Annotated in this window: 90 protein-coding genes (1 of these 90 running past the window's edge); 29 read left to right on the top strand and 61 right to left on the bottom strand. The window is 53.0% G+C overall.

From position 1 onward, the window contains the following. From BMW93_RS26490 to BMW93_RS26415, 16 genes are all read right to left on the bottom strand, one after another. Window positions 1-498, bottom strand: the 5' portion of a protein-coding gene (locus BMW93_RS26490) for a 3-hydroxyacyl-CoA dehydrogenase family protein (protein WP_090383531.1). Its footprint begins 474 nt before the window's first position; 498 of the gene's 972 nt are visible here — the first part of the coding sequence; its start codon is at window positions 496-498; its stop codon lies off the left edge, out of view. Between the two features lie 9 nt (window positions 499-507). Next, window positions 508-891, bottom strand: a complete 384-nt coding sequence (locus BMW93_RS26485; protein ID WP_090383528.1) for a RidA family protein — start codon at window positions 889-891, stop codon at window positions 508-510. Between the two features lie 109 nt (window positions 892-1,000). Then, complete coding sequence (locus tag BMW93_RS26480) at window positions 1,001-1,780, bottom strand: SDR family oxidoreductase (RefSeq protein ID WP_090383526.1); 780 nt, start codon at window positions 1,778-1,780, stop codon at window positions 1,001-1,003. A gap of 30 nt (window positions 1,781-1,810) precedes the next feature. Continuing rightward, window positions 1,811-2,821: a Gfo/Idh/MocA family protein gene (locus BMW93_RS26475; RefSeq protein WP_090383523.1), complete on the bottom strand. Its 1,011-nt coding sequence runs from the start codon at window positions 2,819-2,821 to the stop codon at window positions 1,811-1,813. A 21-nt stretch (window positions 2,822-2,842) separates the two neighbouring features. Beyond that, window positions 2,843-3,799 carry an aldo/keto reductase gene (locus BMW93_RS26470; RefSeq protein ID WP_177194203.1) on the bottom strand — a complete coding sequence of 319 codons (957 nt, stop codon included), beginning with the start codon at window positions 3,797-3,799 and terminating at the stop codon, window positions 2,843-2,845. Beyond that, a complete protein-coding gene (locus BMW93_RS26465; RefSeq protein WP_229240842.1) occupies window positions 3,796-4,584 on the bottom strand; it encodes an HpcH/HpaI aldolase/citrate lyase family protein in 789 nt (262 codons plus the stop codon). Before BMW93_RS26465 ends, BMW93_RS26470 begins: the two co-directional genes overlap by 4 nt. A 277-nt stretch (window positions 4,585-4,861) precedes the next feature. Beyond that, complete coding sequence (locus BMW93_RS26460; RefSeq protein WP_143061730.1) at window positions 4,862-5,770, bottom strand: hypothetical protein; 909 nt, start codon at window positions 5,768-5,770, stop codon at window positions 4,862-4,864. Window positions 5,771-5,800: 30 nt separating this feature from the next. Further along, window positions 5,801-6,580, bottom strand: a complete 780-nt coding sequence (locus BMW93_RS26455) for an SDR family oxidoreductase (protein WP_090383516.1) — start codon at window positions 6,578-6,580, stop codon at window positions 5,801-5,803. Window positions 6,581-6,602: 22 nt separating this feature from the next. Next, window positions 6,603-7,787: a sialidase family protein gene (locus tag BMW93_RS26450; RefSeq protein WP_090383513.1), complete on the bottom strand. Its 1,185-nt coding sequence runs from the start codon at window positions 7,785-7,787 to the stop codon at window positions 6,603-6,605. Window positions 7,788-7,881: 94 nt separating this feature from the next. After that, complete coding sequence (locus BMW93_RS26445) at window positions 7,882-9,210, bottom strand: MFS transporter (RefSeq protein WP_090383510.1); 1,329 nt, start codon at window positions 9,208-9,210, stop codon at window positions 7,882-7,884. 27 nt (window positions 9,211-9,237) lie between these two features. Continuing rightward, entirely contained in the window at window positions 9,238-10,683 is a 1,446-nt protein-coding gene (locus BMW93_RS26440; RefSeq protein WP_090383508.1) for a hypothetical protein, read from the bottom strand. A 19-nt stretch (window positions 10,684-10,702) separates the two neighbouring features. Next, window positions 10,703-12,181, bottom strand: coding sequence for a RagB/SusD family nutrient uptake outer membrane protein (locus BMW93_RS26435; RefSeq protein WP_090383505.1), 1,479 nt, complete (start codon window positions 12,179-12,181; stop codon window positions 10,703-10,705). A gap of 24 nt (window positions 12,182-12,205) precedes the next feature. Next, window positions 12,206-15,430 carry a TonB-dependent receptor gene (locus tag BMW93_RS26430; RefSeq protein ID WP_090383501.1) on the bottom strand — a complete coding sequence of 1,075 codons (3,225 nt, stop codon included), beginning with the start codon at window positions 15,428-15,430 and terminating at the stop codon, window positions 12,206-12,208. A gap of 166 nt (window positions 15,431-15,596) precedes the next feature. Next, window positions 15,597-16,742: a DUF4932 domain-containing protein gene (locus BMW93_RS26425; protein ID WP_177194202.1), complete on the bottom strand. Its 1,146-nt coding sequence runs from the start codon at window positions 16,740-16,742 to the stop codon at window positions 15,597-15,599. A gap of 129 nt (window positions 16,743-16,871) precedes the next feature. Further along, entirely contained in the window at window positions 16,872-17,960 is a 1,089-nt protein-coding gene (locus BMW93_RS26420) for an AraC family transcriptional regulator (protein WP_090383496.1), read from the bottom strand. A 72-nt stretch (window positions 17,961-18,032) separates the two neighbouring features. Next, window positions 18,033-20,429 (bottom strand): ABC transporter permease, encoded by a 2,397-nt coding sequence (locus BMW93_RS26415; protein ID WP_090383493.1) that lies wholly within the window; start codon window positions 20,427-20,429, stop codon window positions 18,033-18,035. 295 nt (window positions 20,430-20,724) lie between these two features. Here BMW93_RS26415 and BMW93_RS26410 point away from each other — a divergent pair, with 295 nt between their 5' ends. From BMW93_RS26410 to BMW93_RS26400, 3 genes are read left to right on the top strand one after another with little or no spacing between them, the layout of a single operon-like run. Continuing rightward, window positions 20,725-21,114 (top strand): DUF4440 domain-containing protein, encoded by a 390-nt coding sequence (locus BMW93_RS26410; RefSeq protein WP_090383491.1) that lies wholly within the window; start codon window positions 20,725-20,727, stop codon window positions 21,112-21,114. Window positions 21,115-21,146: 32 nt separating this feature from the next. Further along, window positions 21,147-23,078, top strand: a complete 1,932-nt coding sequence (locus BMW93_RS26405; protein WP_090383489.1) for a hypothetical protein — start codon at window positions 21,147-21,149, stop codon at window positions 23,076-23,078. A 25-nt stretch (window positions 23,079-23,103) separates the two neighbouring features. Beyond that, window positions 23,104-24,147 carry a ferritin-like protein gene (locus tag BMW93_RS26400; RefSeq protein WP_090383487.1) on the top strand — a complete coding sequence of 348 codons (1,044 nt, stop codon included), beginning with the start codon at window positions 23,104-23,106 and terminating at the stop codon, window positions 24,145-24,147. Between the two features lie 53 nt (window positions 24,148-24,200). On the opposite strand, the gene BMW93_RS26395 is transcribed toward BMW93_RS26400, so the two are convergent. Beyond that, window positions 24,201-25,118, bottom strand: coding sequence for a VOC family protein (locus BMW93_RS26395; RefSeq protein ID WP_090383485.1), 918 nt, complete (start codon window positions 25,116-25,118; stop codon window positions 24,201-24,203). A gap of 236 nt (window positions 25,119-25,354) precedes the next feature. Here BMW93_RS26395 and BMW93_RS26390 point away from each other — a divergent pair, with 236 nt between their 5' ends. After that, complete coding sequence (locus tag BMW93_RS26390; RefSeq protein WP_229240832.1) at window positions 25,355-25,756, top strand: DUF3574 domain-containing protein; 402 nt, start codon at window positions 25,355-25,357, stop codon at window positions 25,754-25,756. Here BMW93_RS26390 and BMW93_RS26385 read toward each other — a convergent pair whose 3' ends face one another. Continuing rightward, entirely contained in the window at window positions 25,757-27,058 is a 1,302-nt protein-coding gene (locus tag BMW93_RS26385; RefSeq protein ID WP_090383483.1) for a M14 family zinc carboxypeptidase, read from the bottom strand. Window positions 27,059-27,267: 209 nt separating this feature from the next. On the opposite strand from BMW93_RS26385, the gene BMW93_RS26380 reads away from it, so the two are divergent. Further along, a complete protein-coding gene (locus BMW93_RS26380; protein WP_090383480.1) occupies window positions 27,268-27,636 on the top strand; it encodes a hypothetical protein in 369 nt (122 codons plus the stop codon). A 32-nt stretch (window positions 27,637-27,668) separates the two neighbouring features. Here BMW93_RS26380 and BMW93_RS26375 read toward each other — a convergent pair whose 3' ends face one another. The 3 genes from BMW93_RS26375 to BMW93_RS26365 all read right to left on the bottom strand — a co-directional run bounded on the left by BMW93_RS26375 (window position 27,669) and on the right by BMW93_RS26365 (window position 30,499). Next, entirely contained in the window at window positions 27,669-28,082 is a 414-nt protein-coding gene (locus tag BMW93_RS26375; RefSeq protein ID WP_090383478.1) for a rhodanese-like domain-containing protein, read from the bottom strand. A 408-nt stretch (window positions 28,083-28,490) separates the two neighbouring features. Further along, window positions 28,491-29,321, bottom strand: a complete 831-nt coding sequence (locus BMW93_RS26370; protein WP_090383475.1) for a sterol desaturase family protein — start codon at window positions 29,319-29,321, stop codon at window positions 28,491-28,493. A gap of 341 nt (window positions 29,322-29,662) precedes the next feature. Beyond that, window positions 29,663-30,499, bottom strand: a complete 837-nt coding sequence (locus BMW93_RS26365) for an SDR family NAD(P)-dependent oxidoreductase (RefSeq protein ID WP_143061729.1) — start codon at window positions 30,497-30,499, stop codon at window positions 29,663-29,665. Window positions 30,500-30,737: 238 nt separating this feature from the next. Between BMW93_RS26365 and BMW93_RS26360 the strand changes: the two genes are divergently transcribed. The 4 genes from BMW93_RS26360 (at window position 30,738) to katG (ending at window position 36,749) form a co-directional block, all read left to right on the top strand. Then, entirely contained in the window at window positions 30,738-32,639 is a 1,902-nt protein-coding gene (locus BMW93_RS26360) for a hypothetical protein (RefSeq protein WP_090383471.1), read from the top strand. 66 nt (window positions 32,640-32,705) lie between these two features. Further along, window positions 32,706-33,305 (top strand): Crp/Fnr family transcriptional regulator, encoded by a 600-nt coding sequence (locus BMW93_RS26355; protein ID WP_090383469.1) that lies wholly within the window; start codon window positions 32,706-32,708, stop codon window positions 33,303-33,305. A 56-nt stretch (window positions 33,306-33,361) separates the two neighbouring features. Beyond that, the gene (locus BMW93_RS26350; RefSeq protein ID WP_090383836.1) at window positions 33,362-34,261 is read left to right on the top strand and encodes an SDR family oxidoreductase; all 900 of its coding nucleotides are present in this window, start codon (window positions 33,362-33,364) and stop codon (window positions 34,259-34,261) included. Window positions 34,262-34,475: 214 nt separating this feature from the next. Beyond that, window positions 34,476-36,749, top strand: coding sequence for a catalase/peroxidase HPI (katG, locus tag BMW93_RS26345; protein ID WP_090383467.1), 2,274 nt, complete (start codon window positions 34,476-34,478; stop codon window positions 36,747-36,749). 54 nt (window positions 36,750-36,803) lie between these two features. Here the strand turns inward: katG and BMW93_RS26340 are convergent, their stop codons facing one another. From BMW93_RS26340 to BMW93_RS26275, 14 genes are all read right to left on the bottom strand, one after another. Continuing rightward, window positions 36,804-38,351, bottom strand: coding sequence for an AMP-binding protein (locus tag BMW93_RS26340; protein ID WP_090383464.1), 1,548 nt, complete (start codon window positions 38,349-38,351; stop codon window positions 36,804-36,806). Beyond that, on the bottom strand, window positions 38,332-39,342 hold the full coding sequence (locus tag BMW93_RS26335) for a hypothetical protein (RefSeq protein WP_090383461.1): 1,011 nt from the start codon (window positions 39,340-39,342) through the stop codon (window positions 38,332-38,334). Before BMW93_RS26335 ends, BMW93_RS26340 begins: the two co-directional genes overlap by 20 nt. Continuing rightward, window positions 39,339-39,995 carry a diacylglycerol/polyprenol kinase family protein gene (locus tag BMW93_RS26330; protein WP_090383458.1) on the bottom strand — a complete coding sequence of 219 codons (657 nt, stop codon included), beginning with the start codon at window positions 39,993-39,995 and terminating at the stop codon, window positions 39,339-39,341. The genes BMW93_RS26335 and BMW93_RS26330 overlap by 4 nt, the downstream gene beginning before the upstream one ends. A 19-nt stretch (window positions 39,996-40,014) precedes the next feature. Further along, window positions 40,015-41,112, bottom strand: a complete 1,098-nt coding sequence (locus tag BMW93_RS26325) for a DUF3419 family protein (RefSeq protein WP_090383456.1) — start codon at window positions 41,110-41,112, stop codon at window positions 40,015-40,017. Further along, the gene (locus BMW93_RS26320) at window positions 41,109-43,589 is read right to left on the bottom strand and encodes a PEP/pyruvate-binding domain-containing protein (protein WP_090383454.1); all 2,481 of its coding nucleotides are present in this window, start codon (window positions 43,587-43,589) and stop codon (window positions 41,109-41,111) included. Before BMW93_RS26320 ends, BMW93_RS26325 begins: the two co-directional genes overlap by 4 nt. Next, on the bottom strand, window positions 43,589-44,560 hold the full coding sequence (locus BMW93_RS26315) for a UbiA family prenyltransferase (protein ID WP_090383453.1): 972 nt from the start codon (window positions 44,558-44,560) through the stop codon (window positions 43,589-43,591). Before BMW93_RS26315 ends, BMW93_RS26320 begins: the two co-directional genes overlap by 1 nt. Continuing rightward, a complete protein-coding gene (locus tag BMW93_RS26310) occupies window positions 44,557-45,834 on the bottom strand; it encodes a hydroxymethylglutaryl-CoA reductase (RefSeq protein ID WP_090383450.1) in 1,278 nt (425 codons plus the stop codon). The genes BMW93_RS26315 and BMW93_RS26310 overlap by 4 nt, the downstream gene beginning before the upstream one ends. Window positions 45,835-45,929: 95 nt before the next feature. Continuing rightward, window positions 45,930-47,249, bottom strand: coding sequence for a serine hydrolase (locus BMW93_RS26305; protein WP_090383448.1), 1,320 nt, complete (start codon window positions 47,247-47,249; stop codon window positions 45,930-45,932). 81 nt (window positions 47,250-47,330) lie between these two features. Continuing rightward, window positions 47,331-52,397 carry a S8 family serine peptidase gene (locus tag BMW93_RS26300; protein ID WP_229240830.1) on the bottom strand — a complete coding sequence of 1,689 codons (5,067 nt, stop codon included), beginning with the start codon at window positions 52,395-52,397 and terminating at the stop codon, window positions 47,331-47,333. A 669-nt stretch (window positions 52,398-53,066) separates the two neighbouring features. Continuing rightward, complete coding sequence (locus BMW93_RS26295; RefSeq protein ID WP_090383443.1) at window positions 53,067-53,963, bottom strand: histone deacetylase; 897 nt, start codon at window positions 53,961-53,963, stop codon at window positions 53,067-53,069. Between the two features lie 228 nt (window positions 53,964-54,191). Beyond that, on the bottom strand, window positions 54,192-55,904 hold the full coding sequence (locus BMW93_RS26290) for a SusD/RagB family nutrient-binding outer membrane lipoprotein (protein ID WP_090383442.1): 1,713 nt from the start codon (window positions 55,902-55,904) through the stop codon (window positions 54,192-54,194). 23 nt (window positions 55,905-55,927) lie between these two features. Then, window positions 55,928-59,269, bottom strand: coding sequence for a SusC/RagA family TonB-linked outer membrane protein (locus BMW93_RS26285; RefSeq protein ID WP_090383439.1), 3,342 nt, complete (start codon window positions 59,267-59,269; stop codon window positions 55,928-55,930). 51 nt (window positions 59,270-59,320) lie between these two features. Next, on the bottom strand, window positions 59,321-59,512 hold the full coding sequence (locus BMW93_RS26280; RefSeq protein ID WP_090383438.1) for a hypothetical protein: 192 nt from the start codon (window positions 59,510-59,512) through the stop codon (window positions 59,321-59,323). A gap of 225 nt (window positions 59,513-59,737) precedes the next feature. After that, entirely contained in the window at window positions 59,738-60,490 is a 753-nt protein-coding gene (locus BMW93_RS26275) for an SDR family oxidoreductase (RefSeq protein ID WP_090383435.1), read from the bottom strand. A 489-nt stretch (window positions 60,491-60,979) separates the two neighbouring features. Between BMW93_RS26275 and BMW93_RS26270 the strand changes: the two genes are divergently transcribed. The 3 genes from BMW93_RS26270 (at window position 60,980) to BMW93_RS36085 (ending at window position 65,952) form a co-directional block, all read left to right on the top strand. After that, complete coding sequence (locus BMW93_RS26270; protein ID WP_090383433.1) at window positions 60,980-64,159, top strand: SusC/RagA family TonB-linked outer membrane protein; 3,180 nt, start codon at window positions 60,980-60,982, stop codon at window positions 64,157-64,159. A 19-nt stretch (window positions 64,160-64,178) separates the two neighbouring features. Continuing rightward, a complete protein-coding gene (locus tag BMW93_RS26265; protein WP_090383430.1) occupies window positions 64,179-65,726 on the top strand; it encodes a SusD/RagB family nutrient-binding outer membrane lipoprotein in 1,548 nt (515 codons plus the stop codon). 103 nt (window positions 65,727-65,829) lie between these two features. After that, on the top strand, window positions 65,830-65,952 hold the full coding sequence (locus tag BMW93_RS36085) for a hypothetical protein (protein WP_255372359.1): 123 nt from the start codon (window positions 65,830-65,832) through the stop codon (window positions 65,950-65,952). Window positions 65,953-65,964: 12 nt separating this feature from the next. On the opposite strand, the gene BMW93_RS26260 is transcribed toward BMW93_RS36085, so the two are convergent. The 4 genes from BMW93_RS26260 to BMW93_RS26245 form a co-directional block, all read right to left on the bottom strand. After that, window positions 65,965-67,575 carry a RagB/SusD family nutrient uptake outer membrane protein gene (locus BMW93_RS26260; RefSeq protein ID WP_177194201.1) on the bottom strand — a complete coding sequence of 537 codons (1,611 nt, stop codon included), beginning with the start codon at window positions 67,573-67,575 and terminating at the stop codon, window positions 65,965-65,967. A gap of 17 nt (window positions 67,576-67,592) precedes the next feature. Beyond that, a complete protein-coding gene (locus BMW93_RS26255; RefSeq protein WP_090383425.1) occupies window positions 67,593-70,844 on the bottom strand; it encodes a TonB-dependent receptor in 3,252 nt (1,083 codons plus the stop codon). Window positions 70,845-71,034: 190 nt separating this feature from the next. Continuing rightward, the gene (locus BMW93_RS26250) at window positions 71,035-72,081 is read right to left on the bottom strand and encodes a FecR family protein (protein WP_090383422.1); all 1,047 of its coding nucleotides are present in this window, start codon (window positions 72,079-72,081) and stop codon (window positions 71,035-71,037) included. Window positions 72,082-72,192: 111 nt separating this feature from the next. Continuing rightward, the gene (locus tag BMW93_RS26245) at window positions 72,193-72,804 is read right to left on the bottom strand and encodes an RNA polymerase sigma factor (RefSeq protein WP_090383420.1); all 612 of its coding nucleotides are present in this window, start codon (window positions 72,802-72,804) and stop codon (window positions 72,193-72,195) included. A gap of 252 nt (window positions 72,805-73,056) precedes the next feature. Between BMW93_RS26245 and BMW93_RS26240 the strand changes: the two genes are divergently transcribed. After that, window positions 73,057-74,094, top strand: a complete 1,038-nt coding sequence (locus tag BMW93_RS26240; protein ID WP_090383418.1) for an alpha/beta fold hydrolase — start codon at window positions 73,057-73,059, stop codon at window positions 74,092-74,094. Window positions 74,095-74,106: 12 nt separating this feature from the next. On the opposite strand, the gene BMW93_RS26235 is transcribed toward BMW93_RS26240, so the two are convergent. Next, on the bottom strand, window positions 74,107-75,783 hold the full coding sequence (locus BMW93_RS26235; protein WP_229240828.1) for a glycoside hydrolase family 28 protein: 1,677 nt from the start codon (window positions 75,781-75,783) through the stop codon (window positions 74,107-74,109). Window positions 75,784-75,815: 32 nt separating this feature from the next. Here BMW93_RS26235 and BMW93_RS26230 point away from each other — a divergent pair, with 32 nt between their 5' ends. Next, the gene (locus BMW93_RS26230) at window positions 75,816-76,634 is read left to right on the top strand and encodes a hypothetical protein (protein ID WP_143061728.1); all 819 of its coding nucleotides are present in this window, start codon (window positions 75,816-75,818) and stop codon (window positions 76,632-76,634) included. 18 nt (window positions 76,635-76,652) lie between these two features. Here the strand turns inward: BMW93_RS26230 and BMW93_RS26225 are convergent, their stop codons facing one another. After that, window positions 76,653-77,573 carry an AraC family transcriptional regulator gene (locus tag BMW93_RS26225; RefSeq protein WP_090383413.1) on the bottom strand — a complete coding sequence of 307 codons (921 nt, stop codon included), beginning with the start codon at window positions 77,571-77,573 and terminating at the stop codon, window positions 76,653-76,655. 170 nt (window positions 77,574-77,743) lie between these two features. On the opposite strand from BMW93_RS26225, the gene BMW93_RS26220 reads away from it, so the two are divergent. After that, window positions 77,744-80,809: an ATP-binding protein gene (locus BMW93_RS26220; RefSeq protein ID WP_090383411.1), complete on the top strand. Its 3,066-nt coding sequence runs from the start codon at window positions 77,744-77,746 to the stop codon at window positions 80,807-80,809. Beyond that, window positions 80,806-81,435, top strand: coding sequence for a response regulator transcription factor (locus BMW93_RS26215; RefSeq protein ID WP_090383408.1), 630 nt, complete (start codon window positions 80,806-80,808; stop codon window positions 81,433-81,435). Before BMW93_RS26220 ends, BMW93_RS26215 begins: the two co-directional genes overlap by 4 nt. On the opposite strand, the gene BMW93_RS26210 is transcribed toward BMW93_RS26215, so the two are convergent. Then, entirely contained in the window at window positions 81,428-81,784 is a 357-nt protein-coding gene (locus BMW93_RS26210) for a helix-turn-helix domain-containing protein (RefSeq protein WP_090383406.1), read from the bottom strand. The two genes, BMW93_RS26215 and BMW93_RS26210, sit on opposite strands and share 8 nt — an antisense overlap. 104 nt (window positions 81,785-81,888) lie before the next feature. Between BMW93_RS26210 and BMW93_RS26205 the strand changes: the two genes are divergently transcribed. Continuing rightward, a complete protein-coding gene (locus BMW93_RS26205; RefSeq protein ID WP_090383402.1) occupies window positions 81,889-82,641 on the top strand; it encodes an SDR family NAD(P)-dependent oxidoreductase in 753 nt (250 codons plus the stop codon). Between the two features lie 88 nt (window positions 82,642-82,729). On the opposite strand, the gene BMW93_RS26200 is transcribed toward BMW93_RS26205, so the two are convergent. Next, complete coding sequence (locus BMW93_RS26200) at window positions 82,730-83,344, bottom strand: FISUMP domain-containing protein (protein ID WP_090383400.1); 615 nt, start codon at window positions 83,342-83,344, stop codon at window positions 82,730-82,732. Window positions 83,345-83,512: 168 nt separating this feature from the next. On the opposite strand from BMW93_RS26200, the gene BMW93_RS35580 reads away from it, so the two are divergent. Further along, window positions 83,513-83,662 (top strand): hypothetical protein, encoded by a 150-nt coding sequence (locus tag BMW93_RS35580; protein WP_177194200.1) that lies wholly within the window; start codon window positions 83,513-83,515, stop codon window positions 83,660-83,662. Between the two features lie 21 nt (window positions 83,663-83,683). Here BMW93_RS35580 and BMW93_RS26195 read toward each other — a convergent pair whose 3' ends face one another. The 3 genes from BMW93_RS26195 to BMW93_RS26185 form a co-directional block, all read right to left on the bottom strand. Further along, a complete protein-coding gene (locus BMW93_RS26195) occupies window positions 83,684-84,157 on the bottom strand; it encodes a GNAT family N-acetyltransferase (protein WP_218147739.1) in 474 nt (157 codons plus the stop codon). Window positions 84,158-84,247: 90 nt separating this feature from the next. Then, complete coding sequence (locus BMW93_RS26190) at window positions 84,248-85,081, bottom strand: DUF2306 domain-containing protein (RefSeq protein WP_090383397.1); 834 nt, start codon at window positions 85,079-85,081, stop codon at window positions 84,248-84,250. A 106-nt stretch (window positions 85,082-85,187) separates the two neighbouring features. Further along, the gene (locus BMW93_RS26185) at window positions 85,188-85,766 is read right to left on the bottom strand and encodes a Crp/Fnr family transcriptional regulator (RefSeq protein ID WP_090383394.1); all 579 of its coding nucleotides are present in this window, start codon (window positions 85,764-85,766) and stop codon (window positions 85,188-85,190) included. Window positions 85,767-86,120: 354 nt separating this feature from the next. On the opposite strand from BMW93_RS26185, the gene BMW93_RS26180 reads away from it, so the two are divergent. From BMW93_RS26180 to BMW93_RS26170, 3 genes are all read left to right on the top strand, one after another. Continuing rightward, window positions 86,121-87,128, top strand: coding sequence for a TonB family protein (locus BMW93_RS26180; protein WP_090383392.1), 1,008 nt, complete (start codon window positions 86,121-86,123; stop codon window positions 87,126-87,128). Between the two features lie 105 nt (window positions 87,129-87,233). Next, the gene (locus tag BMW93_RS26175; RefSeq protein WP_090383391.1) at window positions 87,234-87,977 is read left to right on the top strand and encodes an OmpA family protein; all 744 of its coding nucleotides are present in this window, start codon (window positions 87,234-87,236) and stop codon (window positions 87,975-87,977) included. A 133-nt stretch (window positions 87,978-88,110) separates the two neighbouring features. Next, window positions 88,111-89,100, top strand: coding sequence for a beta-ketoacyl-ACP synthase III (locus BMW93_RS26170; protein WP_090383389.1), 990 nt, complete (start codon window positions 88,111-88,113; stop codon window positions 89,098-89,100). 67 nt (window positions 89,101-89,167) lie between these two features. Here BMW93_RS26170 and BMW93_RS26165 read toward each other — a convergent pair whose 3' ends face one another. Both BMW93_RS26165 and BMW93_RS26160 read right to left on the bottom strand, forming a co-directional pair. Continuing rightward, window positions 89,168-89,572, bottom strand: coding sequence for a LytTR family DNA-binding domain-containing protein (locus BMW93_RS26165; protein WP_229240826.1), 405 nt, complete (start codon window positions 89,570-89,572; stop codon window positions 89,168-89,170). A gap of 509 nt (window positions 89,573-90,081) precedes the next feature. Then, the gene (locus tag BMW93_RS26160; protein ID WP_090383384.1) at window positions 90,082-90,681 is read right to left on the bottom strand and encodes an RNA polymerase sigma factor; all 600 of its coding nucleotides are present in this window, start codon (window positions 90,679-90,681) and stop codon (window positions 90,082-90,084) included. A 304-nt stretch (window positions 90,682-90,985) separates the two neighbouring features. On the opposite strand from BMW93_RS26160, the gene BMW93_RS26155 reads away from it, so the two are divergent. Both BMW93_RS26155 and BMW93_RS26150 read left to right on the top strand, forming a co-directional pair. Continuing rightward, a complete protein-coding gene (locus tag BMW93_RS26155; protein WP_090383381.1) occupies window positions 90,986-92,056 on the top strand; it encodes a sensor histidine kinase in 1,071 nt (356 codons plus the stop codon). Window positions 92,057-92,062: 6 nt separating this feature from the next. Continuing rightward, complete coding sequence (locus BMW93_RS26150) at window positions 92,063-92,791, top strand: LytTR family DNA-binding domain-containing protein (RefSeq protein WP_090383379.1); 729 nt, start codon at window positions 92,063-92,065, stop codon at window positions 92,789-92,791. Between the two features lie 147 nt (window positions 92,792-92,938). On the opposite strand, the gene BMW93_RS26145 is transcribed toward BMW93_RS26150, so the two are convergent. The 6 genes from BMW93_RS26145 to BMW93_RS26120 all read right to left on the bottom strand — a co-directional run bounded on the left by BMW93_RS26145 (window position 92,939) and on the right by BMW93_RS26120 (window position 101,893). Continuing rightward, a complete protein-coding gene (locus BMW93_RS26145; RefSeq protein ID WP_090383376.1) occupies window positions 92,939-94,060 on the bottom strand; it encodes a mannonate dehydratase in 1,122 nt (373 codons plus the stop codon). Window positions 94,061-94,069: 9 nt separating this feature from the next. After that, window positions 94,070-95,602 (bottom strand): SusD/RagB family nutrient-binding outer membrane lipoprotein, encoded by a 1,533-nt coding sequence (locus BMW93_RS26140; RefSeq protein WP_090383374.1) that lies wholly within the window; start codon window positions 95,600-95,602, stop codon window positions 94,070-94,072. A gap of 19 nt (window positions 95,603-95,621) precedes the next feature. Beyond that, window positions 95,622-99,074 (bottom strand): SusC/RagA family TonB-linked outer membrane protein, encoded by a 3,453-nt coding sequence (locus BMW93_RS26135; RefSeq protein WP_229240824.1) that lies wholly within the window; start codon window positions 99,072-99,074, stop codon window positions 95,622-95,624. A 33-nt stretch (window positions 99,075-99,107) separates the two neighbouring features. Continuing rightward, window positions 99,108-100,127, bottom strand: a complete 1,020-nt coding sequence (locus BMW93_RS26130; RefSeq protein WP_090383371.1) for a FecR family protein — start codon at window positions 100,125-100,127, stop codon at window positions 99,108-99,110. Between the two features lie 52 nt (window positions 100,128-100,179). Continuing rightward, window positions 100,180-100,899 (bottom strand): RNA polymerase sigma-70 factor, encoded by a 720-nt coding sequence (locus BMW93_RS26125; RefSeq protein ID WP_090383369.1) that lies wholly within the window; start codon window positions 100,897-100,899, stop codon window positions 100,180-100,182. Window positions 100,900-101,206: 307 nt separating this feature from the next. After that, window positions 101,207-101,893, bottom strand: a complete 687-nt coding sequence (locus tag BMW93_RS26120; protein ID WP_090383366.1) for an outer membrane beta-barrel protein — start codon at window positions 101,891-101,893, stop codon at window positions 101,207-101,209. Between the two features lie 191 nt (window positions 101,894-102,084). Between BMW93_RS26120 and BMW93_RS26115 the strand changes: the two genes are divergently transcribed. Beyond that, window positions 102,085-102,450 carry a glyoxalase/bleomycin resistance/extradiol dioxygenase family protein gene (locus tag BMW93_RS26115; protein ID WP_177194199.1) on the top strand — a complete coding sequence of 122 codons (366 nt, stop codon included), beginning with the start codon at window positions 102,085-102,087 and terminating at the stop codon, window positions 102,448-102,450. Window positions 102,451-102,454: 4 nt separating this feature from the next. On the opposite strand, the gene BMW93_RS26110 is transcribed toward BMW93_RS26115, so the two are convergent. From BMW93_RS26110 to BMW93_RS26095, 4 genes are read right to left on the bottom strand one after another with little or no spacing between them, the layout of a single operon-like run. Further along, window positions 102,455-103,138 (bottom strand): hypothetical protein, encoded by a 684-nt coding sequence (locus BMW93_RS26110; protein WP_090383361.1) that lies wholly within the window; start codon window positions 103,136-103,138, stop codon window positions 102,455-102,457. Window positions 103,139-103,182: 44 nt separating this feature from the next. Continuing rightward, the gene (locus BMW93_RS26105; protein WP_090383359.1) at window positions 103,183-103,851 is read right to left on the bottom strand and encodes a hypothetical protein; all 669 of its coding nucleotides are present in this window, start codon (window positions 103,849-103,851) and stop codon (window positions 103,183-103,185) included. A gap of 57 nt (window positions 103,852-103,908) precedes the next feature. Continuing rightward, a complete protein-coding gene (locus BMW93_RS26100) occupies window positions 103,909-104,796 on the bottom strand; it encodes a dihydrodipicolinate synthase family protein (protein WP_090383357.1) in 888 nt (295 codons plus the stop codon). Between the two features lie 53 nt (window positions 104,797-104,849). Next, window positions 104,850-105,311 (bottom strand): cupin domain-containing protein, encoded by a 462-nt coding sequence (locus BMW93_RS26095; RefSeq protein WP_090383354.1) that lies wholly within the window; start codon window positions 105,309-105,311, stop codon window positions 104,850-104,852. Between the two features lie 101 nt (window positions 105,312-105,412). Between BMW93_RS26095 and BMW93_RS26090 the strand changes: the two genes are divergently transcribed. Beyond that, the gene (locus BMW93_RS26090; RefSeq protein ID WP_090383352.1) at window positions 105,413-106,834 is read left to right on the top strand and encodes a PLP-dependent aminotransferase family protein; all 1,422 of its coding nucleotides are present in this window, start codon (window positions 105,413-105,415) and stop codon (window positions 106,832-106,834) included. Between the two features lie 44 nt (window positions 106,835-106,878). Here the strand turns inward: BMW93_RS26090 and BMW93_RS26085 are convergent, their stop codons facing one another. After that, entirely contained in the window at window positions 106,879-107,895 is a 1,017-nt protein-coding gene (locus tag BMW93_RS26085) for a sugar phosphate isomerase/epimerase (protein ID WP_090383349.1), read from the bottom strand. Window positions 107,896-107,920: 25 nt separating this feature from the next. Beyond that, complete coding sequence (locus BMW93_RS26080; RefSeq protein WP_090383347.1) at window positions 107,921-110,659, bottom strand: PQQ-dependent sugar dehydrogenase; 2,739 nt, start codon at window positions 110,657-110,659, stop codon at window positions 107,921-107,923. Between the two features lie 196 nt (window positions 110,660-110,855). On the opposite strand from BMW93_RS26080, the gene BMW93_RS26075 reads away from it, so the two are divergent. The 4 genes from BMW93_RS26075 (at window position 110,856) to dgoD (ending at window position 114,932) form a co-directional block, all read left to right on the top strand. Next, a complete protein-coding gene (locus tag BMW93_RS26075) occupies window positions 110,856-111,620 on the top strand; it encodes an NrtR DNA-binding winged helix domain-containing protein (protein ID WP_090383343.1) in 765 nt (254 codons plus the stop codon). Window positions 111,621-111,699: 79 nt separating this feature from the next. Beyond that, entirely contained in the window at window positions 111,700-112,986 is a 1,287-nt protein-coding gene (locus BMW93_RS26070; RefSeq protein WP_090383341.1) for a Gfo/Idh/MocA family protein, read from the top strand. 129 nt (window positions 112,987-113,115) lie between these two features. Then, window positions 113,116-113,754: an START domain-containing protein gene (locus BMW93_RS26065; protein ID WP_090383338.1), complete on the top strand. Its 639-nt coding sequence runs from the start codon at window positions 113,116-113,118 to the stop codon at window positions 113,752-113,754. 29 nt (window positions 113,755-113,783) lie between these two features. After that, window positions 113,784-114,932 carry a galactonate dehydratase gene (gene dgoD / locus BMW93_RS26060; RefSeq protein WP_090383336.1) on the top strand — a complete coding sequence of 383 codons (1,149 nt, stop codon included), beginning with the start codon at window positions 113,784-113,786 and terminating at the stop codon, window positions 114,930-114,932. Window positions 114,933-115,131: 199 nt separating this feature from the next. On the opposite strand, the gene BMW93_RS26055 is transcribed toward dgoD, so the two are convergent. Continuing rightward, on the bottom strand, window positions 115,132-115,343 hold a 212-nt coding region (locus BMW93_RS26055; RefSeq protein WP_143061573.1), incomplete at its 5' end, for a transposase.

Below are 115,343 nucleotides of genomic sequence, written 5' to 3'. Positions count from 1 at the left end.
GGCAAAAACAGGGTCGGTTTGCTCCCCGCAGGTAATTTCCAGGAAACGGGTCATAAACGCCGGCTCGGCCCAGTGAATGCCCAGGAAACGGGCGGGTATATCCACGAACTTTTGAAGTTCGCTGATCGGGATGGCCGAAGTGTTGCTTCCGATGATGCAACCGGCACTTACCGCGTTTGTAATCTTTTGGTAGACAGTGGATTTAATCTCCGGCTTCTCGATCACGCACTCGATCACCAGCTCGCAACCCGCCAGCGCGGCATAATCCTCCGAAATGGCCAAGCCATCCAGGTAAGGTTGCACCGAACCGATCAACCCCGCGTCGCGGCACTGGCGAAGTTGCCCCGCGATGCGCTCCGGTGCCACGGGAGCCTCCTGGGCGATCGGCGCAATCGCCCGCACCGGGTGCCCGGCCACGAGCAATGCGGCCACAATGCTGCTGCCCATCAGCCCCAGCCCCACAACGCCCACCGGGGCCAAAGATGATGGTTCGTTCATAGCGGTTCGTCAGGCGGGAAGTTTCACGATGCAGTCGATCTCGACTTTGATGTTTTCGGCCAGCACCGACTGTACCGTCGTGCGGGCGGGCTTGATGCCCGGGAAGTAGGTAGCGTAAACCGCATTGTAACGGTCGAAATCCCGGATATCGGCCAAATGCGCGGTGCATTTCACGACATGCTCCATGGTACCTCCCGCCGCACGGACGATCGCCGCGATATTGTCCAGCGTGCGTGCCGTCTCTTCCTCGATCGTGCCGAGCACAAACTGCGACGTTTTAAAATCGACCGAAGCCTGGCCGCTGACAAATAGGAAGCCGTCCACTACCACGCCGTCGGAGTAGGCGCCGGTTACGAAATCGGGATCACGATCGGGATGAACTATTTTTTTCATAAAAGCAAAATATAATTCTACAAAACACCTTATTCACAAAAGTACATATCACTCCTCTTCTCACTCTCCTACTTTCTGCTCGATTAATGATACTATTTTTTACCGCGTTTCAGGCATTCAGGCCACCGTCCATCAGGATGTTTTCGCCATTGATATACGCCCCGGCGTCCGACGCGAGCAGTACCACCAATCCTTTGATATCGTCCTGGTTGGCCATCCGCCTGAGCGGCACTTTTTTGCAGTAATTATTCAAAAACGCTTCCGGCTGGTTGTTGAACAGCCCGCCCGGACTAATGCAGTTGAACCGCACGTTTTTCCCTGCATTCATCTGCGCCATGTAGCGCGTGAGGTTGATGAGCCCGGCATTGTGAAAGAAGTAATCCGGCGGCAGGTCGCCCATGCCGACGGTGCCCTCATAATTGGACAAATCCGGGCCGAACATGCCCATCATCGACGCGATGTTGATCACGCTCCCGCCGCCGCTCTGCACGATCAGGTCCGTCATTTCGCGCATAATGTCCACCATTCCGGTCGCATTCACCTGCATTGATTCCTCAAACTGGTCCAGCGGCGCATTATAACCTTTCATAGGTCGCGAAACCGCATTGTTCACAAAACCGTCCAGCCGCCCGAACTTTTCCAGCACGCCGGCTTTCAATGCCAGCACCGACTCATGCACGCCCTGGTCCGCTTCCATCGCATGCACATCCAGCCCGCGCCCGCGGAACAGTGCCGCCGTTTGCTCCGCCGAAGCCAGCTCCCGCGACGTGGTAATCACCGTAGCATCCGCCTCCGCCAGCCCCTCGACAATGCATTTGCCATAATTCCCGGAACCACCCGTAACGAGGATGATTTTGTTTTCGAGGCTTAGTAATTTTTTGACATTCATGGTTGATCGATGTTGGCGGTTTTGTGCACGTTATGTGGTTTTGACGATGGACGATGGATCATGCTCAAAAAAAATCTCCTCTCCCCCGCGCTCCAAACTCTCCCTCGCCCCGATAATCACCTTCATTATCCGCTCCGTCTTCTCGAAATCAAGGCGCGGCTTGCCTTCTTCGACCGAGCGCACAAACTCGATGATATTATCCCGGAACATCGAATACGAATTGCGGATATCGATCAGCTTCCAGCCGTTCCGGCCAAAAAGCGAGATCTGAAACGTGCCGGAAATGTCCATGAACAAATGCAGCATAATGTCCAGCCCGTCCGCCATTTTCAAATGAATAATTTCCTTATCCGGCCTGCCGATATGCCGCACCGAATGTGGCGCGACATCCCCGAGGATGCTAAAAACCCCTTCCAGCAAATGCACGCCATACTTTTTCCAATCCTTCTTCCCTACCGCCGTCACGAGTTCTAGCTGCCCCAACGACTGCATTTCCTGCCGCGCGACGCCGCATTCGTTGGCATAGCGCATGGACGAGCATGACATCAGGAACTTCCCGGCCCGATGCTGTTCGGCAAACCAGGCCAGATCCTCGCGGGCGTACGCCAATGGCTTATCGATAAAAATTGGCACGCCCGCCTCGATAAACGGCCGCGCCATTTCGCGGTGATTTTCAGGGTCGTCGCGCGCGAGGATCACGGCATCCACCTCGCCGATCATGGCTTCAAGCCGTGCGCCGACATGCTCGATCCCGGCACCTTTCGCGATACTTTCCGCGATTTCGGTCTCCTGCGCCCACACGTGTGTAACGCGCGCGCCCGGGATGCCCAGCGTGTCCCGGTTGGCTTGCAGGTATGCCGTTACCGCAGGATAGCCGACACGGCATATTTCATCCCCATCAAATACCCCGTTGATAATTGCCGACCAGGAGTAAGGATGCGCATTACCAGGACTCATCCCGATGATACCAATGCGGATGACTGAATCTCGGCGGTCGGCCGTCAGCCATCGGGGGGCAGCATGTTGTTCGTCAGAATTCATGTTACGATCTACTATTTCTTGTTATTGCAGCCAGCCCATCCTGTCCCAATGCGGCAGGTTCAGGAACTCCGGCTCGGGATAGGCCATTTGGCTGGCGGTTTTTAATGCATCCGGTTGCATATCAGCCCCGCCGGCCGTTGCCAGCGCCTGGTAAAGGTATTCCGGCCTGTCGATACCCACGAGTACCGAGGCAATGCTTTCAAACGACAATGCGAAACGGGTCGCGAGCGTGGGCAGGTCCGGATACTCGCCGCCCAGCAGCGAATGGTAATTTCCGATATGCCGCTCCACGTCTTTGAGCGCGGGATGGAGGTTTTTGCCCCGGTCGCTGAGCAGGCCCTTCATCAGCACCGACCGCACGACAATGCCCACGTCCCGCGCTGCGGCATCGTCGAAACACGCGGCGTGCCGCTGGTCCATCAGGTTGAAAGGCAGCTGGATCACATCCCAATGCCCTTTTGAAATAGCCAGGGCCGTTTCTTCGGCAAGGTAGGTCGATACGCCCGTAGCGCGAATGATGCCCTGTTTTTTCAAATCCTGAAACACCTCCGCAATAACCTCGTTCCCAATAACTTCCAAATCCCCGTAATGAAGCATATACACATCGATATAATCCGTTTGCAGCTCGCGGAGACTCTCTTTTAATGATTTTTGAATAAAAATTTTCAGTGCGGAATCCGGCGGAAGGGCGCCACTTGAATCACGGAAGTGCCTGCATTTGGTCGCCAGCACGATATCCTGTCGTTGTGAGGCAAAAGCCTTGCCCATAATGGTCTCGCTCTCACCGTATAACCGCGCCGTATCGAAGAAATTAATACCCTTTTCGAGCGCTTCATGCAGCAGATTGATCGCCGCACGCTCGGACAACATATCCTCCCGACCTTGTACACCGATGCCATACGGCACGCCGATCTCGACACCGCCAAAAGCGATTTCGGACACCTGCAACCCGGTACAGCCCAATGCTTTGCGTTTCATTTCGCCGACGTCGTCTGATTTTCAAGATAAGATTTCGATGTGGGTAATGCCGGTGCCCCCGCGGCGGGCGATCCCGCGGCGGGCGCCCCCGCGAAGGATTTTACCAATTCCTGGCAATACCGCGTCAGCCCGACTACATCCGCACCCACGCTCACAAACTGGTAACCCATTGAAACGAGGTCACTTAAATTCCCCGGCCCGCCAACGGTACCGGCGAACTTTCCGTGCTTACGTGCCACTTCCGCCACGCGAATGCGCGTTTCCAGCAACCTGGGATGGTCCCACTGCCCCGGCGCACCGATTCCCTGACTGAAATCGCCCGGACCGAAGAAAAGCATATCGTAACCGTCCAGCGCGGCAATGGCTTCGAGGTCTTCCAGCGGCTCCGGGTCTTCAATTTGAAAAATAATGAACCGCTCGCGGTTGGCTTCTTCAAGGTATGCATTGAAATCCATCGCCGTGTAAGCCCCATCGGCATTACCGCCATCTATCGGGCGGCGACCTGTGGGATGGAAACGAGTCATTTCGATTACCTTCCGGGCATCTTCGAGGCCCATGATGTGCGGTACCATAATGCCCGTCGCGTCCATTTCGAGCGGGCGCACGTAGTCGCTGTAACTCCCGCGCGGCACGCGTACGAGCAGGTCCGTATCCTGCGATTTCGAAGCCCATATGCACCCAGCAAGCACCGACCAATCGAGCCCGATATGCTCCTGATCCGCCCAAACGCAGTCGAAACCAGCGATGCCCGCGATTTCGGCCACGCGCGGCTCGGAAAGGTTCATTTTGAAACAACTTACAATTTCGCCTGCCCGCAACTTGCGCAGCACCCGGCTAGCCCGCATTTTCAAAATCTATCGCTGTTAATGTAAAACCTGAATGTAATGTAACCCAAAAGTAGCGGCTCCCCAATTGGTCCGCTATTACTTTTATGGGGTATTCTGATACTATCTTTCACGTTTGGGAATGCTGCTTTAAATCCGTTAATTTAGTAAAGCATCAAAGCGAACAACCCATCATGTTGAACCTTCAAAAACTGGTTGAAGCGGAGCGTATTGAATGCTAGCGCCCGCGCTGCCGGATCTTCAAAATCGCGTAGGCCGCAGCGGCACGCACGTCGTCGTCGGACGGTGCGTCGCCGAGCGGGTGTTTGTTCTCAAACATTTCAGTCAATACGGACAAATCTTCCCCATTTCCCTTCGCAGCCAGCGCCATCGCCATTTCGCTCCGCTCACCTTTTGTTTTGGCCAGGTGATATTTCAAAAGGGCCGCTTTGATTAAAGGCAGCTTAGGATCGGCCGGGTCTACTGCTGTCGACCATGCCACGCCCAGCATATTCACCCGGGCAGTTGATGTTTCTACCTCCTGCAATGCCTCGTCGGCAAGCTGCCTCCATTGATGTTCATTCAAATCTCCCAGCTGCCGCAACGCATACGCCGAAATCGACTTTTTGGCCTCATCCGAGCCGGATAACGGTGTTAAGTTTTTTACCAACTCGTTTTTGACAATTTCCCGCTGCTTCGCCGAGTCGAAGGCCGTGCTCCAAAATGTGTACAATGCCAACGCCTGCGAACCGCTTGCGAGCGCGCGGCCGGTAATTTCCGGCGCTTCCGTGAACATGGAAATGCGGAGCTTCGCTAATGTTTCGGCGGCGTGGATGCGGTCGGGCCCGTTTTCGTTAAGAAAAGCTTCTTTAACCTTGTTTAACCAAACCAACTTTTCAGATTCATTATCAGTGGCTTGCACAAGTACTCTCCAAATACCGATGCGGTATTGCGGCTTTGTTTCGAATTGCTTTGCTTCATTTAAAAACACCTCCCTCACGCCCTCGGGATAGCCCGCCCAAAGAAGGTATTCCGCCGCGTGGACTTTTACCCATTCTTCCCGTTCATGCAAAACCTTACGCAACAGGGCAATGCAAGCCCCCGATTGCACAGGTTGTTGTGCAATGCATTCGTTTGAAATAACCATAACTAAAAGAATGATAATGAACCGCATAGGCTACCAGCTCGTCCAGCCGCCGTCGACGGCCAGGTTATGTCCCGTAATGTAGGTAGAAGCGTCGGAAAGCAGGAACGCCACCGCCCCGGCGATCTCCGGCGCCTGGCCCACACGTCCCAGCGGGGATTTGGCCGCGAGTCGCCCGATAAAATCCGGATAATCTGCCTGCACTTTCGGGTTGGGGAAGGGCCCGGGTGAAATGCAGTTGCAACGCACCTGCGCCTGGCCATAATGCACCGCCAGGTAGCGGGTCATTTGAATGATACCGGCCTTCCCGACGCCGTACTCGACCGGGTTTTTGTTCATAGGCTCCTGATATACCTCCGGGTAGGGCGAGACCATGCCGTACATACTGGAAAACAGCACCATACTTCCCCGGCCTTCCGCGGCCATCGCATTGCCAACTTGCCGTGCAAGCGCCCAGGTGGCCGTGAGGTTACCATGGTTCACCCGGTCGAAATCCGCTTCCGTGAGTGCGTCCATCGTTTTGGCGGTGGTAAATGCCGTGAGATTCACCAGCCCGTCGGGCACGCCCCGTTGTGCAAGCCACGCATTCACCTGGTTTTCACAGGCGGGAATATCGGCAATATCCGCATCGGCCGTCGCTATATTGCCTTCCAAACCGGCATTTACTACAAATTCGGCAGCCCTTCCGGCCAGATCGACGCATAATACCTCCGCCCCTTGTGCGACCAACGCCTGCACCACCGATTGTCCGAGGTAACCGGCCCCGCCAAAAACCCAAATGCGTTTCCCGGCAAGGCTAAACAGATTTTTCATGGATGAATAAATTAAAAATCAATCACTTGCCAATTTCAAGAATTGTCCCGGCGATATGTCTGGTGCCATTATCGATATTGAAATAATAGGTAACCAGCACCTGCTTGTTGTTCAGCTGCACGGCCCACGGGTAACCGATATCGTAGCCACCGCCGTCTTCGCGCAGGACGATTTCCTTCGCCGTCGCGAAATCGGTGCATTCGGCATTGAGGATGCGGGCGCGGATACCAAAAGGCTTGTGCCGGTACCCGTACACGAGCAGCACACGCTGGTCGGGCAGGCGCATGGCTTGCATCGGATGCCCCTGAAAACCCATTTTTTCCCATTTCCCAAAGTGCTTGCCACCGTCGGTCGAGCGTGCGATGCAGGCCTGGTCGTCCAATTCCGCCGAGCGCAGGAATGCCACAATATCCCCTTTCGGTGTTTCATAGACCGACGTCTCGTTGAAAGACCCTTTCTCGTCGGCCGCCACCACGCTCGAATATTTCCAGGTAAGCCCCTTATCCTCCGAAATGAGCAGGTGGGTGGTCGTCTTTTTAGGCTTATTCGCCTCGCTGGCGGCCACTACCCAGAAAACACGCCCATCCTTGCCTTCGTACATCGCACCGCGGTTGTAGGCCGGAACCGGCTTGCCGTAGACATCCAAATTGATTTCCGGCTGAATATGAGGCGGATAGATCGGACCTTTCCAACTCTTTCCCCCATCGGTAGAGCGGACGACGTAGCCGCCGAGGAAGACGGCCTCGCCGGTCATAAAATAGGGCTGTTTCAGCTTTTCCATGCCGTCGGGGCGCAGGAATGCCCATCCGTAACTCGCACAAAGCAGTGTACCATCGCGCAGCTGGATCATACACGGGTCCTGCGAACCGCCCAGCGAATGCGCATACAACAAATCCGGCTCTTTCGACCAGTTGATACCGTCTTTGGACCGCACGGTAACCAGGTAGGCGTTCGGATCGACATGGCTGCTGGCCTTCTCTCCAAATCCCCGTCGCTCGGGTGCCCGGCGGAATGCGACGAGGATTTCCCCATCTTTTTTCTTCACGACAGAAGGAAATGTGGCATAAAACTGCTTATCCTCGTAAATGAAGACGTCGCGGATTTTGCGCACGCCGGGTACGCTATCGCCTGGTAGCGGTATGCCTGCGGTAAGTACGTTTGAGGCGAAAAGTAATGTTGCTACCAATCCTGTCTTTAATTTTTTCATATCTGTAAGTTATTGCATTTCAGTAACCTTTGGGGCGCCCCGGGTTTAAACCCGGGGTCAGGAAATCGGCCGCTCCTAACGGAGCTACGTCTGGCTATCTATTTCCGTCGGCTTTAACCGATGGGAGGCCTTGGGACGGTTCCGGGAGGTTTTTGGGTTTTATTTTAAAAAGTAACCAGGCACAAAAGAGCATCGTCAGTGCCGCCACCTGAAACATCGCGCTGAGGTTCACGTGCGCGTCGCGCAAGGCGCCACCCACGTAAATACCGACGCCGCCGACAATGCAGCTGAACAGGTTCAGAATGCCGTAGCCCGTTGCCAGATAGCGCTGATCGGCGACCATGCAGAGAATGGGCATCATATTGGCATCCAGGAACGGCCGCGCAAATGCGTAGATCATGAATGCGGCCACGGCCAGCCAAAGCATATCGGTATTGCTGGCCACAAAAATGGCAGGCGTTGCCACGATAAGGCCCAATGCAGGCAGTAGAATGCGGGCACGCTTGTTGGTTTTATCCCAAAAATCGGCCAATGCGCCGCCTGAAAGTACGCCCACCAGCATCGGGATGAAAAAGTAGGTGGTCGCGTAAATGCCCGCCTGCGTCTGACTGAGGTTGAAATGCTCCTTGTAATAAGTCGGAAGCCAGCCGTTGATCATCCAACTCACTACGCCAAGCAATCCCCAGGCGGCCAGCGCGAGCAGGTAGGCCGGCTGGCGGATCAGGTTTTTGATCGCATCCCCGAAACCGATCGCTTCACGGGTGCCTGCGCCCGTTCGCGCGGGTGCGTCGCCGGTGGCGCGTGCAGGGGCGTCCCGGACGGGCGTGTCGCGGACTGACGAGTCCCGAAGCGAAAACGCGAGGATTATGGCGTACACGACGCCCACGACGCCGAAAACGGCGAATGCGAAGTTCCAGGTGCGGCTTTCGGCCAGCCAGCCGCCGATGAAGCCCAGGCTCTGGCCAATGTAAATGCCGGCCATATGGATACCCACGGCCTTGGAGCGCGTGGGGCCGCGGTGGTAATCGACGATCAAAGCCAGGGCCGCCGGAATGTAGCAAGCCTCGCTGATCCCCATTAATGCCCGGGCTATCAGCAATTCCTCAAAGGTGGTGGCCCGCGAGGTAAGCCAGGTCACCACCGACCACACAAAAAGGCTCCCGATGATGACTTTGCTGCGGTTGAAACGGTCGGCCAGATAGCCGGCCGCCGGACTGAGCAAACCGTAAATCCAAAGAAATATCGACGTGAGCAACCCGAACTGCGCCTCGGTCATCGGAATGGCGGCCACAATGGACGACCGCATGGTGGTGATCATCATGCGGTCGAGGTAATTGAGGCCTCCGACGATGCAAAGCATGGCTACGACCAGCCACGCGTAGGACGAAAGTTGGGGTTTAGGATCAGTCGCATTATTCAGCATGCAAAGGGTGGTAGGTTTAGTGGTAATTTAGTTGAATTTCAGGGAATACAGATCCCCGTCCTTGATCGCGATCCGCAACCTGACCGGCCTCGACGCCCATTGCGACACGTCCCCGCCTCCTTTCCAGCGCACCACACGGCGGATTTCGTTGCCGATAATCGCCGGGCAGTCATCGATTGTGAAACCGGGTATGGCCTTGCCCGAGGCATCCTGCAATTCGATTTTCAGCTCACCGGCCGCAGAGGTAGCGTAATTGATTTCCAACTCTTTACCCGAAAATACAAATGGCTTCGTCACCACTTCCCCACCCTGGTAAGGCGCTGTGAGCGAGGCAAATCCGTCGATCCGCATCGAGTAGCGTTTCAAATGCGCGGTGGGTTGAGCGTATTCTTCATTCACAAAAACCGACATTTCGGTGTCGCTCGTCTGCACGACATTCAGCGCCGGGTAGTTGGACCGTGAAACCCAGTTGGACAAACCAATCCCCGGCCGGATAAACGAGTCCATAAAAGTACGGTCGTAAACACTCCCGCCCCGGCTCGACATCAGGATCGCATCGGAACAGTCGTTGTAGTATTTCGGATTGACGTTCAGGCGTTTGGCATCTTCGTCGGATACTACCTGCCTGTTTGGCATAAACCGGGCCCCTATGGCGAGGTAAATGTGCGGCGCGCGGTAGTATGGGCTCGTTTGCTGCGTGTACAAATGTTCCATCGGCGTGTTTCCGAAAGTCATCGGTTCGGGCTCCGACCAATGCAGGAAGTCGTCGGAAGTAGCGCGGCTCACCGTGCGGAAGCCATTGAAACCGTCGCCCGTCCAGGTGCGGAAATAGCAAACGTATTTGCCCTCACTTTCCGACCAGAAAGCCACATTCTGCGAATCGAAAAGGCCTTTGGTGAACACGCTTTCGGTAGCCATTTTATTCCAATGCACGCCGTCGGCGGATGCATAGGCCATTAAACCGCTTTTTTTGGTACCGCCCAACGCTTTGAAGCGCTCCGCAAGCGTCACTTTCGGGTTTCTGTCAAGAAAAGGGCTGAAATTGTGCGTTACCGGCGGCGAGTTGGCCAGGATGGTATTGTTGTTTTTGGAACCGTCCACGGTATTGATGCCCAGGTCCGGCTTCGTCCAGTGCTTACCGTCTTTGGATTCGGCGTAGCAGGTCACTTCGGCGTGGTCGCCGTCGGCTACCGCATTGCGGACGCCGCGGTAATAGGCCCTCAGCAGGTCGCCATCGCGGATAATGGTGCAGTACCCGCTGAAATTCCCCTCCCACGGCTTGTCGAATTGCAGTACCACGCCTTCGTTACGCGGGTGATGCAGTTGCAGGCGTGCATTCTGCATGCGGTCGATCAGGTAGTGGTCTACGAAAATTTCCCTTCTACTGCCCAGGTCCAGCGGCGTTTGCGCGTGGCTGATCGTATGGGTTAGTAAAACGATAATGAAGAGTAAAGTCAGTGGCTTGCGGGTCATAGCAGCTGTTTTTGACGGGTCAGTAACCCGGATTTTGTTTAACCAAAGGTTCCAGACTTAATATCGTCTCGCCCAGCGGGAATAGCAAATCATTTTCGGTCTTGCCTTTCAGCAGCGGCACTTTTTCCAATGCTTTTCCAAACCGCAACAGGTCCCACCAGCGCTTGCCTTCCTGCGCCAGTTCAAAAAGCCGCTCCTGCAAAATGGCCTCGTCGTTGGCCGCTTTGGTACCATTCACAAATGTATGGGCCGCGAATTTCGCACCATATGCCCGTTTACGGATGATATTCATGGCTTCCGACGGGTCCTGCCCCAGCCCGTTCAGAGCCTCGGCTTTCATGAGGATAATGTCGGCATAGCGGTAGAGGATCAGGTCATCGTACATCACGCGCACGCCGCCCGTAATGAGGCCCGGCCATTTCTGATCGATATTGTACAGGAAACTGGTCACGCCTTCCTTCGTCTGGTTCACTTCGATGAATGTCGCATTCTTGCGGGCATCGTCGTCGCTAAACTGCCTGGTCACCTCGCGCGACATTTGCCAGTACCCGTCCTTGCCCGAATACGGCAAAAGCTTGTCGATCACGCTCTGCGGGGTGAATGGGGCCGTAGGGGCTGCCAATGGCGTTACCCCGCCGAACACCGAGCGACCGGTAGATTCGCCCTCCGCGAACCGCACCGCCAGGATCACCTCTTTGTTTCCCTTATTTCCAAAAGCAAAAACCTGGCTGAAATCACTCAGCAGCTGCACATCGCTCTTCTCGACTTCCGCAATGGCCGTCAGCGCCGTATTGAAATCCGCCGCGCCTCCATTTAATTTTTTGGCCGTCCAGAGAAAAACATCCGCTTTCAAAGCATTCAATGCCGGTTTCGACCACCTTACCCGGCCTGTTGGGATAGTATTGCCAGGAAAAAGGGCTAATGCGCTCTCGATATCTTTTTTGATCATGGCAAATACCTCTGTCTGCGGCCTGCGCTCCTTGTAGATCGTCGCGGGGTCGAAGCGTTCGGTGGGCTGGTCGATCAGGATAAGTTCGCCCCAGGTTTTGGTCATCATAAAATAGGTGAATGCACGCATGGCATAAGCCTGGGCGAGAATTTCGTTCTTGTCGGCCTCTGTCGTGAACTGGATCGTCGGTACGTATTTCAGGATCAGGTTCGCATCGTGTACCACCGAATACATGGCCGTCCAATCGGGCCCGGGGTTCACGCGGCTGAGGCTGTTGGTGAATGCGTAAAAGTTAATGGAAGGATCGAAACCGAAGTTTTGCACCCACATTTCGCTCCTCGCTTCACCCCAGATGAAAAAGTTGGTCGCCGCTTGCGTACGCATCCGTACGTACATGCCGTTGAGCGCGCCGCGCGCCTCCTCGGGCGATTTCCAGAACGAGGTATGGGTAATCTGGCTGATCGGTTTCAGCGTCAAATCGTCCGTACAGGCCGAAAACGTGGCTACGGCCATCAGGATGGCTATCAGTTTTCGTATGATGGGTTTCATAGATAATGCGGTTTTGAATGAGTCTTAAAATGCCGGGGTGAGCTGCACGCCGAAAATGAAGTTGCGGGGCATCGGATAGCGGCCATTGTCGGTACCGCCTTCCTCGGGGTTCAGGCCGGTGAACCTGGTGAAGTATTTGAGGTTGTTGGCCGTCACATGCAGGCGGAGCGAGGAAATCCGCTTGCCGATGAGCGACTGCGGGAAGTTGTACGACAACGAAATCTCGCGCAGGCACAGGAAATCGCCTTTTTCGTAGTAATACGAATTCCCCCGGTAGAGATTCGACTGCTGGTTCTGATCGGCCCAGTAGTAGCGGGGAATGTCGGTTACATCGCCCTGCTTCTGCCAGGAGCGCGTAACGGCTTTGGAAATCGCGTTCTGGCCGGAGAAGTTACCGAGCACGCGCGCCCGGGTTTCGTTGTAAATCATATGGCCGAGTGTGTAATCCATCCGCACGGCCAGCCCGAAGCCTTTGTAGTTCAACCGGTTGGTAAACCCGCCTGTCCAGGTCGGGTACGGGTTGCCCATATAAATGCGGTCTTTGTCGTCGATAATGCCGTTACCGTCGGAATCGAGCCAGTTCACGTCGCCACCGTGTTTGGTTTTATCGGTCCCCACCACGAGCATATCTTTTGGGCCGGCAGCGGCTTGCTCGTCGGTCGCGTAAATACCCAACTGTTTGTAAGCAAACATATCCCCTATCCGCCCGCCTTCCTGCAAGCCGCCTTTCCAGGCAAGCGCACCTGCGGCCGGGTCCCAGATATTGACGCCGCCGATGCGGTTATTTTCAATGCCGTTGTCGGGCAATTCCAGGATTTTGATCTTCACATAACTCGCATTCAAAGACGTAGTCCACTGAAATTCCGATTGCGGCGAGAGGATCGACGCGTTCAGTTCAAATTCCAGGCCTTTGTTTTCCAGGCTTCCGAGGTTGGTGAGAATGCTGGTAAAACCGGTGGTACGGGGCAATGCGAGGTCGGTGAGCAGGTTGTCGGTCACGCGTCGGTACATATCGAACACACCGGAAATCCGGTTATTGAACAAACCGAAGTCGAACCCGAAATTGAGCGTTTTGGAACGCTCCCATTGCAATGCGGGGTTCGCCAGCGTCGAGTTGAAAATGGCCGCGTCGCCGTAATAGCGGCTGCCGACATCGTACGCGCCCTGCGCCTGGTAGTTGCCCAGGCCGCTGATATTACCATTCACGCCGTAGCTTCCCCGCAGTTTCAGGCTGTTGACCGCCTCCGGCATGCCTTTCCAGAAGCCCTCACGGTGCAGGTTCCATCCGAGCGACACGCCGGGAAAAAAGCCCCATTTGTATTCGGCGCCGAGGTTGGACGCGCCGTCGATGCGGGCATTGATGCTCAACAGGTATTTCTGGTCAAAATTGTAGTTGATCCTGCCAAAATAGCCGTACAAAAGCTGTTCTGACTCCGAGCCCGTCACGCTCCACGGCGTCGCAGAGGCATTCAAAGTCGGGATAAGGTCGGAGGCGGCATTGCGTCCCACGGCCGTAACGTCGCGGGTCATGGCTTTGAAATACGAGTAGCCTAATGTCCCCTCGAAATGATGCAGGTTACCAATGGATTTGACGTAGGTAAGCACCGCATCGGCCTGCCGCTGTACGAGGTTGGTCTCGGCGAATGTGGCCTCGCGGTTCTGGTTGAGCACGAGCGGGCCGTCGAGATACGATTTCAGAAAGCTCCGGCGGTCGAAGTTGTTGTTGATCAGCGACACTTGTGGCCGGAACGTCAGCCCGGGCACGATCTCCCATTTTCCTCCCACTACAAACATATAATTGTCGCGGCGACGTTTGGCGTCATAGCGGCTGATGTAGTAAGCCGGGTTACCATTCGTAAAAAGCCGCCCCGGTGCCAGCGAACCGTCCTCGAACTGGTATTTCGACGTCTGTGCCGTATTGATATTGTTTTTAAAAACCACGCCCACGTCCGGAACCTGGTTGTCGTCGACATTGGCGTAATTGATGCGGCTGAAAAAGTTGAGGTTTTTGGACACCTGCGCGTCGCCGTTTACATTGAGCGTAACACGCTGGTAATCTGTATTAATGGAGATACCCTGCGCATTGAGGTAGCCCACGCCCATGCTATACCGCACCTTCTCCGACCCGCCCGATACCGAGAGGTTATGGTCGTGGGTATAAGCCCTGCGGAAAATGGTTTTCTGAAAATCGGTCCCTTTGAATATTAATGTCTTGCTGGCGTCGAGCGGATCGGGCGCGGTTTCCCATTTGGCGCCCCATTGGTCGGCGGGAAGGCCGAGCAGGTGCTCATTATCCGGACTGAGGTACATGGTGGTAAAGGCCGTTTTGTTGGTCAGGTCGTTGCCGGTACCGCCTGCATTCGCTTGTGTAAGGAATGCCAGCGTGCTCGGCGCCTTCACGCCACTGGCCGCGATCCCGAGCCGCATAAATTTGATAAAATCCTTTGCATCAGCCAGTTCGTAGAGCTTCGAAACTTTCGAACTCGTGAGATTATAATTATAGGAAACCTGCATCCGTCCGCTTTTGCCGGATTTCGTTTCTACAATGATAACCCCATTGGAAGCACGCGAACCGTAAATGGAGGTCGAAGCGGCATCTTTCAACACCTGGATCGACTCGATATCGGCCGGGTTGATATGGTCCATATCGCCCCGGATCACACCATCGACGACATACAGCGGCGTCGAGCCATTAGGGTTGTTGATCGACGTTCCCCCGCGCAGGATCACTCGCGGGCGCTCGCCCGGCTGCCCCGACGTGCTCTGCACGCGCAGGCCCGGGATCGTGCCCTGCAATGCCGACGCCGGGTTGGCATAAGTAACGTTCTGCATTACACGCGTGTCGAGTTTCGCGATCGAAGTCGTCACTGTTTCGCGCGACTGCGTACCGTAGCCCACAACCACTACCTCGTTCAAAACCGAAATATCGGCCGCCAGTTTCACATCCAGCACAGCACCAGTGCCCACGGGTACCTCCTGACTTTTATACCCAATAAATGAAAAGATCAGGCGCGCATCGTCTCCCACATGGATGGTATAGTTTCCACCAACGTCCGTGCTGGAACCCGTGGTGGTACCTTTCAGCTGCACATTCACGCCGGGAAGCGGTTCATTTTTTTCGTCCGTAACCCTGCCGGATATTTTCCGGGACTCCTGGCCAAACGCATTTCCACCGGCCAGACACCCCAGCAACAGCAACCAAAGAGCGCACCTACAAACAGAAAGATTTAATAAAATTTCCTTTTGCATAATTATTAGCTTAGAAGGTTTTGCAACATGAGTATTTGACAAAATTACCTTCTAGCAAATCCGGGTTCCGCTACTTTTGTTTGCTTTTGTGGTACTATTTTTCAAGCGATATGCAGCAAACCAGGAAGTTAGCAAATCAGGCCTGCGCCCGGTACGAAATAAGTGCTCACCGCTTCGCAACCTCCCGCAAGCGCAGCATCGCGCTTGTAATCGCCTGCCGGCAGCTACCCTTTCGCGTAGCGTTATATTTTTCCAGTTCAACTATCAAAGTGTCTAGGTAAATGAACTTCCGGTTCGTTATGTAATGATTTCTGATCCGCTCGGCATCCTCCGAATGCCCGAGGTTACGGGCAATGACCACCTCCCCCGCGCGCACGAAATGTTCGTACAGGCAGGTTTTCCAGCCCGGGTATCCCTGTGGCCCCATGGCTTCTTTGATCGGATCGAAAAGTGGTTGCGTTTCCGCGATGAGCATTTCGGGCAGGCTGTCGACGCATGGGTTCACAAATGAATGCCCGAACTCATGGGTACTCAGTTCGAGCAAATGCTTTTTGTCGGCGAAACCCATGTCCAGTTTGTTGGAATCGACCCATTGCTGGATGGCGAACGTACCGAAAACGTGAAATGCGTGCTTTTTGCCGCCGGATTCGTACTTCGCCCCGAAACCCATTCCTGCGGGGATCGTGAGGCTGGGGACCAGATTATAGCTATCGAAATGACCCTGGTAGAATTCCTCCATTTCAGTAAGAAACCGGTCTTCGGGCAGGCCTGCTTTTACCTGTGCTATCGCATTGGCATACAGGCTCTTGTTTTTGGCGAGATAACTACCGAAATCGACTTCCCGGTACAGGCCGTTCATCGCTTCGAGGAATGCGGAGGCATTCTTTCGGGCCTCGGCCAGGTCGCCCGACTTGGAAAAACGCCGGTAGTAGGCGGGAGCAATTTGATCGGTGAGTTTTGCATTGGGAAAATCTTCGAGCTGGATGAGCAGGTTGATGAAGTAGTCGAGCCAGATGTCCTGCGCGAAGTCTATGGCTACGGCCAAATGTTTGCTGCCTGCGAAGGATTTATAATGCTGGTAAACGTCGATGCCGTAAGCATAACGCTTGCGGTCTTTTTCGGGGTAAGAAGGGGTTTCAGACTGGGACCCCTCGTAACCGAGGAAGTAGATGAAGCCGAGCAGTTCGACATTGGTATTGATCCTTACTTCAAACTGACGACCGGCGCGGCCATCCGTCGGGTTACCTTGTTTATCGGCAAAAGTGGATGAAGTGCAAAGCGTGGCTAGCAGAAGCAAAACGTGTTTTAGCATAACATTTTTAAATAAGTGTATGCCGCAAAACAACTGATCGGAACAATGCCGATCGCCCGGAATCCGCGTCCGGACGTCCGGAATCATGTTTCCGGACTAATTTTTTGCTTTTGGCTACGCCTTCGTTCCCTATTTCTGCACGAGCAAAAACTGCGACGGCGATTTACCGGTATGCTGTTTGAAGACCTGGTTGAATGTAGATTTGGAACTGAACCCGGCGTCGAAAGCGAGTCCAAGGATCGTTTTGTGTTGTTCGTCGGGATCGGCGAGTTTTTTGATCACTTCTTCAACACGGAAACTATTGACAAAACCGCTGAAATTCGTATTGAAATAAGTATTGATAAGGTACGAAATATAGCGCGGCGGCAAGCCCAGGTGCGCGGCGAGGTCGTCGAGTGTCAGGCCCGATCGCGTATGCAGGTGACCGTGCGTGAATGTTTCTCTCAACCTTTGTAGTTCGGACTGATCATCAAATCGGCCAAAATCCGGCCGTTCGGCTGGTTTCTCTTTGGGTAATGACGGCAGCATAAAGAATTCGGGCGAAATGTAGCCCATGTAACCCACTCCAAAAAGGCAAAGGGCAAGCAACACCTCGATTCCAAAAAACACCGGCCATTCGAGGACCACGCCGGCGATCCACAGGAACGTGAGTAACACCAGAAAACCGAACAAGCCGTAAAAACGGAAAAAGGTTTTGAGGTCATACCCAGCTGCCTGTTTTTTCCAGCCTGCCTGGAAATCGCGCAACTTATAGGCGTACACGGCCAACACGGCAATCATTCCTATGATAGGCAATATCTCCGTGATGAAAAACCAGACCGGATTTTCAAGTAGCGAAGGCAGATCGATGCCGGTAAAGCGCCGGTAACCCTGCCAAACACACCGAATAGCGACCTCGGCGGCTACCGGCAGGAAAAAAAAGCGATGTAAGGGTTTGAAAACATAATCCGGTTCGGTGGTGAGTTGTACGAAAAACCAGGTTGCAATCGGGAGCAACAAGTAACTCTGCAAATTCCAGAATGGAATGGCGTCAGGACGGCTGTGGTAATGCAACTGCATCGCCCACGCATTGAGCAGCTCCTGGCTTAGTACGAGCAGGATCAGGCCGAGAAACAGGCTGGCGCGCTTGCGTTTAATGCCTTTTACAATCAGCGACAGGCTCAGGACAAAGCCCTGCCCGAACGCCAGAAGGTATGCAATTGCTTTCCAGTTATCCATTACGATCGATCCGCGGTTATCTGTGCGCCGCGAAATAAATGGATTTCAGCACTGTATCCTAACATTTCCAGCCTATTCAGTCCGCAAACTCCGCACCGGGTCGAGCATGGCCGCACGGAGGCTCTGGAAACTGACGGTCAGGAGCGCAATGGCGGTCATCAGCGAGCCCCCCGCCACGAAAAGCCACCAGGATACCGGAATCTTAAATTCGAAGTTCTGCAACCATTGGTTCATCAGGTACCAGGCAATGGGCGAAGCGATGACGATCGCCAGCATCACCGGTTTCAGGAAATCCTTCGAGAGCAAAGCGACAACGCTGCTTACGGAAGCCCCGAGCACTTTTCTCACACCAATTTCCTTGGTACGTTGCTCTGCCGTGAATGTAGCGAGGCCGAAAAGTCCCATGCTGGCGATCAGTAGGGCCAAAATGGTGGCTGCTCCGATGAGCCGGGCCGTGCGCGTTTCGGATTGGTAGGCTTGCGCCAGGGTTTCGTCGAGGAAGCTGTATTCGAAAATCTGGTCGGGATATATTTGGGTCCAGGCTTTTTCAATGTCGGTCAATGCGGTTTGGATGGAAGCCGCGCTGGCATTTTCGTTTTGCAGCTTGATGCCCGCCTGGTAGAAGTTGTTGGGAACGACCTGGATGACGGTCGGATCGATCTTCTGGTGCAGCGAGTTGACGTGAAAGTTACGCGCCACACCGGCGATGGTCGCAAATTCGTTGCCGTCGCCATAATGGACGCGCTGCCCGATGGCCGCGCGCGGGTTGGAAATACCGATCCGGCCCAGGAATATTTCATTCACGATCACCTTGAAATTGGCGGTATCGCTGTCTTTCAGCGGCTCACCGGCCACCAGTTGAATGCCGTAGGTATCGAGGTAATGCGAGTCGCCCATTTTCATCTGGGTTTTCACCTGTACCACCTTCGGCCCTTGCCGGTATTCCATCGCCTGCATCCAGTTGCTCTCGGCGGATGCACTGTTGAACGAGAAACTCACGTCCCTGATCTGCGCCGACCGGGTGAGCTGGTTGCGGAGCGTTTGCAGTTTTTCGGGCTTGTTGTCGGGTAATCCCACGGTGATAATGGCCGATTTGTTGAAACCGAGGTCCGCATTGCGGAAGAAATCCAGCTGCCGGTCGATCAGCATCGCGCAGCAGATCAGCACGAGGGAAACGGTAAATTGCACCACTACCAGCCCTTCCCGCATGGAAAACCATTGTCCGGCGCGCGAAGTAGCATTGTTTTTGAGTGCCCAAATGGGCGCCATGCCCGACAAGCGCAGCGCCGGGTAAAAACCTGCCAGCAATGCAGTTAATACCAATAAAACACCCGTGAACAATGCCGTTTGCTCTGCAAAAAGGTCATTGAGCGTCAATGGAATGCTGAGCGTCGCGGCGAGGACGGGCAGCAGCAATACGCAGAGGACGAGGGCAAGTATTCCGGCAAAAAAAGTAATGAGCCCGGCTTCGGTGAGGAACTGGTGTATGAGCGACAGACGGCTGCTACCCACCGCCTTACGAATGCCCACTTCTTTCGCACGCTTGAATGCACGGGCGGTGCTCAGGTTAATGAAATTGAAGCAGGCGATCAGCAGCACCAGCGCGCCGATGGCGGCAAGGGTTTGCAGCAGGTCGACATTGGCGCTCCTGCCGCCCAGGTTACCCGCGTAATGGATTTCCGATAAATGATTGAGCTTGAAACGCTTGTCGGACAGCAGCTCCTTGCCCATGTATTTAACTACCACGTTTTCGAAACGCTCTATCAATTGCTCCGGGTAGACGTCCTTTTTCAATACCACAAATACCTGATAGTTGTCATTCCAGCCATTCCACCTGTTTTCGTCGAAATCTGGATTGATCTGTTTCACTGTCGAAAATGAAACCAGCATATCGAATGGGAAGCTCGTGGTGACGGGGTAATTTTCAACCACACCGGTGACCGTCAGGTCGAATTTGTTGTCCAGCCGGACCGTCTTTCCGAGCACATCGACCGTCCCGAAATACTTTTCCGCATACGCACGGGTGAGCACGATCGCGCCAGGCTGTGCCAGTGCCCGCCCGGGATTGCCTGCCAACCATTTGTAATCGAGCGTCCGGAAAAGGGCATTATCCGCAAACACGAGCGATTCCCTGAATTTCTTCTCGCCCTCGCTACTTGCCATTGTCTTTCCGCCCATTTTCATGATCGGTGCGATGATTTCGGCTTCGGGCAGGTCGGTGCGCAAGGCGTTGGCCATGCCGGTGTAAGTACCCGGGTAGGTATGGTTCTCTTTGATATTCTCAGTTTCGACCCGGAAAATGCGGTCCAGGCGCGACTGGCCGAGGTCATAGCTCGTCTCGTGCCGCACGACCAGGAAGATCAGCACCGCGCAGGTTATTCCCACGGCGAGGCCGGTTACATTAATGATTGAATAACCTTTGCTGTTGAAAAAGCTCCTGAAAGCGATGGTGAAGTGGTTTCTGATCATGACCGGGCCGGAAGTTTAGATTCATCCGCGCATCACTAATGGCGTGCCGGTTTTGAAAAAACCCTCAAACGAGGCTTATAGCACTCTTTTTAAAAATTATCCTCAAATAAAAATGTCCGCTTCCGAACGCCGGACGTGCCAAAACGAACAGGTGTAATGCCTCCGCCAACGGTCAAAAGCACGGCTGAATCAGTTTTTTTCTCGACCGTTAAATAACTAATTCTACAAACAATCAGAATTAGTAAGTAAAAAATAAAGACACGGTTACTTCCTGCTTCAAACAATCAATATCACCATGAACATCACAAATGACAGACAACAAATTGAAAAACTGCGGCTCATTGTTCAGGAAGCGGAAAACACCGGTAACCTCGACATGATGGCCGCGATCCTCGCCGATGATATCACGGTCATCGCCCCCGGCTCGCCGGTAATCAATACCAAAGCAGGCGGCGTGGAGTTTCTGCGCTCCTGGTTCGATGCTTTTTACATCGAGATCTCCTATGAATCGCAGGATATCGAGATCCGGGAAGACCTGGCCTACGAATGGGCCATTTACCAACAGACAACCACCGACAAACAAACGGGGGAAAAAGCATCGGAAACCGGCCGGATGCTTTGGATTTACAAAAAGTACAACGGAGCATGGCTGCAACATTTTATCATCTGGAATACAGCCGCTTAAAGAATTTTATCCTCACAATAAATTAAAGCATCATGTCTTACCTTCATGCTCCACGCCTGATATTCACGGGCGATTTCCTGTCCGACGTCAGCACGGTCAACAACGATCCGGCGCATTACAACAACAACACTTTCCAACCCAACTTCCAGGAACCGGGACAGGGTGCTACCAACGGCTGGTGGAACCCCGAGGGAGGGGCGGTTTTCGATTTCCAGAACTGCTCGGTTAAGCAGCTCTTCCTGCCGGATGGTACGACGCAGGCCTCGCCGTCCGACGACATTATTATCGGCCAGGCCGTAGTCGGTGCCGAAGGACGGCCTACCGGCAAGATGGTCGACCTCGACCCTGACGCCCAGACGTACTCCGCATTGTGGTGCGTGCAAATCCGCATTTGCACCGCCAATGGCGATCTGCTTTTCAAAGGCGATATCGCTACCACCAGCTTCCGGGATTTGCAGCCAAGACAACTGGCCGGTGCCAAAAGAAACGGCCAGCCGCTGGGTGCAACCTGGACCTCCGTTATTACCAATATCACATGGGGCGAGGCAGCCGAAAAGTCGGCCTTCCTGCGTACGCTACGCGCCACCACGCAAGGTAATATGCTGGCTATCAACATGAACCCTTTCGGCTATTACTATAATCACAACGACGGAAGGTTTTCCCTCGGCAGGATCATCGGCTCGATCGGGCCCTATTTCGAAGGCGAACCACTCACATTTTCGCCGTCGCGCCGGTTGTACGGCATTTACCAGGCGCCAAATGCCCAGCGGACCTATTTCAGCATTTCGAATTTTCTCGTGGAACAGGATCAAAAGCGCGTCAGTGTAGATTTTGGTGCCAGTATGCCGGTTTCCGATCCGCTTGGTACGGTTACCTACAATCAGGATCTGCGTCTGGCGGTAAGCAAAGTTCCTCAGGCGGGTTTTATCAGCGAATACACGCAAGCCTATTATATCCTGCCCGAGGATATGGTCGAAATCGGGGCGATGAATTACCAGTCGGACCCGAACTGGCTTAACCAAACCGGCGGAATTGTGTCGTTCAGCGACCTGCCCGACGAAACGATGGATACCCTGCGAAGTAATCAACTACTCCTGGTAGCTCCTTCTGACTCCGTACCGGGGCATTTTGTGATCATCGCGCGGGAGGCGATCGACGGGCTGGTGGCCAGGGCGGATAATTTTGTCCTGCGGCTGGATTGCGGCGAAGCATTGAAAGTCGATTTTTATGCCTACCGGTGGGGTGTGCCGCTACCGAACGAAACCATCAGTATTTCCCTTCAACCCCCTACCCCCGACACGCCGTTAAGCGCCAGCAACCCTATTTCCGTCGTGTACGGAAACAATTTCCCTGCCGATGGCCTGGCATTCCAGGGCCAGATCACCACCGACGGGCAGGGGAAGGCGCAAATGCCGCTGACCGGCAATGCGATCCATAGTCCACGGGTGTACATCGACGGACAGATTTACAGCATCAATTACCAAACGGCTACCGTGGACCCGGCGTTCGGCCCCGAAAACCTGGTAGTCCATTTGCGCGATTATTTCCAGGCACTGCCTAACCCGGTGTGGGACGATATTTCGGAGATCATGACGCAGTACAGCAACCTCTATCCGATTATGAGCAAATACGTGGCGAACCTCGCCGACCCATACGCCCTGATCGAAAAGAAGCATATCATGCTGTTCGCATTTTCGCGGGACATCAACGACACCATGCATATGCCCGTTACCCGCGACCTGTCGGACGCCAAGCGCAATACGATTCTGAACTGGCTCAACAATCCACAGATTACCGGCAGCCCGACGGTACAAAAAGGGCTATCGCAACTCGCGGCGACCAACCCGGCGGTGCCCGGCACCGCACCTACCAAGAAGCAAGCCGAATACATCGAGGCCGTGAAGCAGAAAAACGGGTCGTTCCCCGGTTTCCGCGATGTCCTCAATTTGTTTGAAAATCTGTGATTTACGGTTAAAAATTTGATTCACCATGCTACAAATAGATTCAAAATATGTTGAGAAGGCATTGACGGCCAATGCCCTGGAAGAGCTTTATCCACTCCTTCAAAACGCCGTCGAACTCGAACATTCCACGATCCCGCCCTACCTTACGGCGATGTTCTCGCTGAAACCCGGTACCAACCCTGTGCAGCGGCAGATCATCCATTCGATCGTGATCGAGGAAATGCTCCATATGACCATCGCGGCCAATATCCTGAACGCCCTAGGTGGAACGCCTTCGATCGATCATGCCGATTTTGTTCCCGAATACCCCGGCCCGCTGCCGATGGGCATCGGCAAAGGGCTGATCGTCGGGCTGGAAAAATACTCGACGGATGTCGTCAAAAATGTGTTTATGGAGATTGAAGAACCGGAAAATCCACTGGTTTTCAAATCATTGACCCTGGCAGCAATGCCTACATTCAGCACGATAGGCCAGTTTTACCAGGCTATTCAAAAGAAGATCGATGAACTGGCGCCCGATGAGCTGCCGGGCGATAAGAGCAAGCAGGTGACGTCGTCGTTCTTTCCTGCGGACGAGCTTTTTCCTATTTATACCAAACAAAATGCGATCGACGCCATCAATATCATCATAGAACAAGGCGAGGGAACTTCCACCTCCCCGCTCGACCAGGAAGACGAGCTCGCGCATTACTATCGTTTCGAGGAATTGTATAAAGGCAAAAGGCTGGTGAAAAACCCTGATGCCCCGAACGGCTATTCTTTCTCCGGGCCCGACATTCCATTCACGCCCGACAACGTTTTCCCGTTGTTTCCCAATACCAAAACCAGCATGCTCCCGGCCGGCAGCGAGGAGCTGAACCGGATGAACGAGTTCAATACCAGCTATTATTCGCTGCTTGCAGGGCTTCATGTGACATTCAACGGCCAGCCCGGAAACCTCGATAACACCGTAGGCGTAATGTACGATCTCAAACTGACCGCCCAGAAATTGTGCGGGACGGCATTCCCCGGCAAATCCGGCTACACGATCGGTCCGTCGTTCGAGTTTATCGTTCCTGCGGGGAGTTAGCTTTTCGTCAGGCCGAGCGGACGGGCGCCCGCTCGGCCTGACATTTAAATACCCTACTCCCCTTCAAAAGCCTTCACCAGCGGCGCTATTTCCAGCCTTTTCATGGGCAGCAATGCCTGGGTGATCCTGTTGACCTGCTCGCGGGTGCCGTTTACCATCATTTCTTCTACGACAATCGGCGTGATCTGCCACGATAAGCCGAATTTGTCCTTAATCCATCCGCATTGCTCCGCTTCCGGCACCGCCGACAGTTTTTGGGTAAAATAGTCCAGTTCTGCCTGGTCCTCGCAGTTCACGACGATCGAGACACCCTCATCAAATTTGAATTTATGTTCATGCGCGCTGTCCATGGCGCTAAACCAGGCGTCTTCGAGCTTGAAATCCGCGAACATGACGGTACCCGGTTTGTCCGGCGCCATGCCTTCGGGATAATAGTGTATCGAACCCAGCTTAGCGTTCGTAAAAACCGAACAATAGTAGTTGATCGCTTCCTCAGCCCTGCCGCATTGGTCCCCGACAAACATCAACGAGTGGATGATCGGCGACCGCGGCTCCCCGTCCGGATTGGTGAGGATCAGTTGCCACGAAACGCCATATTTATCCTCCACCCAGCCATACCGCTTGCTGAACGGATATTCGTCGATCTGCATCAATGCTTTTCCGCCATCTATCAGCTTGTTCCATACTTCATCGATTTTCGCCCGCGCGGCCTCCTGTGAACCGTCGAAAAACAGCGGGTCGAAATTGACCATGAAGGAAATGGATGGATTCGGCTTGAAAATCGGGCCGGCACTGATGGCCATGAACTTTTGGCCCCAGAGCTCGAATATGACCATATCGGCGTCGCCTGACGGCGTATCTTCCATCGTCGTGACGCTGCTAACCCGTGATTCGGGAAATACCGATGCGTAAAATGCTGCCGCTTCCGCAGCTTCTTTGTCAAACCATAAGTGGGGAACGATTTTCTGCATGACCTTTTCGCTTTTGATGAATACCTTAACGAGCTTACTGACAGTGGTTACTAAAAGTAGCTAATTTCCATGCCATACCGTTGCCGCTCGCCCTGATCCGGCATAAAATACGGCCGGGGCGAGAGTACTACACCTTTACGATTTATTTCTACACCAAGAATACCGCAAGTAACTTGTGACGCGTTGAAGGTTGCATTAAATTACCTGATCAAACCGCAAATCTGATAACCTGAACGATGATCAACTTGAAACGAATGCAAAAATGGGCGGTGGCCGGCTGCCTCGGCCTGGCTTCCTGCGCCAGCTACCAGCGCAGCGACCTTTATTTCGGCCGGGACATCCCGAGCGGAGGTACCGTGAGCGGGCAGCAATGGAAGAATTTCAGCGATAGCGTCATCAGCAACTATTTCCCCGAAGGCTACACCGAATGGGACGCCGATGGCCGCTGGAAAGATACCGACACGAAGCAAACCATCACCGAGCCGACGAAAGTCGTCACATTTTTTGGCAAGAAAAGCAAAGAAAGGAGTGCCGCGCTCGACAGCATTGCCCAACGTTACCTGCGCCGTTTCCGCCAGCAGAGCGTGCTGCGTACCGACATCAAATCCAAAGTAAAATTTATCAACAAAGCACCCTGATCATTCGAAATAATGATAAAATACCTCCGGCAACTTGTTACCGAGTAAAAGCCAGTCGGCGGCGAGCGGCGCTTTGTTCAGGCCTTTGATCCACTCGTAATTCAGCTCGTACACCGCCGCGTAAATGCCGAACCGCGTCAGGAATCCTTCGCCCAGGGTGCCGGGGTTCCTGAAACTTGCTTTGGTAGCGCCTTCGGTAAACCAGGTATGCTTGCGCAGGAGCGATTCGAGTTTGTCCATACCGGCCAGGTAGGCCGTAATATCGCCGTCGGGCCGACTTACGTGCAGGTTTCCTCCTGCGTCATTATGGATGTCGAGCGCGAGGTCGGGCTTTTTATTGGCTTTGATCATCTCCTGCAACCATTGTTCGAGGTAGTAGTTCTCCGGGGCGATTTGCTCGTCGGCGGGCTTGTCCCATTTGCGGTTCAGGTCGTAGCCGTTGGCGTTGAAACGCGTCTTGCCGCGGGCCACGCCGTCCTTGTTTGCCATGGGTAATATGTAAACACAATACCGCTTCAAATAGCGCTTCGATTCCTCGTCGTTACTGAGGAGTTTTTGCACCAGCCCTTCCACCGTCCAGTTCCCGCCCGCCTCGAACGCATGCGCCCTCGCACGCAGGAACAACCGTTTTGGCGCGTTTTCGTTACCAATCCGGATGATTTCCAGCGACCGGCCCTCCGACGTTTTTCCAATGGTGGTAATGCTGGCCAGCTTGTTCTTACCAATTTTTGTTAACATTTTGTCCAGATCGCTGATCCGGTAGGGCTCCACGCTGGCAATGTAAGCGTACGGTGCCTCCATCCTGAACTTGAACAGCATTCGACGGTTCGACGGAGCGCCGCCCGACGGAACGCCGCCCGACGGTACGCCGCCCGACGGAGCGCCCGGCAATACTTCTATCGACCGGCTCTCCCACTTTTTGTTATCAAAAGAGACCACAAACCGTGAACGCTCCGAAAGGTCGCTGGCGAAACGGTTGTTCCAGATGTTGTCAAAATTTTCGAGGATCACCGTCACCTCGGTACCCACGGCCGCCTCCACCCTGAAATGGAAATGGTTGACAGCCCTGTTCCGCGAAAAGCGCTCGTGATCATACACCAGGCTCCCCACCACCCTCCCGGCGGAATCGATCCGCCAGTTCATCGGAGAGGCATTTTCAAAGCCGGTATGGACGAAAATCTTCGATGCTGCGACGCTATCGGCCTTGTCTCTCGGGTTTTGAGCGCGTACGTATGTGAGCAGGCTGGCGCCAGCGATCAGTAATGTAGCAAAAAGTCCCGTCAAAAGTATTTTTGGTTTCATAGTTCTACATTTGGATTTCACATCTGCAACGCCCCAGTGTGCACGTACACGTTCTGGAAAAGTGATTTGTAACCCTATTCTACTTTCAAAAAAGAAAGTCTGCGGAATACTGAACCGGACATTAAAAATTTGTACTATTACGATTGGTCGCTGGCACAGTTTTTAACCTGTACAGACCTGACGGAACCAACAAATAACAGATAAGTATCATGAAAAAAATAATGATCATTTCAGCAATGGCATTGTTGTGTTCGGCGGCGGTATCGTACGCGCAAACTACGACGAGCTCCACAGACAAATCGGAACCGGCGAAGGCTCTGGGGCAGGGCGTGAAAACACCTTCACCAAAGATCGAGCAAAGTACCTACCATAAACTGGCGGAGGAAGTTGAAGACGACAACTCCATGCTGTTCTCCAAAGAAGCCCTCGCAATACGCCGCAAAAACCTCACCGAGCCCGATGCAACCGTGAAGGAAGGAAGCGGATCGTCGGAAAGAAACACCAAAAACCACACCGGTACGACGGGGAATTACCGGAATTTGGCTACGCAAACGAGTGGCGTGCCTTCGCGGGAGTAAGAACGGAAGTTCTGCTGATAGCGATGCCGTTACTACTTCCTGGATGCGCTCGTTTGGAGCTGTTCGGCAGGGAAACCGTCGGCTTTCAGCTGTTCGAAACCGCCAATGTTGTAATAGGAATGAAAACCCAATGCTTTGAGGGTATCGGTTGCCTTTCCGCTGCGGTTACCGGAGCGGCAGTAAAGGTATACCGGCTTGCTTTTGTCGAGTTTGGCGATCCGGGCTTTGAAATCCGGGCTGTTGAAATTGATATTGCTGGCATACTGCAAATGCCCGCCGTCGAACTCCTCGGGCGTACGCACGTCCACGAGATAGGCTTTCCCGGCCTTGATCTGCGCCAGTGCCTGCGGATCAGGCTTGACAATGTTTTTAGGTGCTGGTTGCTGCGCCTGCACGGCGGCAATTGTGACAAAGAACAGGATGATCAGGAATGATAGCTTTTTCATTGGAATACAATACTCTATATTTCTCATAGAATTAATATACAAAACTAAGGAATTAAACTCCCTGAACTTGCCGGTACCGGCAGCGCGTATAAGGAAATCCGGCACTGTACCACCAGTGCTACTGTTTGGCAGCGCCCATTTCAGTTCTGACGCTTGACGTTTGCATTCGAAATGCGGGATAGAGAATAGCGAGGCAAGCTGAACGGTAGTCAATATACGAATTTGATTCAATGGTGTGCCCGGCCGTGATCACATCGAACGTCACCATTTGCGCACGGGAGGCGATTGAACCAGCGTCCATCCCCACAGCTCCGCAACAGATTCATTCCATTCAACGTCTGCAATCATTCCTCGTTCCACGGTGGCTCATTCAAAATTCATTCGTTCAATCATTCGGTCATTCAAAATTCACCGCGAAAGCTCACTCCGCTCGTCCTTCGCCTTGAACAGCGGGTACCCAAGCTGTACGTACCAGGGTTCTTCATGGTAATCTTCCAAACCGATGTGTTCCGAAAACGCGCGGGTGATTTTCGCAGTACCAAACAGCATATCCCAGATAAAGAACATGTTACCATAGTTGCCATTGACCACGCCAATACCATCGGCGTCGGTGGCGGCGTGGTGGGCATGGTGCGTAGCGGGGGTGGAAATGGTGCGTTCGAGTATCCACATCAGGGGATGCAGCCATTTAATGGCGTAGAGCGGCTTGTCCCAGCGCACGCTCGAATGCGCGGAAATGCCGATCAATGCTTTGAAAAAGTAGCCTATCAGGAACGCCTGACCGAAACCGAGGAAAATCAGGACCGTAGAAACAATGCGCGGCGGGAATAGCAACAGGTAAACCCACGAATTGCGGCCAGTGAGGAAAACACTCATCTCGGGTGCGCTGTGGTGCACCCGATGCCCCTTCCACAGCCACGTATACGTGTGCGCGGCACGATGCCACCAGTATTGTGTGAAGTCTTCGAGCAATGCGGTAATGAGCACGCCGGCCCAGAGCGGTACGTTTTCGAAGACATTATAATAGTCGGCGAAGAAATAGTTGAGTACATAGGCCGAGAGCAGGAAACTGAGTGGCCGCGTGATGACGCTCGAAAGAAAAAGGCCCGCAAAATTGATGTACCACTCATTTCTGGACCATTTTTCGCTTTTGTATAGACCGGTAAATGCTTCCGCGAAGCTGATTATCGCGAAAAGAATGAGGATTTCGTAATAAATATGGCTGTCTGTGAATTTCATGTTGCATAGAAAGTCTGGGTCGCGCACGAATGGCAGGCGACATATTGATAATGAAAAACGGGGAGCTTACCGGGGACGTCCGGCGTGCAGGGACTTCATTAGCAACAACAACAGCTTGCTCCGTTGGAAGCAAACGGAACGGCAGCGGAATGGCCGGACAAAGGGGTGATATGTGTAGTTTTAATCGAACGCATATGCGATGTCGTTATGAAAATGGACACAGCTTCGGGTGGTTCTCAGCTCGATTGATTGATAGAATCGAATGCAAAGTTAATGCAACGGCAAGGTAACTTCCAAGCGTTTCAACAAAAAAGTATTTAAACTCTATGGATTTAATAGATTTATATTAAAACAACGTCGGCGAGCGCCTCGGAAAACGCCCATAGTTCCCTTGCCAGCGCTCTGTTTTTCGCCTTGCCCGAAGATCTGGCTGGCTTGGAATGGGCAAAGTACTGCCCTGTTATATCGTTCAGTTCGGGTGCAGTGGCCACATTGACGATGTCGGCGGCCGCCTGCTGCGGGGTGCGGAGAAGCGGTTTGAAGAATTTCATAAACCAGGCCGTAACCCCATTGCCGTCGCCGGCAAAACTGCTCGAAACCGTGCCGGGATGGACGGCATTGGAGGTAATGCCAAATGGCGCCAGTCGTTCCGACAGCTCATTGGAAAAAAGGATGTTGGCCAGTTTCGTACGGCTGTAAATCACGAGGTCGTGGTAGTGCGGCGGATTGGCCAGCTTGGTTGTCTGGTACCTGAATGCGAAAAAATGCGCCGCGGATGCCAGATTGACCACCTTTGCCGACTCGGCGGCTTTCAGCAAGTCCACGAGGCCGGTGGTGAGAATGAATGGCCCGAGGTGATTGGTAGCGAAGGTCAGCTCGATACCGTCGACACTCGTCTGGCGGTGCTGCACGATGAGCCCGGCGTTGTTGATCAGCAAATCGATGTGCTGGTAACCTGCTTTGATCTCCTCCACCGCCTCTTTGACGGAGGCAATGCTGGAAAGGTCGCATTGGACGAAACCGGTGCTCACGGCGTTCCCGATTTCCATTTGCAACTGACGTGCCTTTGCGGCATTACGGGCAACGAGTATCAGATCATACCCTCTGCGTGCGAGTTCAAGGGCGGTAAAGCGGCCGATGCCCGACGTGGGCCCGGTAATCAGTGCTGTTTTACGCATTGAAATGGATGAAAAATGGCGCAGTGTTGCTGCGGAAATGTGGGTGGCTGTGGCGCCTAAGGTAATAACGGAACCGAAGCAAACCACCAAAGCGATCCCTTTTATTTTAAAATAAGGCCCTTTTTACCGTTAAATCATTTCCTTCCAAATGCAGAGGTAGGTTTTGTTTGTAAATTACTTGTACAAACAATTTCTACAAATTTCTCCTTCCTGCTTAAACATTTCAAACAAACTTACAATGTCTACATTCGACTTTCAACTTTGGAACAACAATGACCAGGGCGGCGGCAGCGATTCTTACAACGGTGCACAAGGCCAGGAAAACATCGATGCCAACAACGACTCCCTCCAAACCGCAGACGGCACCTGGGTAATCGTTTTTGATGAAACCGAGTACACAGGCAATGTCTGGAAAATAAACCCCGGCACGTACGAATCCGACCTCAACCACGTGAACCGGTACGATTCCTCCGGCAGCAAGGTAGGCGTCTGGAAAAACGCCATCCAGAGTTTTATCATCTACAAACAGGAACCGGCGTTCTGGGGCAGTTCGTCCTGGCCGAGCAAAAGCCAGCTGATCCAATTGCAGGAATACCAGGCATTGTTTACAGAAAATGAAGATTTCGAGGGCGATAACCGTGTTTTTACCGCACCCGATAACGAAGCATCGCTCAGCGACATAGGTTATGAGAACGATAGCGACAAAATGAGCGGTACCGGAAGTGTCTCGGCCCTGAAAACAGGTAACGGTGCGTGGCTGATCATCTTCGACGACACCGATTTTGACGGGGATTTTCAAAAAATCGGGCCGAATGTTACCTATTCCAATCTGAACGATCTCGAACGCAAAGATATCAACGGCAATAATGACGGCGACTGGCAGGATCAGATCCAGTCCTTTTTGCTTTACAACTATCAGCCGGAGTTCTGGAATACCTCCTATTCACGGCCATATGTCGATTTTACGACCTTCTACAACCTGTATCCCTACCCTACCAGCAGCGTGTCGGACAACAAGGTGGTGTACATGGTCGAAGACTCTACATACACCGTGGACTGTCCGGACTTTACCGAGCAATCCACCAAGCAATCGCTTTCCGTCAACGACGACGACGATACGACCAACCTTCCTGCCAATGGCTGGACGAAATACGGCATGAGCCTCACCCACGAAAACCCGGCGCTCACTCGCGACGATACCTGCACATTCGACGCCTATTTCGATAATACCGGCACGCTGGTATCGATCCAGCATTTCGATATGCAACTGAACGGGGCGTACCAGATCTCGCAGGCGCTGATCGATACGGTCGATTTCGTGGCGTGGTATTATGGAACCACCGGGGCGCTCGAAACGCTGGGGGTCTCGGAAGCGGCTGCGGATGCATTTGTGGATGTGTTCGACTTTGTAACGGCTGCATTCAACAAGTTTTCGGCCGCCATATACAAAGTTTCGGACAACGGGGGCCAGTTCTACTTCCTGCCCGTCGTGTGCCACACGCTCAACCGTTTGTGCACTACGGTAGCCGGCCCATTCAACGTATCTATTTACACCAATTCAAACGACTCGCGTAAAAACTACTCGATGGCATTCAATAACGGAAGTTTCCCCGGCAGTCTGAATTCCGTTATTTCAGGCAACGGTTCCGTGCAAAACTGGCAGCAGGAAAACACCGGCGATGGCGGCACATACCCGTTCAACCAGGCGGCAGAATACACCTTTGAATCCTACCCGTTCCGCACCTGGTACCAGGAATCGTCCGTATCCGCTCAGCTGGGCATATTTGTTTCCTGTAAACTCGATTACGAAATCGGCGACAACTCCAAAGACGACCACGTGATCCTGCTCATGGGTTTCAAACTGCCTGATACCAATGGCGATAAGCCGACGCTCACCTTCGCGCAGGCGACCGTGCAGTTCACCGATGGGTCCAACACGAATATCATGACGCCGCCGTACAACGACGCTTCCTCTTCCACTTCCTATTACACCTCGGATGTGATCAACTCCGTTTACAATTTCATTCAGGGCCAACTTTCGAATGTGACGATGAACAGCTCGCAGCAAGGGCGGAAATACCTGGCCGATGTGACCAAAGCCAATATGCAGGCGATCTGCGATTGTGTAAGTTTTAGTTAACAATTCAAAGAAGCCGGAACCGGCCCTGACATACCAAATCAGGGCCGGTTTTTCTATCTTTGGTCAATGCATACCGAATTCGAAAATTATCTGGCTTCCCAAACCGATCTGTCCGGCGAAACGATCCGGCATATCGGCAGCATGGCTACCATGCGAAAACTGCACAAAAACGAGGCGCTTCTCACCTCCGGGGAAATATGCCGCCATAAAGTGTTCATTATAAATGGAATGCTCAGATCGTACTATCTCCGGACGGATGGCAGCGAACATATCCTGCAATTTTCCCCGCAGCTCACGTGGACGCTCGATGTGGAAAGTTACGACAAGCAAACACCCTCGCTCGTGAATATCGAAGCGGTGGAAAAGACGGAAGTTTTACTTTGGGCCAAGCCGGATTTTGACAAATTGCTGAAAGAAATTCCCGAGCTCAAAACATTTTCGGAGCGGCTTATTGCCCGCACCATTTACCACAACCGCAACCGCATTCTGACAATCCTGAGCGGCACGCCCGAAGAACGATATCTCGAATTTGTAAACACCTATCCCGATTACCTCGCCCGCCTGCCGCTGCGCATGGTGGCCGCCTACCTGGGCATTTCGCTGAAAACCCTCACGCGCATACGTCACGCGCAGCTGCAACGCGAGGCCGGAATTATGGACAAATGACCTTGTTTGCCCATTTGAGGTATTTCAATTTTGCATCAAACAAAATTGAAACCAATATGCGTGTATTTGTAACAGGGGCCTCCGGATTTGTAGGCTCCGCCATTGTCAGGGAACTGTCAGAAAATGGTCATGAAGTAGTCGGGCTCGTACGCTCCGAAAAATCGGCCGAGTTATTGCCCGCCACCGGCGCGACGCCGCTCCGGGGCGATGTAAACGATCCTGAAATACTTCGCCAGGGCGTAGCAGACGCCGATGCCGTTATCCACACGGCTTTCAACCACGATTTTTCCCAGTTCAAAGCCAACTGCGAGGCCGACCGCAAGGTAATCCAAACGCTGGGCAACGCGCTCGCCGGTTCGGGCAAGCCGTTGGTTGTTACCTCCGGGATCGGCCTTTTGCGTTACGACAGGCCGGTAACCGAGGACGACGCCGTGAATGCCGATGCCAACGAGATCCCGCGCGCAGCGACGGAGGAAGCCGCACGCGCGGTAGCAGCCACGGGCGTAGATGTTTACATCGTGCGCCTCCCTCCCAGCGTACACGGCGCGGGCGACCATGGATTTGTGCCTATTTTGATTGATATGGCTAAACAAAAAGGCGAGTCGGCATACATCGGCGAGGGAGATAATGCCTGGCCTGCGGTGCACCGGCTGGATGCAGCGGTGCTCTACCGGCTGATCGTCGAGAAGCGGCCGGAGCTAAAAGTTTTCCATGCAGTGGCCGAAAAAGGCATTCCGTTCCGGGACATTGCGAATGCCATCGGTGCAGTACTAAACCTGCCTGTCGTAAGTAAAACCAGTGACGAAGCGGCCGTGCATTTCAGCTGGTTCGCCCATTTCGCGGCAATGGGTTGCGAGACTTCCGGAGAAAAAACGCGTGCGGCGCTGGGTTGGGACACGCATGCGCCGGGGCTGCTGGACGACATTGCTGATGCGGGTTACCTTACGGCTTCCTGATGCTGTCCGGCATTCTATAATGCGCCTTCGAAAAGTTCATGTGTTACCAACTACGCCACATCACCCGCAACGCGCTGACTATACAACGAAATAGATTTTCACTATCAAATCATAGAATTAATCGATTTTGACAATCAATTTCAGTATTATACCTTTATCCCGCTGCACAAATGCCAGATGCAGGCAATATGGTTTAACACATGAACTTATCGTAATGGAAAACGGATCAAACGACATTAGCAAATGTCCTTTTCACAATGGGACGCTGAATCATAATGTAGGCGGCGGCGGTACAAGGAACCGCGATTGGTGGCCAAACCAGTTGAAACTGAGCATCCTGCGTCAGCATTCGTCCCTGTCCAATCCGATGGGAGAACAATTCGACTACGCGGAAGCGTTCAAAAGCCTCGATCTGGAAGCAGTCAAAGCAGACCTGCACGCCCTAATGACCGATTCGCAGGATTGGTGGCCGGCCGATTTCGGGCATTACGGGCCATTGTTTATCCGCATGGCATGGCATAGCGCGGGTACTTACCGTGTATTCGACGGCCGTGGCGGTGGCGGCTCGGGCCAGCAACGTTTTGCACCGCTGAACAGCTGGCCGGATAACGTCAGCCTCGACAAGGCGCGCCGCTTGCTTTGGCCTATCAAACAAAAATATGGTAACAAGATTTCCTGGGCCGATTTGCTGATCCTGGCCGGAAACATCGCGCTCGAATCGATGGGCTTTAAAACATTCGGTTTCGCCGGCGGGCGGGCGGATGTGTGGGAAGCGGACGAGGACGTATATTGGGGATCGGAAACGACCTGGCTCGGTAACGATCGACGCTATGCCCATGGCAAGCAGGGCCCTTCCGATCATGCGGTACTGCCTGCCGACGAAAACGCGGACGGCAACATTCACTCGCGCCACCTCGAAGAACCACTCGGTGCAGCGCATATGGGCCTCATTTACGTAAACCCCGAAGGTCCGGACGGTAACCCCGACCCGATTGCCGCCGCGCATGACATCCGCGACACATTCGGCCGGATGGCGATGAACGACGAGGAAACCGTTGCATTGATCGCCGGTGGCCACAGTTTCGGCAAAACCCACGGCGCGGCCCCTTCCGACCACGTTGGTGCGGAGCCGGAGGGTGCCGATCTGGAACACCAGGGATTGGGCTGGAACAACAGTTTCGGCTCCGGCAAAGGTGCCGACACGATTACCAGCGGTCTCGAAGTGATCTGGACCACTACCCCGACGAAATGGAGCAACAATTTCTTCGAAAACCTCTTTGCATTCGAATGGGAGCTTACTAAAAGCCCCGGCGGTGCACACCAATGGGTAGCCAAAGATGCGGGCGAAATTATCCCCGACGCCTACGATAGCGCTAAAAAGCACCGTCCTACCATGCTCACGACGGACCTTTCGCTGCGCCTCGACCCTGCTTATGAGAAAATTTCAAGGCATTTCCTCGAAAACCCCGACGCATTTGCCGACGCATTTGCCCGCGCGTGGTTCAAGCTTACGCACCGCGATATGGGCCCGCGTGCCCGCTACCTGGGCGCGGACGTGCCTGCGGAAGTGCTGATCTGGCAGGACCCGGTTCCTGCGGTCGACCACGAACTGGTAAGCGAAAGCGATATTACCGGCCTGAAAGCCAACATTCTGGCATCCGGCCTGAGCGTTTCGGAACTGGTTTCCACGGCCTGGGCTTCGGCTTCGACATTCCGCGGCTCCGACAAGCGCGGCGGCGCAAACGGTGCACGCATTGCCCTCGCTCCGCAGAAAGACTGGAAAGTAAACAACCCGGCGCAGCTGCAAAAGGTACTGGGCATGCTGGAAAGCATTCAGCAGGAGTTCAACAGCACGCAGTCGGGCGGGAAGAAGATTTCTCTCGCCGACCTGATCGTGCTCGCCGGAGCGGCGGGTGTCGAAAAAGCGGCGCGGGATGCAGGGCACGCCATTACCGTTCCATTTACGCCCGGACGGACGGATGCCTCGCAGGAGCAGACCGACATCGAATCGGTAGGTTACCTGGAACCGGTTGCCGATGGTTTCCGCAGCTACCGCGGCACGAAATTGAGCGTTCCGACGGAAGCATTGCTTGTCGATAAGGCCCAGCTGCTCACGCTCACCGCGCCGGAACTGACCGTCCTGCTCGGAGGCTTGCGGGTGTTGAATATCAATTTCGACGGTTCCAAAAACGGCGTATTCACGCAGCGTCCGGGCGTGCTCACCCACGATTTCTTCGTGAACCTGCTGGATATGAACACTTCATGGAAAGCGATGGGTCCCGACCGCGAGACTTACCTCGGCACCGATCGTACCAGCGGCCAACCCAAATGGACCGCAACCCGCGCCGACCTCGTGTTCGGCTCACACGCGGAACTCCGGGCGATCGCCGAAATATACGCCAGCGCCGACTCGGGTGAGAAGTTCGTCAAAGACTTCGTGGCCGCATGGAACAAAGTGATGAACCTCGACCGGTTCGATCTGGTCTGATTTAACGATTCACTATGAACAAAAGCCGGCCGGGAGCGATCCTGGCCGGCTTTTTCAGTTCTTACCCGTTAAATGTACCCTCAGCTTTTCGTAATCGATCTTCGAGTTGTGTCGCGGGTCGAGCGGTATTTTGGGTACAAAAACAATATCCTCAAACGCTTCGGGCATTGCCTGGATGGCTGATTGAACAGCTTCGCGCCGCGCAGGATCGGTGAGCTCGATCACAGCCGTGGGCCGGTCGCGCAGCAGCATTACCGTGCCTGTTTCCACACCCTGAATGCTTTGGAAACGGTTTTCGAAAAGGAATGTCGATAACAGGCCGTCACGCGTGCGTATGAGTGACGCGCACCTGCCCGTGAGGAAAAGGTTACCATTCCAAAAACCGCTGTCGCCCGTACGGTGCCAGCATTGGGTTCCGACAAAAATCTTGTTGCGCTTCAATGCCTCCGGATTATGCAGGTAATCGCGCAGCACATGTTTCCCCGAAACGATGATCTCGCCAATCTCGCCCGGCATAACTTCCAGCTTTGAAAGCGCCTCCTCATCGGGCGCGACAATGCTTTCGTCGCTGATCCGGATGATTTTTACCGTTGCGGCGACTTCTACCTTTCCTACATTCAACCCCCTGCCTGTTTCGGAAGCGATTAATTCCCCGGCTGAAATCATACTCATCGGTTCGGCCTCGGTAGAGCCGTACACGATACCGATATGCGCCTGAGGAAATGCATTCCGGTAAATTCCAGCCTCCCTAGGAAATACCGGGGCGCCACCGGTGAGGATTTTTTGTATAGTATTTAAAACCAGTCTATTATCACTCACAAACCGGGACAATTGCTTGACAAAGAAAGGAGAAGCGATAATCGAACTGACCTTGTGGCGACGGATCTGCTCTACGACCTTCTCCGGCTTCATGCTACCGGGCCTACGCGCATTGAAATCCGCAATGACGGAGGTAATGCCTACGCCCAGGTTAATGAGTAAAACAATGGGTAAGACCGGCATGCAGACGTCGCCCGGCGAGGCGTCGCCCGGAGGATCGATAAGGGGGATCAGGGCCTGAAACTGTTCAAATAGCAAGCCGTGCGTGCGGATGGCGGCTTTGGGAGTGCCGGTACTGCCGGTAGTGAAAGTAATGAGGGCAATGTCTTCGCGGGTGGTTTTGGCGAATGCCGGAATGGGACGACCAGCATCGTACTTCAACCCCAAATGCAGCGGTATTGCCCGCAAACCAGGCAGAAGCCGTGCCAGCACCCGCCCTTTGAATGTCCCGATAAAAGCAGCGCACTGCGCCAGGCGGCAGCATTCCGCCAACCTTTTGACGCTCACCCATTCATCCAGAAACACGGCCACCGCCCCGATCCTGAAAAGTGCCAGTACGGTACGGTACAGGTCGTCGCTCATAGGTACGAACACCAGCACGCGATCGCCCTTGCGGATGCCCTTGTGCAGGAAATGCGCGGCAGTCTGGTTGACGGCATTTTCCAGATCTCCGAACGAAACAGCCTTTTCCCGGTAAATAATAGCCGGTTTGTCCGGGCTTTTGCGAGCGGCCTCGTGAAACAGATCGACGACGTTGAACCGGTCAGGCAATGTGTTTTCCATACAAAATGTAATTCCTGTAATGGGTGCCGGAAAAATGGGTGGATAATTGGGTGGAAGTGCCCTGCTCGTAAATAAACGAATGAATGGCACTCGTGTAGCCCAGCTCCACCGCATTACGGTAAATGACGTTCCCGATTACGTGCCCCAGGCCCCGCCATTCCGGGCCGGGATGCCGGGCCAGCGTTTTGACAATCAGTGATTTGCTTTCAGTATTATAAAAATCATGAATACAGAAAAAGTAGCCGAGCAGATTGCCTGCGCTGTCTTCGGCGAGCAATGTCAGCCCGGGGTTGATATAAGTTTTCGTTTGCAAATACTTTTTCATAAAAGCCTCCCTGCTGATGGGCGTGTACAGGAAATTGGTTTTGAAAGCCAGTAAGTTAAAGTCATAAACCCGACCGATTTCCGCTTCAAAGTTGGTCAGATCGATCGGCCGGATCTTCACGCCCATCCGCTCAAACGCCCGTTCGCGGGCCAGGATTTCGGGGTTATCGGGCTCCAAACCGTGGTCTATATTGCTGTAATACTGCGCAATGGGCCCGAAGCCGGCCGTTTTGAATTGGGTATTGTAATATAAATGATGGTAATGCTCGGTAAAGAACAGTGGATTGTGATGATCGGCCAAAAAACGGTACCCTTCCCACGTGTTGCCATTCATCGGGCCGATGAGCCACCCGCCTCCCCAACTTTTGACAACGGAAGCAATATGCCCCAGCAATGTCGCGGCATATTCCCCGCCATCTGCACATTCGTAGTTACCGATCGAAAAAGCATGTCGACCGGCATATTGCAGCAACGGATTATCGTAAATACTCGCCCTGGCAACCACATTTTCCCCATCCTTCAACAAATAGCAGGCTCTCAGAAAATCGGTCGGAATGGTGTCCGGCGTTTTGAACCGCAGGCTGTCAGGCGGGTAAATCCGCTTCGGCAACTCCGTAAACAACGGAAAATCGGCATGGCCGGGGCCGGTTTCGGTGATCGTGATCATAGTATCAAACAGAGGGTTAACACAACGCTTGCAGGGATCGTGAAGTTATCCATTCCTTTTACACCCAGTGCTTCCGCAATCGTCGCTACGATAGGTACCGACAGGATCAGCATCATTCCGGAGGGGATATTGTTAAATGCAGTAACCGTGGCAGCCGTTACCAACCATGCGCTCACCAGGAACGCCAACGAGCCGGCAACCGATTTGCCGCAACCCAAAACCTGGTATTTCCCGAACGGCAACCGCTTACCGACGAGCGCCGCTACCGGGTCGCAAATCGCCAGGATCAGGATCGGCAAATAGAAGACGATCAGCCCATTACCTTTCATTTCAAATACCAGAAAAAGCATATAGACGATCACGGGGAACAAAATACTGCCGTACGAAAAACGGTCGATCGCATTGATGGAAGGTAACCAGCCGAATTTCAGACTAGCTAGTAAAATCACGAGGAAGCTCGCGCACAGGAATAGTACCTGCCAGTGACTGACGAGCACGACCGGAAAAAACAACGTCAACAGCCCGGTACCGATATGCACGATTTTGCGTGTCCATTCCGCCCGTACTTTCCCGAAATGATACAGCGCCTCGGCCAGGCCGAAAAGCGCGAGAAAACAAGAGGCGAGAATGAGCGGAGGGATAATTTCTTTCATAGCTGTCAAATGCGGCGCATTACCGGACGACCTGATCGACGATAAAACCGTTGTAAAAAAAGCCTTTATCGATGGCTGTCAAACGCTCGGATTCGGCGCGCAGGTATTCTGCGTTTTCGGGCAATACCTGGGAAATCCGGCGCGGTACCATCAGGTTCCAGTAGGCCAGCCTGCCGCCGTTTTCGGTGCCTGCAACAAGTGTTCGGGCTGTTTCCCGAAACAAATCGGCGTCCATATATTCAAAAATATCGGAAAGGTTTAAACTGTGAAACGGACCATACTGCGCGATTGCCGTCTGTGCATACCCCTCCTTTAAATGCAGCCTGTCCAGATGGGCACGAACAATTGGGTAATGCGCTTTTTGGAGGTAATGGGGCAAAAGGCCGTCGAAACTGCCGGTGAGTGTGTATCTCAAAATATAATTGTCCTGCGCGGCTACGGAAGCAAGTTGCGCAGCGGCTTTTCCAAAAATAAATTCGGAGACAGAACCTTGCACCTGCTTCTGAAACTCGGGATCGCGCCCGTATTTACCCATCACATATTTGCTGAAAAAGATACGGAACAGCAGCCGCCAGCGCCAGGTATTCCATTTGTTTTGATAAAAATGCGCTTGCTCCGCCGCCGTCTTGCTTTCAAATAATGCATTCACCACGCGCCGGGAATGTATCCACGGTAGTATCTTCCCGCTGAACAGTTGAAAGTATTTCTCGAACTTCCCCTGATGAATGACTCCGTTGGCGATCAGGGTAAGATTTGACTCCCAATAGGCTCTTGTGGCGCTGCCCAACTGATTTTTCAAAGTGTGAAAGCATTGCAAACGACTGTCGGAATGCGAAAATCCGAGAAATGCCAGCGCCTCCTCCCATTCCAGGTTTTGAATGCAAACCTTTTTCAATTCAATCAGAAAAAGCTGTGTCGGATTGATATCGACTGCTACGACGAGCCCGGGATCGGTCGTCAGGAAAGCGAAGCTGTTATCCCCCGCGGAGCCTATCGAAAGGATCTTGCTACCAGGCGCGGGCGCAAGGCCGGCAAGTAAAATACCGGCATCCTCCCAGCAGTTGGCGTACCGGATAATATCAAAATTGACCCTTTTTGTTAAATCCTCTTTCGTCATCGGGAAATAGTCCTGATTATGCCCGTACTACCATCCATTTCTATTTCATCCCCGGTTTTCAACGTTTTCAGCAGGCCGGTTACGCCTACAATGCAAGGTTTGCCCATCTCGCGGGAAACGATCGCCGAATGGCTCAGCAAACTCCCCCGCTCTACGATAATGCCCAGCGCGCCTGGGAAAAGCGTCACCCAACCGGGATCGGTGCTGGTAGTAACCAGAATATCGCCATTCAGCGACGGCACTTCCGCCGGGTCGGTTACTACCCTCACCCGGCCCGTTACCCGGCCGGGCGAGCAGCCGATACCTTTCAGACCGCCCTCCGGTTTTTCAATCCGGTCGATGCTGAAAAAATCGTTGCCGTGGTAGGGCACGCCGTAAGTCGCAAATCGCTCCGAGAGCGGGCCCAGCTCTTTATAATGTTGAAATTCAGCCTGCCGGAGCGCCACCAGCGCTTTGATATCCTGCGTCACCGCCGTGCCTTCGATATAAGCAAAAATCTCTTCTTTGGTCAGGTAAAAAATATCCCTCGCATGGCCGAGCATACCGTCGGCTTGAAACCGTTTCCCGATAAAACTAAAAATCTCGCGTACGATCCCGAATGCGCGGGTACGCTCGTACCGCAGGTTCTCGCGGGCGCTCACGAGCTCGCGTGTGTAACGCAGCGTGAGGCGCAATTTCCAGCCTGCGATCATTTTCCCTTTCAAATACCCCGCTATCCCGCGCTCCGCATTGGTACGGATCACGTCTTCCCGCTCGCCGGAAAACTGCGCACCGGTAATACCCGTTTCCACGTAAGATTTCAGCACCTTAATAAACCGCGCCGGCTCCTGACCGTAAGAAATCGTTTCGAGTTTCAGCTCTCCCACGCACCGCTCGCCAAAATCCCCTATGTAGCGCTCGATCTCGATTCTCAGCCGTACGAATTCCGGATCGGTGCTTGCGCTCAGTACGTCGTGGATCTCGTATGCATTTTGTTCCAAAAACAGCTGTTTCAATGCAGGAACCCCCGCAATGTGCGCGGCAATGGCGATGCTGCGGTGCACGGGTTGAACGGAAATAATGTCGTTGCTGCCGCATAGCAGGTCGTTGTGGAGGTTCGGGTTTTCGCCGCCGGTGATCTGCCCGCATTGTTTTTGGAGCATGCCAAACCATATCATCGCAAAGAAATCGTTCAGCAGCGGGGCTTTCCATTCGAGCAATAGTTTCCGCTCGAAATCGAGGTACAAATGCATGAGCTCACCGGCATTTTTTTCTGCAAAAGGGATTGCCTTGTATTCGCTGATCGTACGCGCTACCAATTGCATGAACTCCCGTCGTTTCCGCGGCAGGGCCCGGAAGCGGAAAAGCATTTGCACAGCCATTTTCACGATGCTCCACCACGCTTTGCCTTTCGATAAACGATACGATTCGGGAATATCGAACTGCTCCTTCACCCCCATCATTTTCTCCATATAGCGCGCATTGATGCTGTAACCCGGCAGCATCGCCAGCATGTGGTACCAGGTTTTGAGGTTATAGTACACCCGGCCGTTCAGAAACCCCAGCGTATTGGCAAACACCCGTTCATTTTTTCGTATAACCGATTCACTGACACCCAGATAAGCACTGAATAGCTTATAGGCCGTTTCGTATGATTTGCTGATAAAAGAGAATGTGAGCGGGGTGGTAACGCCCGGGTACGACTCGATGATATTGCTATTGTCCCAGAGGATATAGTTACCGGCCGGCGTCGTTTTTAATGTGGTAATGGGCCTTGTCTGAAGTAAATAAATCCGGTCGTTCCGCACCGCGAACTCGATGTCCTGCGGCTGGCCCAGCTCCTTTTCGAGCGTATCGAGTATTTCGCCCAGCCGGTAGATTTGTCCGTCGGTAAGCGTCGGTTCCGCCGCCTTTCCATTGGCTAAAACGGATTGTATTTCAGCCCCATTCAACACAAATTGATCTGCATTAACCTCGCCCGAAACCAGGCTGTCGCCCAACCCGAAAACGGCATTGATCACCTTTTCCTGCCGGTTACCGGTGAGCGGGTTTGCCCCGAAAGCAACCCCCGCCGCATCCACATCGACCATTTCCTGCACGATCACCGCCACACCGCCGGGATCAGAAAGCCCGTGGTGCTTTCGATACGTCGTCACCCGCTCCGAAAATGCAGACCGGCGCACATCCGCGATCCGCGCGGACAGCTCCGCGGGCGTCACGCACAGGTAACTCTCAAACTGCCCCGCGAACGAAAATGCCGTACCATCTTCGGCAACCGCCGACGAGCGTACGGCGAAATGGCGTGTGCCTTCAAATGTATCCAGCAATCGGGGTACCAGTTCGGATTCCGGAACGCCGGCCAGCAATGTTTCCCACGGGATCACGACAAAGCGCGGTACCGGCAATGCGAGCGCTTTCAGGCGGAACAGGTTTTCGGCCTTGCCGCCAATGGTGACGCCGGTTGTTTTTTCTGGCTCGGTATCGGAAATGAAGTGCATCAATGGAACAGCAATTTTGAGATCATCGGCCCCGCGCCGAGCGTCAGGTACATGGCGATCGTCCAGAGTGCCGATCCGTATTCGACCATTTTTGAAAGTTTGGGGGTTCTATTCCTTAAAAATAACACCGCCGGCAGTGCGCATATCAGGAACACAACGCCGAGGATCGTCAACACCGCATGGCCATAACCTGCAAATACCGACGCTGCCACGCTGAGCGACAGCGTTACCGCCAGCACGGCAAGCCACAACCCTATGGCCGTAGGCGCGCCGAGCATCGAGGTGTACGTGAGTACCCCTTCCGATTCCTTTTCGGGGGCGCGGATCTTCCGGCCCACTTCGAGCACAATGCCATTCATATAGGATACTGCAAAAAAGAAAAACAGACCCTCGGGTGCGTGTACGCCCGCGATAAGCCAGTCGAGGCCGCTGGCGTAAATGTCGATCAGCGGAATGATGAACATATGCGAAGTCACATACCAGAACTGGTGCCTTTTGAGCCAATCGGCCACGAAAAACTCCTTGCCCATGAGTGTGAGGTACGCGACGACCACGCCGTAAATCAAAAGCATTTCAGGAAAGAAAACCAGGTTCACCGCAATCTGCGCGATGACTACCACAATGCCGATCCAGGCTAGTTCATGGTAGGTAACAAGCCCACGCGGAACGGGCAGTTCCTGCCGGAACCGGGCATCGTCTTCCGCGTCTTTGAACTCGTCGAATATCCTGACCAGCAGAAAAAGGGATATCGTCGTAAAAACCCCGACCGCAAATGTTTTCAAATCCACAAACCCTTCTGCACCCCGGCATATCCGTGAATACGAAATGGCCGAAAAGCTGAATGCAGCCACGAGCAAGCCGTGGCCCAGCAAGGGAAACCGCTCCTTTTGATAAATATAAAACCGGCGGAAAAACGGTGCGCTGTTCTCCGCGGCATTGCTGAATGCATTTCCCTGGGCCGGTAGCTTCATTTTTTCCGGCCGAATTTCTGGTGTGCTGCCGTAAACCGGCCCGCCGAAAGCGCAGCCGCAATGGAGATTTCGCCTGCCAGCACCAATGCGCCGCATATTTCGGCAAACTTCCGGGTTTTGCCCGCGCCATAGCAACCGAGCAGTTCCAGGCACTCTTTCTGGGTGGGTAGCGAAGTACCGCCGCCGACTGTGCCGACGATGAGGTTGGGCAGCGTCACCGACACGTACAAGTCGCCGTCATCCGTCAGTTCCATGCGGGTAATGCCTACCGAAGCCTCCGAAACGCAGGCCACATCCTGGCCGGTAGCGATAAACAGCGCGGTCAGGCCGTTCGCATAATGCCCCTGGGCGCCTATGGAGCCGCTCTGTATCGTCCCGATCGTCGACGAGCGCCAGTATTCCGCCATTGCTACGGGCGTTGTTTTCAGCACGTCGGTCACGATTTTTTGAGGAAGGGTAATTTCGGCGGTAATCTTCTTGCCTCTTACATTCGCAAATGACTGCGAAGTAGCCTTTTTATCACCCGAAAAATTGCTCTCGATAAACCAGAATCTCGGCTGTACCGGCGCGTTCCGGATAATGTATTGACAAATAGCGTCCGTACAGATCGTGACCATATTCTGCCCGGAAGCGTCGCCTGTGTGGTATTCGAATGTGAGAATGAGGTGGTTACCTTCTACATTGGATTTCATATCGATCAGCTTCGCATAGCGGCTGGCCGATTCGGTAATGCGGCGGAATTCTTCGAGCTGGCCCAAAATCCAGACCAGAAAAGTACCCAGGTTGCCCAGGTTGTCGAATTTAAAAACCGGTGACCGCTGTACGCCGTCGATCAGGCATACCGAAGTTGCGCCCCCGGCCATATAACATGCCCGCGCCCCGCGGTTGTACGATGCCACCAGACTTCCCTCGCTCGTCGCCATAGGAACATAAAAGTCCCCTTTCGCCATCGAACCCAACACCGAAACCGGCCCGACGATACCCGTAGGCACCATCGACATCCCGATGTAATTTTCAATATTCCCTTCCAATCTTGAAACATCCGAAAAAGGCTGTTTTCCGCTCAGAAAAGGGAAATCATGGTCTGTTTTTTCCAGCAGGTATGCCAGGCGCTTTCGGATACCGTCCACCGAAACGGGTATTTCAGAGGGCAAAGCTTCCGGTAGCGACTTACTTAACGGTTTATTTTTAATGTCGTCCAGTAACTGTTCAAGATCTTGCAGGGCGCTCATGGCGTGGAGCGCCTTTTTGGTGGTTTCGCTGGTTGAAGACATAGGATAGATAAGTATTTGACAGCAAAGGGGTTTACACGAACGATGTGTCAGTTGGCAACCGCTAACATACTAAATTTCAAATACCCAAACACCAATTACTTAGTAAACAGATAAGCCTCTCCATCCTGCGTAGCCGTGAACGCATTCGATTTCGGGTTGAATTCGATTACCAACCGCACCGCATCGAGTTTAAAGACGTCTTTTTTAACGCGCGTCAGCTGGTAAACCGGTTGCTCCGCCGGTTGAAAATACAATTTGTTGTTGGCATAACTGATCGTCACTTTCATCGGGATCTGCCCGTTCGAATAGGCACCGATGTACGGTTCCACCTCCGAGGCCGTCAGCGGCGGTGCATTGAAATCGGGGATGGCAACGGGAAACTGATAGTACGCGCTGAGGAGCGCAACGAAGAGATCGTTCATCGGGTAATCCACGCCATTGCAAAAGACGGTAGCCGTCAGACTGTCGCCGGGAAAGTACGCGGTCGCGGTATGAAAGCCGTCGATTCCGCCGGTGTGGCCAAAACCTTTTCGCTCGTAAAATGGTGTCGACACAAGCCCGATACCGAACGTATCGACGATCCCGGTCATTCTGCGCAGGCTTTCCGGGGATACCAGCCGGCCGTTAAATAGCGCATGGATAAAGGCCGTCACATCCGCTGGCGTCGAAACGGTTGCCCCGGCACCGAGCAGCTGGCTCCAATGCGCCTCATCCCGCTTTTCCCATCGTGAAGTGTAGGTATAAGAATACGCGTCGCCTTTCGACGGGTCCATCATCCCTCCGAAACGCGTGTTTGTAAGCCCGATACGATTGCTTATTCGCTCTTGCAGGTTCTTTTCGTAAGATTTTTTGGTAACATCCTCGATGATAAAACCGAGCAGAACGTAGCCGGTATTGCTGTACCTGACCTCCGCGCCGGGTGCGAAATCGGATTTATATTTTTCGAAATCCGCCAACAGTTGCCCCCGCGTGCGGGGTTCGGTCTGGAATTTCCAGAATGCCTCGTCGTTGGTAAAATTATGGATACCCGCGCGGTGGCGCAGCATCATTTCGATCGTGATCTGCCCGGCATTGGGAATATTTGGGAAAAATTGATCCAAATGCGTGTCCAGCGCCAGCTTCTTTTCCTCCACGAGCTGCATGACCATCGTCGCGGTGAAAGTCTTGGTGATGGAGCCGATGCGGTAACGGGTCGCCGGTGTGGCTTTCACACTTTGGGTACTGTCGACTACCGCGTAGCCGATCGCCCTTTCATATAACTTCTTCCCGTTATGGCTCAGCAGCACGCTCGCCATCGATTTATGGTGAATGGAAAGCGTGTCGAACAGCCGGTCGAGAGCGGCCGTATCGATTTTTTGGGCCGATGCGGAAAAGGCGAAGCATAATGCGACGATTGGTAACAGTTTGAGCTTCATGCGGGGATGTGGTCTTTTTTACAAATAAATCACATAGCCCGGTTCTCGGGTAACCGATCGTCACATTTTTAGTTATTTAAATCAATGCACAATCACAATTTTGTGGCTGCTTCGGGAGCCGTCCGCGTAGTGAATTGTAACCCAATGCATTCCGGAAGCCAATTTGGCCACATCCACTACCGACTGGTTTTCAGCGGAAGTATACAAATGCGTTCCCGCAAGCGAATGCAGCTGCACTTTTGAAAACCGCCTGTTCCCGCTCCGAATGTAGAGCTTATCGGTAACCGGGTTAGGAAAAAGCACGACAGGGGAATCCCCTTTTCCAGCAAAATCGACCGAAACGATCTGGCTGTAAGCATATGTCTCGTCCAAATCGACCATTTTCAGCCGGTAATAGGCAACGCCCGCCAATGGTAACTCATCGATAGCATCATAGTTATGCCCGCCCTCTCCTACTGCCGGGGTATTCACAGGCAACGCCGTCCAGGTACGTGCGTCGGCGCTTCGCTGTATTTCAAAATGGCTCACGTTCTCTTCTTCGGCGGTGCGCCATTGGAGCTGTGTACTGTTTTCGGTCGGCGTGGCCGAAAAGCTTACCAATTTCACAGGCAATGGTGTCCCTGACCCGAGGAAGTCTTTGGCAAACCAGAACTCTGAAAAACTTTTCGTCGTAAATTCCAGATAATAACCCTGGGCATAAGGCACTTTTTTGACGATGTTTTTGGCATAATATGTCCAGGCAACACTGCCGTTATTCGTCAAATCGCCATCCTCGTTGCTGCCGGAATATTTGGTAATGGCCAGCTCATACGCCGAACCCGGCTTGACGATACCCACCTTAGCCGGCGCGGCAATGAGCTTTTCGCATTCTTCGTCCGTAATATAAAGCCGCACGCTCACCGGCTGGGCAAAATCAGGCCCGGACGACGATACAGTGAAGCTCTTGCTCAAAAGGTATTGCTTTTTCTCAATACGCATGGCGCCGTTGTCCTGGAAAGCCTTCACCGAAATCTGGCCCAGCGACTGCCCGTGCGGGTTAATGGCCGCAACCAGCGCGTTGTTCAGCTTAAACTGTACCCAGTCGTTGCCGTTCACATCCGCGGAAGCCGCCGAATTATCCGAAAGCGCATACACCATCGCCTGCGAATCGTAAATATGGATATCGTCGATCGCGATCCCCGCCCGTCCGGCAGACTTGCTCTTGATCACAAAACGGAACCGGACATATCCGCCGGGGAAGTGGTTGGGTATCGGCACGGTAGCCACATGCCAGCGGGTATAGTCCTGCACATTCCACGCATCCATGCCTTCCTGTTGGGAGTTGTACCAGTTGGTCCCGCTATTCACTGTCCCCAGGCGCGTCCAGGTATTTCCGCTCACATTATACTCTACATACGCAAAGTCGCACGCACCGCCCGCGCAAGCCGCGAGGTCGATCGACGCGCTGAAACTCATTGCCGGCTGCGCCATTCCGCTCATCGCAAAACAGGGCGAATACAAATAAGAAATAGTCTCGCCCGAACGCGCACCTCCGAGGGCGGTCGTCCACGCATTGGTACCACTTGCAGCCTCTGTCACCTTACCGTTGTTCGGCGTCCCGAATGTCCAGAGCGGATTCGATTCGGTGAGGTACCATCCGCCCTGGCCGTTTTCGAAGTCTTCGAGGTACGGATAGCTGGAAATTACCTGTGCAGCCTTCGCAAGCGTGGCGGCGGCGTCGTTACCTGCGTTAGTATCAAATGCTTTTTTGACCACGACCTTTACATTCCGGTCGCTGTTAAGGTATTGCGTGGAAGAGAAATTGAAAGTAAAAAGCGTATCGCGCCCTGCACGGACGACCGGTACGTAGCCCTGATGCGCGAGCTCGTCGTTGATCAGCGCCTGGAAAGGCACCCGGTAAGAGTCCTCGGCCCCGTTGTTTTTAATGAGTACATGATATTCCTGGTACCCGTTAGCATCGCAGGAAGGGACGGCCAGCGCATTTACCCTGACAACTTCCAGGTCGCTCGTGGTAGTGTACAAACGGATATCGTCGATCGTCGAACCGTCCGTTTGGGCAGGGTATCTGAAACTTTGTTCCCACCGCACCTGGAAACTGGTACTGAATTCCTTCCCGTTACGCTTCAACAAATCGCTTACGTCTACCGACATCAGCCAGTAATTGTTGTTTTTGGTAAAATAAGGAACAGTACTGCTTTCCAATGCCGATATCCACGGGTCGGTATCCTTTGCACGTATGTACACGCGCAGCGGCCACGCGGGAGAAACCGACGCATAGAGCCGGTAGCGGAACGACAGGCGGACTTCATCCCTGTCGGCATGATAGGCCGCGAGGTTATAAGTGGCGTCCAGGTAAGTCGGATACTGCGAGTTGTTGCCGCTGTTGGCATCCACCGTAAAGCCTTTGGTTCCCGAATAAGCCAGTCCGGGGTCCACAGCGGTCCGCACCCGGCCGAGATCGCGCTCCTGTGAGAAATCATACCGGTCGGTCCCGCCGATACCCATCGTCTGCGCATTCACTTCCGTACTTTGCAATGATTCGAGGTCGTCCGCAAAGGGCAGCGTCACGGGCGCATTGGCGAGTTGCCGTATCACCACCGACTTCTGGTTGTTGCCTGCTACCTGGTCGCCATCCATTTTCACCACCACCGTAAGCGGATACGAGCCCGCATTGCGCACATCGAGGGACTGTACGAAAGTGTAATCCAGATAATTACCGGCGGGAATGTCCGTGGTCGCCGTTTCCCAATGCACAGCCCCGCTTCCGACGGAATACCCTACCTGAAACGATCGTGTCACGGGCTGGTCGTCGAAATTTCTCAGCCGGACCTTCACAAACTGGGATTCTCCGAGGCTGGTGGAAGTAAGCAACCTCCCCGAGCCCGAGGGAGAAGTAATCGCATCGACACCCACGTCCCCGTCTGAAATAAAGCCTTCGCAAGTACCCGAATCGGGCTTCCGGCTGATCGCCAATGCCCTGCGGCCGGCGATGCCGTTTTTCCGTGCCCTCACCGAAATGTAATAGGTAGAATCCCGGGAGAGCCCGCTGAGCACGTATTTCAAATCGGAAGTAATGGCTACCGGGCGCATTTCGTGGCCTTGCATGCGCATTACCTCATAATCGGTAGCCCCGCTCACAGCCGTCCACTGTACAGCCGCGTAACTTTCGCATTGGTTAGCAGACAACGAAATGACCGGAATGCCCATGATCGCAAACGCCGCGCTTTCTTTCACGACGCCGGTACTGTTTTGGGTAATGCGGATTTTGGCCGTCGTCGTGGTTGCATCCGGTACGGTCCAGCTGAGCTGATTGGTGCCTGCCGCTACCGCGTTATTGATATTGGTCCAGGAAGCGCCGTCGTTGAGCGAATAAGCCACTGAAAATGTACTCGTTGTATTGCCATAACTATCCCACGTAATGTCGATCACATCGCCCTTCGTGAAATGTTCTCCACCGATTGGGTAAGTGAGTACGGCGGACGTTTCGATAATGTCGTACACCAGAAAGTACTCCTGAGGGCCGCTGGGCACCTTTTTGCCCCACACATTCACGACATAAGTTCCCGCCGCAGGGCTTTCCAGCACAATCTGTTCTACATTATTAACGCTGTCGATACCCGGTGCCGCCGCTGTCAGCGGGGTGGCTGCCCTGGGAAATATAGGTTGTATCTCGGTGTTACCAATCCGGATCACTTTCAGGTCGAGGTCATTGACGAGCGTCTTCCCGGTAATCACCGCGGGCGCGGGGTCGTTCCAGTACAGCATGATTTTAACCAGCGCCGTATTTTCAGGTACCGAGATTTCATAACCGCTCCTGGCCTGATTGGCGAGCGTACCATTGAAATACTGCCTTTTTTCCATCATCGAAACCGACCGCAGCAGGTTCATGACGCCGAAACCATAGGTAAAATCCGGCCCTGCCAGCCCCTTATCCGTGGCCCCGTTGCATAGCAGGGCCTTCATCAGCAAATTTTTCGGGTTATTTCCGTCATTCAGTTGTCTGTACCGCTGGTATAGCAATGCCAGTCCACCAGCCACCGCCGGCGCCGCCATACTGGTCCCCGACGCACCCTTGTAGGTATTCACGGGGTAAGTAGAGGTGATGTTGGTCCCGGGAGCGATGATCTCCGGTTTAATGCGCCCGTCCTGAGTGGGTCCCTTACTTGAAGTGAGATTAATAAGACCGGCGGTACTGAGATTCCCCGCGGTAATCACGTTTTTCGAAGAAATACTTCCTCCGATCACATTGCCAAAACCGGCAATACCACCCGGGCAGGGACCTTCCAGCCCGCTATTCCCTACCGCAAACACATGCTGCAAGCTCGGCAGATCGCTGGCCTGACGATCGAGAATGTAGGAATCGAAGGAATAGACGCCATAATCCGGGCAGACGCTGCCACCATAGGAGTTGTTGGTGATGACCATCCCGAAATCGCGCACGAGATTGGAGGCTTGTTTCCAGATTTCAGAATTGGTGCGCTTGATCAACGAGGCCTTTGGCGCATATCCCTTGTATCTTTCGTTCAGAATGCCTCCACCCGCAGCTACACCGGCCACATGCACGCCGTGCCAGTAGCTGCTCTCGACATTGGAGCTGATCACCCTCGTGCTCAGGTCGATGTGTTCCTGCAACAGCCCGCTATCGCCGATACCGATCACTACCCCATCGCCGCTGAGCTGTCTTTGACCGGGTAAGGCCGATGCCAGTACACTCCCCCGCGTTCCGGCCTGGCTCCTGTCGTTGAGCGGTTCTTCCGGCGGCGGCACTGCCTCTATATATTGTACCCACGGCAACCCGGCCAGGGCAAGCAGTCCCTCGATGGCTACCCGAGCCTCGACGATCTGGTAAGTATCCAAAGCATTGGAAAGCACCTGCACCTGACGGTTACCGAGCGCTTTCGCGACGCTATCGGCCCCTATTGTTTTGACATAGCTGATCCGCACATCGACTTTTCCCGCTTCCCGGATCGCGTGCGCGGGCAAGTTAAGACTCAGCAATGCAGGCTGGATCTTCTGTGCCGGTTCGAGCTCCAAAACAGCCCTGGCCCCGGCAGCTTGCAGCACGTTGCGATCAGGCTCCCCGTGGACAACGGCGGTGTAGGCGTTCTCGGGAATGTAATCGAGCAGGGTAATTCCGACGCTCTCCATCTGCTGGACAGCGGGTTTTTCCGGAATACCAAAAAATTGGATTATTACAAATTTTGTTTCTTCACCACCTGCGTATCGAAGGGTATTATTCGTTCGATTTCGGGCAAGTTCCAACGTCGGCACCGGGGTGACTGTACCACTTTTGAGATAGAGGTTGTAATCCCTCTTATTTTGAGCCGTAACGTTAGTTAGCTGCTGTACCAGTAGTACTACTACGAGAGCGCAGCGATACTTCAACAAACGCATATAGAGGAGGATTGAATAGGTCGATTTTTACTTCTAAATATCGAATGTAACCCTTTTTTCAATATTTCAAACCCCTATAACTATTTGTTTTTCAGTAGAAAAACTTAACAAATACGGATCAAACCATGAAGCGCTTACTCTTCCCGCCTGCTCAGTAATGCAGCCGTTTGGTAAACAGGCCCCATCCGTGCAAACACGACCAGGCAGCCGCAAATCCAGGTCCTCTTCCGCCACCGGCGGAGCCACGTGTCAGGAAGTAATTCACAGGCACTTTTCGCACAAACCGGGGCATTTTTTTGCCATAACATGAGGAGATTTATGCCAGGCACATTGTTAACTCACAAATTCTACCCGGGATAGATCATGAATTACAATATTTGTTTTGTACAATTTAAAAACATAAAGAAAACCCGCTAAAACAAATCACAACTGCCCCGCCACACGATAGGTATTCGCGTGCGCGTCGATGATCGTTTTGAGCTGGGGTGAGTAGCCGCCGCCCATACTGCATTGGACGGGGATACCGAGCTTGCTGGCAGTTTGAAGTACAATTTCATCGCGCTGGCGGCAGCCGTCAATGGTACAAGAGAGCCTTCCGAGCTTGTCGGTGGCGAGGATGTCGACGCCGGCCTGGTAGAAGATAAAATCGGGCTTGACGCGCTCGATGAGCGCCGGGAATGTGTCGAGGAGTAGCGTAAGGTAGATACTGTCGTCGGCGCGGTCGGGAAGCTCCACATCGAGATCGCTTTTCTTTTTGCGGAACGGATAGTTGTTCTTCGCGTGCATCGAGAAGGTGAAGACGCGGGGCTCGTTGGCAAAAATATCGGCGGTACCATTGCCCTGGTGCACGTCGAGGTCTGCGATGAGCACTTGCCTGGCCATTCCGTGATCCACCAGATATTGTGCAGCCACCGCCTGGTCGTTGATCATACAGAAACCTTCGCCGGCATCCCGGGAAGCATGGTGTGTGCCGCCGGCAATATTGAATGCAATACCGGTTTCAAATGCTTTGAGAGCCCCATCGACCGTGCCGCGGGCGATTCGGAGTTCCCGCTCTACGAGCCGGGGCGATTGTTCGAAACCAATGCGGCGCACTTCCTGGCGGCTAAGTTGCCCTGCTACGAAACGGTCCGCATACACACGGTCGTGCGCGGCGTACACTGGGGGCATGTCGATCGGCTCCGGGCTGAAAAAATCGGACTCTTCCGCAATACCCTCGTGCAGGAGCTGCAAGGGCAGCAGTTCGTATTTATCCATCGGAAAGCGGTGGCCTTCCGGAACGGGGTATTTGAAAATGGGGTGAAAGGCAATCGGGAACATGCAAAAGGGCAATGCTGAGCCGCAAATTAACAAAAAAAGAAAGCGACCTTCCGAAAAAGGCCGCTTTCAAAAACGGGTGCTGGATTATTCATTGTCACCGGCAATTACGCCAAACTCCGTGGATTCAACATAATTAATTCGATGGTATGGGGCAAATAACCCTCGCCATGGGGCGAACATCCGGAAATGTGGGATGAAATATTTTCAACCCGACCCCGAAAACTCATTCTACCACGGTTTGCCGGTCCCCTGCACCAGCCACGGCTTCGACCATTGGCTGTTTTTCTTGCGCGGACCGGAGAAATTAGTCTCTTCCAGCTTGTCGATCGCGCTGCGGGTATTGTCGCCGTTGTTATTCAGCTCGTTGTTGCTGTAAATAAAACGGAGCGGCAATGCACGTGAAGCGGGCGCCAGGCCCGGAACCAGCGCCGGTAATGCGGTACGGCGGTAGTCGAACCACGCTTCGGTCGATGCCGTCCAGCCTGCGATCCATTTCTGCTCGATGATCTGCGCCAATGTGCCCTTATATGCCACAGCTTTCACATAAGTGTCGTATTGATCGGCCACACCCCAAGCTTGCAGCGATTGTTTGATACCATTATTATAATGCGCTTCCGCACCGCCTGCGGCCCAGCCTTTTTGTGCGGCTTCGGCGAGGATGAATGCGGTTTCAGCCGCCGATGCGAGGCGGGCTTTGAGCAAGCCGCCTTTCGAAGCCTGGTATTCGTAGCTCAGCTGCGACGCATGCTGGTTCTGCACTTGCTGACCAGTCGTCGGGTTTTCATTATAATAGGTAGGATCGATCATACCGGCCGGGATACCCACATATTCGCTGGTGTTCAGCGGCCCCGCGAACAAGTCGGCACGGGTGGGCTTGTAGAGCGTCGGGTTGAAATGGCGGGTAAACTTACGACCTGCCGCTATCTCTGTACGTAACTCCTGTTCGGTGAGTGATTTCACCCCATTTTGTATCACGCCGTCTTTGCGGATAAATTCATCCATTCCCGTTTTCAGCGTCGCGTCCGACACCCAGCGCACATGCACGGGCTGGAACCACACTTTCAGACGCGGGTCGTTGCTGGCTGCCATAGTGTTGACCAATGTTGCGGCCGGCCTTCTTCTCCGCCAGTTCGACTGGCTCACATCGAATGCAATGGCAGTAGGCCACGAGTCGCCGGAAGCCGTGCCGATGTAATCCATCATCGCGTCGTCGGATGCCTCTTTCAAATAGATACCCGAGGTGTAGACCTGCTCGATACCGGCTTTGGCCACATCAGGCAGTTTGGCAGACACCCGCATGTAGTAGCGCAAAAGCAGCGAGTTGGCAAACTTCTGCCATTTCAGCTTATCGCCATTGTAATACACATCATAACCTGGCGCGTAAGTCGAAACATCCGCATTGGCAAATAACGCCGAGGCTTGTTTCAAATCTTCGATAATGCCCTTATAAATGACTTCCTGGCTATCGAACACCGGAAGCATTTCGCCCACGTCGCCTTTCAATGCATTGGTGTAGGGCGCATCGCCCCATAGGTCGGCGATGGTACCGAAAATGAATGCCTTCATCGTCAGCGCAACGCCCTGGTGAAAGGTAAAACCCAGTTCTGCCGATCGTTTGTAGAGCAGGTCGTTGTTACGGAGGAAGCCGTACCATGCTTTCCATTCATCGTCTTCTTCGGACCAGTTATAGTCGTTGAAACCGTCTTTCCAGGCATCTTCCTGCGTATGCTGCACCACGCCCGCGATGCGGCCGTAGCCCAGCCTCAGGTATTGCGTACCCACGCCGGTCATGACGGTCGGCAAAAGTAAGTTCGGGTTGGCGGTGTTAGGATCGACGCCGTTCGGGTTTTCGTTGATTTCCGTGAGGCTTTCGTTGCAGGACGAAACCGCCAGCACAACCAACACGAAAATGATTTTGGGGATATATTTAAAAATTTTCATCGCTTTGAATTTTCAGGAATGGATCAGAAATCGAAATTGAGCTTGAAACCGAATGGAATGGTCCACGGCATCACGTTCTGGCGCTCGATACCCTGACGGAAACCACCCTTGCTCGGGTCGGCCCAGAATGCGCGCTCCGGATCGATACCGATTTTGGCCGCGTTCCAGAGCATGATGTTCCGGGTGTAGAGCGACAGGCTCGCATTGCGGATCGCATTGAACAGCATCGGGATTTTGTAGGTCAATGTGATTTCGCGCAGCTTGACGAACGACGCATCGAAAGTTACCTGCTGGTTGAAACTCCACGGGTACATGGCTGTGATCGGCATGTATTTGGTGCCCGGGCCACCGAGCCATTCGTGGTAGTTACCATCTTTATCTTCCCAAACGCCCGGAATGAACGCACCGTCGCCATCCGCTCCGAAACCACCGGTAGCGGCTGTGTGCCCTCCTACCCGCGGAAAGTTTCCGTTTTGCGGGATAATGTATTTTTCAGGATCCGATTTCAGCAATGCAACCAGCTGATCGGGCGAGTAAAGGCTGCCCGGGATCAGGTTGTCGATCTGGCGCTGTGATTTCCAGTCAGACTCTCCGTAGCGATAGGTGAACGACATGAATTCGCCACCCTGGCGCCAGTCGAAGCTCATACCGAGCGAGAAACGTTTGTATGCAAGGTTAACCTGCCCGCCCACCATGAAGTCGGGGTTGTAGTTCCCTACTTTCACATTATCTGCGCGGGTACCGAGCGCCTGCCAGTCCAGATCGCCGCCTTCGCCATCATAGGCGATGATCGGCCAGCGGTAGTAAGGCGAATTCGGGTCGGTGACGGTCGCGAAGCCGCGGCTGTAAATGTTACCGATCTGCTCGCCTACATAGGTGTACGCCCCCCCGCCGTTTTCGCCCCATTGTTCGAAATACGGGAAGTTTGGCGCCAGCTCTTTCACTGTCACCCGGTTACGGCTGAAATTGGCATTCACATCGAGCGTCCAGCCATTGAGGTTGCTGATCGGCGTACCACCAATACCGATCTCCCAACCGCGGCTTACGAGTTTACCGGCATTGATGTTCATGTTTTCCCACCCCGTTGAAGGAGCCATGGGGACCGTAAAAATCTGGTTGGTATTGGCGCGGTCGTAGTAAGTGAGGTCAAAACGCAGGCGATTGTTGAACATATTCAGATCGACGCCACCCTCTGTCGAGGTCGCGATCTCGGGAAGCAATCTAGGGTTCAGCAGTGTTCCGCCCAGGTTCACCGTAACGAGGTTACCCCAGTTGCCGGTGCCCAAACTGTTGTACAACTGATAAGGATCGGTATCATTACCCACCTGCGCCCAGCCTCCACGGATTTTGAGCATGCTGATGTATGACGGCATATTGAAAGTGGTACTCGCGAGCCAGCTAAGCGACGCAGAAGGATAAAAATACGAGCGGTTCGAGGCCGGTAATGTACTCGACCAGTCGTTACGCGCGGTCAAATCGAGGTAAAGCTGGTTTTTGAAACCAAAAGAACCCAATGCATACAAGCTGTAAATTGCCTTTTTGTAGCTGTTGTTGCCCGCTGCGCGGCTACCCACAGGGATATTCGTAATGGTGTACAAGCCTGGTACGGACAAATCGCGGCCGCCGATGTTGGAGCTGATACCTTTTTGTCTCATGATATTACCGCCCCCGGAAAGGCTGATATCGAAATCGCCGGCCTTGATCGTCTTCGTCACGAGAAAATCGGCGTTACCTTCGTCACGGCCTACGTTTTCGAGGTAGTAGCCACCTTTGGCCATACTTTTGTAGCTCCACGGAATTTTGGTTTCGCGGTCTTCGTCGTACATATCATGGGAGTAACGCGCGAACGCGGTCAGGCCGGGTGCGATGGTCCAGTCGAGCTTCAGGTTTCCGTACAGGCGGTCGCGCGTGTAGGCGTTCGTGAGGTGTTCGGCCAGAAAATAAGGGTTGTCGATCTCGCCGGGCGCCACGGTCAGCTGCTCGATCTGCTCGCGGCCGGGCTTCCATACGCCTTTGAGGTCGCGCACATCGTAACTCGCCGAGTAATAAACGGCCTGCAACGGGTTACCGTCACGCTCGGATGTTTGCGGACGGCTGTTGGAATTCGAGCGGACAAAGTTGATGTTGGTACTCAGTTTCAGGTTCTTCGACATATCGAGCGTCAACGCCGTGCTCAATGCATTGCGATAGAGATCCGAATTCGGGATCAAACCGCGGTTACTCATGTTGTTATACGAGACGCGGTAAGTAGCCTTGTCGGTAGACCCGGAAACGGTCAGGTTGTTCGTAGAAGTGATCCCCGTTTGCAGGAAGTTCTTCATATTATCCTTGTACGATTTCAGCTCGGTAGGCACCGGCTTGCCGTCGGCGCCGATCGGCGAGTTCCATTGCACTTCCTTAATGCCCGCGTCCAGCGGCAGACCGCCCCAGTAGGCCGACGATTCGTCCAGCTGAAAAGGACGCTCGCCATTGGCATACTTATAATGAAAATCGAGGTAGCGGTAAGGCTTCTCGAACACGTTGGAAGTCGAGAACGACACACCGAGCCCTTTGCCCTTTTTACCCGATTTCGTCGTGATCAGAATCACGCCATTACCTGCACGCGAGCCATACAATGCGGCCGCGCTCGGGCCTTTCAGTACCGACATGCTTTCGATATCGTCGGGGTTGATGTCGGAAATCGCATTTCCGTAATCGACTTTATTGCCGCTGCCTTTGGTATCACTGACGTTGGCCAGGCTGTTGGCCAGCGGCACGCCGTCTACTACGAATAACGGCTGGTTGTTTTTCAGAGAAGCCGCACCGCGGATGATAATGCTGATCGACGAACCGACACCGCTGGTTTGGTTGATAGAAACCCCCGAAACACGGCCGGAAAGAGATGTCAGTACGTTCTCATTGGCTACATTAGCCACGTCCCGGCCCTCTATTTTACCCACATTATAACCGAGCGAGCGGGTGTCGCGCTTGATCCCCAGGGCCGTTACGACCGCTTCCTGCAAAGTGGCCACGTTTTCGGTGAGCACCACGTCCACGACACTTTTACCACCCACCGGCACTTCGGTGGTATTGAAGCCGATGTAGGAGAATACGAGCACGGCGTTTCTGGAATCCACATCGAGCGAGAAATCCCCCGTGGCATCGGTAGTAGTACCGAGCTGGGTGCCTTTCACGAGCACGTTCACGCCCGGGATCGGCGAGCCGTCGACGGCCGAAGTTACTTTACCTTTGATACGGTCGGCAATGGGGAAATGTGCATTTTCCCCGATGGCACCAACCGTCCTTGCTGCGATATCCGGTCCGGACAGACAGAGCGCGGCCAGCATACATCGGGCCGCCATTTTCAGGGTAGCTTTTGGTTTCATAGTATTAGTATTAGGCGAGTAGGTAATTAATACAGTCCTTTCATACCGCTCCTAGTCCGGCAGGTTGCCCCGTTTGCCCGACTCCTCCGCAAGCAACCGATTGAAATACGTTTCCAGCGCATCCGAATAGACCTGCTGCACGGCTTCATCGTGCGTGCCGGCAAGCAATTCGGATAGCTCTTCCGCCGAAAGACGGTTGCTGATCAGCTTTTCAATCAATATTTGAGCCCTTGAAACTGACATCCTGTATGACTGGCGCGGTATGTAGAGGATACTTTACCACTGCCGGAAAGGGCTACTATGCCTATTATCTTTCGTATTAATTTAATGTTACCAAGACCTGAAAAACGGGTATTTTAAAGAGAATGAGGACTTTTGGAACGTTTCATACAATACTATGCACAAAAAATGGCCCTGCCCCAACCGGGACAGAGCCGTTTCACTCTGCACTTACTTACTTCACTAAACTTACTTCACCAACACCGACTCGATAAACTGAGCGAACCGGATTTTGCCGAGATGCGCTTCGCCTTTCGGTGCCAGTGCGGCCTGCGGGATCACTGCGCCGAAGTATTCGTTGCGGTCGTTCGGGATCACCACTTTGGTATCGCCCGTTTCCTTCACGTACGTATCCACGAACGTGCTCATGAATGCGCGATCGGGACCGGCGATTTCCTCGATGCCATTGGCGGGAGCTTCCAGGGCAAATTGTGCGACGAATGTGGCCACATCCTCTGCCGCAATGGGCTGGAATGCCACCTTCGATACATGAACCTCATTACCCTGCGCGGAGCCGCCTGCAATGGCCGGTACGAACTCCTGGAACTGCGTGCTGCGGATGATGGTGTAGGGGACGCCCGATTCGCGGATGATCTTCTCCTGCACCTTCTTGGCCTTCATGTAGGCGACGTCGGCCATATCGTCGACGCCCACGATCGACAATGCGACGTGGTGCTTCACACCTGCCACTTTCTCGGCCGAAAGCAGATTGTTACCGGCCGTTTTGAAGAAAGACACGGCCGTTTCCTCGTCGAATGAAGGTGAATTGGCAAGGTCGATCACTACATCGGCGCCGGTAAGCGCTTCTGCCACACCCTCACCCGTAAGCGTATTGATACCCGTAGCAGGCGAGCCCGCTATGACCGTGTGGCCCAACTGGCCCAGTTTTTTCGCGACGTTCGACCCTATCAAACCTGTTCCGCCTATGATTACGATCTTCATGAAATTGAATTGATTTTAGTGTTTGAAATAGCTTCGTACAAAGTATTACCATTTCAATGCCAAATCATCAATACACTATAAATCAATACATTAAAACAAAAACCGGCTGGTGATTCAGACGATATTTCGTCAAATGACCAAAACATGCACGAAATATCGTAAGGTGCTTCCCGGCACGACGCCCTTGTCCATCAAAGGCTAACTCCCTACCTGTCAACAGAAAGTCCAAAAACTTGAAACAATCCAATTATTCGTTTTTGAATTTTCTAATCTATCAATCCGATAGATATTAATCATTTTAATTTATTTTTAATACATTTACAAAATATTTATTAATATAATCTTTACAATAACTTCATTTTAATGGATTTAGCGGAATTAAATTTCATTAAATGCAGTTTATAGAAAATCATTTTTAATACTATCCAGCCAAAAACAAGAGAAAATTTTAAGACAACAGATCAACGAATCCTCACCAAAATACAATTCATGAAAACGAAATTTATCTACTTCATCCTGGTGACCTTACTTGCGACCGGGCATGCGCATGCGCAGCAGCGGACGATTACCGGTACGGTCACCGACGCCAACGACGCCAGCGGGCTTCCCGGAGCGTCCGTCACCATCAAAGGAACGTCCACCGGCACATTGACCGACGCCAACGGTGGTTTCAGCCTCGACGTCAATGCCGAATCGCCGGTGCTCGTGATTTCGTTCATCGGCTACCTTACTCAGGAAGTTCCCGTAGGCAACAGCGACAAAATCACCATCGTGTTGAAACAGGATGCCAAAATCCTGAACGAAGTGGTGGTAACCGCATTAGGCATTTCGCGCGAGAAGCGTGCGCTCGGGTACGCCGTGCAGGAAGTGAAAGGCGAGGCATTGCAAACACGCCCCACGAATGCGCTGAGCGCATTGTCAGGCCGGGTGTCCGGTATGCAGGTGGTATCGTCGGGCGGTAATATGGGCGGTTCGTCGCGCGTGTTGCTGCGGGGTATCAACTCCATTTCGGGTAACAACCAGCCATTGTACGTGATCGACGGCACGCCGATCGACAATGCCGACCTGAACAGCGCGGCTACGAGCGCGGGAAGCGGCGGCAAGGATGTGGGTAACATGATCCAGGACATTAACCCCGACGATATAGAGAACATTTCCGTGCTGAAAGGGCCATCCGCGGCGGCGCTTTACGGTACCCGCGCGGCCAATGGGGTGATTTTGATCACCACTAAAAAAGGCAAGGAAAACAGCAAAGTGAATATCACGCTGAATACCGGCGTCGAGTTTGAAAACATCGTGCGCCTGCCGAAACGCCAGAAACTGTATGGCGGTGGTTTTTCGAACACTTTCCAGAAAGCGACCATCAACGGCAGCGAATATAACATCGCCGAATATGCCGTGGACGAAAGCTGGGGCCCGAAACTGGACGGCACACCGGTTTTGCAATGGTATAACCTCGACCCCGAGAATACCGCCGACTACCTGAAACCCCAACCCTGGGCATACCCTAAAAACGACGTGCATACTTTCTTCGAAACCGGCGTTTCGAACACCAACAGCCTCGCCGTGAGCGGTGGTAATGCGAACTCGACCTACCGCATTTCGTTTACCAACAAAAACGTAAAAGGAACCGTACCGAACTCGTCGCTGAAACGTAACTCGATCAACTTCTCGGGTTCGACGACGGCAGGTAAGTTCAAGTTCTACAACAATTTCAATTATATCAAAAACCAGTCGACCGGACGGCCGTGGACGGGTGCTACCAACCGGAACATCATCCTCGAAGCATTCCAGTGGGGACAGGTGCAGGTGGATTACGAAAAGCTGAAAAACTACAAACGCGCCGACGGCAGCCAGATCCTCTGGAACCGCTCGGGCTACCAGGATACCCCGGCGGGCGAAGCGGCGAAGTTTATCGATAACCCGTACTGGTCGGCTTACCAGAGCTACCTCGAAGAGAACCGCGACCGTTTCTACGGCAACGTGGGCGTGGTTTACGACGTGAACAGCTGGCTCAAACTGAGCGGAAAAGTGAATGCGGACGTGTATCAATACCAATACCAGGACCGCATTGCCGTGTATTCGCGGACGCAGTCGCAATACCAGGAGTATAACAACAATTTCAGCGAATTCAACTACGAATTGCTGGCTTCGGCGACCAAAAGCTGGGGCGATATTTCATTGAATGTGAACGCCGGTGGCAACATCATGAGCCAGCGCCGCCGCATCAGCGACGCCGTAACGCAGGGCGGACTGATCATTCCTGAGTACTACAATTTGAAGAATGCGAGTTCGGTACTCGTGAATTCGAATGCCTACCGCAAGCAGATCAGCTCGATTTTCGGTAGCTTCTCGCTGGGCTGGAAGAGCTTGCTGTTCCTCGACGGAACGCTGCGTAACGACTGGTCTTCCACCTTGCCTTTGAACCGCAATTCATTCGCATACCCTTCATTGACAACGAGTTTGATCCTTAGCGAGCTGAATGGCGTGAAGGACATCAACTGGCTGGATTTCGCGAAGGTACGCCTCGGCTGGGCGCAAGTGGGTAACGACACCGACCCTTACCAGCTGCAACGCGCTTACGAGGCAAGCCAGTCGTTCGACGGCCTGCCTTCTTACCGGTTGCCCGCACAGCTGAACAACCAGGCATTGAAACCCGAGATTACCAGCTCATGGGAAGCCGGTCTGAATATCCAGGCACTGAAAAACCGCGTCGGCCTCGACATTACCTATTACGATAATGTGAGCCGCAACCAGATCATCAATATCCCGGTATCGTCGGCATTCGGCTATGATTCAAAGGTGATCAATGCGGGTAAGATCAATAACAAGGGTATTGAAATCACCCTTACCGGTACGCCGGTGCGCGCCAACGGTTTTGAATGGAATTCGAGCCTGAACTGGTCGCGCAACCGCAACAAGGTGATCGAGCTGGCACCGGGCATTAATACTTTCCAGCTTGCCAACAGCCTCGTAACGCTCGTGGCGCGGGAAGGCCAGCCTTACGGGCAGATCCTCGGCAACGACTTCGTATATGCTGCCGACGGCCAGAAGGTGATCAAAGCCGACGGTACTTACGAGCGTGGTCAGCAGCTCACCCCGCTGGGCAGCGTGCTACCGAAATACCTTTTCGGTTTCCAGAACAATTTTACTTACAAGCATTTCAACCTCGGCTTCCTCGTGGATGGTCGTGTGGGCGGCAAGTTCTTCTCACAAACCTACAAAGTGGCGATGTACGCAGGGGTTTTGGATAAAACAGCCGCCAACAACGTCCGCGAAACCGGCGTGGTGCTCGACGGTGTGAAAGGAACCGTGACCTACAACGCCGACGGTACTTACCAGGTAACCAACACCACGCAGAACGACACGCGCATTACCGCACAGGCGTGGGCACGCGGCGAGTACAGCGGCCCTACCCCTCAGACGATCTTCGACGCGACGTTCGTGAAGCTGCGCGAGATCACATTCGGGTATAACCTGGCGCTGAACAGCAAGGCCGTGAAGCAGGTGTATTTCGGGGTTTACGGACGTAACCTAGCCAACATTTATACGGCCAGCAAGTACATCGACCCCGAGTTCGCCAACAGCGGCGGCAACATCCAGGGCCTCGAAGGCGGTAACATTCCGGTGCCTGCCACGTACGGTCTGAATGTAAATGTGAAGTTCTAACCACCTCAAAATGAAAATCATGCAAAATTTCATATATCCCAAAGGCATTCTGGCACTCGGCATCGGCGCATTGCTGGCCAGCTGCTCCGACAGCCATTTCGAGGACATCAACAAAGACCCGAACCGTCCCGAAAACGTGACTACGACCACCATTCTGCTCTCGGCCGAGAAGCAGGTGATCGACAATATCCGCAACGAGAACAGCTCCCTGCGCGGCTCGCAGCTTTTTGCCCAGTATTACAGCCAGAATATTTACAGCGACCAATCGCGCTACGATATTCCGCGTTCGTATTCGGATACTTATTGGAGCAATGCGTACAAAGCATTGAACAACCTCAATGAGATCATCAAACTGAATACCGACCCGGCTACGAAGAACATCGCCGCCGCCGGAACGGCCGGTAGCAATGCGAACCAGATCGCCATTGCCCGCATTCTGAAAGCCTATGCATTTCAGAACCTGACGGATATGTTTGGCAACGTTCCGTACCAGTCGTACGGCAACCAGGACCCCGAGTTCCAGGCATTGCAGCAGCAGCCCGAGAACCTGAGCCCGGCCTACGCCAGCCAGCAGAAGATCTACCTCGATATCCTGAACGAGCTCAAAGCCGCCGGCGACACGCTGACCAAATACAAGGCCGCGAATACCTTCGGCAATTACGATGTGATCTACAAAGGCAAGAACGACCTTTGGGCGAAATTCGCAAATTCCCTGCGCCTCCGTATCGCGACGCGTATCCGCAAGCAGCAGCCGGCCGAGTCGAAAACGCATTTCGACGATGCTTTGGCCAAAGGGGTTTTCACTTCCAATGCGGATAATGCGGTGTTCAAATACCAGTCGCTGGCGCCAAACGAAGCGCCGCTTTACCGCGCGACCGTTACCGCCAACCGCAAGGACTTTGCCGTTTCGCACGTGATTATCAATGTATTGAAAGGAGAGCTGGGCACCGTGAAAGTGCAGGACCCGCGCTTGCCGATTTATGCGACCAAAAATGCGGCCGGTAATTATGTAGGCCAACCTTACGGCCTGCCCGTAGCTGCGGCGGGCTTGCTTACGGCCACCGACGTGAGCCTTCCGGGCACCGTGGTGAATGCGGCCAATTATGGAGAGGTTTTGCAGGAATACGCCGAAGTGGCTTTCCTGATTTCGGAATACAAAAACTGGGACCAGCAGGAGTACATCAATGGTGTGACCGCTTCCCTGCAAAAATGGGGCGTTGCGCAGGCTGATATTACCACTTACCTGGCCGCATTGCCCAAAGCCGACAAAGCCAATGTACTGAACCAGAAATACCTGGCGCTTTATACGCAGGGCGACGAGGCCTGGGCCGAAATCCGCCGCACCGGCTTCCCGACTTTCCTCGTAAAGCCCGGCGATATCGTTTGGAGCCGCACCGTGGACGGCAAAACCACCGACTATCCATTCCAGCCGCTGTTTGGCGAAGGCGTTCCGCAACGGTTGTATTACCCACCGAAGGAGCAAAGCGTGAACCTCGCCAATTACCAGAATGCGGTGAAAGCCCAGGGTAATGACGATATCACGACCGCGCTTTGGTGGAATAAGTAAAAATCCATGATCACAAAAATGGCTGCTCATTTAACGATGAGCAGCCATTTTTTATGGAACAAATTTTATACTTTTGTAGAATAAGTTTGAAAAAAGGTCACCCATGAAACATTTTACGAACGACAACATCCTGAAAACGGCTGTTTTTCTACCGGTGCTGGTGCCCATTTACATCGCCTATGCGTGTTTCATAGCTTTGAAGGCGCTGCTTGAATTTCAGGACTGACGCGCTCCGGTCTTACCAGTTGGGATTTTGCCGCATGTTCCTGTTGGCATTGAGCTCTGTCAGTGGGATCGGCCACACATAATCGCGGCCGGGATTGAACTTCCGCTGCTCCACCACCACAGGCTTGCCGGTAGCCGGGTCCACCGCCCCATACACCGTGCCGTTCAGCACCTTCTCCCCTATTTTCCAGCGACGAATATCATAAAACCGCTGTCCCTCGAATGCCAGTTCAACCTGCCGCTCCCGGCGTACAAACTCGCGCATTTTCTCCTGCGTATTATACTTTTTCACATCGACGTCGGGCATTCCGGCGCGTTTGCGGATCATATTCAGGTATTTGGTAACATCGGGGTCCTGCCATTTGCCGGTTTCGACGAGTGCTTCCACGTAGTTGAGCAGGATTTCGGCATAGCGGATGATGAAGAAATCGAGCTGGCCGTCGGCCTGGTTGCTGATATCCCGCGAGTCGAGCCACTTTTTGATCCAGAACCCCGTCTGCGTCGATTGCGTCTGGCCGATCAGGTCCACGCTGGTAGTAGTAAACGGGTCCATTTTCTTGCCTAAAAACATTTCGCCCGGCACGAGGATCGACGCTTTGAAACGCGGGTCGCGGTTGTCGTTGAAATTGGGGTTTTTAATGTAAATGGCCATGCTGTCCGCACCCAGTTCCTGGATCGTCTTGCCCTGTTTTGTTTCGTAGGTATTCACGATGGCTGCCGTGGGTGAAGTAGTGGAATTGGCCCCGCCGAAACTCTTGGGCCCCAGCCGCAGGAATGCCTGCCGTTGCCCCGTGCGGTAGAAAAATATCCGCTCCTTGTTCACCACGCCGGTGTAGGTAAACAGCGCCGGATAGTTGCCGACATTCGGATCGGAGCTGTGGTAGAGCTCGTAAATGTTTTGGTCCATCACCTGCCTGGCCTTCGCGGCCGCATTGGCATAATCATTCACAAACATATAAACCTGGCATTGCATCGCGTAGCAAATCGCCTTGTTGATCCGGTAAGCCTCGCTATCGGGATATTTGACGGGTAAAACTGCTGCCGCAGCTTCCAGTTCGGAAACGATGAACGACACCATCTTTTCCTGCGTGGGCCGCTCGGCATATTGCTCCGTGGGCGTAAATGAATGATCGACAATCGGTACCGGACCGAAGTAGGCGAACAATTCATAATGGTACCACGCCCGCAAAGCCCTCGCTTCGGCGGCATAGCGCTCTTTCAGCGCCGGGTCCTGCACGTAGGCTTTGGAATAGTTTTCCAAAAACCGGCATGCATTGCGTATCGTCTTGTACTTGTTGCGATATTGCTGTAAGGGAATCCCCGAAGAGCTCGTGGCCGTGCCCAATGTAAATACCTCGAAATCGGTGTAGTTGGCGCGGAAAACGGATTCGTCCGATGCACCCGACAAATGCACGCGGGCATTGGAATAGAAGTCATTGTAAACGATCACACCCGGGGGCACACCCGAATACACGTCCTCCAACGAAGCCCGCAGGTCGGATTCGAGGTTCCACCATTTGTCGTCGGTAGTGGCAATGGGGTTATCCCTGTCCAGGAAATCGGAGCAGCCGGTGTGCACCAGCAGCATGGCCAGGCACTGCAAAAGCATTCTGTATCTTGTCATAGTCATGTCGATGTTCGTTAAAACCGGACGTTGAGGCCGATCGTGTTGGTTTTGAATAGCGGATAAGTGCCCTGGTCACCTTTCGTCTCCGGGTCGATGATTTTCAGTTTGGTGAAAGTGAGCGGGTTTTGCGCATTCACATATACGCGCACGCCGCGTATGTGCAGGCGGCCGGTCACCGACGCGGGCAGGTTATAGCCCAGCTGCACGTATTTCACCCGCGCAAATGCGCCGTTGGCCTGCCAGAAATCCGACTGCAAACCGTTGTTACCCGGCGCCGTGAGCAGCCTTGGAAAGCGCGCATTTGTGTTTTCGGGCGTCCAGTAGTCGCGGTGCCAGTTCAAAGGCGTGCCGCCTTCCCCGGAGACGTTCAGGGGTAACGCAATGCGGTTGGAATAAAACACAGGCACTTTGCCGGTACCGGTTACCAGCACCTCGAAATCGAAATTCCGGACTTTCACCGAAAAATTCCCGAAATAGGTCGTCACCGGGTCCACGGCGCCGAGCGCTACGCGGTCGTCGTTGTTGATGATCCCGTCGCCATTCCTGTCGGCATACCGGATATCGCCCGCGCCCTGGCCGGCAATGATCGGCACGTTGGCATCCATATCGGCCTGCTGGATCAGCCCCAGGCTTTTGTACCCGTAATATTCCGAAATGGCCCGGCCTTTCTGACTGATCTTGTCGCCATCGATGATAGGCGTTTCCTGCGAAAGTTTCAGCCATTCCGAGGTATTGCGTGATAACCCGAGGTTGAGGCTGAAATTAATGCGGTCGGTCAGGGATCTGTTGTAGCCCGCTTTCAGCTCCCAGCCTTTATTCACCACGCTACCGATGTTGATCGGCCCGGTAAGCAATGCGGAGGTGAGCGTCGGCTGCGGGTTCAGGATGAGGTCGGTGGTTTTCTTGCTGTACCAGTCGAAAGTAAAATCCAGCTTTCTGCCGAAAAGGCTCAAATCTGCACCGATGTCGAGGATACCCACTTTTTCCCAGGTTATATCCGGGTTACCGATCGTACTTTCCGTGCCATTTCCGGTATTTACCGTGGACTGGTAGCGGTAAGGGGGAATATTGTTGTTCCCGAGCATTCCGTAAGATCCGCGCAATTTGAGCTGGCTCACAAAACGGACGTTTTTCATGAAGCCCTCATTACTCACATTCCAGCCCGCCGCCAGCGATGGGAAATTCCCCCATTTTTTACCAGGGGCAAAAAGCGAAGAGCCATCGCGGCGCATACCCGCTTCAATCAGGTATTTGTCCTTGAAACTGTAATAGGCTTTTCCAAAAGCAGACAACAATCCGATTTCCTGCCAGGCATCCGCATTGTTCATTTCCTGCGAAAAACCGGCGATGAAATTCACCCGGTGGTCCCCGAAATTCTTGTTGTAATCGATGTTTCCACCCGCATAATAGTAGCTCGAACGGTTCGTCGGGCCAGCGGATTTGATCGTTCCGTAATCCCAACCGGCCTTTTCACCCGTGAAATAATCGAAGAATACGAACGACTCCCGGTTGGTTTTGTCAGCCCCGGAAGACACACGGTAGCTGAACTGCCCCTTCACCGTCAAATCCCGCGAAACGTCCCATTTCGGGCGGAGGTTAATGAGTACCTCGTCGCGGATGCGCTGAATGGTGCCACCTTTCTCGATCTGCGCCACGGGGTTCCAGCTTTCACCGTAAGTCCCGTAATAGGCATATCCCGGCCGGTCGGGCTTTTCTGGGTATTTGGACATGATGTTCGGCGGTGCGGTATAAATCCAGTTGAGCAGTCGCCCGCTCTCGCCCCCGTACGCGTAAGGCTGCAACTGATCGTCGCGCGAGGCGAAAAGGTCCATAAACACGACTACATTCTTCCGCAGGTCAATGCTTGTGTTTGCCCGTACGTTCGCGCGGTTGAAAGTCGAGTTTTGGAGCATTCCGTCCTGTTTCATGTAATTGGCGGCCAGCGAAAACCGCGCAGAATTATTCCCGCCTGAAACCTGCAAGCCATGTTGCTGGATCATCGAATTGGACTTCATTAACAACCTGCCCCAGTTGGTATCCGGGTTACGGAGCGGCTCCACACCATTCCGGGTATTGCTGATCACTTCCTGCGAGTACGTCGGATCGCCGCCGGTATTCTTGCGGGCCTCGTTCACCATTTCCATGTAGGTGGCCGCGTCGACGAAATCGGGCTTGTACATGGGCGTCTGGTTGCCGTAAAACACATTGTACTGCACATCCACCTTCCCGGCAACGCCCCGCTTGGTCGTGATCAGGATCACTCCGTTGCCTGCGCGCGCCCCATACACCGATGCGGCTGCGGCATCTTTGAGGATCGAAATGCTTTCGATCGTATTCGGGTCGAGCTTGTTCATGTCGAACGGCACGCCGTCGACCAATACCAATGGGGAAGAGCCCAGCAATGAGCCCACACCCCGGATCTTGATCGAGGCCGCGTCGCCACCGGGCAACCCGGAGCTCTGGTTTACATTAATACCCGTAGTACCGCCCTGCAATGCCTGCGAAAGCTGGGTAATGGGTTTGTTATTAACGTTGTTCATCGAAACCGTGCTCACCGAACTGGCCAGGTATTTCACCTTTTGCTCCGAAAAACCGGTTACCACGACTTCGTTCAATGCGGTAGTGGTTTCCGGCAGGGAAATGATCAGGTTACGCTCGTTGCCGTTCACGACGTATTCTTTTCCCGTAAAACCGATGAAAGTAAATACCAGCACATCGCCTATTTGAGTATAAATCTCAAAAAACCCGTCGGCATCGGTGGTAGCGCCCTTTTGCGTACCCTTAATGACCGCCGTGACGCCGATCAGCGGGCCGGGCGGTTCTTTCTGGTCGAGTATGCGGCCGCGCACAAGGATGGTATCCGCCCGCGCGGTTTTAGACTTATTCTTTCCGGGCATTTCAGTGTCGCGACGGATCACAATGTTGTTCCCCATCAATGCATAAGTAAGGTGGTATGGCCGGAGGAGTTTCGGCAAAACATCGCGGAGCTTTTCGTTTCGGGCCCGGAGGCTCGCTTTGGGCAGGTCGGCGACTTTGCCCGTAAAAACGATATTGACATTCACCTGAGCGGCTATCTCGTCCAGGGCTTCGTTGAGCGGTACATTTTTGACGTGGACTGTTACGGCCTTTTCCAGCGCCTGCGCATTCGAATCGTGGGCGGCAGACAGGGAAGCAGCGCAACAAACAAGGAAGATGATAATGGCGCTGTATCTCATCGCAGTAAGAATATAGTGAATCACTTCACTCCTTGGGAGAGATTTTTTCATAATTTTGACAGGTTTAAAATGTAAATCAGCTGGTTGTGCGCGATGCCCTAGACTTCGACCCCTGTGGTACCGGCGCAATTTTGAACTTGCATTTTGGCTCTTTCCCCGGGTTCATGTCCGGGGATTTTTGTTAGGTAATGTGTTCCATCGTTTCGGTTTTAGGTGGTTACTTCCTTCGTACTAGTGTGTATTAAAAACAGCCTTCGGTAACGAGCCGGTAACCCGCTTCTCCTTCCCTTTCAATTTTGCCGTTTAACGACACCGCCAGCATTTCAAGAATGCGGCCTACTGGCTCGGTGTCGTCGAAATCCGCATGAAGTACCTGGCATTCCCGTGCACTTTCACTCACCCGGATCGGGACTGCATACCGCCGTTCCAGCGTACGGATCACTTCGTGCAGCGGTCTGTTGCGGAATTGCAGCTTGCCATTCTTCCACGAGGCAAGCGCACCGGCGCCCGGGCAAGGCTGCGCCACGAGTTTTCCGTCCGATTTTCCATACACGGCCTGCTGATCGGGCAGCAAATCCACCGACGCGCTGGCCGAACTCACCTTCACGCGGCCCGTCACTACCGACACCGCAACGGCCGGATCTTCGGGATAGGCCCTGATATTGAAGCTCGTACCCACGACGCGCGTACGTAATACGCCCGTGCGGATCACAAACGGGTGCGCGGGATCACGCGCGACGTCGAAAAACGCCTCGCCGGTGAGGCTGACATTCCGTTCGTTTCCTTCAAACACGCGCGGATAATCAACCGAACTGCCGGCATTCAGCCACACGTGCGAGCTGTCGGGTAATACTACTTCCTTGCGCTCGCCCGCCGCGGCCGCGGCGTGGAGCATGGTAACTTGCGGGGTTTCCGTTTCGCGGTGTTTGAACAGATACAGCGCCGTCCCTGCCGAGCATAAAACCAGGAGCCAGACGGCTGCATTACGGAGGTATGGCGCAACGAGCGGCCGCGAGGCTCTGCGGCGGGCCGACGCAGGATGGGCACCGACCGGTCGGATACCGCCGGTAATCTGCCGGCCGAGCGAGGCGTACACTTCATGCACAGCCTGCTTGTGTTTCGCTTCGTCGGCATTATCGGCATCCAGCTGTTCGGCGATCAGTTTGCGCAGCTGCGCCTCATCGTTGCCGGCCCGGAAATGGCCGAGCAGCGACGCCACCTCGTCGGAGGTGCATTTGTTTTCCAAATAGCGCATGAATAGCGCTTCTACGGGGTTAGGGTTTTCCAAAGTATTCGCGTTTGTTTTCGCTAATACGTTTGGAAGGAAACTGTCCTCTGCTCCTTGTCGAAAAAAATTTCAGTTTTTTCTTTGATGTATACCAAAATAGAAGCCTTGCTGCTACAAATCGCTGCCGATGAAGGTGATAATGAGCGAGAGCGCCACGTCGGTGCGGCTGGTGAGGTAGGTTTTGATGAAACGGTTGGCTTTTACAATATGGTCGCTGATGGTGGAATGCGAAATACCGAGCTGCGCTGAGATTTCTTCATAGGTTTTACCCTCGATTTTGCCCAGCACATATACCCGTCGCCGCATTTCGGGCAACTGGCTGATCGCCGTGTTGAGCAGTTCCAGGCTTTCGTTATAAATGACAGATTCTTCGGAATGGCTGTATTGTTCTTCCAGCATATACAACAAGCTGTCCGACAACTTCTTATCCCGCGAAACTTTCCTAAAATGATCGTATACCAGGTTACCGGCTATCTTGTAGAGAAATGATTTGAAGGATTTTTCCGGGTCGATCTGCCCGCGCATTTCCCATATTTTCAGGAAAAGCTCCTGCAAGATTTCTTTTGCGATGTCTTCGGATTTGACGAGCCGTAAAATATTGGCATACAACTTCAAACTATACTTTTCGTAAAGCGCCGTAAATGCCGGCTCATCGCCTTCTGCAAGCTTGTCGAGCAGTACTTTTTCATCCGTTGGCCTGATCTGCATCGTTTGTCGCAGCATAATATGATCCCCGTTTCCGGGTAGCGATGTTTGAATTAAATATGATCTTTTGTAGATAAAATAAGTAAATATCAGGGAGGCGACTATCCTGCCGTGTCGGATACAGCGCCGGAAATGTCCAATCGGGCGGCGGATTTGTCCGGTTCGGGTAAGTTCACCTGTCTGGCGGATGGGCGATCAGCTAATTTTGAATCATCCAAACGGGAAAATTACCCGGCGGACTTCCAACCATCGATCTCAAACATCCCAAAAATGAAAAATAGCACACAATACAGCCGTCGCAGTTTTCTGAGCCTCGCAGCCCTTACTTTCGCCGCGACGCAAATCTTTCCTGCCAAAGCCATGGCGGATAGCAAAAGAAACCCCGTTGCAGACCACGGCACTTACACATTCGGAGAAATCAAACAAATAGAAGCAGGTGTCTTGAATGTCGGCTACGCCGAAACCGGCCCTGCCACCGGTCAGCCGGTGATACTGCTGCATGGCTGGCCTTACGACATCCACAGCTATGCAAAATCTGCCGAATTGCTTGCTAATGCCGGTTACCGGGTGATCGTTCCGCATTTGCGCGGCCACGGTACTACGCGTTTTCTGTCAGATAAAACCTTCCGGAATGGCCAGCAGGCTGCCGTTGCAATGGATATCATCGCATTAATGGACGCCCTGAAAATTAAAAAGGCCGTCATCGGCGGTTTCGACTGGGGCGCCCGTACGGCCAACATTATCGCCGCATTGTGGCCCGAACGCGTCAAAGCGATGGTTTCGGTGAATGGTTACCTGATCAACAACCTCGAAAGAAACCAGCAGCCGCTGTCGCCCGCCGCTGAATGGGGCTGGTGGTACCAATATTATTTCGCTACCGACCGTGGCCAGAAAGGCTACACCGCTAACTGGTACGACTTCAATAAGCTAATCTGGAAAAACATCTCGCCGAAATGGGCGTTCGACGATGCTGTTTACAACCGCTCGGCCGAATCCTTCAAAAACCCCGATTACGCGGCGATCGTGATCCATAACTACCGCTGGCGGCTAAGCCTCGAACCCGGCGAGAAACAGTACGACGAAATCGAGCAAAAGCTGTTCGCAGGACCAACGATCAGCGTTCCGACCGTCACCCTCGACGGTGATTCGGACGGCGTCGTGCCTGCGGGCGACGGCTCGGCATTTGCCCGCAAATCCACCGGCAAGCACATCCACCACGTGGTGAGAGGCGCAGGGCATAACCTGCCCCAGGAGGCGCCCAAGGCATTTGCGGACGCCATTATCGAGGCCGATAACCTTGCGAAATGATATTGAAATGCCCTATTCCCAGCCTTCCGGTTTCGCCGGGAGGCATTCGTTGAAGCGGATGTTTTTAGAGTTTTCACCTTCAACATCCATCCAGATCCGTTTCTGCGGCGTTTTAAATACCACTTCTTCAAAAAGCACATTCCGGATATCCAGCCCGCGCAAAAGGGAGTCGGTGACGGTGAGCGACGCATTCCGGACGGTAACGCCGAGTGCGTCGCTGGCTTTAAAGGCAGTCCTGGCATGCACATCGGCATTTTCAATGAGCAGATTCGTCGCCGGCGACTCGGGAATGCCGGTAATGTCAATAAATGTCCGGGCCTTTTCCACAATAATATTCCGGGCCGTAATGTTGCGGTAGCCCGGCGTCAGCTTGTCCACCGGCCGGGCTGGCAAACGGTCGGCGAGTTCTCCCACATACTGTCGGCTGCCCAGCATATCGAACTTCACGGCGTCGCCGCGCAGGATCATACGTATGCGCTCGTAGGTGAGGTTGTCGCCGCCACCGGCACGCGAGCGGCGCGTTTTGAAGCGCAGACCGGTATCGGTATCGTCGAAAACACAGTCGTGAACATACACATTGCGGATCATTCCGGCCGTTTCGCTCCCGCACGTAATGCCCCCGTGGCCCTCGCGGGCGAGGCAATGGCGGATCACCACATTCTCCGTCGGCTTGTTCACGCGGATACCGTCGTCGCCCCTACCCGCCTTGATCGTGAAGCAATCGTCGCCGCAGCTGAGCGTGCAATACTCGATGAGCACATTCCTAGACGACTCGATATCGATCCCGTCGCCACGCGGAATGCCGACCGAACGCACGGTAATACCCCGGATGACCACGTGGTCGCAATACACCGGCACCACGTTCCAGAAGGGCGTGTTTTCCAATGTAATGCCTTCTATATAAACCTTTTTGCAGTTAATAGGCGAAATAAACATCGGCGGGAATATGAAACCGCCGTCCTTGCCTTCGTACACACGCTCGTGCACGGGCTTATCCGCCGGCACCACTTTCTCGATCACGTTCACGTTCATATATCGCTTCCTCACTGGCCCATCCGGTGGTCCCACCAGCTTTCCGTTGCCCGTAACCGCGATATTTTCCTGGCCATTGGCATAAATCAGCGCCCCAAGCGACATCAGCTCCACGCCTTCATTCCTCGTGAACACCGCCGGCAGATAATCCTCGATTTCGGGACTGAAATGTAATTCGGCCCCTTCGCTGACATGCAGGTTCACATTACTTTTCAGACTGATACGCCCGGTTTTCCAGATGCCGCGGGGGATCACGACGGTGCCGCCTTTCTTCGCGGCCGCTTCGTCGATGGCCGCCTGGATTACTTTCGTTACCATTGCCCCTTCCCGGGCACCTTTGTCATGGATATTGATGGTTAATGCAGGGAAAACCGGTTTCTTGAAAGCCGGCATCGGGAACGGCGCTTTGACCGGCGCGATCGTCGCAGGTAGCCTGGCAGCACCCACGTCCGCCACTTTTGGAACATTCCCGGCGAAGTTACCCGCTCCGATCTGCCCGTTTACGATCCCCCAGCTTGCGGAGGTTACCCAAAGAAAAATCCAGAATTTCAAATGCTTCATCATGTCTCTGCCCAAATATTCACGGGGAAGACGAGGGTCGGGCGCAACTACTCTTAAAAAAAGGGCGATTTTATTCGAAGCGAATGTGGGAAGCATTGCTATATTGGCTTATCAGCAAATTGAATTTTATGGAAAGAGAAGAAATCAGGTTTGTTCAAGCCAGGTATGGCCAGCTTAATCTCAATGCGCAACAGGCGGAAGTCGCCCTTCAATATGAAGAAATGCGAGACTCACGCTCCGATACGCATTTCTTTTCGGCCTGGGAAGAGTGGGATTTTGAATATAGCGTCTTCCGGGAAATACTGAGCGAAGAACAGATGATAGAATATCAAAAGCGTGTCGCAGAACAGAAAGAATGGCATATTGAAAATATCATCAATCAGGATCAAGCGAACAGCATTTCGCTCGATCACATACGGGAGACAGTCGACTACCTGAAAACGACGCTGATCCCCTCCATTTTATTCGACCGCTCACAAATGGTATTGTCACTGGTTTCCGATCGAAGCAAAGTTGACTATCTCAAAGTCAATTACCGAACTTTCCTGCACGACCGGCGAAAGCAAATACTGGTCGACCATTTTCGCTACAACAGTTTCTATGCTCCCATTCAGTTGAAATCTACGCTGCTGGGGCACTACGCATCCTGCCTGCTGCCCAATTATGTTGCATTTGAGGCCTGGATGGATGAACCTACCAGGGCCGTCGCGGAGTTTCTCAAAACAAAGCTATCACGAAAGCATTCCGAAATCAGAGAATTTCATTTGGGCAAGCTCGCCGAATCAAAGGCGTTTTCGCAGCAGATCAAAGAAAAATATTCCCGGCACTTCGAGGGATGGCATGTGTGGGAAGTGGACCCGCTACCCGAAGAACAAGAAAAACAGAACTGGCTGATGTCCATGCTGTTGCTGGATGGAAATGCGTATGGTTTCGAAGCCGTCCATTAGAAATCCAAACCTCGAATATTACGCCGCATGCTGCTTCCGATATTCAACTGGGCTTTGCGAGGTGTGTTTTTTGAAATAATTACTAAAATGGGGCGCTTCCAGAAAGCCTAACCGAACGGCTATTTCCTTGATGGTCAGCGAGGGATTTTGCAACATTACTTTCGCTTCGGCTACGGTTTTATCGGCGATCCACGCGCTGATGGATTTGCCGGTTTTGCTGCTGATCACGCTCGACAAATAGTTGACGTGCAAAAATTGCAGGTCCGCGTAGTCCTGTACGCGCAATTGCACTTCCACCTTCCCGTTCACCAAGTCCCTGAAATGCTGTTCGAGGTTTCTTTTGAATGTTTTGACAATCTGCGAACTGCGGTTGCCTTCGTAAATTGGATTATAGTCCTGAAAAAAATACTCCTTGATTTTCAACAGTAACGCGACCATCAGGCTTCCTATGATCCTGTTCTTGTAAGGAGAATTCCCCCGGTGTTCGGCGTGTATTTGCTGATAGAGCTGCCGGACGATGGTGAACTGATCGTCGGACAAAACGCGCGGCTCGACGGTTTCGGTAAGCAAAAAAGAGAAGTCCCGATAAACATCCTCGTGCACGTTTTCCTTTAAATAGGCTTCGTTGAATGTGATCAGGCAGGTGTCGCTAATGCTGGCCCATTCGAAAATGCGGTAGTTGCCCGGGTTGGTGAAGTATACGGTTCCCGGCCGCACCTCGAAAACCTGGTCGTCTATCGTGTATTTGCCAAATGCCTCGCGGATAAACAGAAAACTGAAATAATTAGGCCTGAAAGGAACCGATACGAACGGGAATTCGGTGAAGGTCTGTTGCAGGAAATGCACCGTCAGGCCCGACGACGCATCCACCGGGTCGACCGGCAGGCCCATCGTTTCGTACAGTTCGGGGAGGTCTTTGACTACCAGGTTACGCGCCATGCGTCAAAAATAAAGAAAACCGCTCAATAACCTGAACAAGTAATAAGATGCCGGGCTATTAGAAATGTTTGTACAACGCATAGAAATTATTACAAAACTAAGCTATTATTGCATCCTTTAACCCGACCCTATTTTGTCATTCATGACAAACACCCTTTGTTGAACCGGCTATGAAAATCGCGAAGATAATTCAACTTCTCTTCTTCTTCACGGCCGCCTTGCCTGCTTCCGGCCAGGAGGTCTCCGATTTCACGGAACAGCATTATACGAGCGACAACGGCCTGCCGCAAAACAGCGTCATGCAGCTTCGGAAGGACAAAAACGGGTTCATCTGGATGACGACCCAGGGCGGGCTGGTTCGCTTCGACGGGACGCATTTCGTGACATACAATCAAAGCAACGTACCGCAGCTTGCCGGCAACCGCATTATAGAACTGGGCCTCACGGGCGACAGCACTATTTACTTCAAGGATACCAGTTTTAAAGTCTTTTCTTTTGAGCAGAACAACCAGACTTTTGTATTGAATCCGCATGTAAGGAACAGGGCTGTAATACTTCAATCGCCGAGGGAGCAGTTCGATATCGTTCGCAACTTGCTACCGCAAGACCGCCGCCGGGTTGAATCGCTTTTCACTGCTTTTGCGGCACAGGTCATTTATCACCAGGTCGGAAGTCGTGGGGATGGTTTTCTGAGAATCGGCGATGTTGGCCTGCTATACCTGCGTAACAGGAAAGTGACGTTTTTGAAGACATTCGAGGAGGCGGTGATGTCTTTTGATAAGGCAGGCACGCTGAATAGCAGGCTCTATTTTCTCGGCCCGACAGGGCGGATTGCCTGTGTCGATTCGGCCGGACGGGAATATGCCGTCCTTGCCCGGACATCCGGTGGCGGTGCGCCGGACCTTGGGCCAAATTCGCAATTCTTCCAGCAGGGCGAGCGCCTTTTTCTGCATACGCCCGATACCTTTTATGAACTTTCACAGCCGGTCGGCGGCCCAAGCAATGTGCTTATTTGCAAACCTGTCCTGAAAACAGGCAACATAGGCAAGGTATTCTGTTATCTGAACCTCCCCGAATCCGGTATTCAGGTGGTGGGAACAGGGACCAACGGAGTATATGTTTTCAAAAAGAAACAGTTTAAGACCGTCCGCATTCCCGGGACTACCAATAATTTTTACAGTCAGCATTTGTACCAAAACAATGGCATCCTCACTGACTTGGGGGTTGTATTGCCCGGCGGCACAATCACCAGCCCGCCCTTCCCGCTCGGGCCCAGGAGTGGCATCCTGGTCGACAAGGCCCAGCACGTGTGGACTTACAGGCTGACGAGATACGTGGAGGAACGCGGTCCCGATTTGCAATTGATCCGTAAGTTTCACTCGTCCCTTGCGGTGGCAGAGTTGGCCCAGACTCCCGACGGAAACATCTGGGTTAATACGTTCTCCGGAAACCTCGGGAAAATCTCGGGGGATTCGATCCAATGGCTGAATTTACCCAGGAAAGTCAACACGTTTGCCCCTGCGGGCAACAGCAGTTTCTGGGCGTCGGATGGCAAAGGTTTGTTTCTGATGGATGTCGGGAAAGCCACTTTGCAGGATATCCCTGAGATGAAAGGCCGGGAAGTGAGGGCGTTTTATTATGATAAAAACAAAACACTGTGGACCGGGACCTATGGACAGGGTTACTATGCCGTTCGTAACGGGAAAGCTACCGCATTACCGCTCGACCGCAACGGTTATCTGCTCGTTGTGCATACTTTTCTGGAAGACAAACGGGGGTTTATGTGGATGACCACCAATCACGGCCTCTTCAAATGCAGGACCCGGGACCTGTACGACTACCTCGACGGCAAAGCCAAAAGCGTTTTCTATTACTATTATGACAAAAGCAACGGCTTCGGCAATAATGAATTCAACGGCGGCTGCGACCCGTCGTCGGTCGTATTTCCGGACGGAAAATTCTCCTTCCCGTCGATGGACGGGCTGGTGCAGGTATATCCCGACAGCATTATCGACATTCTTCCGGATTCGCGGATACTGATCGACAAATTTGTCGTCGACGGAAAAGAAAAGCCGTTCAGCAACGACTTGCTACTGGCCCCTTCTTTCAACCGGGTGGAAATTACGCTTGCATCGCCCTTTTTCGGTTTGCCCGAAAACCAGCTGCTGGAATACAATATCAAAGGCCTCGACGATGAATGGTATCAACTGAATGGCAGCCTGACCATTACCCTCAACCGGCTGAGTCATGGGGATTATTCGCTTCAAGTAAGGAAAAAGGCAGGCTTCGGACGTGACAATGTGAGGTTATTAACCAAGAATTTCACAGTAAAGCCGTTTTGGTACCAGACCTGGTATGCTATGCTGTTCGCGCTGTGCCTGCTGGCATTTTCGTTTTACCTGGTGGTAAAACTGCGCTATCATTACCTGACGCAACGAAAAAAGCAGCTTGAAGCACAGGTTCGCGAGCGCACGAAGCAGCTGGAATACAGCAACAAGCTGAAAGAAAAAATCGCGCTCCTGCTCGCGCATGACCTGCAATCGCCGCTGCATTTCCTGAACCTGCTGTCGGACCACGTCGCTGCCGCGCTGGAAAAAGACCGCCTCGACGACGTCAGGGCCGGTACTTCGGAGATTAAAAAAGCGGCAACGAATATCCATGCATTTGTAAAGGAGATCAATCTCTGGACCAAATCGCAGCAGGAAGGCTTCTTCCTCAGCAAGCGCCCGTTCCCGTTCGACGATCTGGCGAAGGAGTTGGAGGAGTTTTTTAAGGAAATGCTGCTTTTCAAAAACAATAGCCTTGAATTCATCAATCCGGGCGGATGGGAAATCCATACCAACCGCGAGATTTTAAAAGCGGTGATCCGCAACCTGATCGACAATTCCAATAAGTACACGACGGGCGGCCATATCCGGGTGGAGCTCGACAAGCTCGATGAAAAGTACCTGAGACTTTCGGTATCGGACAACGGGCGGGGTATGTCGCCTGCCGAGCTAAGCAAAATCAACCGGCGCATCGAGAACGTGCTCACGACGGCCGGGATCGAGCAAAGCAGCCGCCTCGGCTACCAGATCATCATCGATTTCGTAACCCGCCTCGAATGCAAGCTGGAAGTAGAGAGCTTCGTCGGACAGGGAACGACTGTCATCATTTCCGGGATTTTACCCAGCCAACCTAACTCAACAGAAGCTGTTTTGACGGACACCGCTCCGCCCAATTTTACTACGTTATGAAAAAGATATTGATTGCCGACGACCATTCCCTGGTTCGTTATGGCCTTAAAGTTGCATTACTCAACCATTTTACCGATCCGCAAATAGACGAAAGCTGGGATGGCCAAACCATTATGGCCCAGTTGAAAAACAACAAATACGACCTGATCCTGCTGGACCTGAGCATGCCCGACGCCGATACGGCTACCATATTGCACTGGATCAAGAGCTTTCAGCCCGATGCCAAAGTCCTTGTCGTGTCGATGAACAGTGAGGTGATTTTTGGAAAAAGGGTCCTGCAAATGGGTGCGCACGGCTACATCGAGAAAGACGCATCGCCCGAAGACCTGATCAAGGCGGTGGATACCGTGCTAGCGGGAAAAAAATACATGAGCGCAGACCTGGCGGACGTTATCGTGAACGACACGCTGAACCGGAAGGCGGTCAACCCGTTCGACGAACTGACGCCCCGGGAATTCCAGGTGGCGATGTATATCATTCAGGACTACACCATTACGCAGATCAGCGAGCTTATGCAGCTGCAATACACCTCCGTAAGCACATTCCGGCGGCGTGTTTTCGAAAAACTGAATATCCCCGACCGCAAAGCGCTTGTGCAGCTTGCGGAAGCTTACAAGCTCAGTTGAATAATTTCCGGTGCTTTCCACCCCATTCGCTGAGCTGCTGAAAGATCGGGCCGAATGCCGCCGCCATGTCGGTCAGCTCGTACTCGACACGGGGCGGCACTTCGGCGTACACCGTGCGCCGGACCAGCCCGTCCTGTTCGAGCGCGCGCAGTTGTAGCGTCAGCATTCGTTCGGTGATGTAGGGAAATTCCTTTTTCAGTTCTCCAAACCGCATCTTCCCTTTTTCCAATTTGCTGATAATCAAAATCTTCCACCTTCCTCCGATCTTGTTGACCGCATAGGTAAGATCGCATTCCACAATGTACTTTTCATTGCTGGTGTAGGTTGAATTCTCTTTTCTGGCTGCCATTACTTACACTTTTGTTAGTACCCCACAATTGGTTGTATAGCCTCCAAATTTAGATGCTTCCGGTTACGTTTGCAACCAGTTTTTAACACATTCGAAACACAGTTATGGATTTGCATTTAAAAGGGAAAACGGCCGTAGTAACCGGCGCCAGTCAGGGAATTGGTCGCGCCATCGTAAAAGAACTGGCCAGAGAGGGAGTGCGCGTATTCGCTACCGCCCGGAATGAAGAACGCCTTCGCAGCCTGCGGGAAGAAGTAGCAGCCGAAACAGGCATTCAGCCGATCGTTTTTGCCCAGGATTTCACAGCCCCGGACGGCCCTCAGCGCATTGCGCAGGCCGCATTGGCCGCATTAGGTGACGTAGATATCCTCATCAACAACGCCGGACAGAGCCGCCCCGTTGACATTACCGGCCCGGAACAGCCCTGGACCGACTCAATGGCCCTCGACTTCGACCGCCCGCGCCAGCTCACGCAGGCGCTCCTCCCCCGCATGGTCGATCGCCGGCAAGGGGTAATCCTGAACCTGACCAGCACCTACGAGCTCCGCAGCATCAATGTTTCGGCAGTAGCAAAGGCCAGTATGGCCGTGTGGTCCAAACAGCTGGCCGCTCAGGTCGGACAATACAACATCCGCGTCAACACACTGCAACCCGGATTGATCGACACCGCGAACATCCGGCCCTACTTTTCCGACGACGAGCGGAAAGCGTTTGCTCACCAGGAAATCCCGCTAGGAGATTTCGGGCAACCGCAGGATATGGCCGATATGGCCGTGTTTCTAGTTTCGCCGCGGGCGCGATACGTGACGGGCTCGGCCGTGGTGGTGGATGGAGGGATGCGGCGTTATCCGTTTTGAGTGATTTTTGGGGTAGAATGTTGGTGCTGAGACATTGGAAAAGTATCCCAAACCTTCGAAGTAACAGCTCCCGTTGAAAAACGGGACGTCAATTCTTCGCAACCGTCCTCACGCAACGCACCGAGGCGCCTTCCTGCTTTCCCATGCCGTCCTGGCAATGCAATGCCTTGCCGCCTGCGCCGAAATTATAATTCCACGCCGTTTGCGTGTCGATTTCGGTAGTTGTCCAGTAAAATCCGTGACCATTAAGTCGCTCGTATTTGCCGCCGTTAAATTCCCGGTTGCCGCCTAATGTGGCATTAAACCCGGATTCGCCGCCCGTTTGCAATGCCTTGTAGGCCGCCCTGCCCCAGTCCTTCGACTTATTGCTCGCGCCGCCGTATTGGTCGGACAGAACTTCCCAGTCCTTGCGGGACGGCAAACGCCAGCCGTCCCCCAGCATTTCGCAGGCCTGGGGTGCAGAAAAATAGGTGTATAACCGACCATAAATTTTGCAGTTTGCAGGGTCGTCGCCGAAACACCAGGAGCTATCCACACGGATGTTCAAATCCTGGGTCATCCACTGGTTTCCGTCCGGCATTAGTTTGACCGTGTAAGTATTACCGTCGCGGTCGCTGATAGTACCAGCCGTTTGGCAATTTGCCCGTCCGGTCATGATGCAAATGCAGATGATTAGCAGTGATTTCAGAAGACTGTTTTGCATGGCTAATGGCTTTTTTGGGTGAAGCCTATAAATTTAATCAATCTTCTCCGACAGTTGCAACAGGGTTATCCATCTGTAAGCTGCTGGCCGCCGCTGGTACGAATATTTTAGCCCAAGGAAGCACAATGCTTTAATTTACAACACATTATCAACCCAACACCAGAAACCATGGCAACCGCAATTACCATCTCGTTATTCATCCTGGCCTGGTACTGCGTGAAGGCGTACCGGAAAAACCCGGAACGTCCGGACTGGAACAAGGCAATCGTTACCGCCGTTTTATGGCCGTTGTCGCTGTTGATGAAACGATATCGTTAAACGAACCGCTCCGGGAGCTGTTCAGAGCAGCTTTTCCATGTAAATAGCATCTGCATGCGGGTTCGCATAATAAGCCGGTATCACTTCAAATCCGAACGACTCGTACAATCTGCGTGCGCCGGTCATACTGGCCAGTGTATCGAGCCGGAGCTTCCGGTACCCTAATTCCTTCGCGACGGAAACCGAACGTTCCAGCAGCAGTCGCCCCAACTGATGCCCGCGAAATTCCGGCCGGACATACATTCTTTTCAACTCGGCGATTCCCTCGCCTTTGCTGCGCACGCCCGCGCAACCGACAGCACGCTCTCCCGCATACGCAAGCACAAGCGCACCCGAGGGAGGCCCGTATTGATCCCGCACAGTTTCCAATTCTTCGTCAAATCCCTGGAAAGCAAGGTCGATCGGCAACGACGCCGCATATTCCTGGAAGAGCTCCTTCCCGTCGTCAAAATGGGCATCGCGTTCGGCGATCATCAGTTTGGGTGTATCATTCATAACCAACATTACGCTGCTTTTTCAGCAAAGCTCATCAATTATTGTCAATATGAACAGATACAGATCCGCGATTATCGGGAAGAACAGTCCCTACCCGATCCTTGGCCACCACATTCCCATGATAGCTCCAAAAATTCCGACGACCATTAGCGCAGTCAAGAGAAATATCGCTACGGCGGTGACCGTCATAGCGATCCGTCCTTTCGTTTTTTGCCCATAAAAATACAATTCGAGCAGCAAAAGCGATACCGGCAAGGCATAGACAAACACCGCCAGCGCGGTAAGAAACGGCCCGCTGAATGTACGGGGATCAAAACCAACCGGGCCGCCGTTGAGCACGAGCCAGCACATTAATCCCACCCTGAAAAACCATACACCGCTCACCACCATGAACAGCCGCATCGCCCATTTGCGGTGTATGTCGAACCGCCCCGCACGTGCATAATGCCATGCTAGCAAAGCGAAAACGATGATGTAGACCGTCTGAACACTGATACTGACATGCTGCACGTGGTCGCCCACTGCGCCGCGCGTCCATACCATCGCAAAACCGCCCGTGGCGACGATCACTGCCGTGGTAATGTAAACGCGCCCGAGCCAACGGTGAAACCGTGGCACACTTCGCCGGACAATCGGCATCAGCTGCAACGGCCCGCCAAAAACCAGGATCGCTGCCAGTAAAACGTGCAGGCCGACCACGAGGTTACCCGCCCAATCGCCTTTTACATAGCCGTGCGGCAATACTTTGTTCCAGTTTTCGAAGTCGCCCGAGGCGGTGCTTGTGCCATAAAATGCGATGATGTAAATGCCAAATGCCCATTGGCCGATCGTGGTGACTACAAACCAGGCGGTTACGGCGAGGTTCAGTAACTTCTGAGCATCTTGTTTACTGGTTTTTGAAGGAATGTTAATTGTCTCGGCCATCGTATCGCGCGTTTAAGTTTGGCCAAACTTAAAGCCGGTCATACCCCTCAGCATTAGACAAATGTCCAATATGGACAAGCGGTTTTATTCTTGTGTGAATGTGGTCTCAGCCATCGCCCCGCAGCCGGCTCAGGTGCCGCTGGGTGATACCGAGATAGGATGCGATGTATTTTAACGGCACATTCCTGATAATGCCGGGATTTGCCTTTACAAACTTCGCGTAGCGTGCTTCCGCCGTGAGATTGGCCATATCATTGATCCGCTCTTTGTCTTTTTGTAAATGCTCTTGCAAAATGTGAATCGTATAATCCTTCTGCGTGAAACTGCGCGCTGCTGTGGCGTCGACATCGTCCCGGCCAATTCGTAACAACTCACAATCGGTCACGCAATGCAGGTTCTCATTCGAAACCGTGCGGTTCATAAAATGAAAATACGAGGTAAAAAACCGGGGCCCGTCGTTCAGGTCCGTCGTGATCTCGTTATGGTCCTCATCCAGATGAAAATTCCGCATATACCCCGAGACGATAAAATTATGGTAACCCGGTACTTCCCCCGCCTTCTCGATCATCGTATCTTTTGGGACAAACACAGGTCTGAACGACGTCCGAACCGATTCCCGGTCGGCCTCGGGCAACGTAATCATCCGTGAAATGTATTCGAAGAGCGTCGTGTAGTAATGTTCCATGATTATCCGGCTTTCGAAAGTTTTATGCCAACTTCCACTTTTTCATCTCCCGGTCAAAGTCGCTTTCGAAACTTTTATCCTGCTCCACACGATAGTTTTTGGCTATGGACTATCCGGATTTCCCCGATAGTTGCCCCGCGTTCCAATTCACCGGAGTTGAAAATGTTTTGAAATGCCACTTTACAAGGAGTGCCGTTCCGATGATCCTCCGGCTCTACCCGATGATCGTAGATTTTTATTTCAAATTTTTACACATTCTGCCGCTATTTGCGTATCCTTTATATGAATTACAATCGTTTATGGAAAAAAGGTATAGTTGTGTGAATATCGGCCCATTCAAACATCAGGAAACCCATGCTGCAAAGAATACCACAACCGCTTCTCCGAAAATACTTCCTCCTCACCCTGCTGACGCCGATAGTGGTCCCCGCTGCGGCGCATAGTAAATATGTGATTCCCGACAGCCTTGACATCCGTCCGGCTGTATTGCAAAGCATCCGGATCTTCGGCAAAATCACCGACGAATCTTCGCGACCTGTGGCGAATGCAGCCGTTCTCATCGCCGGTTCGGAGCGCGGTACCGTCACCAACCTTTCGGGTCTTTTTGAAATTGCGGACGCACCGCTGAGCGGCACACTGGTAGTAAAGCACCCCGATTTCGAGACAAAACAGGTCTCAATCGGGAAATCGGCGGCGGAATATGTGATCCGGCTGAAATCCCGGCCTGAATCCGTGGCGGCACGCTCAAAAAGCCACGCCAAAGCTTCCTTAAAAGACTCGGAGGTCGGCTGGGCCAACGAAAGCAGCAATTCCATGCGGGTGGACCGGTGGCCCTATTTCCCCGGCGGCTACAAAGGATTGAACAAATTTCTCGCCAACAACCTGCAATACCCGCACGAAGCGCTCGAAACCGGTATCGAGGGTTCGGTACGGGTATCGTTCCTGCTAGACGAGGACGGGAATGTGAGTAGCGGACGGGTCGTGAGCAGTCCCGGCGAAGAGCTGGACGACGAGGCGCTCCGACTTGTAAACAGCATGCCCAAATGGACGCCAGCGCAAAAAGACGGCAAACCGATCGCCGTCTGGTACACCATCAGCATTCAGTTTGACCCGGAACTCGACAAGCTGCCTCTCAAAGTAAAGGAAGAGGTGCCGAAGCTTTTCAGCAAGAAAATAAAGCTGGAACCCTGGAAGGCGCCGGTACTCGTGAAGGATGAACTGGAAAAGCTTTTCCGGAACCGCAAGCTGAATTTATCGGCACATGAACCACCCCAGACGAGGTTATCCGGGTATGGTTACGGCTTCGTCACGCCCAGGCCCCTGTACGCACCCCCGCCCCTCAAAATCAGAACATTTCCCTGATAAAAAACCCGGCCGGCATTGTGTTAATTATAAGTAACCTTCATATATTTATAAAAACAAATCCCTGTTTGTAAAAATCGATTGTTCAACCTAACCGGAGATTGAATGAAAACTTTTACAACCATCTTATTTCTGGCCATCGCGGCCGGTTTTGCAGCGTATGGCCAGCAGCAGGTCGCTCCAAACCAGCAAAAGATCATCCCGCAACGCTCCCGCGTGGCCGTGCGCGTGCTCGACAAGTACACCCTTCGGCCCGTAGAAGCTACGATCATGGTAGTGGGGCAACGTCCCGAAGACCTCGTTGTGCCACTTTTTGAAGACGGCGCCTACCAGTTCAAAATGTCGGCGAGGGACATGGGCGTTATCTCGATCCACGCCCACGGTTATGAAACGCATTCCGAGGTGATAGCGGCCCGTACCCTTCGTCCGACAAAGGTTTTTTATTTAACACCGATAGGAAACAGCGATTCGAGTAAACTGGCGGCTGCCAAGGTATCTGAACTGGATTTGAAAGAAGAGGTCGAAACCGTGCTGCTCTTTACCCAAAGCGAGCCCGACTTGCTGCCGGAAAGCAATTACGAGCTGGAAATCCTCGCAGATTACCTTGTCAGGAACACGGCGCCGAAGATCGAACTGTACGGGCATACCGACGATGTAGGCGATCCGAGGAAGAACCTGCTGCTTTCCTTCGACCGCGTCGACGAGGTCAAAAAATACCTGATTTCGAGGCGTATCGAAATGGGCCGCATTCGGGGGAAAGCATTCGGCAGCGGGTTGCCCGTTGCGCCGAATGATTGCGAAGCGAACCGCAGGCTCAACCGACGTGTCGAAATACGCATTGTCCCGTAGATTTTTCCTTTTCAAATTAACTTCCCAAAAAATCCATTGAAAGGTGGAGAAATGCGCACTTTTGTAGTGCATATTTGTTGTTTAGGGCAAAAGAATCCCCAAACAGCGACATTTACCAGTATTAGAATCGAATATGAAACAAGTAAAAGCCTCCATTTCAGGCATCGAAGGATATGTACCCGACTACATTCTAACAAATGCCGAATTGGAGACACTCGTTGACACCAGCGACGAATGGATCGTGAGCAGGACCGGCATCAAGGAACGCCGCATCCTGAAAGAACCCGGACTCGGAAGCTCGCACATGGGTGCCAAAGCCGTAAAGGGCCTCCTCGAAAAAACCAACACCGATCCCGCTGAAATAGACCTCCTCATTTGCGCAACCATTACTCCTGATTTCGTCTTCCCAAGTACCGCCAACCTCATCTGCGATCAGCTGGGTATCCGCAACATCGGCAGTTTCGATGTGAATGCCGCCTGCTCCGGCTTCGTTTACGGCCTCGAACTTGGCGCCCAGTTCATCGAAACCGGTAAATATAAAAAGGTAGTGGTAGTAGGTACGGACAAGATGTCGGCCGTGATGGATTACACCGACCGCCGCACCTGCATCCTCTTTGGCGACGGCGCCGGCGCCGTATTGCTGGAACCCAATACCGACGGCTACGGCGTGATCGACACGCTGATCCGCTCCGACGGCGTCGGCTATAACAACCTCGTGCAACGCGGAGGCGGAAGCCGCTTCCCGGCCAGCCACGAAACGGTGGACGCGCGGCTGCATTTCCTGCACCAGGACGGCCAGCAGGTGTTCAAATCGGCGGTGCGCAATATGGCCGACGTTTCGGCGGAAATGATGGAACGGAACCACCTCTCCCACGACGATGTGGCGTGGCTGGTACCCCACCAGGCCAACCGCCGCATTATAGAAGCAACGGCCAACCGCATGGGTGTGGGTATGGATAAGGTGATGATGAACATCGCCCATTACGGAAATACCACCGCCGCAACCATCCCGCTTTGCCTTTGGGATTACGAAAAACAGCTCAAAAAAGGCGACAACCTCATATTCTCCGCATTCGGTGCCGGTTTCACGTGGGCTTCGGCTTATGTGAAATGGGCCTATTAAAATAAAGGCCGTCAGGATTTATGAGCATTCATAAATCCTGACGGCCAGTCACTTCTATATCGATTCGCTACGCCGAAAGCGCCATTCTTCCCAATATCTCGTGCGTCTCGCGGATGCGCCTGCGGGCGATGGGGATCACTTTACCGCAGCTGAGATGGATGTAGTCCGGCCAGCGTGATGCGATGTGCCGCGCATTGATGCTGTATGATTTGTGGATACGTAAAAAGTCGCTGCTCAATTCCTCCTGAACTTCTTTCAGACATTTCGAAACCAGGTGCTTTTCATGCCGGGTGTATACAAATGTGTAGTTTCCGACACCTTCCAGACAAGTAATATCGCTGGATTTCACGGAGATCGCTTTCCCAAACTTGTAAACTGTAATGGCAGGGACGTTTTTGGCTTCGCCGGCGCCTCCCGACGGAACGCCGCCCGACGGAACGCCGCCCGACGACATAATAGACAGGTTTTTCATGGGTGAAAGGACAGGTTGATTTTTCATGGACTGGTTTGGCAATTGGTTTTTTACTTTCATGGCTAAATTTATTTGACTTTCATGGCTAACAGGCGCTTGGGCTGGCAGTGATCGCTGAGGAGCTTGAAGTCCCGGTTCGTTGCCAGCAGCGATACAAAAGTGGTATAACAATTCGCCCCGGGAAACAGCTACCCGGGTGAATTGTAACTTTTACCTCATGAATAGGCTAAAACGGGCGGTAAACTGAAATAGCCGTTTGCTCAGCCGAAAGCGCCTTTTGCAGGTTTAAATCACATTAGGCGATCTTTTGAGACAGTTTAAGCCACCGATACGGCTTTAACTCCACCCCGCTTCCAAATGGATTGTACCGCTTTATTTTCGCGTGAATTGAATATACGTGTAGATGGTCCGGGTGACGCTTACGTTACTTTCGGCGCTGGACAAGGAAGACGATCGTGGGTCGCAAACGCGCCCACGATTTCAAAATCTGGATGGGTAAACGGGCGTTTTTAAAACGAAAGCATTGCATACTGGCCCGCAAGTTCGGGGTAATGCACGGTGATTACTTCCTGCAACTGCGCCCGCGCCCGTGCGTACTGCGAGCGCACGGTGGCTTCGTTGATTTCCAGCATCGTGGCGATCTCCTTGTGGCTGTAACCATCCACGGCGTACATCAGGAACACCGTTTTGTAGATCGGTTTCAGTTCGTGGATAAGCTGCATGATTTCCCCTGCGGTAATCCCGGAAACCGCGTCCTCGGCAATGCCCGGTTCGGGGATTTCGTCGAATGCCGTGCGTGCGGCATAATGCTTTTTGTTCCTTCTGAAATAGCTGATCGCATTGTTCACCATCACCGTCCTGAGCCACGCCTTGAACGGCTGCTCTGGATCGTATTTTTCCAGGTTGTTGAAAACTTTGAAAAACCCTTCATTCAACACTTCCTCAGCCTCCTCCGGCGAATAGGTGTACCGCAGGCAAATGCTTTTGGCATAACCAAAGTATTTTTTAAACAAAATATGCTGAGCCTGACTGTTCCCCGCAATGCAAGCCGCGATCACCGAGCGGAAATCGTTCGGATCGAAAATGATTTTATTCAGGAATTTGAGCATACGTTCTTACTTTTCAATGGATCATTCAGCGGGTCTACCTGTTGCTTCCGCGAACTGCCGTCCGGGATCGCCCAATACAAAGAGAATTAATGTAAACCGCGAATAAAAACCGCTTGGACGGAGAGCCCGAAAGTGTAGCTGAATGGCCCCTTTTACCCGATAAACCGGCCGCAGGAAAAGGCTTTCCGGCGATGCTGTCGGCCTGTCGGCAAAGAGTGGCCATTTAACCACCAAAAGGCGCGATACGTCGAAACACCCGCGCGGCATTGTTAAATACCGCCGTTTGCCTGTTATTTTTACATCAATGACCAGAGAAAACACAAAAGGCGGCGTAGTGGTCGCGATGCATTTGCTTGCGTGGGCGTTGCTCGGCTTTGTGCTCGTATTTTACCAGCCATTGTCGTGGGGCGTGAGCCTGCCTGCCGTATTTTGGGTGAAACAATTCCTGAATTTCGGGCTGCTGGTGGGACTTTTCTATTTCAATTCACATTACCTCGTCCCGCGTTACCTGCTGAAAAACAGGATCTTCGCATTTATTCTTTGGGTAATTGCATTGGTCTTGTTAATGCTGGTGGTGAGCAAATTGGCCGACCAGCAACTCGAAATCCGCCGGCACATGGAGCGGGTAATGCCCCGCCCGAGGCACCACGGCGGACCGAAACCCCGGCACCTGTTCGACGGCATCCTGCTCATGACCACATTACTCGTCATGGGCGTGAGCACAAGCATGGCCGTCATCCAGCGCTGGCAGGCTGACGCACGCCTGCGCGATGCGGTCGAGAAACAGAATATTACCTCCGAGCTCGCGCTGTTGAAGGCACAGATCAACCCGCATTTCTTTTTCAATACACTCAATAATATATACGCGCTCTCCTACACCAACGTCGAAGAGTCACGCGAGGCCACGCTCACGCTCTCGCGCATGATGCGCTACCTGCTCTATGAAACGCAGCAGGACGTGGCCCCGCTCAGCCGGGAATTCGAGTTTATAGACGACTACATCGAACTCATGAAACTGCGCGTGCAGAGCAGCAGCAATGTCCAATACACCCGCGACGAGCCTGTGCCCGACTACCCTATTGCCCCGATGCTGCTGTTGCCGTTCATTGAAAATGCATTCAAACACGGTATCGACGCCTCGCAGCAATCTGAAATAAAGATCCATGCAGGATTATCGAACGGCGCATTGAAGCTGCATGTAGAAAACCATATTTTCCCCGTGCAAAACGTGGCGGGAGCGGAAAGCGGCGGCATCGGCCTGAGCAACACCCGCCGCCGCCTCGACCTTTTATACCCCGAAAAGCACCGGCTGGAAATCCATACCGATGAACGCGCGAACACCTACACCGTAGACCTGACCATCAACCTCACGTAAACCGACATGACCCTGAATTGCATTACCGTTGACGACGAGCCGCTCGCATTGGGCCTGGTGAGTTCATTTGTGGAGCAAACGCCGTTCCTGCATTTGCACGGCAGGTATATCAATGCGCTGGACGCGCTGGAAGTGATCACGAAAGAAAACATCCATCTGGTTTACCTGGATATTCAGATGCCTGAACTAACGGGGATGGAACTGGCGAAAGTACTGAGCCAGAACCCGGATACCAAAACGCGGATCGTGTTCACGACGGCTTACAATCAGTTTGCGGTGCAGGGCTATGAGGTGGATGCGCTGGGTTATCTGCTCAAACCGTTTGGTTATAACCAGTTCCTCGCCACGGCCATGAAGGCCAAAAAGTATTTCGAAAACCTGCGGGAGGCATCAAACGAACCGGAACTGGATTCCAGCGAGCATTACCTGTTCGTGAAATCGGATTATAAGCTGGTCAGGATCGATTTCGATTCGATCCTTTTCATCGAATCTTTCAAGGATTATGTCAAAATCCACCAGGCCAACGGCAGCCCGGTGGTTTCGCACAGCAGCCTCAAAGCAATCGAAGAGAAGCTTCCCTCCGGAAAATTCATCCGCATCCACCGCTCATTCATCGTGTCCGTAGGCAAAGTAGATTCGATCAGCAAAAGCGCGGTGCACATCGGCACCGTCGATATTCCCGTGGGCGACCTCTACAAGGATGCATTCAAGGAATTGCTGGCGAAGTGGCAATAGGAACGAGTGAATTTCGAATGAGTGAATGAGTGAATAGTCATTAGGTCAGGAATGGTCATGAATTGTTTAAATGGGCATTAAACCAACACCTGACTATTTCTGACTTCCTGACAACCCTTGACTAGTCACTCATTCACTCATTAAACATCACGCCCGGCGCGCTTTCGCGATCGCCTCTACCAACCCGCGCATGTAGCCTATTGCAAACAAGGCGCCGTAGTTGCTGTAACCGGCGTTCTGGTTGCTGTCGCCGGCGACGGTAGGCACGTGATCGGGGCGCATGGGGCCCCGGAAACCTACTTCGTAATAGGTTTTCATCGCTTCGTACATGTCGGTTTTGCCGTCGTCGTGGAAGGTTTCTTCGAAATTCGTTTTGGTGCCACGAACATCACGAAAGTGCACGAAGTGGATTTTCTTTCTGGTACCGAAGTATTTGATGACAGACGGAATATCCTCGCCCATCGTTGCAAATGTGCCCTGGCACAAAGTAATGCCGTTGCTCGGGCTCGGTACGATCTCGATCAGGCGTTTAAATGCATTGGCCGAGGTCATAATGCGCGGTATGCCCTGGATTTTGTCTACCGGCGGGTCGTCGGGATGTAATGCAAGCTTCACACCTACTTTTTCGGCTTCCGGTACCACGGCTTTGAGGAAGTATTCCAGGTTCTTCCACATGGTTTCGTGGGTGAAGTCGCCGTATTCGGTGAGCGGCTTGTCCTTCACGTCCTCGTAATCGAACGTACTCACGAGCGCGCCCCCGCGTGAGGGTTTATCAAGCTTCGTGCGCGCCCAGCTGATCACCGGCATCCAGTTGTAGCAAACCGTGTCAATCCCGGCTTTCGAAAGGTTTTGTATAAACTTAATGAAAGTCTCTATTTCCTCGTCTTTGCCATCGAGCCCCAGCTTGGTTTTTTCGTACAACGACGGCGGGCCCTCGATCACGCGATAAGTAATACCGTGCTGCTTCCAGAAATCGCGCACGGCCACAATGGCTTCGTACTCCCAGTTTTTGACATTACTGAGACCTACGCTTTGCGGGTTAATGCCTCCCACCGCACCCAGCACCTGCATTTGCTTCGAAAGTGCAATGCGGGTGGGATCGATACCGAAGAAATGCGCGAGGCAGAACTGCATACCGCCGTCTTTGGCAAATGCGGCGGCCTGTGCTGTCTGCCTTGCAAAGGACTGCGGCCCGGTCATCAGCGCGGTAGTGGACGCTGCCGCCACCACCGCACTGTTTTTAATAAACTTCCTGCGTGAATTTTCCATACTATCCGATTATTTGTCCCACCAGATCCGCGTCATGAACACATCCGGCCCCTGCCGCTCGATCGCCGTTTTGAAGTTCGGGTTAATGCCCTCTTCACTGAGCGGGTAGCGCAGGCGGCGCGGGATCTGGCCGTTGGTATCGTTACCGAGGTAATTCACGGGCGTCAGCACCGGGTAACCCGTTCTGCGCCAGTTGGCATAGCCCTCGATATGGTTAAAAGTGCTGGCCGACAGCAAATATACCTCCGTGTGGATCGCATTCATTTTCGCGGCGAGCGTTCCTGCTTCCGGGTAGGGATTTTTAGCGGCATATGCTGCGATATCCGCATTGGAAATGGTCGCATTAGCCCACGACATTTGCGCCAGCGCGGCCGATTGTCCTTCCTGGAATGCCGCTTTGGCATTGCCCGTCGCCCACCCCCGCTCGATCGCCTCCGCTTTGAGCAACTGCGCTTCGGCATAACTCATGTAAACCCAGGGCAATGCGATGCCGATCACGCCGGTTGCCGGGCGCGAGTAGTTATCGAGGTTTTTCTCATCCAATGCCGCAAGGCCTGTGGCGTCGGTGGCATTCGGCAGGCCGCGCTGTTTGGCAAGGCTGTTGTCGCCGCCTTTGATCATCGAAATGATGGGCAGGCGCGGATCCTGACGCTCCTTCATCATGTCGATCAGCGTTTTGGCCCATTGCACGCCGGCATTCGGAATGTTGGTAATGTTCGAGCCGCTCGGGCCCAGTATCCACGAGTTCGGGTTCGAGTTGATCTCCGCGCCGGTGTTGGCGAACTTCACGGCGATGGTTTCCGCATTGCCGGTGATCAGCCCGCCGTCGATGGCTTTTTTGGCCCAAACCTGAGCATTGGCCGGGTCTGCCTTTTGCATACGCATCGCAAGACGCAGCATGAGCGAGTTTGCCGCGCGTTTCCACTTATCGAGGTCGCCGCCGTAGATGTAGTCAGCCGCCTTTGGAATGTACTGGGCCGCATCGAATGCCTTGCCGGCTTCTTCAAGCTCTTTCAGCATATCCATGTAAATGGCCTGCTGCGCGTCGTATTTGGGTGAAAAATTACCGTCGATAAAACCCTTTCCAGCTTCGAAATAGGGAATGTCGCCATAGAGATCCGTCGTGCGCGAGAACTCCATCACTTTAATGATGCGCGCCATCGAGAGCACGTTCACATTTTTCGGATCTTTCTGCGCGACGTCGATCAGGTTCACCATGCTTTTGACGGCATAAGTGTAAGAGTTATCGAAAAAAGCGGAGTTGATTTCTCCCAAAAATGTATAAAAACTGCCTTTGTAAAACGTCGCATCGACGGACGACATCTGCTGGATGAGACAAGCCGCGTAACCGAAGTTGGCACGCCAGGCTTTCGACGCCGGACCGCTCGCCGAGCCCGTCAGCAATAACTGCGACTGTCCTAGCAGGTAATCCACCGGCACATTGCTCGGCGCGTTCGGGTTAACATTGATTTCTTCAAAATCCTTGGTACAAGCGCCCGCTCCGGCGAGCAATGCAAGGCATATGGTTAATTTTTTAAGCATGATTTCTCTTTTTGAAGGATCAGAATTTCAGGTTCAGGTTAACACCATAAGAACGCGTCGGCGGCGTACCGGCAAACTCGACGCCCTGCGCATTGCCATTGTTGTAAGTCGCTTCCGGATCGATGACCGGCACTTTTTTCATCAACACCGCCAGGTTACGCCCCACAATGGAAACCGAAGCGCCTTTGAACGGCAGCTTGCCCAGGTAGCGGGTGGGAATCGAGTATTGGAGAATGATCTGGCGCAGTTTGATAAAGTCTGATTTGTACACAAATGGCGTGGCAATGGCCGAGTACCAGTTGCTATAATAGGCTTGGGCAGGCGCTTTTGCGGTATTCGGCTCACCACTTTCGGTTACGCCTGCGCCCGTTACACCGCCCTCACGTCCAACCAACGTTTCCTTTTGCAAACCGAAACGGTACGCCAATGCATTAGTACCCGAATAAATGTACCCGCCGAATTTGCCGTCCACCAACACGCTCAGACTAATGCCTTTGTAGTTGAATGTGTTATTAAAACCCAGGGTGTATGGCGAAACGCCGGAGCCGAAAGTCTTGATATCACCGGCCATGGCCAATCCCTGCGAGTTGTACACGATACTGCCGTTCGCATCGCGTTTGAAATCGTAACCTTTGATCTGGCTGTAAGGCTTGCCCACATCCTGGTGAATGAACGCGGAACCCGGCCGCGACTGGTCCACACGCAACGTTTGGAGGTTGTCGTAAAGGCTCAGCACCTCGCTCGCATTGTAACCCATATTGAAAGAGGCGTCCCAGGTAAATTTCTTGCCATTCACAATGGTAGCGCCCAGCAAAAGCTCGATACCGCGGTTACGGATCGCGCCCACGTTGAACAATGCACTCGTATAGCCGGATGTTTCTGAAATCGTGGCACTTACGATATCGTCGGTCGTTTTACGGTCGTAAACCGCAAAATCGACATTCAGGAGGTTATTGAACAATTTAGCCTCCAAACCCAATTCGGAAACCGTCGAAGTCAATGGCTGCAAACCGCCATTCGGTACACGCGTACCGTTGATCTGCGCCAACGCCGAACCCAAATGCGCACCGCTGAGCGAGTAATACAGCGAGAGATTGTACGGATCGGTATCGCCGCCCGCCTGCGCCCACGACCCGCGGAATTTCAGGTAATTGATCACGGAAGGCATTTTCAAAGCCTCCGAAGCCACGAAACTCACGCCGAACGACGGATAGAAAATGCTGTTCTTGCCTTTCGCGAGTGTCGAGAACCAGTCGTTACGCGCGGTGGCGGTTACGAAAAGGTAATTGTTGTAGGAAAACTCCGCCGAGCCGTAAACCGAGTTAATGCGCTTCTCAATGTAAGCCTCGGTGACGGTACGCGCCGCCGGGTCGATGTTCGACACATCGTAGAAAAATGGAATGTTGAAGCTGTTGTTGGCCGTAACCTCGTTCAGGTTCGTCACCTGTTTCATCATGTTTCCACCAAACAAACCATTGAATGCAAATTTCTCGCCGATTTTGCGGTTAATACCCACTAAAAGCTCCTTGTTGGTCTCCGTAAATTCACGCAGCGACGAGGTATAGCTACCGCGCAGCACATAGCCGGTACCGTACGGCTCGATGCTTTTGTAACGGTAATTGAAATTATCAAAACCAATGCGGCCTTTCAGGTAAAGCCAGTCGGTAATCGTGTATTTAGGTTCAAATGAGGCGATCACGCGCTTCTTGTTATCATCCTGCTGAAACTGCTCCGTCGCGAAATACGGGTTTTGGGTATACTGGTTATCCGACCATACCTTTTCATTCCCATTCGCATCGAACTGCGCGTTTTTAAGCACATCCACATCGAGCGACGTCGGTAGCACGTACATCGCGAAGTTCGCATTACCCGGCGAGTCGTTCACGCGCGGACGGTTGTGGTTTTTCTCGATGATGTACTTCGCATTCGCCACGAACGAAATGCGTTTGCCGAGGTTACCATTCGTATTCAATGCAAAATTGTTCCGGCGAAGCGTGTTGTTCGGCAGCACGCCTTTGTTGTTCAGGTCGTTCATTGAAAGGCGGTAGGTTACCTTTTCGGTAGCGCCGGTCAATGCGACGGAGTTGGTGAATGTGGTCCCGACGTTGTAAAACTTGCGCAAATTATCCTTCGCGGCCACATACGGGCGCTCGACGCCGTCGTAGTTCATCGAATTGCTGCCGTCCAAACGACCACCCCAGCTATTTCTCGTCGCGGTTTCGGCCACGGTGGTCGGTTTTACACCGTTGCTGCCGAGGCCGTATTCATATTGATAATCTTTGTAGGATTTAAAAAGAAGATCCTCCGCGAGGAAGTTGCTGTTCACTTCCACTCCAATGCCCTTATCTGCCTTACCGCCTTTTGTAGTGACCAAAATCGCCCCGTTGGAAGCCCGTGAGCCGTACAATGCGGCTGCCGTGGCGCCTTTCAGCACACTGATACTTTCAATCTCGTCCGGGTTCAGGCTGGAAATACCGTCGCCACGGTCGGAGCCGGTCCAGGAGCCCTCGCGGTTGGCGCCGATGGCTACCGAGCCGAGGTTATCGTTGTTGATCGGAATACCGTCCACGATGATCAGCGGCTGGTTATTACCGGAGATAGACCCATTACCGCGTATCACTATACGCGACGAACCGCTCGGGCCGGTCGCCGTGCTGGAAATGTTCAACCCGGCCACTTTGCCTACGAGGCTGTTTGCGATATTCGTCGAGCGCGCCTGCGTGAGCTCTTCGCCTTTCACTTCCGAAATAGCGTAACCCAATGCCTTCTTCTCCTTTTTGATACCCAGTGCAGTCACCACCACTTCGTCGAGCGTCTGCGTTTCGACCGCCATTTTTACATCCAGCACCGAGCGCTGCCCGACGGTAACCTCCTGCTTCTGAAAGCCGATTGATGTAAATACCAGTACCGATTCCGCTGAAGGCACATCCAGCTCATACTTCCCGTTTACATCCGTATTGGTACCATTGATCGTCCCCTTCACGAGCACGTTCACGCCCGGAAGCCCTTCTCCATTGTTGTCTGTGACTGTTCCGCTGACCTTAATATCAGCCACAACCGCCCGATTACCCGTCAGGACCTGCATTTCCCCTGCCGACGGGCGGGTACCGATTGTCGAAGTTTCGATCCTTTTCGGCAAAATCATATACGCATTCTTACGTACCTTTTTCAGCGTCAGGTTCGTCGATTTCAGCAACGCCTCCATGTTCTTCTCGGCCGACAGGTTCTTGTCGAACACAAAATCCTGGACGGTAATGCCGCTCATCTGGCTCTCTTCGAACAAAATATCGGCATTGTAGTATTTTTTCAGTTGCAAAAGCACGTCGAGTAACTTCACCTGGTTGGTGGTTTGCTCCGGCGGGAGCATGCGGTTTTTATGCGCATTCAAGGCCAGCACCTGTGCGTCCAAGGGCGGCGCGGCGGTGAGCATCAGGCCACAGCAAACAAATGACAGTAATGATCTTTGTTTCATACGGGGATCTGGATAGGGATATATTAAGGTCTTTTATTTCTGCAAAATCAGGTACGCCTCGCCCTCACGCGCCAGGCGGAAATCGAAGAGTTCGGAAAGCAATGTCAGCAACTCCTCTCCGCTCTCGGGCTGGAATGTGCCGCTCACGGTCCGGTTGGCAAACCGGTTGTCTTTGATTTCCACCCGGATACCGTAATGTTCCTGCAACTGGGTAGCCACTTCCGACAATGGCGTTTTGTCGAAAACAAACCGGTTACCCGTCCAGGCGATCAGCTTCTGCGTGTCGGCGTTCGGTTTCAGAATGGGTTTTGCAGCCGATTTTTCCATGGTCACAAGGTCGCCCGGCTTCATTACCAGCTCTTTTTTCTGTTTACCCTCGGAAAACAGCACGTGTACTTTGCCCTTTTTCAGCAAAACCTTCCCACCCTTCTGCCGCGTGTACACCGAAAACTCGGTACCAAGCACCATTACCTCGAAATTATCGTCGGTTTTTACCATAAACCGCTTGTTATCGATGGTATGGGTTACATTAAAAAAAGCTTCGCCGGTGAGCTTCACTTCGCGGGTATCTTCTCCGAAACCGAAGCGCGGTACCTGCATCGAAGAGTTGGCGTTCAGAATGACTTTTGTGCCGTCGGAGAGCTCCACTTTCCGCGTCTCGCCGAATTCCGTCGTATAGGTTTTGTACAAAATCCGGTCGCGGCTGAGCCAGGCGGTTATGCCGAGTGCCAGTACCGCGGCGGCGGCCATTAACCAGGGGCGACGTCCGATGCGTTTGGCTTTAACTTGCGAAAATTGCTTCTGTGCATTGCTTTCGGCTACTAGGCCCGCATCAGGGTTCTCGCGCATGTAGCGCACGTAAGCTTCGTAACGCTCCTGGCCGTCGGGCAGGAATTGCGGCGACTGCGACTGCCATTCGGCGAGCCATTCAAAATACAATTCCTGGTTGTCGGCATGCGCGAGCCATTCGGCGATCAGCCGCTTTTGCGCCGGGCTTGCATTGCCGGCGAAATACTGGAACAGGAGTGCTTTGTTTACTGACAATGTGTTCATATCAGTGTTTTTAAATATCGGATAGTGTTAAGGATGTTTCGGAAGTGAATGCTCAGCTAAAAACCGACGCGAGGGCCAGCAGCCACGACCAATGGTCTTTCAACCCGTGCCGTAAAGCACTCAATGCCTTACTGATATGCCCTTCGACCGTCCGGCTCGACAGGTTCATTTCCGTTGCGATCTCTTGTATTTTTTTATTTTCAAAACGGTTGAGCATGAATACTTTCTGGCATTGGGGCGGTAGTTGCTCCACGAGGTGATCGATGCGGCTGGCCAGCTCTTCGAAATACATCAATGCCTCCGGCTGCTCGGTAGAAGCGACGTCGTAATGCGGCATTATTTCGAACGAATCGGTGTTTTTGAGCTCGCTGGCGAGGTAGTTATAAGCCCGGTTCTGCACCGATTTAAAAAGGTAAGCCCGGTAAGACGATTTCACGGATTCGTACGACCTATTTTTCCAGAATGCATAAAACATTTCCGAAACCAGATCCGCCGCCGCGTCTTTGGAATACAAAAACCGCACCGCATAGGAACATAACGAACTGTAATACAGCCTGAAAAGCAACGAACAACCCTCTTCGGGGCTCTCCTCGAAGGTCTTGCGGATAAAAAGCTCGCGGTCTGGCGTGACCCGGTCTGGATGGACCCGGTCAGGCGTGACCCGGTCAGGCGCGACACGATCTGCCTCCTTGTGTTCCTGCTGCGGCTCTTCCCTACCTATCTCCCAGGAAGCCCCCTTCTCATTGTACTCCGAACCCGGCGATGAAAGCATTGGTAAACTTTAAATATAAATTGGGATACTCCTAAAACAGGCTTTTAATGGTAAGACAGGAAAAGAAGGGAGGACACGCGGTCAATTGATCTATTATTTTAAAAAATTGCATTATTCGATACCGTTTGTGTCGGAGCGACAGGATTTGATTGGTATGATTACCAGTATCTTATAATGTCCGGCCGGGAGGCTGGGATAACCAAAAAAGGGCTGAAAAATTTTGGGGGAATGCAAAAAAGACCTTAGACGACCGCCCGCCGATTGTCGCGGTCGGTCGTCTAAGGTCGGTCGCGGGAATATCGGGTTATCAGAATGTCACACCAACCGACACCATAAGCCCCCTGGATCGGGGAATCGTGTAGTCGAGGCCAATGGTGGGCTCCCGGAATCGTTCTACTTTTTTGAGTTGCTCGATCCAGCGCACGGTCACAGGGACCGTGACTTTGCCCAAATCAAACTCCACGCCGACGCCACCAAGTCCCGAAAACTTGCCTTTTTCGGCCTCGCTATTGCCTTTGTCGTCGAAGTCGTTCGGGCTGCATTGTCCGTTCAAACAGGTTTGCCCTGTGCCTTTTACTTTCCAATAGTTTCGGACCCAATAACTGGCACCAATTTCCGCAAATGGCCTGATTTTGCCTTCTAGGATGGTGTAGCGAACCAGCAACGGCAGGTTGATATTCATTGATTTCCAGTTCCATTTCATGTAGTAGTCGGTTCCCTCCTTTCCATAGACCTGCCGACTTTTAAACCGATTAATACCCGGTTGCAAGTGCAGCGACCAGCCTTTCGCAGAATTTTGAAAGGCATAGCTCACATCCAACGCTGCCATGATGCCGCCAGTCTGGTCGCCATAGGAAACTTTGGGTACGAGCCACGAAAACTGGGGTCCCAGCATCGCGCCGAAGTGCCAGCGCCGCGGTTCCGCCACCGACTGCCCAAAAACATTCGTTTGCACAACGGCGATCATGATCATAAAGGTAAAGAGACGTTTCATAGCTATACCGGTTTACGTTGTAACCTATCGACACATGAATGTAACCATTTTCATTGCATTAAAATTGTTTATATTGTTATTTTTTCAATAGTATATTCCGTTTTTTTGACCGATATGTCATGCTTGACAGCATTTGGCGTCCGATATGGCGGCCACGGTGATTTTACTATGACAATCAAACAATGTCGATTATGGAACTCAAAATCAATCAAATCTCCCCGTTACTTTTGGTTCGTGATCTTGAAGAGGCGATTGCATTCTATCAGGAGCAATTAGGCTTCGCGATTGCGTTCCGTTATGAAGATTTTTACGCAGGTATTGAAAAGAATGGCCATTCAATCCATTTGAAAACGGATTACAATGCGCCAAAGGAGAAGCAGATACGAAACGATAACTACGAACTCGACCTCCTGTTCTCGGTCGACAACGTGGCTGCGCTCTTTGAAGAAATTTCGAAAAAGGGCATTGAAATCGTCCAGCCGTTGCGGGAAATGCCTTATGGCAAAGAGTTTTACATCGCCGATCCCGATGGCCATGTGATTGCGTTTATAAGCTAACCGATCATAGTGAGAACCCCGCGGTTACCTGAATCAGCTTGGTTCTCAAATTGGAGTACGTCGGTGTCGACCCCTGGTCGTCAGAATCCTTGGGTTGCAGAATACGATCGACGAGCCGGATACTCAAAGGGATTGTGACCTTCCCTGCGTCCACCTCTACGCCCACGCCTGCGAGGATTCCCAGCTTGTCTTTATCAGCGATGTTTTGAATGCTCTGGCCCCCGCCCACCGCATTACACGAAACAATACCACAGATTGTCCCCGACCTCCGATAAAAAAGTGCCATCCTGAACCTGAAATTGAGTCCGAATTCCACAAATGGCCTGACTATTCCCGTAGGTAATGTATAGCGAAAGGAAACTGGCAAGTGAATCGCCTCCCACTTCCGTCTCGATTCTACATAGTATGACCCATTCTTCTCGCCATCCGTTTCCGTCCTCTTAAAAGTGGTAAAAGCGGGCTGAAAGTGGAGCGATGGCCCGGATTTATCTTTTTCAAAATAGTAGCCAAGGTCCAGCCCTGCGACCAACCCGGAAGCCGACTTCATTTTAGGATTGTCATATATTTTCCCGGCCACCGGACAGCCCGCCAGCACGCCGACCCTCCATTGCCTGCGCGGGGTATCCGACTGAGCAATCGCGTTCGCATAAAAAAAAGTCAAACGGAGTACAATGCAGAAAGTCTTCATGAATCAGGTTTGTTTAGTAAAAAAACAATGAAAAATGAATGCATTCAGGGAATACTGATCCCGGCGGTAACTTGTATCACCCTCGTTTTCAGACCTCCGTAACCACTTCCGGGTGTTGGGTCCGGTTTTAGGTCGTAGGTACCGATTCCCTCGATCAAACGGAGCGTGATGGGGATTGTCACGCTGTGGAGGTCTATTTCGGCGCCGATGGCCGCTATGATGCCGGCGGGGTCGCGGGTCATTGATTTTTGTTTGTCATCAGTTCCGTAGCCTGGGCGACAGCAGCAGAATCCGCAGGAGATAAATTCGTATTCAAACGAAAGGCTGGTGCGGAGGCGCAAATTGAGCCCGGCTTCGGCAAACGGCCTCACCCTTCCGCTACCCAGGGTATAGCGGGCGGTTAGCGGCACATTGATGGCACCCCATTTCCACTCGTACCGGTAATGATAGTCGGTTTCGTTCGACTCCCAGGCACTTCCGAACGTGCTGAAATTAGGCTGCAAATGAAACGAAATGCCCGATTTATCGCGGTAACCCACGTCGACTCCGGCAACCCACCCGGAGACAGAGGCTATTTTACGATCGTCATACACTTTCCCCCAAAGTTGCTTCCCTCCGAACACGCCGTATTCGAAATGGCTTTTTCGCGCAGCATCCTGCCCGAATGCAAACACGGGCAGGAAGGCAATGATGAATACGTACAGGTGTTTCATAGCGGATTGATGGATATTTGTAACCGAAACGACACCTAAACTTCCGCATTCGTTGTATCAGTCTGGGAATGATTCCAAAAGGATTCGCAGCTTCGCGATATCTGCCGCTCCCAACGGTGCGAGCGGGCTCCGCAGCAAGCCACTTTCGATCCCCTGAATTTGTAGCCCCGCGGCGATGGTTCTCGGCAGCCCATTGGCCGTGATGAAGGTGAGCAATTCGGATTGCCGGTCGTACAGGCCCCTCGCACCCGTAAGATCATTCGCGAGAATTGCATTGTACAAAGCCAGGTTCAGCTCCGGGATCAAATTCGGTGCGGCGGTGCACCATCCTACCGCCCCGGCCGCGAATGCAGCCAATGCCAATGGATTGGAGCCGTTGAAAAACGCCACTTCATCACCCAGCACGCGGCGCAGGTAATGCATCCGTTGCACATCGCCGGTGCTTTCCTTGATCATCGTCACATTCGGGATTTCGAGCAGGCGTTTCAGCAGCGCGGGCGACATATCGATACCGCCCGTGGCGGGGTTGTTGTAGGCCATGATGGGGATCGAAATGGCTTCGGCGACCTTCCGGTAATGTGTAAATACCTCGTCTTCCGTCAGTTTCCAGTAGCTCATCGGGATGATCATCACCGCTGCCGCGCCAGTCGATTCCGCGAAGCGTGCGTGGTAAATCGTGCGTTCCGTCGTGAGATTGGAAACGCCTGCTACCACCGGAATGCGGCCTGCTACTACCTCGATGGTCGCTTCAACGACGGCTTCTTTCTCCGCGTCGTTGAGGTAAGGCAACACGCCGGTGCTTCCCAATGGTGCGATGGCGTGTGAACCCGAAATTACCAGCCTGTCGGTGAGCGTTTTAAACAAATCGATATCCACTTTCTCTTCGGTATCGAACGGCGTAATGGGATAGGCAATGATGCCTTTCAAGGTTTCTGTTTTGCTCATTCAGTTTATAATAATTTGTATTTCAAATATTTAACCCAAATACATTCAACTACTTAAAGGTCGCGGCCTTCTTCCTCGCGCAGGGCTACACCCAGGTTTTGCAGCTGCGGCGCATTCTCGCAGGCCAGGTAGCGTGCGGGTTCGGTGTCGCTCAGGTTCTGGTGACGGTGCCATGCCCAGCTCGGAATGTAAACCGCGTCGCCCGCCTGCCATTCCACTTTCTCGCCTTCTACTTCGGTATAGCCTTTTCCTTCCAGCACATACAAAACCGTCTCGTACGTATGGCGGTGCCGGTTGGTGAGCTGGCCGGGAAGTAGCCCGCCGACAGTCATGCTTACATTTTTAGTAGGCAGGTCTACAAAAAATACCGGGTGTTTCCTTTCCGTTGAAAATTGGTTGTGCTCGCCGGCTTGCTCTACGTTGCGGTGAATGAGTTTTTCGGGCTTCACATACACGGGACGCGCGAAGGTCTGGTGGAAATCTTTGGAGCTGAATTGTTGCGTTGTTGCTTCCATGGTTCAGAAAGTTTTGGGTGTTTTTGCATGATTGCGATACAAAACAACCGTATCTTTGGACTAGCTTACTGGTTCAGAAATCACAAAAACAAGTAGTCCAGATGTTAAGACCGTGGGAACTCGTCATACCGCTCGATCGCGGCGGGGAAAAGGCGGTATACATGCAGATCGCCGACGCAGTGATCGCCGCTATTCAGAGCGGCAAGCTCGTTGCCGGCAGCATTTTGCCCGGCAGCCGCCAACTCGCGACCCAATTGAATGTGAACCGCAATACGATCGTGGAGGCACTGGACGTGCTGATGGCCGAAGGCTGGCTGGTGTCGAAAGAGCGGCGGGGGATATTTGTGGCGGATGTGCGACCAGCGGCTTCACTGGAAAAGTCATCAGTCAGGAAGTCAGGCATTGTCACTGAGGCCGTTGCAAGGCCTTCGGTGATATTCGACGACGGCTTGCCGGACAGCGCTTTGGCGCCGATTGACGAGCTGGCGCGGGCTTACCGGCAGATTTTCTCGCGGAAAGGTCGCTGGCAAATGATGGGTTACCGGCACGAAGCAGGCGATCCCGAATTCAGGGAAGCTATTACACAAATGCTCAATTACAAGAGAAGCATGCGGCTCTCGGCCGACCAGGTATTCATTACCCGCGGTAGCCAGATGGCCATGTTCCTCACCGCACACGCATTGCTGAAACCCGGTGATCACGTACTGATCGAAAACCCGGGTTATAAGCCGGCCTGGGAAGCCTTCACGCACGCGGGCGCGTACCTGTTACCTGTGAACGTAAACGCGCACGGGATCGCAATCGAGGAAATCAGGGAGTATTTAAAACAATATCCGAACATTAAAGCGGTGTATATCACTCCGCATCACCAGTTCCCTACCACAGTGACGCTCAGCCTGCGGCGGCGGATGGAACTGGTTGCGTTGTCCAACGAATATGGTTTCACGATCATCGAGGACGATTACGACCACGAATTCCATTTCAGCCCCCGCCCGGTAATGCCTGTGAGCAGCCTCGAACACGCGCGCAACTACGTGTACATCGGCACGATGAGCAAGATCGTCGCGCCCGCGCTACGGATCGGGTACCTGGCATCCTGCGCGTCGGTGATCGACAAGGTCACTAGCCTTCGAAAGATCATCGACGTACAGGGCGATTACATGATGGAACAAGCTGTATTTCAATTAATTCAGGATGGAGAAATCCGCAGGCATTTAAAGCGGACTACCTCACTTTATAAATCGAAAAGGGACGATTTTGAAAAAATACTTTTGCAACACTTGTCCGACAAAGCCGACTTCACCAAGCCGGAAGGCGGGCTGGCATTCTGGATTACGCCTAAAAAGCCCGCAGACCTGGTGCACCTTGCCAGGTTATTGAAACAAAAAGGCATTGCACTGATCTCGCCGGATACATTTTGCTATAAAGGTTTTGCCAACGGATTCCGGCTAGGCTACGCGTCCCTTTCGGAAGAGCAAATGCAGGAAGGCATCCAGGCCATCGCCGCCCACTGGCCGACCTGACCACACCTGACAATCCCTGACAACACCTGACCACCCTACCCCAACTACTCCAACACCCTTTCAAGCAGCGCCTTCGTCTGGCGAATGCCCTCGTCATTGGTGGGCTTTGTCAAATCGCCACCCATATCGCGTATCAAGCCGCCTTCATATTCAATGCCCACAATCCCGTTGTTCCAGCCGGAATCTTTAATGATCTTGAACATTTTGATAAAATCCGTTTCAGGATCGTTGCCATTCGCGTCGAACTGGTGCGTTTTAGCGCTGATACCTTTCGCATATGGCATCATTTTGCGCACACCTTCGTATTTTTCATGCTCCTTCACGCATTTGGTGGCCATAATACCTTTGATATCCTGCGTTTCGGGCTTGCTTCTTTCTGCACAGAAGTTGCCAAAATCGGGCAGCAGGCCCTTGTTAGGTGCTTTTAACTGTTTCATCACACCTACCAGCCAGTCGGGATCTGTGGAAACGCCGAAATGGTTCTCCACGATCACATTCAACCCGGCCTTACCGGCATATTCGAGCAACTTGCCGTAGCCGTCCACTGCCGCAGTCGCCAGTTGGGCCGGCGTACCTTCCTCTTTTTTGCCCGAAAGCATCGCCATCGCGTCGCCCAGGTTTACGCGGATGGCGGAACAGCCCAGGAATTTGGCGGCTTCCACCCAGGGATAATGCGCCTCGACAGCCTTTGCGCGGGCGGCGTCGTCCAGCGCGGTAAGGTTCTCGCCATCGACCATAATAAGGTGGTTTTTCATACCCAGGTCGTCGCAGCGCTGTTTCAGTTCTTTGAGATAAGCCTGGTCTTTATGTTTGTTATTGAAAAAACCGGAAACGTATTCGAGTATCGTAATGTCGTACTCATTCTTCGCGCGGGCCGGGAAATCCATGTTGGTCATTTTCCCGCTGAAAAGCTCGGAAGCGAACGAAAACTCGGCCAGCGAAATGTCAAAATTGAATTTGGCCACCGCGGCTTTGGAGGCGAGTGAATCCAGGGATACCAGGCCAACCCCGGCAGTAGCAAACCCGAGCTGCCCTAAAAATTGACGACGTGAAGTGTTCATGAGTAGATTGGTTAGATATTGAAAATCATTTCGAAATAAATGTGACCGAGAACGGGACGAACAGCGCGCCTTTCGCATGATCGTTCTTGAAAACAAAATACAGATCGCGGGCACCGTTTTGAGGGGAAATGGGTACGTGGAATGGCTTGGGTGGTGTTTTGGATGTGAATGCGCTGGCATCGTCGGTGGGCGGTATCCATTCTGTTTTGCCGAGCAATGCGCCTTCCGGCGAGCCGTCGTGTACCTCCACAATGCCGCCCTGCGCGTTCAGCTGGTCTTTCGGAGCGGCTACCACCATATCGAGCGCCGTAATGCCGGTGAGGTCGATACCTTTGAAAATGGCATGGGTATTCCCCTGCGTGACAATCAGCAGGTTATTCTCGCCCATTTTGAAGCGCATAATATTCTTCGATGCATCGTCGGCATTACCGAAAAGTAATGTCGGACTTTTTAAAACGAGCGTTTTTTCGGTCGTTTGGGCAGGCATTCCGTTCGCACCTCTGTCGGCATAGCTGGCGACAAATTTGTAAATGCCTTTGCCCGCATCGCCGCCGTCCGGGATTTTGGCGATCACTTCCCCGGCCGGTTGCAGCATTTGCGCGGCCTGTTTCTCGTCCGCAAGGCTCAGAATATATTTCACCATCTGGCCCGCTTCCGGCAGCCCGATCGACGGGTGTGCCGACATGGCCGTTTCGCCCCATACGCCCGCCCCGCCTTTAATGATCTTGTCCGAAAGCGATGCCACGGCATTGGCGTCTGCCCGGTATTTTGCGGCAACCTCTTTAAATGCGGGTCCTATCGATTTTTTATCGGCGAAATGGCATGCCTTGCAATCGCTTTTTTCGATCAAAGTCTTCCCGGCCGTGAAAGTCACCGGTGCCTCCTGGTGGCCAGCGGTACTGGTTGCCAGCTTGTCCTCCGCATCCTGGTAAGCGGCCGTAATCTTCACTTTCGAGGCGGTAATCGTATTTTTCTCCAAACTCCCGTCCTCGTGATCCGATACATTTACTTTGTAATGAATGGGTTTATCAGGAAAGAAAAAGGTCTTGTTCCCGCCTGTAAGTTCCAGCGAAACCTGCGGCGGCTCGTTACCCGCCTGGACGGTCAGGCTCTGTGAATCTTTGAGGCCTTTGGAATCGGTTACCGTGAGCAAAACTTTATAAATACCCTTCTTTTGGAATGTAAACGCAGGATTGGGTTCATTCAAAACCACCGGCGCTCCGCCGCTGGCAGAGGTAATTTTCCACTGATATCGCAAGGTATCTTTATCAAAATCCTCGGTCCCGGCCGAAGAAAACCGCGCCTTGAATGGCACCGCCCCCGCCTTTTTATCGACCGAAGCCACCACTTCCGGCTTGCGGTTGCCGCCATTGTACTCGATCCGCACCAGTTTGGATTCCGGATTACCCATAAACCAGCCCTGACCATATTCCAGTATGTACAAATCGCCATTCGGCCCGAACGCCATATCGATCGGATGTTCCAGTTTCAGGTTCGGCAGGAAGCGCTCCATTTTGACATAATCCCCTTTCGGACTGAGCGTTACAGCCATAATCCAGTCGCGCATCCATTCGTAAATGAACAATTTCTTGTCATAGTAAGCGGGAAACGCCCGCTTGGCATCCTTAAACTGATCGGCATAATACACAGGCCCGGCCATCGCACTGCGCCCGCCCGAGCCGAGCAACGGGAAACGTTTCGTCTCCGCGGCAGTGTACCAGATCAGCGCCTTTTGCGCCGGCGGCAGCTCGTTCAAACCCGTATTGTTCGGAGAGTTGTTGAACGGCTTTTCCGGATTGAATTTCTCGCCCGACTGCTTCGTCTCGAAATTGAAATCCCAGTAAGCCTTGTTATCGCCTACGAAATAGGGCCAGCCGTAATTCCCGGCCTTCCTCGCCTGCCCGAATTCATCTTCGGCAGCGGGACCTAGCCCCGTCGAATCTTTCCCGGCATCGGGTCCGACGTCGCCCCAGTAGAGGTAACCATTCCTTTTATCCACCGAAATGCGGTACGGATTGCGGTGGCCCATTGTGTAAATCTCCGGCCTTGTTTTCGGGTCGTTAATGCCCGCCGCGTTCTTTGGAAACAAATTACCCTCGGGAATTGTGTAGGTCCCGTCCGCTTCGGGATGAATGCGGATGATCTTTCCGCGCAAATCCGCCGTATTCGACGACGACTTCTGTGCGTCGAACGGGCTCCGGCCCGGGCGCTCGTCGATAGGCGCATACCCGTCCGACGCCCGTGGACTGGTATTGTCCCCGGTCGAAAGGTAGAGGTTACCCTGCGCGTCCCAGTCGATCGAACCGCCGGTATGGCAGCAGTTATCGCGCTGCACGGGAATGCGCAGGACAACCTTTTTGGAAGTCAGGTCCAATGCATTGCCCTTCAACTCGTACCGTGCCAGGATATTTTCGGGCGTGTTGCCGGCGGGAGAATAGTAAAAGTAAATCCAATGGTTTTTGACAAAATCCGGGTCGATGTTGACACCGAGCAGACCATCCTCGGCCTCGGAATCATCACTGTACTTCGTGCTGACGGGTATGGTAGCGATTATCGTAGTCTTTTTGGTGAGCGGACTGTACAACTTCACCGCCCCGTGCCGCTCTATAAACAATACGCGCTCATCGGGAAGTACCGTCAGTTCCAGGGGTTCATTGAGATTTTCCGTCAGGACGACCTTCCGGAAACGGTTTTCCTCCGGTACCTGCGCATGAGCGAGCGTCACGCAAAGAAGCAAGGAGAAAAGTGTAGAGATTTTGTTCATGAAGCAGATGTTGTTAGTTAGGTTTGTTATGTTGAATGTCAGCCTGTGTGGCCTGGGCTGCTCAGGGTGACATTCGTAACTATTTTTACAAAAAATTGAATTTTATCAACCCAAAACGTGGGTACAATGATAAAGAAAATTTTCTTTGTGTAAAATTTACGCATTGAAAATTTTTCTCATTGTCAGCTTATTACCAATGGAGCACAATTTGAAGGAGTTTTTTGATAAAGCATTAAAGGAGGTTTCACTCGACTGTACCGTATTCGGTTTTCATGAAGGCGAGCTGAAAGTGCTGCTGCTGCGCTGGAAAGGCACCGATGAATGGAGCCTGCCGGGCGGGCATATCCTGCTCGACGAATCGGCCGACGATGCTGCGAACCGCATTCTCACCCAACGCACCGGCCTGAGCGACGTGTACCTGCAACAGTTTTACACCTTCGGCAATGTGAATCGATACACGTATCATCCTGAAAAAGAGCTAGTTGAAAAACTGGAAATAACATTCGGCAAGGGTTTTTTCGACGGCATTATCTTCCGCCGTGTCGTCTCCATCGGTTATTTCGCCCTCGTGGAATTTGACCAGGTGCAGCCTACGCCCGACTGGTTCACCGAAGAATGCCGCTGGTGGTCCCTCGCCGATGTACCCAACCTGCTCTTCGACCACAACGAAATGATCGACCGCGCATTGAAAGCCCTCCGCCAGAACGTCCGTAACCGCCCCATCGGCTACAATCTTCTCCCGGAAAAGTTCACCATGCCCGAACTCCAACGCCTATACGAAACCATCCTCAGCCGCCAGTTCGACCGTCGCAATTTCCAAAAACTGCTTATGAGCTACGATATCCTGGAACGCCTGGACGAAAAGCGCGTCGGCGCAGCGAACAAATCGCCGTATTTGTACCGGTTTGTGAAGGAAAAATATGATGAGGCCGTAGCAGTGGGGGTTTCGTTTTCGATGTAAGAGGTTTTGAGGAAGACGAAGAAAACCAGTAACATTCCCCGCCCATCATCTTTTATCATCAACTTCCTAAACCAACCCCATGACACAACAATCTTCAAATCGCCGCGAATTCCTTAAAAATGCCGGGCTTACTACGCTCGGTTTGACCATTTTACCCAATCTGATCACACGCGCTGCGCCGAGCGATCGTGTGCGTATAGCGCACATCGGTCTGGGCGGGATGGGCAACAACCACATGAAGTGGTTTGCAAATTTGCCTGACGCAGAGATCGTTGCGCTTTGCGATGTGGATGAGCTGCATTTGGGCGAGACGAAACTGCGACTGGAAGGAATGAAGCCCGGCATTAAAGTGGATACTTACGGAGATTTCCGGCGCATCCTTGAAAGGAAGGATATCGACGCCATTACCGTGGCGACGCCCGATCATTGGCATGCGCAGATCGCGACGCTTGCATTTCAGGCGGGGAAAGATGTGTATGGCGAAAAGCCGCTTTCGTACTGTTTGAAAGAAGGCAAAATGATGCTCAAACAGCTCGAAAAGCACGATCGGGTATTTCAGATGGGCAACCAGATCCATGCGGGCGATAATTTTCACCGGGTGGTGGAACTGATCCAGTCGGGGTCGATCGGCAAGGTACATACAGTGCGGCTTTGGAAGAAACCGAGTACCAAAGAGCTTGGCTCGCCGACGGTGCAGCCCGTTCCCAAAACGCTGAATTGGGATATGTGGCTCGGCCCGGCGCCATTTACAGAATATATTCCCGAAAAGTGCCACTTCACTTACCGCTATTTCCTCGATTACTCGGGCGGCGAGTTTGCGGATTTCTGGTGCCATATTGCCGACGTGATGTACTCTGCGATCCATCCGACCGGCCTGACGAAAATCAATGCACGGGGTACCGCATACGAAGGCATCGCCAACGCGCCGAAAACGCTCGATGTCGATTACGAGTTTGATGGTTTGAAAGTGTATTGGTCGTCCAACCCGCCCGATGTGCCCGGCGCGGCCGAACGCGGCATCGGCGCATTCTTCGAGGGCGACAAAGGCACATTAATCTGCGATTACAACACACGCGAGTTGACGATCAATGGCGAAAAAATGAATGACATCGCCTCGGTCCCCATCACAAATCCACGCTCTCCCGGCCACCAGCAAAACTTCATCGATTGTGTCAAATCCCGCAAACAACCTGAATCGAACCTCGCTTACGCGCGCGAACTGACGATCCCGATGCATCTGGGGCTGATTTCTTACCGCCTGAAACGCGAACTGAACTGGAATGCGAAGAAGGAAAAGTTTGTCGGTGATAAAGAGGCGAACCGGTTTTTAAGCCGCAAACCCAGAAAAGAATGGGACCTGGTGTAGAACCGCCATACATTTTACATCGGTGATTTCACGCGCCACGAGGAATTTAATGCATTCCGCAGGGGTTGTTGTATTCAGGTTGTCATACTGAAAATTAAGTATGACAACCACCGATACTTCATCCAACAAATGCAGAAATTCATCCTATTACTCGTTCTTGCAGCATGCCCGCTGCCGGCCCTGGCCCAAACCAAATGGAAGCTGATTGCCGACGAAGAGCAAATCCGCATCTATTCCTCCGCGGTTCCGGAATCTAAAATCAAGGCTATTAAGGTGGATTGCGAGGTGGACGCTTCGCTTGCCCAGATGGTTGCGCTGGTATTGGATGTGGAGGCCGGAACACAATGGGTTTACAAAACCAAGTCATGTACGCTCGTCAAGCGCGTCTCTCCTACCGATCTGTATTACCATTCCGAAATAAGCCTGCCCTGGCCGCTGGATAACCGCGATTTTGTGGCGCACCTCGTGGCAAGGCAGGACCCGTCGACGAAAGCGGTCACGATCGACGGACCGGTCGTGACGGGTATGGTGCCGGTCAAGCGGAATGTGGTCAGGGTCAGCGATTCGAAAGGGCGTTGGGTTCTTACACCCGTGGCAGGAAAGGTCCGTATCGAATACATGCTGCATACCGATCCCGGAGGATATCTGCCGGCGTGGGCGGTGAATGCATTCGCGGCGGAAGGGCCTATGGAGACATTTAAAAGTATGAAACAGCAGCTCAAATTGCCGAAATATAGGAATGCCTCCCTTACATTTATAGCCAATTAGAAGGTTATACAATGTAAAAGAAAAATAGAATGAAAATCAGAAGTTACGAGCTGTTCCAGGTACCTCCCAGATGGTTGTTTTTGAAAATTGAAACCGATGAAGGCATTGTCGGATGGGGCGAGCCGGTGATCGAAGGCAAAGCCGCAACGGTGGCCGCCGCCGTGCATGAATTGATGGAAGCATTGATCGGCAAAGACCCGCTCGACATCGAAGGCCACTGGAATACGATGTACCGGGGCGGCTTTTACCGCGGCGGGCCGATCCTGATGAGTGCCATTGCAGGTATCGACCAGGCATTGTGGGATATCAAAGGGAAGTTCTTCAACGTACCGGTTTATCAACTACTTGGCGGAAAATGCCGCGATAAGATCAAAGTATATTCCTGGATCGGCGGCGACAGGCCGGATGAAGTGGCGGGAGCAGCCCAGGAATGCTTCGACCGCGGTTTCAAAGCCATTAAAATGAATGCAACCAATGAAGTACAGTATATCGATTCTTTCGAAAAGATCGACCTGGCGGTCAAAAGGGTGGCATCGATCCGTGAGAAGCTTGGCTACGGACTGGAAATCGGGGTAGACTTTCACGGACGTCTGCATAAGCCGATGGCCAAAGTACTGGCCAAAGAATTGGAGCCTTTCCGGCCGATGTTCATCGAGGAACCGGTATTGAGCGAAAATAACGAAGCACTACGCGAAATCGCCGCACATACTTCCATCCCCATCGCGACAGGCGAGCGGATGTTCAGCCGCTGGGATTTCAAAAATCTGCTCATGGACGGGTATGTTGACATTATCCAGCCCGATCTCTCCCACGCAGGCGGCATTACCGAATGCAAGAAAATACTTTCGATGGCAGAGGCGTTCGACGTGGCCGCGGCGCCGCATTGCCCGCTCGGTCCTATCGCATTAGCAGCGTGCCTGCAAGTGGATGCCACCTGCCACAATGCATTCATCCAGGAACAAAGCCTGGGTATCCATTACAACCAGGGCAGCGACCTGATGGATTACCTGAGCGACAGAACGGTATTCGACTACAATGACGGCTACGTCAATATCCCCTCCGGGCCCGGCCTCGGCATCGAAATCGATGAAGCGCACGTACGGAAAATGGCTGCTATCGGGCACAATTGGAAGAACCCGTTGTGGAAGCACGACGATGGCAGCGCAGCGGAGTGGTGAGAAGGGGGTGAAAAGGAAGGAAGGAAGGAGGAAAGAAGAGGAACGGGACGTACAAAAATAGTTGGGGCTGACTAAAAAGCCCCGAATCGATTTGGCTGTAAATCGGCCGTTTTAGATTTTTCAGACTTCATAGAAGCCTGGTTTGATTAAAAGGGTCAAAAAGCCGCTCTTGGGAGTGCTTTTGACCCTTTTTTGCTTGTTATGCAGCTGCTTTTTGCTGTTTGAGGTGCAGTTTTCTCAGATTATGGGCCATGGCAACCAGGGTAAACTCGGCGGTTGCCTTTTGTAGACCTCTAAGATGGAAGCGGCGGAAGCCCATATTAGCTTTTATGTCACCAAAACAACTTTCTATTTCAATACTTCGTCGTTTCCGGAGCTGGAAGCCTTTTTGTGAATGAAGGTTTGTCCGGG

This window comes from Dyadobacter sp. SG02, assembly GCF_900109045.1.
GTDB lineage: Bacteria > Bacteroidota > Bacteroidia > Cytophagales > Spirosomataceae > Dyadobacter.
This window is presented reverse-complemented; position numbering and strand designations above follow the sequence as displayed.

Coding starts and splice junctions, on each gene's coding strand:
- BMW93_RS26485 (WP_090383528.1), bottom strand. CDS start 891: ATGAAAAAAATAGTTCATCCCGATCGTGATCCCGATTTCGTAACCGGC.
- BMW93_RS26480 (WP_090383526.1), bottom strand. CDS start 1,780: ATGAATGTCAAAAAATTACTAAGCCTCGAAAACAAAATCATCCTCGTT.
- BMW93_RS26475 (WP_090383523.1), bottom strand. CDS start 2,821: ATGAATTCTGACGAACAACATGCTGCCCCCCGATGGCTGACGGCCGAC.
- BMW93_RS26470 (WP_177194203.1), bottom strand. CDS start 3,799: ATGAAACGCAAAGCATTGGGCTGTACCGGGTTGCAGGTGTCCGAAATC.
- BMW93_RS26465 (WP_229240842.1), bottom strand. CDS start 4,584: ATGAACCTTTCCGAGCCGCGCGTGGCCGAAATCGCGGGCATCGCTGGT.
- BMW93_RS26460 (WP_143061730.1), bottom strand. CDS start 5,770: ATGGTTATTTCAAACGAATGCATTGCACAACAACCTGTGCAATCGGGG.
- BMW93_RS26455 (WP_090383516.1), bottom strand. CDS start 6,580: ATGAAAAATCTGTTTAGCCTTGCCGGGAAACGCATTTGGGTTTTTGGC.
- BMW93_RS26450 (WP_090383513.1), bottom strand. CDS start 7,787: ATGAAAAAATTAAAGACAGGATTGGTAGCAACATTACTTTTCGCCTCA.
- BMW93_RS26445 (WP_090383510.1), bottom strand. CDS start 9,210: ATGCTGAATAATGCGACTGATCCTAAACCCCAACTTTCGTCCTACGCG.
- BMW93_RS26440 (WP_090383508.1), bottom strand. CDS start 10,683: ATGACCCGCAAGCCACTGACTTTACTCTTCATTATCGTTTTACTAACC.
- BMW93_RS26435 (WP_090383505.1), bottom strand. CDS start 12,181: ATGAAACCCATCATACGAAAACTGATAGCCATCCTGATGGCCGTAGCC.
- BMW93_RS26430 (WP_090383501.1), bottom strand. CDS start 15,430: ATGCAAAAGGAAATTTTATTAAATCTTTCTGTTTGTAGGTGCGCTCTT.
- BMW93_RS26425 (WP_177194202.1), bottom strand. CDS start 16,742: ATGCTAAAACACGTTTTGCTTCTGCTAGCCACGCTTTGCACTTCATCC.
- BMW93_RS26420 (WP_090383496.1), bottom strand. CDS start 17,960: ATGGATAACTGGAAAGCAATTGCATACCTTCTGGCGTTCGGGCAGGGC.
- BMW93_RS26415 (WP_090383493.1), bottom strand. CDS start 20,429: ATGATCAGAAACCACTTCACCATCGCTTTCAGGAGCTTTTTCAACAGC.
- BMW93_RS26410 (WP_090383491.1), top strand. CDS start 20,725: ATGAACATCACAAATGACAGACAACAAATTGAAAAACTGCGGCTCATT.
- BMW93_RS26405 (WP_090383489.1), top strand. CDS start 21,147: ATGTCTTACCTTCATGCTCCACGCCTGATATTCACGGGCGATTTCCTG.
- BMW93_RS26400 (WP_090383487.1), top strand. CDS start 23,104: ATGCTACAAATAGATTCAAAATATGTTGAGAAGGCATTGACGGCCAAT.
- BMW93_RS26395 (WP_090383485.1), bottom strand. CDS start 25,118: ATGCAGAAAATCGTTCCCCACTTATGGTTTGACAAAGAAGCTGCGGAA.
- BMW93_RS26390 (WP_229240832.1), top strand. CDS start 25,355: ATGATCAACTTGAAACGAATGCAAAAATGGGCGGTGGCCGGCTGCCTC.
- BMW93_RS26385 (WP_090383483.1), bottom strand. CDS start 27,058: ATGAAACCAAAAATACTTTTGACGGGACTTTTTGCTACATTACTGATC.
- BMW93_RS26380 (WP_090383480.1), top strand. CDS start 27,268: ATGAAAAAAATAATGATCATTTCAGCAATGGCATTGTTGTGTTCGGCG.
- BMW93_RS26375 (WP_090383478.1), bottom strand. CDS start 28,082: ATGAAAAAGCTATCATTCCTGATCATCCTGTTCTTTGTCACAATTGCC.
- BMW93_RS26370 (WP_090383475.1), bottom strand. CDS start 29,321: ATGAAATTCACAGACAGCCATATTTATTACGAAATCCTCATTCTTTTC.
- BMW93_RS26365 (WP_143061729.1), bottom strand. CDS start 30,499: ATGCGTAAAACAGCACTGATTACCGGGCCCACGTCGGGCATCGGCCGC.
- BMW93_RS26360 (WP_090383471.1), top strand. CDS start 30,738: ATGTCTACATTCGACTTTCAACTTTGGAACAACAATGACCAGGGCGGC.
- BMW93_RS26355 (WP_090383469.1), top strand. CDS start 32,706: ATGCATACCGAATTCGAAAATTATCTGGCTTCCCAAACCGATCTGTCC.
- BMW93_RS26350 (WP_090383836.1), top strand. CDS start 33,362: ATGCGTGTATTTGTAACAGGGGCCTCCGGATTTGTAGGCTCCGCCATT.
- katG (WP_090383467.1), top strand. CDS start 34,476: ATGGAAAACGGATCAAACGACATTAGCAAATGTCCTTTTCACAATGGG.
- BMW93_RS26340 (WP_090383464.1), bottom strand. CDS start 38,351: ATGGAAAACACATTGCCTGACCGGTTCAACGTCGTCGATCTGTTTCAC.
- BMW93_RS26335 (WP_090383461.1), bottom strand. CDS start 39,342: ATGATCACGATCACCGAAACCGGCCCCGGCCATGCCGATTTTCCGTTG.
- BMW93_RS26330 (WP_090383458.1), bottom strand. CDS start 39,995: ATGAAAGAAATTATCCCTCCGCTCATTCTCGCCTCTTGTTTTCTCGCG.
- BMW93_RS26325 (WP_090383456.1), bottom strand. CDS start 41,112: ATGACGAAAGAGGATTTAACAAAAAGGGTCAATTTTGATATTATCCGG.
- BMW93_RS26320 (WP_090383454.1), bottom strand. CDS start 43,589: ATGCACTTCATTTCCGATACCGAGCCAGAAAAAACAACCGGCGTCACC.
- BMW93_RS26315 (WP_090383453.1), bottom strand. CDS start 44,560: ATGAAGCTACCGGCCCAGGGAAATGCATTCAGCAATGCCGCGGAGAAC.
- BMW93_RS26310 (WP_090383450.1), bottom strand. CDS start 45,834: ATGTCTTCAACCAGCGAAACCACCAAAAAGGCGCTCCACGCCATGAGC.
- BMW93_RS26305 (WP_090383448.1), bottom strand. CDS start 47,249: ATGAAGCTCAAACTGTTACCAATCGTCGCATTATGCTTCGCCTTTTCC.
- BMW93_RS26300 (WP_229240830.1), bottom strand. CDS start 52,397: ATGGAGAGCGTCGGAATTACCCTGCTCGATTACATTCCCGAGAACGCC.
- BMW93_RS26295 (WP_090383443.1), bottom strand. CDS start 53,963: ATGTTCCCGATTGCCTTTCACCCCATTTTCAAATACCCCGTTCCGGAA.
- BMW93_RS26290 (WP_090383442.1), bottom strand. CDS start 55,904: ATGAAAATTTTTAAATATATCCCCAAAATCATTTTCGTGTTGGTTGTG.
- BMW93_RS26285 (WP_090383439.1), bottom strand. CDS start 59,269: ATGAAACCAAAAGCTACCCTGAAAATGGCGGCCCGATGTATGCTGGCC.
- BMW93_RS26280 (WP_090383438.1), bottom strand. CDS start 59,512: ATGTCAGTTTCAAGGGCTCAAATATTGATTGAAAAGCTGATCAGCAAC.
- BMW93_RS26275 (WP_090383435.1), bottom strand. CDS start 60,490: ATGAAGATCGTAATCATAGGCGGAACAGGTTTGATAGGGTCGAACGTC.
- BMW93_RS26270 (WP_090383433.1), top strand. CDS start 60,980: ATGAAAACGAAATTTATCTACTTCATCCTGGTGACCTTACTTGCGACC.
- BMW93_RS26265 (WP_090383430.1), top strand. CDS start 64,179: ATGCAAAATTTCATATATCCCAAAGGCATTCTGGCACTCGGCATCGGC.
- BMW93_RS36085 (WP_255372359.1), top strand. CDS start 65,830: ATGAAACATTTTACGAACGACAACATCCTGAAAACGGCTGTTTTTCTA.
- BMW93_RS26260 (WP_177194201.1), bottom strand. CDS start 67,575: ATGACAAGATACAGAATGCTTTTGCAGTGCCTGGCCATGCTGCTGGTG.
- BMW93_RS26255 (WP_090383425.1), bottom strand. CDS start 70,844: ATGAAAAAATCTCTCCCAAGGAGTGAAGTGATTCACTATATTCTTACT.
- BMW93_RS26245 (WP_090383420.1), bottom strand. CDS start 72,804: ATGCTGCGACAAACGATGCAGATCAGGCCAACGGATGAAAAAGTACTG.
- BMW93_RS26240 (WP_090383418.1), top strand. CDS start 73,057: ATGAAAAATAGCACACAATACAGCCGTCGCAGTTTTCTGAGCCTCGCA.
- BMW93_RS26235 (WP_229240828.1), bottom strand. CDS start 75,783: ATGCTTCCCACATTCGCTTCGAATAAAATCGCCCTTTTTTTAAGAGTA.
- BMW93_RS26230 (WP_143061728.1), top strand. CDS start 75,816: ATGGAAAGAGAAGAAATCAGGTTTGTTCAAGCCAGGTATGGCCAGCTT.
- BMW93_RS26225 (WP_090383413.1), bottom strand. CDS start 77,573: ATGGCGCGTAACCTGGTAGTCAAAGACCTCCCCGAACTGTACGAAACG.
- BMW93_RS26220 (WP_090383411.1), top strand. CDS start 77,744: ATGAAAATCGCGAAGATAATTCAACTTCTCTTCTTCTTCACGGCCGCC.
- BMW93_RS26215 (WP_090383408.1), top strand. CDS start 80,806: ATGAAAAAGATATTGATTGCCGACGACCATTCCCTGGTTCGTTATGGC.
- BMW93_RS26210 (WP_090383406.1), bottom strand. CDS start 81,784: ATGGCAGCCAGAAAAGAGAATTCAACCTACACCAGCAATGAAAAGTAC.
- BMW93_RS26205 (WP_090383402.1), top strand. CDS start 81,889: ATGGATTTGCATTTAAAAGGGAAAACGGCCGTAGTAACCGGCGCCAGT.
- BMW93_RS26200 (WP_090383400.1), bottom strand. CDS start 83,344: ATGCAAAACAGTCTTCTGAAATCACTGCTAATCATCTGCATTTGCATC.
- BMW93_RS35580 (WP_177194200.1), top strand. CDS start 83,513: ATGGCAACCGCAATTACCATCTCGTTATTCATCCTGGCCTGGTACTGC.
- BMW93_RS26195 (WP_218147739.1), bottom strand. CDS start 84,157: ATGAATGATACACCCAAACTGATGATCGCCGAACGCGATGCCCATTTT.
- BMW93_RS26190 (WP_090383397.1), bottom strand. CDS start 85,081: ATGGCCGAGACAATTAACATTCCTTCAAAAACCAGTAAACAAGATGCT.
- BMW93_RS26185 (WP_090383394.1), bottom strand. CDS start 85,766: ATGGAACATTACTACACGACGCTCTTCGAATACATTTCACGGATGATT.
- BMW93_RS26180 (WP_090383392.1), top strand. CDS start 86,121: ATGCTGCAAAGAATACCACAACCGCTTCTCCGAAAATACTTCCTCCTC.
- BMW93_RS26175 (WP_090383391.1), top strand. CDS start 87,234: ATGAAAACTTTTACAACCATCTTATTTCTGGCCATCGCGGCCGGTTTT.
- BMW93_RS26170 (WP_090383389.1), top strand. CDS start 88,111: ATGAAACAAGTAAAAGCCTCCATTTCAGGCATCGAAGGATATGTACCC.
- BMW93_RS26165 (WP_229240826.1), bottom strand. CDS start 89,572: ATGAAAAACCTGTCTATTATGTCGTCGGGCGGCGTTCCGTCGGGCGGC.
- BMW93_RS26160 (WP_090383384.1), bottom strand. CDS start 90,681: ATGCTCAAATTCCTGAATAAAATCATTTTCGATCCGAACGATTTCCGC.
- BMW93_RS26155 (WP_090383381.1), top strand. CDS start 90,986: ATGACCAGAGAAAACACAAAAGGCGGCGTAGTGGTCGCGATGCATTTG.
- BMW93_RS26150 (WP_090383379.1), top strand. CDS start 92,063: ATGACCCTGAATTGCATTACCGTTGACGACGAGCCGCTCGCATTGGGC.
- BMW93_RS26145 (WP_090383376.1), bottom strand. CDS start 94,060: ATGGAAAATTCACGCAGGAAGTTTATTAAAAACAGTGCGGTGGTGGCG.
- BMW93_RS26140 (WP_090383374.1), bottom strand. CDS start 95,602: ATGCTTAAAAAATTAACCATATGCCTTGCATTGCTCGCCGGAGCGGGC.
- BMW93_RS26135 (WP_229240824.1), bottom strand. CDS start 99,074: ATGAAACAAAGATCATTACTGTCATTTGTTTGCTGTGGCCTGATGCTC.
- BMW93_RS26130 (WP_090383371.1), bottom strand. CDS start 100,127: ATGAACACATTGTCAGTAAACAAAGCACTCCTGTTCCAGTATTTCGCC.
- BMW93_RS26125 (WP_090383369.1), bottom strand. CDS start 100,899: ATGCTTTCATCGCCGGGTTCGGAGTACAATGAGAAGGGGGCTTCCTGG.
- BMW93_RS26120 (WP_090383366.1), bottom strand. CDS start 101,893: ATGAAACGTCTCTTTACCTTTATGATCATGATCGCCGTTGTGCAAACG.
- BMW93_RS26115 (WP_177194199.1), top strand. CDS start 102,085: ATGGAACTCAAAATCAATCAAATCTCCCCGTTACTTTTGGTTCGTGAT.
- BMW93_RS26110 (WP_090383361.1), bottom strand. CDS start 103,138: ATGAAGACTTTCTGCATTGTACTCCGTTTGACTTTTTTTTATGCGAAC.
- BMW93_RS26105 (WP_090383359.1), bottom strand. CDS start 103,851: ATGAAACACCTGTACGTATTCATCATTGCCTTCCTGCCCGTGTTTGCA.
- BMW93_RS26100 (WP_090383357.1), bottom strand. CDS start 104,796: ATGAGCAAAACAGAAACCTTGAAAGGCATCATTGCCTATCCCATTACG.
- BMW93_RS26095 (WP_090383354.1), bottom strand. CDS start 105,311: ATGGAAGCAACAACGCAACAATTCAGCTCCAAAGATTTCCACCAGACC.
- BMW93_RS26090 (WP_090383352.1), top strand. CDS start 105,413: ATGTTAAGACCGTGGGAACTCGTCATACCGCTCGATCGCGGCGGGGAA.
- BMW93_RS26085 (WP_090383349.1), bottom strand. CDS start 107,895: ATGAACACTTCACGTCGTCAATTTTTAGGGCAGCTCGGGTTTGCTACT.
- BMW93_RS26080 (WP_090383347.1), bottom strand. CDS start 110,659: ATGAACAAAATCTCTACACTTTTCTCCTTGCTTCTTTGCGTGACGCTC.
- BMW93_RS26075 (WP_090383343.1), top strand. CDS start 110,856: ATGGAGCACAATTTGAAGGAGTTTTTTGATAAAGCATTAAAGGAGGTT.
- BMW93_RS26070 (WP_090383341.1), top strand. CDS start 111,700: ATGACACAACAATCTTCAAATCGCCGCGAATTCCTTAAAAATGCCGGG.
- BMW93_RS26065 (WP_090383338.1), top strand. CDS start 113,116: ATGCAGAAATTCATCCTATTACTCGTTCTTGCAGCATGCCCGCTGCCG.
- dgoD (WP_090383336.1), top strand. CDS start 113,784: ATGAAAATCAGAAGTTACGAGCTGTTCCAGGTACCTCCCAGATGGTTG.